This is a genomic window from Streptomyces sp. NRRL S-1022 (assembly GCF_000720135.1).
Classification (GTDB): Bacteria; Actinomycetota; Actinomycetes; order Streptomycetales; family Streptomycetaceae; genus Streptomyces.
This window is the reverse complement of the sequence record NZ_JOIU01000005.1, coordinates 165,925-279,586: the sequence shown is the minus strand read 5'-3', so window position 1 is coordinate 279,586 and position 113,662 is coordinate 165,925. Positions and strand designations below refer to the sequence as shown.

The 113,662-nt window shown below is 73.0% G+C and carries 103 protein-coding genes and 4 pseudogenes (2 of these 107 running past the window's edge); 60 read left to right on the top strand and 47 right to left on the bottom strand.

The features are described from left to right. The 3 genes and pseudogenes from IG05_RS0107370 to IG05_RS0107360 form a co-directional block, all read right to left on the bottom strand. A protein-coding gene (locus tag IG05_RS0107370) for an electron transfer flavoprotein subunit beta/FixA family protein (RefSeq protein ID WP_030340270.1) crosses the window boundary here: on the bottom strand, positions 1-503 show its 5' portion. Its footprint begins 283 nt before the window's first position; the window shows 503 of its 786 coding nt (coding positions 1-503); the start codon lies at positions 501-503; the stop codon falls past the left edge of the window. A gap of 228 nt (positions 504-731) precedes the next feature. Continuing rightward, entirely contained in the window at positions 732-1,241 is a 510-nt protein-coding gene (locus tag IG05_RS0107365; protein ID WP_030340268.1) for a flavin reductase family protein, read from the bottom strand. A gap of 208 nt (positions 1,242-1,449) precedes the next feature. Beyond that, positions 1,450-1,874 (bottom strand): annotated as a pseudogene (locus tag IG05_RS0107360) (TlpA family protein disulfide reductase). Between the two features lie 409 nt (positions 1,875-2,283). Between IG05_RS0107360 and IG05_RS0107350 the strand changes: the two are divergent. From IG05_RS0107350 to IG05_RS0107340, 3 genes are all read left to right on the top strand, one after another. After that, positions 2,284-3,012, top strand: a complete 729-nt coding sequence (locus tag IG05_RS0107350; RefSeq protein ID WP_030340262.1) for a lysophospholipid acyltransferase family protein — start codon at positions 2,284-2,286, stop codon at positions 3,010-3,012. A 77-nt stretch (positions 3,013-3,089) separates the two neighbouring features. Beyond that, entirely contained in the window at positions 3,090-3,599 is a 510-nt protein-coding gene (locus tag IG05_RS0107345; protein WP_030340260.1) for an RNA polymerase sigma factor, read from the top strand. After that, complete coding sequence (locus tag IG05_RS0107340; protein WP_234335781.1) at positions 3,599-4,309, top strand: hypothetical protein; 711 nt, start codon at positions 3,599-3,601, stop codon at positions 4,307-4,309. The genes IG05_RS0107345 and IG05_RS0107340 overlap by 1 nt, the downstream gene beginning before the upstream one ends. Before the next feature lie 62 nt (positions 4,310-4,371). On the opposite strand, the gene IG05_RS0107335 is transcribed toward IG05_RS0107340, so the two are convergent. The 6 genes from IG05_RS0107335 to IG05_RS0107310 form a co-directional block, all read right to left on the bottom strand. Next, the gene (locus IG05_RS0107335; protein WP_030340256.1) at positions 4,372-5,043 is read right to left on the bottom strand and encodes a hypothetical protein; all 672 of its coding nucleotides are present in this window, start codon (positions 5,041-5,043) and stop codon (positions 4,372-4,374) included. Beyond that, positions 5,040-5,570 (bottom strand): hypothetical protein, encoded by a 531-nt coding sequence (locus IG05_RS0107330; RefSeq protein ID WP_234335780.1) that lies wholly within the window; start codon positions 5,568-5,570, stop codon positions 5,040-5,042. Before IG05_RS0107330 ends, IG05_RS0107335 begins: the two co-directional genes overlap by 4 nt. Positions 5,571-5,890: 320 nt before the next feature. Next, positions 5,891-6,481 carry a transglutaminase-like domain-containing protein gene (locus IG05_RS0107325; protein WP_030340253.1) on the bottom strand — a complete coding sequence of 197 codons (591 nt, stop codon included), beginning with the start codon at positions 6,479-6,481 and terminating at the stop codon, positions 5,891-5,893. Positions 6,482-6,559: 78 nt separating this feature from the next. Continuing rightward, positions 6,560-7,630 (bottom strand): threonine aldolase family protein, encoded by a 1,071-nt coding sequence (locus IG05_RS0107320; protein ID WP_030340251.1) that lies wholly within the window; start codon positions 7,628-7,630, stop codon positions 6,560-6,562. Further along, the gene (locus IG05_RS0107315) at positions 7,627-8,382 is read right to left on the bottom strand and encodes an SDR family oxidoreductase (RefSeq protein WP_030340250.1); all 756 of its coding nucleotides are present in this window, start codon (positions 8,380-8,382) and stop codon (positions 7,627-7,629) included. The genes IG05_RS0107320 and IG05_RS0107315 overlap by 4 nt, the downstream gene beginning before the upstream one ends. 38 nt (positions 8,383-8,420) lie before the next feature. After that, a complete protein-coding gene (locus IG05_RS0107310) occupies positions 8,421-9,818 on the bottom strand; it encodes a DUF6421 family protein (protein ID WP_030340248.1) in 1,398 nt (465 codons plus the stop codon). A 425-nt stretch (positions 9,819-10,243) separates the two neighbouring features. Between IG05_RS0107310 and IG05_RS0107305 the strand changes: the two genes are divergently transcribed. After that, complete coding sequence (locus tag IG05_RS0107305) at positions 10,244-10,927, top strand: glycerophosphodiester phosphodiesterase (RefSeq protein ID WP_078893938.1); 684 nt, start codon at positions 10,244-10,246, stop codon at positions 10,925-10,927. An 18-nt stretch (positions 10,928-10,945) separates the two neighbouring features. Here IG05_RS0107305 and IG05_RS0107300 read toward each other — a convergent pair whose 3' ends face one another. Together IG05_RS0107300 and IG05_RS0107295 are read right to left on the bottom strand one after the other, a co-directional pair. Continuing rightward, entirely contained in the window at positions 10,946-11,422 is a 477-nt protein-coding gene (locus tag IG05_RS0107300) for a MarR family winged helix-turn-helix transcriptional regulator (RefSeq protein ID WP_234335779.1), read from the bottom strand. Between the two features lie 33 nt (positions 11,423-11,455). Continuing rightward, positions 11,456-11,995 (bottom strand): GNAT family N-acetyltransferase, encoded by a 540-nt coding sequence (locus IG05_RS0107295; protein WP_030340242.1) that lies wholly within the window; start codon positions 11,993-11,995, stop codon positions 11,456-11,458. 70 nt (positions 11,996-12,065) lie between these two features. Between IG05_RS0107295 and IG05_RS0107290 the strand changes: the two genes are divergently transcribed. Further along, the gene (locus tag IG05_RS0107290) at positions 12,066-12,458 is read left to right on the top strand and encodes a VOC family protein (protein WP_030340241.1); all 393 of its coding nucleotides are present in this window, start codon (positions 12,066-12,068) and stop codon (positions 12,456-12,458) included. Positions 12,459-12,710: 252 nt separating this feature from the next. Here the strand turns inward: IG05_RS0107290 and IG05_RS0107285 are convergent, their stop codons facing one another. After that, positions 12,711-13,292, bottom strand: a complete 582-nt coding sequence (locus IG05_RS0107285; RefSeq protein ID WP_030340239.1) for a MarR family winged helix-turn-helix transcriptional regulator — start codon at positions 13,290-13,292, stop codon at positions 12,711-12,713. After that, entirely contained in the window at positions 13,289-14,989 is a 1,701-nt protein-coding gene (locus tag IG05_RS0107280; protein ID WP_030340237.1) for an FUSC family protein, read from the bottom strand. Before IG05_RS0107280 ends, IG05_RS0107285 begins: the two co-directional genes overlap by 4 nt. Before the next feature lie 163 nt (positions 14,990-15,152). Between IG05_RS0107280 and IG05_RS0107275 the strand changes: the two genes are divergently transcribed. Further along, entirely contained in the window at positions 15,153-15,701 is a 549-nt protein-coding gene (locus tag IG05_RS0107275) for a DUF5134 domain-containing protein (RefSeq protein ID WP_030340235.1), read from the top strand. Between the two features lie 75 nt (positions 15,702-15,776). On the opposite strand, the gene IG05_RS0107270 is transcribed toward IG05_RS0107275, so the two are convergent. Next, the gene (locus IG05_RS0107270) at positions 15,777-16,760 is read right to left on the bottom strand and encodes an aldo/keto reductase (RefSeq protein WP_030340233.1); all 984 of its coding nucleotides are present in this window, start codon (positions 16,758-16,760) and stop codon (positions 15,777-15,779) included. A 225-nt stretch (positions 16,761-16,985) separates the two neighbouring features. Further along, complete coding sequence (locus IG05_RS0107265) at positions 16,986-17,831, bottom strand: SDR family oxidoreductase (protein WP_030340231.1); 846 nt, start codon at positions 17,829-17,831, stop codon at positions 16,986-16,988. 130 nt (positions 17,832-17,961) lie between these two features. Between IG05_RS0107265 and IG05_RS0107260 the strand changes: the two genes are divergently transcribed. The 6 genes from IG05_RS0107260 (at position 17,962) to IG05_RS0107235 (ending at position 23,618) form a co-directional block, all read left to right on the top strand. Next, positions 17,962-18,552 carry a TetR/AcrR family transcriptional regulator gene (locus tag IG05_RS0107260; protein ID WP_030340228.1) on the top strand — a complete coding sequence of 197 codons (591 nt, stop codon included), beginning with the start codon at positions 17,962-17,964 and terminating at the stop codon, positions 18,550-18,552. A 129-nt stretch (positions 18,553-18,681) separates the two neighbouring features. Continuing rightward, the gene (locus tag IG05_RS0107255; protein ID WP_030340226.1) at positions 18,682-19,617 is read left to right on the top strand and encodes a M56 family metallopeptidase; all 936 of its coding nucleotides are present in this window, start codon (positions 18,682-18,684) and stop codon (positions 19,615-19,617) included. A gap of 121 nt (positions 19,618-19,738) precedes the next feature. Continuing rightward, complete coding sequence (locus IG05_RS0107250) at positions 19,739-20,458, top strand: phosphatase PAP2 family protein (protein WP_199808260.1); 720 nt, start codon at positions 19,739-19,741, stop codon at positions 20,456-20,458. 10 nt (positions 20,459-20,468) lie between these two features. Next, the gene (locus IG05_RS0107245; protein WP_030340221.1) at positions 20,469-21,158 is read left to right on the top strand and encodes an HAD family hydrolase; all 690 of its coding nucleotides are present in this window, start codon (positions 20,469-20,471) and stop codon (positions 21,156-21,158) included. Positions 21,159-21,321: 163 nt separating this feature from the next. Next, entirely contained in the window at positions 21,322-21,990 is a 669-nt protein-coding gene (locus IG05_RS0107240) for a TetR/AcrR family transcriptional regulator (protein WP_030340219.1), read from the top strand. A 293-nt stretch (positions 21,991-22,283) separates the two neighbouring features. Continuing rightward, on the top strand, positions 22,284-23,618 hold the full coding sequence (locus tag IG05_RS0107235) for an FAD-dependent oxidoreductase (RefSeq protein ID WP_030340217.1): 1,335 nt from the start codon (positions 22,284-22,286) through the stop codon (positions 23,616-23,618). 67 nt (positions 23,619-23,685) lie between these two features. On the opposite strand, the gene IG05_RS0107230 is transcribed toward IG05_RS0107235, so the two are convergent. Further along, positions 23,686-24,042, bottom strand: a complete 357-nt coding sequence (locus tag IG05_RS0107230) for an ArsR/SmtB family transcription factor (RefSeq protein WP_030340215.1) — start codon at positions 24,040-24,042, stop codon at positions 23,686-23,688. A gap of 164 nt (positions 24,043-24,206) precedes the next feature. Between IG05_RS0107230 and IG05_RS0107225 the strand changes: the two genes are divergently transcribed. Further along, entirely contained in the window at positions 24,207-25,286 is a 1,080-nt protein-coding gene (locus tag IG05_RS0107225; protein WP_030340214.1) for an NADH:flavin oxidoreductase/NADH oxidase, read from the top strand. A gap of 27 nt (positions 25,287-25,313) precedes the next feature. Here IG05_RS0107225 and IG05_RS0107220 read toward each other — a convergent pair whose 3' ends face one another. The 4 genes from IG05_RS0107220 to IG05_RS0107205 all read right to left on the bottom strand — a co-directional run bounded on the left by IG05_RS0107220 (position 25,314) and on the right by IG05_RS0107205 (position 33,098). Further along, the gene (locus IG05_RS0107220; protein WP_030340212.1) at positions 25,314-29,603 is read right to left on the bottom strand and encodes a cation-translocating P-type ATPase; all 4,290 of its coding nucleotides are present in this window, start codon (positions 29,601-29,603) and stop codon (positions 25,314-25,316) included. A 19-nt stretch (positions 29,604-29,622) separates the two neighbouring features. Then, positions 29,623-30,171, bottom strand: coding sequence for a hypothetical protein (locus tag IG05_RS0107215; protein ID WP_030340210.1), 549 nt, complete (start codon positions 30,169-30,171; stop codon positions 29,623-29,625). 158 nt (positions 30,172-30,329) lie between these two features. Beyond that, positions 30,330-31,655 carry an SGNH/GDSL hydrolase family protein gene (locus IG05_RS0107210; RefSeq protein ID WP_037813267.1) on the bottom strand — a complete coding sequence of 442 codons (1,326 nt, stop codon included), beginning with the start codon at positions 31,653-31,655 and terminating at the stop codon, positions 30,330-30,332. Between the two features lie 132 nt (positions 31,656-31,787). After that, positions 31,788-33,098 (bottom strand): PHB depolymerase family esterase, encoded by a 1,311-nt coding sequence (locus IG05_RS0107205; RefSeq protein ID WP_030340207.1) that lies wholly within the window; start codon positions 33,096-33,098, stop codon positions 31,788-31,790. Between the two features lie 307 nt (positions 33,099-33,405). Here IG05_RS0107205 and IG05_RS0107200 point away from each other — a divergent pair, with 307 nt between their 5' ends. Together IG05_RS0107200 and IG05_RS0107195 are read left to right on the top strand one after the other, a co-directional pair. After that, the gene (locus IG05_RS0107200) at positions 33,406-34,362 is read left to right on the top strand and encodes a pectate lyase family protein (protein ID WP_030340205.1); all 957 of its coding nucleotides are present in this window, start codon (positions 33,406-33,408) and stop codon (positions 34,360-34,362) included. A gap of 28 nt (positions 34,363-34,390) precedes the next feature. Further along, entirely contained in the window at positions 34,391-35,188 is a 798-nt protein-coding gene (locus tag IG05_RS0107195; protein ID WP_030340203.1) for a pectate lyase, read from the top strand. Positions 35,189-35,226: 38 nt separating this feature from the next. Here IG05_RS0107195 and IG05_RS0107190 read toward each other — a convergent pair whose 3' ends face one another. Beyond that, entirely contained in the window at positions 35,227-36,444 is a 1,218-nt protein-coding gene (locus IG05_RS0107190; protein ID WP_037813264.1) for a benzoate/H(+) symporter BenE family transporter, read from the bottom strand. 361 nt (positions 36,445-36,805) lie between these two features. Further along, on the bottom strand, positions 36,806-37,561 hold the full coding sequence (locus tag IG05_RS0107185; protein WP_030340199.1) for a PaaX family transcriptional regulator C-terminal domain-containing protein: 756 nt from the start codon (positions 37,559-37,561) through the stop codon (positions 36,806-36,808). A 71-nt stretch (positions 37,562-37,632) separates the two neighbouring features. Between IG05_RS0107185 and IG05_RS0107180 the strand changes: the two genes are divergently transcribed. After that, complete coding sequence (locus IG05_RS0107180; RefSeq protein ID WP_030340197.1) at positions 37,633-39,312, top strand: acyl-CoA dehydrogenase family protein; 1,680 nt, start codon at positions 37,633-37,635, stop codon at positions 39,310-39,312. 144 nt (positions 39,313-39,456) lie between these two features. Further along, positions 39,457-41,475, top strand: a complete 2,019-nt coding sequence (locus IG05_RS0107175) for a HEAT repeat domain-containing protein (RefSeq protein ID WP_030340195.1) — start codon at positions 39,457-39,459, stop codon at positions 41,473-41,475. A 35-nt stretch (positions 41,476-41,510) separates the two neighbouring features. Here IG05_RS0107175 and IG05_RS0107170 read toward each other — a convergent pair whose 3' ends face one another. After that, positions 41,511-42,104, bottom strand: coding sequence for a hypothetical protein (locus IG05_RS0107170; protein ID WP_030340193.1), 594 nt, complete (start codon positions 42,102-42,104; stop codon positions 41,511-41,513). A gap of 274 nt (positions 42,105-42,378) precedes the next feature. Here IG05_RS0107170 and IG05_RS0107165 point away from each other — a divergent pair, with 274 nt between their 5' ends. The 4 genes from IG05_RS0107165 (at position 42,379) to IG05_RS0107150 (ending at position 46,280) form a co-directional block, all read left to right on the top strand. Further along, positions 42,379-43,467, top strand: a complete 1,089-nt coding sequence (locus IG05_RS0107165; protein WP_037813261.1) for a WD40/YVTN/BNR-like repeat-containing protein — start codon at positions 42,379-42,381, stop codon at positions 43,465-43,467. Positions 43,468-43,531: 64 nt separating this feature from the next. Next, entirely contained in the window at positions 43,532-44,209 is a 678-nt protein-coding gene (locus tag IG05_RS0107160) for a uracil-DNA glycosylase (protein WP_030340189.1), read from the top strand. Beyond that, entirely contained in the window at positions 44,206-45,189 is a 984-nt protein-coding gene (locus IG05_RS0107155; RefSeq protein WP_030340187.1) for an N-acetylglucosamine kinase, read from the top strand. The genes IG05_RS0107160 and IG05_RS0107155 overlap by 4 nt, the downstream gene beginning before the upstream one ends. Positions 45,190-45,353: 164 nt before the next feature. Continuing rightward, complete coding sequence (locus IG05_RS0107150; RefSeq protein WP_107051301.1) at positions 45,354-46,280, top strand: sirohydrochlorin chelatase; 927 nt, start codon at positions 45,354-45,356, stop codon at positions 46,278-46,280. Between the two features lie 163 nt (positions 46,281-46,443). Here IG05_RS0107150 and IG05_RS0107145 read toward each other — a convergent pair whose 3' ends face one another. Beyond that, positions 46,444-47,481, bottom strand: coding sequence for a lactonase family protein (locus IG05_RS0107145; protein ID WP_030340185.1), 1,038 nt, complete (start codon positions 47,479-47,481; stop codon positions 46,444-46,446). A 254-nt stretch (positions 47,482-47,735) separates the two neighbouring features. After that, positions 47,736-49,226 (bottom strand): FUSC family protein, encoded by a 1,491-nt coding sequence (locus IG05_RS0107140; protein WP_030340184.1) that lies wholly within the window; start codon positions 49,224-49,226, stop codon positions 47,736-47,738. Between the two features lie 229 nt (positions 49,227-49,455). On the opposite strand from IG05_RS0107140, the gene IG05_RS0107135 reads away from it, so the two are divergent. The 4 genes from IG05_RS0107135 to IG05_RS0107120 all read left to right on the top strand — a co-directional run bounded on the left by IG05_RS0107135 (position 49,456) and on the right by IG05_RS0107120 (position 55,128). Continuing rightward, positions 49,456-49,932, top strand: coding sequence for an Lrp/AsnC family transcriptional regulator (locus tag IG05_RS0107135; protein WP_030340183.1), 477 nt, complete (start codon positions 49,456-49,458; stop codon positions 49,930-49,932). Positions 49,933-49,952: 20 nt separating this feature from the next. After that, entirely contained in the window at positions 49,953-50,642 is a 690-nt protein-coding gene (locus tag IG05_RS0107130) for an HAD family hydrolase (RefSeq protein ID WP_030340182.1), read from the top strand. Positions 50,643-50,762: 120 nt separating this feature from the next. Then, entirely contained in the window at positions 50,763-53,561 is a 2,799-nt protein-coding gene (locus IG05_RS0107125; RefSeq protein ID WP_030340181.1) for a beta-L-arabinofuranosidase domain-containing protein, read from the top strand. Between the two features lie 76 nt (positions 53,562-53,637). After that, positions 53,638-55,128: an MFS transporter gene (locus tag IG05_RS0107120; protein ID WP_030340180.1), complete on the top strand. Its 1,491-nt coding sequence runs from the start codon at positions 53,638-53,640 to the stop codon at positions 55,126-55,128. A gap of 156 nt (positions 55,129-55,284) precedes the next feature. On the opposite strand, the gene IG05_RS0107115 is transcribed toward IG05_RS0107120, so the two are convergent. Next, complete coding sequence (locus tag IG05_RS0107115) at positions 55,285-56,070, bottom strand: LysR family substrate-binding domain-containing protein (RefSeq protein ID WP_030340178.1); 786 nt, start codon at positions 56,068-56,070, stop codon at positions 55,285-55,287. Between the two features lie 84 nt (positions 56,071-56,154). Between IG05_RS0107115 and IG05_RS0107110 the strand changes: the two genes are divergently transcribed. Together IG05_RS0107110 and IG05_RS0107105 are read left to right on the top strand one after the other, a co-directional pair. Further along, positions 56,155-56,556: a DUF5997 family protein gene (locus IG05_RS0107110; RefSeq protein WP_030340176.1), complete on the top strand. Its 402-nt coding sequence runs from the start codon at positions 56,155-56,157 to the stop codon at positions 56,554-56,556. 271 nt (positions 56,557-56,827) lie between these two features. After that, a complete protein-coding gene (locus IG05_RS0107105) occupies positions 56,828-57,655 on the top strand; it encodes a helix-turn-helix transcriptional regulator (protein ID WP_037813168.1) in 828 nt (275 codons plus the stop codon). A gap of 47 nt (positions 57,656-57,702) precedes the next feature. Here IG05_RS0107105 and IG05_RS0107100 read toward each other — a convergent pair whose 3' ends face one another. Then, on the bottom strand, positions 57,703-58,125 hold the full coding sequence (locus IG05_RS0107100; protein WP_030340173.1) for a secondary thiamine-phosphate synthase enzyme YjbQ: 423 nt from the start codon (positions 58,123-58,125) through the stop codon (positions 57,703-57,705). Positions 58,126-58,247: 122 nt separating this feature from the next. Here IG05_RS0107100 and IG05_RS50515 point away from each other — a divergent pair, with 122 nt between their 5' ends. The 5 genes from IG05_RS50515 to IG05_RS0107080 all read left to right on the top strand — a co-directional run bounded on the left by IG05_RS50515 (position 58,248) and on the right by IG05_RS0107080 (position 62,970). Continuing rightward, on the top strand, positions 58,248-58,331 hold the full coding sequence (locus IG05_RS50515) for a putative leader peptide (RefSeq protein ID WP_313884353.1): 84 nt from the start codon (positions 58,248-58,250) through the stop codon (positions 58,329-58,331). 173 nt (positions 58,332-58,504) lie between these two features. Further along, positions 58,505-59,407 (top strand): ABC transporter permease, encoded by a 903-nt coding sequence (locus IG05_RS0107095; RefSeq protein WP_030340171.1) that lies wholly within the window; start codon positions 58,505-58,507, stop codon positions 59,405-59,407. Then, positions 59,380-60,117, top strand: coding sequence for an ABC transporter ATP-binding protein (locus IG05_RS0107090; protein ID WP_030340169.1), 738 nt, complete (start codon positions 59,380-59,382; stop codon positions 60,115-60,117). The genes IG05_RS0107095 and IG05_RS0107090 overlap by 28 nt, the downstream gene beginning before the upstream one ends. A gap of 31 nt (positions 60,118-60,148) precedes the next feature. Then, the gene (locus IG05_RS0107085; RefSeq protein WP_030340167.1) at positions 60,149-61,156 is read left to right on the top strand and encodes an ABC transporter substrate-binding protein; all 1,008 of its coding nucleotides are present in this window, start codon (positions 60,149-60,151) and stop codon (positions 61,154-61,156) included. A 737-nt stretch (positions 61,157-61,893) separates the two neighbouring features. After that, on the top strand, positions 61,894-62,970 hold the full coding sequence (locus IG05_RS0107080) for an NAD(P)-binding domain-containing protein (protein ID WP_030340165.1): 1,077 nt from the start codon (positions 61,894-61,896) through the stop codon (positions 62,968-62,970). 13 nt (positions 62,971-62,983) lie between these two features. On the opposite strand, the gene mltG is transcribed toward IG05_RS0107080, so the two are convergent. Together mltG and IG05_RS0107070 are read right to left on the bottom strand one after the other, a co-directional pair. Continuing rightward, positions 62,984-63,877 carry an endolytic transglycosylase MltG gene (gene mltG / locus IG05_RS0107075; RefSeq protein WP_030340163.1) on the bottom strand — a complete coding sequence of 298 codons (894 nt, stop codon included), beginning with the start codon at positions 63,875-63,877 and terminating at the stop codon, positions 62,984-62,986. Between the two features lie 44 nt (positions 63,878-63,921). Then, positions 63,922-65,724, bottom strand: a complete 1,803-nt coding sequence (locus IG05_RS0107070) for an ABC transporter ATP-binding protein (RefSeq protein WP_030340162.1) — start codon at positions 65,722-65,724, stop codon at positions 63,922-63,924. Between the two features lie 113 nt (positions 65,725-65,837). Between IG05_RS0107070 and IG05_RS0107065 the strand changes: the two genes are divergently transcribed. Continuing rightward, positions 65,838-66,287 carry a MarR family winged helix-turn-helix transcriptional regulator gene (locus tag IG05_RS0107065; RefSeq protein WP_030340161.1) on the top strand — a complete coding sequence of 150 codons (450 nt, stop codon included), beginning with the start codon at positions 65,838-65,840 and terminating at the stop codon, positions 66,285-66,287. Positions 66,288-66,382: 95 nt separating this feature from the next. On the opposite strand, the gene IG05_RS0107060 is transcribed toward IG05_RS0107065, so the two are convergent. Next, entirely contained in the window at positions 66,383-67,993 is a 1,611-nt protein-coding gene (locus IG05_RS0107060; protein ID WP_030340160.1) for a peptide-N4-asparagine amidase, read from the bottom strand. Between the two features lie 146 nt (positions 67,994-68,139). Here IG05_RS0107060 and IG05_RS0107055 point away from each other — a divergent pair, with 146 nt between their 5' ends. Beyond that, the gene (locus tag IG05_RS0107055; RefSeq protein WP_234335778.1) at positions 68,140-69,663 is read left to right on the top strand and encodes a M1 family metallopeptidase; all 1,524 of its coding nucleotides are present in this window, start codon (positions 68,140-68,142) and stop codon (positions 69,661-69,663) included. A gap of 260 nt (positions 69,664-69,923) precedes the next feature. Then, entirely contained in the window at positions 69,924-71,921 is a 1,998-nt protein-coding gene (locus IG05_RS0107050) for an N-acetylmuramoyl-L-alanine amidase (RefSeq protein ID WP_030340158.1), read from the top strand. Between the two features lie 42 nt (positions 71,922-71,963). On the opposite strand, the gene IG05_RS0107045 is transcribed toward IG05_RS0107050, so the two are convergent. Further along, positions 71,964-72,698 (bottom strand): L,D-transpeptidase family protein, encoded by a 735-nt coding sequence (locus tag IG05_RS0107045; protein WP_037813166.1) that lies wholly within the window; start codon positions 72,696-72,698, stop codon positions 71,964-71,966. A gap of 261 nt (positions 72,699-72,959) precedes the next feature. Here IG05_RS0107045 and IG05_RS0107040 point away from each other — a divergent pair, with 261 nt between their 5' ends. The 4 genes from IG05_RS0107040 (at position 72,960) to IG05_RS0107025 (ending at position 77,809) form a co-directional block, all read left to right on the top strand. Next, a complete protein-coding gene (locus IG05_RS0107040) occupies positions 72,960-74,765 on the top strand; it encodes an ABC transporter transmembrane domain-containing protein (RefSeq protein WP_030340155.1) in 1,806 nt (601 codons plus the stop codon). Continuing rightward, positions 74,762-76,543 (top strand): ABC transporter ATP-binding protein, encoded by a 1,782-nt coding sequence (locus IG05_RS0107035; protein ID WP_030340153.1) that lies wholly within the window; start codon positions 74,762-74,764, stop codon positions 76,541-76,543. Before IG05_RS0107040 ends, IG05_RS0107035 begins: the two co-directional genes overlap by 4 nt. A gap of 480 nt (positions 76,544-77,023) precedes the next feature. Continuing rightward, positions 77,024-77,494 carry a DUF5709 domain-containing protein gene (locus IG05_RS0107030; RefSeq protein ID WP_030340152.1) on the top strand — a complete coding sequence of 157 codons (471 nt, stop codon included), beginning with the start codon at positions 77,024-77,026 and terminating at the stop codon, positions 77,492-77,494. 51 nt (positions 77,495-77,545) lie between these two features. Then, positions 77,546-77,809: a type B 50S ribosomal protein L31 gene (locus IG05_RS0107025; protein ID WP_030340151.1), complete on the top strand. Its 264-nt coding sequence runs from the start codon at positions 77,546-77,548 to the stop codon at positions 77,807-77,809. Positions 77,810-77,823: 14 nt separating this feature from the next. On the opposite strand, the gene IG05_RS0107020 is transcribed toward IG05_RS0107025, so the two are convergent. After that, positions 77,824-78,618, bottom strand: a complete 795-nt coding sequence (locus IG05_RS0107020; RefSeq protein ID WP_030340150.1) for a metal-dependent hydrolase — start codon at positions 78,616-78,618, stop codon at positions 77,824-77,826. 145 nt (positions 78,619-78,763) lie between these two features. On the opposite strand from IG05_RS0107020, the gene IG05_RS0107015 reads away from it, so the two are divergent. Further along, entirely contained in the window at positions 78,764-81,277 is a 2,514-nt protein-coding gene (locus tag IG05_RS0107015; RefSeq protein WP_030340149.1) for a DEAD/DEAH box helicase, read from the top strand. 46 nt (positions 81,278-81,323) lie between these two features. Next, the gene (locus tag IG05_RS0107010; RefSeq protein ID WP_030340148.1) at positions 81,324-82,190 is read left to right on the top strand and encodes an acyl-CoA thioesterase; all 867 of its coding nucleotides are present in this window, start codon (positions 81,324-81,326) and stop codon (positions 82,188-82,190) included. A gap of 35 nt (positions 82,191-82,225) precedes the next feature. Here the strand turns inward: IG05_RS0107010 and IG05_RS0107005 are convergent, their stop codons facing one another. Then, on the bottom strand, positions 82,226-83,368 hold the full coding sequence (locus IG05_RS0107005; protein ID WP_234335777.1) for a DUF6397 family protein: 1,143 nt from the start codon (positions 83,366-83,368) through the stop codon (positions 82,226-82,228). Positions 83,369-83,494: 126 nt separating this feature from the next. Continuing rightward, positions 83,495-83,908, bottom strand: a complete 414-nt coding sequence (locus tag IG05_RS0107000; protein WP_030340146.1) for a roadblock/LC7 domain-containing protein — start codon at positions 83,906-83,908, stop codon at positions 83,495-83,497. Positions 83,909-83,998: 90 nt separating this feature from the next. Here IG05_RS0107000 and IG05_RS0106995 point away from each other — a divergent pair, with 90 nt between their 5' ends. Beyond that, complete coding sequence (locus IG05_RS0106995; RefSeq protein WP_030340144.1) at positions 83,999-84,427, top strand: PPOX class F420-dependent oxidoreductase; 429 nt, start codon at positions 83,999-84,001, stop codon at positions 84,425-84,427. A gap of 9 nt (positions 84,428-84,436) precedes the next feature. Here the strand turns inward: IG05_RS0106995 and IG05_RS0106990 are convergent, their stop codons facing one another. The 5 genes from IG05_RS0106990 to IG05_RS0106970 all read right to left on the bottom strand — a co-directional run bounded on the left by IG05_RS0106990 (position 84,437) and on the right by IG05_RS0106970 (position 89,550). Continuing rightward, positions 84,437-85,039 carry a GTP-binding protein gene (locus IG05_RS0106990; protein WP_030340142.1) on the bottom strand — a complete coding sequence of 201 codons (603 nt, stop codon included), beginning with the start codon at positions 85,037-85,039 and terminating at the stop codon, positions 84,437-84,439. 230 nt (positions 85,040-85,269) lie between these two features. Then, positions 85,270-85,683, bottom strand: coding sequence for a DUF742 domain-containing protein (locus IG05_RS0106985; protein ID WP_030340141.1), 414 nt, complete (start codon positions 85,681-85,683; stop codon positions 85,270-85,272). Positions 85,684-85,699: 16 nt separating this feature from the next. Next, the gene (locus IG05_RS0106980; protein ID WP_030340139.1) at positions 85,700-86,131 is read right to left on the bottom strand and encodes a roadblock/LC7 domain-containing protein; all 432 of its coding nucleotides are present in this window, start codon (positions 86,129-86,131) and stop codon (positions 85,700-85,702) included. Next, positions 86,128-88,731 (bottom strand): nitrate- and nitrite sensing domain-containing protein, encoded by a 2,604-nt coding sequence (locus IG05_RS0106975; RefSeq protein WP_030340137.1) that lies wholly within the window; start codon positions 88,729-88,731, stop codon positions 86,128-86,130. Before IG05_RS0106975 ends, IG05_RS0106980 begins: the two co-directional genes overlap by 4 nt. Before the next feature lie 45 nt (positions 88,732-88,776). Beyond that, a complete protein-coding gene (locus IG05_RS0106970) occupies positions 88,777-89,550 on the bottom strand; it encodes an MHYT domain-containing protein (RefSeq protein WP_030340135.1) in 774 nt (257 codons plus the stop codon). Positions 89,551-89,702: 152 nt separating this feature from the next. Between IG05_RS0106970 and IG05_RS0106965 the strand changes: the two genes are divergently transcribed. After that, entirely contained in the window at positions 89,703-90,302 is a 600-nt protein-coding gene (locus IG05_RS0106965) for a class I SAM-dependent methyltransferase (RefSeq protein ID WP_030340133.1), read from the top strand. Positions 90,303-90,493: 191 nt separating this feature from the next. Here the strand turns inward: IG05_RS0106965 and IG05_RS0106955 are convergent, their stop codons facing one another. Then, a complete protein-coding gene (locus tag IG05_RS0106955; protein WP_030340132.1) occupies positions 90,494-91,399 on the bottom strand; it encodes an oxygenase MpaB family protein in 906 nt (301 codons plus the stop codon). 97 nt (positions 91,400-91,496) lie between these two features. On the opposite strand from IG05_RS0106955, the gene IG05_RS0106950 reads away from it, so the two are divergent. Continuing rightward, positions 91,497-91,793, top strand: a complete 297-nt coding sequence (locus IG05_RS0106950; protein ID WP_030340130.1) for a hypothetical protein — start codon at positions 91,497-91,499, stop codon at positions 91,791-91,793. 143 nt (positions 91,794-91,936) lie between these two features. Beyond that, positions 91,937-92,776 carry a hypothetical protein gene (locus tag IG05_RS0106945; protein WP_030340128.1) on the top strand — a complete coding sequence of 280 codons (840 nt, stop codon included), beginning with the start codon at positions 91,937-91,939 and terminating at the stop codon, positions 92,774-92,776. Between the two features lie 130 nt (positions 92,777-92,906). On the opposite strand, the gene IG05_RS0106940 is transcribed toward IG05_RS0106945, so the two are convergent. After that, positions 92,907-93,089 (bottom strand): hypothetical protein, encoded by a 183-nt coding sequence (locus tag IG05_RS0106940; protein ID WP_030340126.1) that lies wholly within the window; start codon positions 93,087-93,089, stop codon positions 92,907-92,909. Positions 93,090-93,620: 531 nt separating this feature from the next. On the opposite strand from IG05_RS0106940, the gene IG05_RS0106935 reads away from it, so the two are divergent. Then, the gene (locus tag IG05_RS0106935) at positions 93,621-94,961 is read left to right on the top strand and encodes an esterase-like activity of phytase family protein (RefSeq protein ID WP_030340124.1); all 1,341 of its coding nucleotides are present in this window, start codon (positions 93,621-93,623) and stop codon (positions 94,959-94,961) included. A gap of 87 nt (positions 94,962-95,048) precedes the next feature. On the opposite strand, the gene xylA is transcribed toward IG05_RS0106935, so the two are convergent. Further along, positions 95,049-96,215, bottom strand: coding sequence for a xylose isomerase (xylA, locus tag IG05_RS0106930; RefSeq protein WP_030340123.1), 1,167 nt, complete (start codon positions 96,213-96,215; stop codon positions 95,049-95,051). A gap of 155 nt (positions 96,216-96,370) precedes the next feature. Between xylA and xylB the strand changes: the two genes are divergently transcribed. From xylB to IG05_RS49055, 10 genes and pseudogenes are all read left to right on the top strand, one after another. Beyond that, positions 96,371-97,816, top strand: a complete 1,446-nt coding sequence (gene xylB, locus IG05_RS0106925) for a xylulokinase (RefSeq protein WP_030340121.1) — start codon at positions 96,371-96,373, stop codon at positions 97,814-97,816. Positions 97,817-97,867: 51 nt separating this feature from the next. Beyond that, positions 97,868-99,076 (top strand): ROK family transcriptional regulator, encoded by a 1,209-nt coding sequence (locus IG05_RS0106920; RefSeq protein ID WP_030340120.1) that lies wholly within the window; start codon positions 97,868-97,870, stop codon positions 99,074-99,076. A 459-nt stretch (positions 99,077-99,535) separates the two neighbouring features. Next, on the top strand, positions 99,536-100,549 hold the full coding sequence (locus IG05_RS0106915; protein ID WP_030340118.1) for an acetamidase/formamidase family protein: 1,014 nt from the start codon (positions 99,536-99,538) through the stop codon (positions 100,547-100,549). A gap of 120 nt (positions 100,550-100,669) precedes the next feature. Next, complete coding sequence (locus IG05_RS0106910; protein WP_030340116.1) at positions 100,670-101,275, top strand: N-acetylmuramoyl-L-alanine amidase; 606 nt, start codon at positions 100,670-100,672, stop codon at positions 101,273-101,275. Between the two features lie 103 nt (positions 101,276-101,378). Beyond that, positions 101,379-102,686, top strand: a complete 1,308-nt coding sequence (locus IG05_RS0106905) for a GAF domain-containing protein (protein WP_030340115.1) — start codon at positions 101,379-101,381, stop codon at positions 102,684-102,686. A gap of 56 nt (positions 102,687-102,742) precedes the next feature. Continuing rightward, on the top strand, positions 102,743-104,266 hold the full coding sequence (locus IG05_RS0106900; protein WP_030340113.1) for an aldehyde dehydrogenase family protein: 1,524 nt from the start codon (positions 102,743-102,745) through the stop codon (positions 104,264-104,266). A gap of 703 nt (positions 104,267-104,969) precedes the next feature. Further along, positions 104,970-105,151 (top strand): annotated as a pseudogene (locus IG05_RS50510) (hypothetical protein); the annotation flags it as partial. Positions 105,152-105,599: 448 nt separating this feature from the next. Then, positions 105,600-105,695, top strand: coding sequence for a cytochrome P450 (locus IG05_RS49060; protein WP_234335776.1), 96 nt, complete (start codon positions 105,600-105,602; stop codon positions 105,693-105,695). A 13-nt stretch (positions 105,696-105,708) separates the two neighbouring features. Further along, the gene (locus tag IG05_RS0106885) at positions 105,709-106,929 is read left to right on the top strand and encodes a cytochrome P450 family protein (RefSeq protein ID WP_030340110.1); all 1,221 of its coding nucleotides are present in this window, start codon (positions 105,709-105,711) and stop codon (positions 106,927-106,929) included. A gap of 144 nt (positions 106,930-107,073) precedes the next feature. Next, positions 107,074-107,365, top strand: a pseudogene (locus IG05_RS49055) (IS982 family transposase); the annotation flags it as partial. 48 nt (positions 107,366-107,413) lie between these two features. On the opposite strand, the gene IG05_RS0106875 reads toward IG05_RS49055, so the two are convergent. Beyond that, a complete protein-coding gene (locus IG05_RS0106875; RefSeq protein ID WP_030340107.1) occupies positions 107,414-108,238 on the bottom strand; it encodes a maleylpyruvate isomerase family mycothiol-dependent enzyme in 825 nt (274 codons plus the stop codon). 373 nt (positions 108,239-108,611) lie between these two features. On the opposite strand from IG05_RS0106875, the gene IG05_RS49920 reads away from it, so the two are divergent. Further along, the gene (locus tag IG05_RS49920; protein ID WP_267881729.1) at positions 108,612-108,746 is read left to right on the top strand and encodes a hypothetical protein; all 135 of its coding nucleotides are present in this window, start codon (positions 108,612-108,614) and stop codon (positions 108,744-108,746) included. Positions 108,747-108,893: 147 nt separating this feature from the next. After that, positions 108,894-109,046 (top strand): hypothetical protein, encoded by a 153-nt coding sequence (locus IG05_RS47690; RefSeq protein ID WP_158838802.1) that lies wholly within the window; start codon positions 108,894-108,896, stop codon positions 109,044-109,046. A 6-nt stretch (positions 109,047-109,052) separates the two neighbouring features. Here IG05_RS47690 and IG05_RS43595 read toward each other — a convergent pair whose 3' ends face one another. Then, positions 109,053-109,709 carry a PadR family transcriptional regulator gene (locus IG05_RS43595; protein ID WP_051789573.1) on the bottom strand — a complete coding sequence of 219 codons (657 nt, stop codon included), beginning with the start codon at positions 109,707-109,709 and terminating at the stop codon, positions 109,053-109,055. Positions 109,710-109,790: 81 nt separating this feature from the next. Here IG05_RS43595 and IG05_RS50505 point away from each other — a divergent pair. Further along, positions 109,791-110,028 (top strand): annotated as a pseudogene (locus IG05_RS50505) (hypothetical protein); the annotation flags it as partial. A 97-nt stretch (positions 110,029-110,125) separates the two neighbouring features. On the opposite strand, the gene IG05_RS0106855 reads toward IG05_RS50505, so the two are convergent. Then, on the bottom strand, positions 110,126-110,902 hold the full coding sequence (locus tag IG05_RS0106855) for a DUF4097 family beta strand repeat-containing protein (RefSeq protein ID WP_030340103.1): 777 nt from the start codon (positions 110,900-110,902) through the stop codon (positions 110,126-110,128). Between the two features lie 140 nt (positions 110,903-111,042). Then, entirely contained in the window at positions 111,043-111,540 is a 498-nt protein-coding gene (locus IG05_RS0106850; RefSeq protein WP_030340102.1) for a MarR family winged helix-turn-helix transcriptional regulator, read from the bottom strand. Positions 111,541-111,778: 238 nt separating this feature from the next. Between IG05_RS0106850 and IG05_RS0106845 the strand changes: the two genes are divergently transcribed. Next, positions 111,779-113,485 carry an MFS transporter gene (locus IG05_RS0106845; RefSeq protein ID WP_051789571.1) on the top strand — a complete coding sequence of 569 codons (1,707 nt, stop codon included), beginning with the start codon at positions 111,779-111,781 and terminating at the stop codon, positions 113,483-113,485. A gap of 79 nt (positions 113,486-113,564) precedes the next feature. Here IG05_RS0106845 and IG05_RS0106840 read toward each other — a convergent pair whose 3' ends face one another. Beyond that, on the bottom strand, positions 113,565-113,662 hold the final stretch of the coding sequence (locus tag IG05_RS0106840; RefSeq protein ID WP_037813157.1) for an SDR family NAD(P)-dependent oxidoreductase. The gene runs 691 nt beyond the window's last position; 98 of the gene's 789 nt are visible here — the last part of the coding sequence; its start codon lies off the right edge, out of view; it ends in the stop codon at positions 113,565-113,567.

Below are 113,662 nucleotides of genomic sequence, written 5' to 3'. Positions count from 1 at the left end.
TGCTCCGAGGCCGCGTCGCCGTCGCGGCGGCCCTTGACCACGCCGTCCTCGACGGAGACCTCGGACAGCAGGGTGACCTGCGGGACGCCGAGGCGCTCGGCGACCAGCGCCGGGACGACGCCCATGGTTCCGTCGGTGGACGCCATGCCGGAGACGACCAGGTCGTAGCCGGCCTTCTCGATTGCCTTGGCCAGCACCAGGGAGGTGCCGATGGCGTCGGTGCCGTGCAGGTCGTCGTCCTCGACGTGGATGGCCTTGTCGGCACCCATGGAGAGGGCCTTGCGGAGCGCGTCCTTGGCGTCCTCGGGGCCGACCGTCAGGACGGTGACCTCGGCGTCGTCCGCGTTCTCCGCGATCTGGAGGGCCTGCTCGACCGCGTACTCGTCCAGCTCGGAGAGCAGCCCGTCGACGTCGTCGCGGTCGACGGTCAGGTCATCGGCGAAGTGCCGGTCGCCAGTGGCGTCGGGCACGTACTTCACAGTGACAACGATCCTCAAGCTCACGCCGGCTCTCCTACTGCATCGTCATTTCGGGCTGCCTCTTGCAGGCAGCATAGGCGCCTCAAGCGGCCGATCCCGGTCGGGGCGTCCGCGCGCTCCGACCGAAATATTACTCGTCAGTACACCCAGTTCCTGCCCGCTAAGCAAGCGCTTTGAACTGTGACCTTCGCAACGCAGCGTAACCGGAACTCGACGGCTCCGCAGGAGGGGGTGGAGCGATCCGGGACGTGATCAATCCCGCAGGCCGTTGAAGCGGCCGTGGTGGTAGAGGAGCGGGCGGCCGGCGCCCGAGGAGTCGCCGAGAACCACCTCGGCGAGCACGATCCGGTGATCACCGGCGGGCACCCGCCCGACGATCCGGCAGACCAGCCAGGCGAGCACGTCGTCCAGGACCGGCACGCCTTCCGGGCCGTCCCGCCAGGCGGTGGGCGCGCCGAAGCGGTCGGCACCGCTGCGGGCGAAGGTGGCGGCCAGGTCGCTCTGGTGCTCGCCGAGTATGTGCACGCCCACGTGCTCGGCCTCGGCTATCGCGGGCCAGCTGGAGGCGCCCGTGCCGATGCCGAAGGAGACCAGCGGCGGCTCGGCGGAGACGGAGGTCAGGGAGGTGGCGGTGAAGCCGACGGGGCCGGAGGCGCCACGCGCGGTGATCACCGCCACACCGGCGGCGTGCCGGCGGAAGGTGGAGCGCAGCAGATCGGGGGAGGCGAGCCGGGGCGTGCCGAGGTCGGATGTGGCCGTCATGCGGGTGTCCTTCAGGCGAGGGGAGTGAACGGGTCCGTGACTGCTCAGCAGCCCGGACAGCGCGCGCTCGCGGTGCGGGCGAGGTCGACGTGGACCCGCCCGTAGAGAAGGAGTTCGATCGGCATACGGTCAGACTGACGATAGGTGGTGCGCGCAGTCAAGCAGGTTCCGCGATCTGGAAGATGTCCCACCGCCGCCTGAAAGCCACTCACACGGCTTCCCCCAGAGCGGCGATGACGTCGGCCTTCCGCGGCTGTCCGGCGGCGCGCCGCACCACGCGGCCGTCGGCGTCCAGGACCAGCACGGTGGGGGTCTTGAGGATCCGGAGTTCGCGTACGAGGTCCAGGCGGGCCTCGGCGTCGATCTCGACGTGGGTCACGCCCGGGACCATCGCGGCGACCTCGCCGAGGATGCGCCGGGTCGCCCGGCAGGGCGCGCAGAAGGCGCTGGAGAACTGCACGAGCGTGGCCCGCTCCCCCGGTTCGCCGCCGAGTTCGGCCACCCCGAGCCGCTTGCCGTCGTCGTGCCCGCGCACCCGTACCCTCCCGTTCCGCCGCTTGTGCGGCACTCCGCGGGCACTCGCCGCCGCGAGCTCCGCCAGCCCACCACCAGTCCGGTCGTCTCCGGCACCAACACGCACGAGACGGTGAAGATTCCCGCCTCCCGCGGAGAGATCACCCTGCGGAACGCCGGCTTCCTGGACATCGGCTTCATGGACATCGAGGTGCGGGGGCCGCGGTTCGCGGCGGCCTTGACCACGGTGGTTCCGAGTTCCGGCCTGTCCGGGGGGCGAGACCTTCCTGCCGCCGAAGCGGGCGACGGCGACCCCGGTGGAGTGACCCGGTGGAGTGAAGGGGGCCTGAGGGGGCAGAACGGGATGTAGGCCGACGTGACGAGGATCTCGCCGCCGCGGGGCACCAGGACTGGCTCCCCGTCCGTTCTTCGGGCACGATCTGCGATACGTCGTAAACCTACGGCTGCGTAACTTGACCGCCGGGAGCCCTCCCTTTCCCGAGCAGAGCAGAAAGGGTCCACCCCGCCCATGGCAGAGCTGGTCTACCGTCCCGTCATCGGTTTCGCCAAGACGCTGTTCAAGGTCTGGGACCTGGACATCGACTGCCAGGGGTCGGAGAACATCCCGCGCTCGGGCGGTGCGGTGCTGGTGAGCAATCACATCAGCTACCTGGACTTCATCTTCAACGGCCTGGCCGCCCTGCCGCAGAAGCGCCTGGTGCGGTTCATGGCGAAGGAGTCGGTCTTCCGGCACAAGGTCTCCGGGCCGCTGATGCGCGGGATGAAGCACATCCCGGTGGACCGCGGGCAGGGCGAGACGGCGTACGCGCACGCGCTGGACTCGCTGCGCTCCGGAGAGATCATCGGGGTGTTCCCGGAGGCGACGATCTCGCAGTCCTTCACGCTGAAGAGCTTCAAGTCGGGCGCGGCCCGGCTGGCCCAGGAGGCGGGGGTCCCGCTGATCCCGATGGCGGTGTGGGGCACGCAGCGGCTGTGGACGAAGGGCCACCCGCGCAACTTCAAGCGCAGCCACCTGCCCGTCACCATCCGCGTCGGCGAGGCCGTGGAGGCGCCCCGCGACCAGTACGCCGGCGCCATCACCCGCCGGCTGCGCGAGCGCGTCCAGGAACTCCTGGATGCCGCCCAGCGCGCCTACCCGGGCCGCCCCAAGGGCCCCGAGGACACCTGGTGGCTGCCCGCGCACCTGGGCGGCTCGGCTCCGACGGCGGAGGCACTGCGCACGGCGGAAGCGCACTGACCCGTCACTGACGGCGTCCGCCGAAACTCTTCGCACCGAACGGTAAGGATGCGCCGGGTCTCCGACATATAAGGGGTGTGGAGACCCTGAAGACCCGCACCGACCGTGACCGCGCCGCGCGGTTCACGGCCTTGTACGTCCGTGAGCACGCGCGCGTGTGCGCGTATGTGCACCGGCGTGCGGCCGACCGGGGAGCCGCGGAGGAACTCACCGCCGAGGTCTTCCGCACCGCGTGGGAGCGCATGACGGCCGGTCAGGACGTGGGCACCGGCTGGCTGTTCGTCACCGCGCGGAACCTGCTGAGCAACCACTACCGCTCCATGGCACGCCTGACGGAGATACACCGCACCATCGCCGACGCGATGGGCAGCGCTCCGGCGCCGAGCCGGGACAACGCCGTACTCGACGCCCTGGACCGGCTCCCGCCCGCGCACCGCGAGGTCCTCCTGCTGAGTTACTGGGACGGGCTGAGCGCGGCAGAGGCCGGTGAAGTCCTGGGATGCGGCGCGTCCGCGGTCTGGGTCCGGCTGCACCGGGCACGCAAGGCGTTCCGTGCCGTTTACAAACTGCCCCAGGAGCCAGTCTGATGCGTGTGAAGCCTCTGATCACGAACGCCAACCCGGTCCCGGACGCGGCGCACGGCACCCTCTCGGCGCGCGCCGCCGACGAACTCGCCACGCTGGTCGGACCCGACGGCACCCCGCCCCCCGCGGCCCCGCGCCGATCGCCCCGGCGGGGGTACCTGATGGCCGCCGTGGCCTGCGGCGCCGCCGTCGCCATCGGTGCCGTCACCCTGTTCAGCCTGCAGGGCGACCCGGCCGGGCCGAGCGGTCACCAGGCCGCGCGGAGCAGCGGGCCGGCCGGAGCGGGCGAGGGCACGGACGGCGGGATCAGCGCCGACGAGCCGTACTTCGGCAGCACGGCCGAGCTGGAGCGGGCGGCGCACGTGATCGTACGGGCGCGGCTCGGCTCCGGACACGAGGAGACCGGCGGCGGTGTCCGCACGACGGTTGCCACGGCGAAGGTGGTGGCGACCGCGAAGGGCGAGACACCGGGTGACGCGATCCGGGTGTCCTACACGACCCCGGGTTCCGGGCCCGAGACCGCCGGCCTGAGTGCCGGCAAGGAGTACGTCCTGCTGCTCGACAAGGGCGAGGGCGGCGACTACGTCCTGGTGAACACCACGCAGGGCTGGTACGAGGTCGAGGGCGGCGCCGCGGTCGCCGCGAAGGACAACGGTGTGGCCCTGAGTCCGGCGGTGCGCAAGGCGCTCCGGCTGGCACCGCGGGGCCGGTGACACGACGCCGGTGCGCCACGGGCGATCCGTGGCGCACCGGCCGGGTGGTGCGGGCGGTGCGCCTACCGCGTGCGGGACCCGGCGATCCGGCCGGCCTTGGCGGCCAGCTGGTCGACCTTGCCCGCGCCGGCGAAGCCGTTGACGGACACGGCCTTGACCGTGCCGTCCGCCTTGACGGAGTAGAGCGCCTGCTCGGGGTTGAGCAGGTCGTACGGGTTCTTGCCGTGGGCGGCGAGCATCAGCACGTACCGCTGACCGCCCTTGGCGAGCAGGGTGGTGTCCTCGTCCTGGTACGCCACACCGTGGTAGGTGCCGCCGAGCTGGCTGACCTCGATGGTGTCGCCGACGGCCACCTTGCCGGCGAGGGCCCGGGTGACCTTCACCTTGGAGACGGTGACGATGACCGGGTTCTCCTCGGCCGCCTTCCTGGCCGCCTTGGCCTCGGCGGGCGACAGGCCGGCCTGCGGGTTGGTGGCGGGGTTGTCACCGGCGGGCGCGTCGGGCAGCACCTTCTGCACCCGGGTGCCGACGACGGTGCCCTCGACGACGGCGTCGGACGTCTTGAGGACGTCGTCGAGCGAGGAGTACGCGGGGTAGTCCGCGTGGTAGGTCACGGTGTCCGGACCCGCCGCGGCCTTGGCCGCGTGGGAGGAGTTCTCCGCGGAGCAGCCGACAGCGGCGAACGCGGCGAGCACCGCGGTCCCGGCGACGAGAACGTTCCGTCTGGCGTTCATCGGTAGATCCTCTTCACCTCGGACTTGTCATAGGGCTGCGGCGTCTGCACCCTCGAGCGGTCGCGGCTGTGCTTCATCAGCGAGACCTTGCTCGTGTTCGGGTTGTCGGCGAGGCTGAGCCCGTGCCCCAGTTCGTGGGTGCTGGTGCTGCGCACCCACTTGTCGTACTTGGGGATGTTCTTCGTGTCCCGCCAGAGGGTCGTGGCGTTGACCTTGATCTGGAAGGAGCGGTGCGCCCGCGATCCGGACGGCGCGTACAGGCCGTACCAGCTCTGGCTGTAGTTGCCGGCCGTGAAGCTGGGCTTGGCGCTGGAGCTGCGCTTGATGTTCGCCCCGACACCGGCGCGGTTCCAGTTGCCGCGGGCGGTGTCGAAGTACTTGACCCACTCGCCGTTGATGCCGACGGTCTTGACGCTGAACGACCGCTTGGGCATGCCCCCGCTGTAGTACGTCGCGTGGGCGGGGACCGAGACGGCCAGGGTCCCGGCAACGGCCAGCGCGGCACTCGACGTCAGGCCGAGTGACACTCGTGCGATTCTTCGATTCAACTGTTCTCCCCGTGAATTGAGCAGGCGGCAATGGCCGAGTACGAACTCGCATCGCTCCACGGTCGGCGCAGCGTGAAACATCACGTCCTGGATGCCAGGTCGCAGGAAAGAACGCGAAAGGAATGAGGGCGCGGAGAGTCGACGCGTCCCGGAAAAGACTGATTTCCCCCTTGTGGATCCCCCGTTGACCGGCTGCACCGAGATGCCGCCTGTGATCGAGACCCAGCCTCACAGGCGGTTTGGGTCACGGCATCGGTCTCAAGAAGGAGAAGGATTCTCCTCCTTGAGGGGGAGTCGGTTCACAGGGAGTCGGGGAGCGTCTGCCAGAGGTACGACCGGTCGGGTGCGGCTCGCAGGGCGGCGAGGACGAGCGGGTGCGGTTCGGCGTACAGCACGGGGTGGTCCAGCTCGCCGGCGGCGGGGTCGGGGATCCAGGCGAGCCGCTCGCCGCTCAGGGAGAACCGGGCCTCGACGCCCGGTTTGTTGCCGCGCGCGTCCTGCCGGTGCCAGGCCCCGTTGAAGCGGACGGCGACCAGGCCGTGCAGTGCGTGGCCGCCCCCGTCGCGGGTCAGGCGCTGGTAACACAGGGCGGCCGGGATGTCCTCGGCCCGCAACAGCGCGGCGAGGGCGTGGGACTTGGCGTGGCAGATGCCGGTGCCCAGGGCCAGCACGTCGGAGGCGCGCCAGGTGACACGGAGGTCGCCGGAGTCCTGGGAGTGCGGGATGGCGTCCCGGACGAAAGCGTAGGCGGCCCGTGCATAGTCATACGAGTCCGCGGCCTCCGCGGCCAGGCGGGCGGCCGTCTCCCGCACCACCGGATGATGGTGGTCGATGACCTCGTCGGCGGCCAGATAGGCGGAGAGTTCGGCCGTGTTCTGGATCAGCTCCATGCCCGCAGAGCATAGGAATGCGATCACCCGAGCGTCAATGAATTTTCGGGTAATCGCATATCCATGCAGAACTTCGGGCTAGCGGGCCATCTCCTCCTTGAGCGCCGCCAGGAAGGTGTCGACGTCCTCCTCGCTGGTGTCGAAGGAGCACATCCAGCGCACCACTCCGGCGGCCTCGTCCCAGAAGTAGAACCGGAACCGCTTCTGCAGCCGCACGCTCACGTCGTGCGGGAGCCGGGCGAAGACGCCGTTCGCCTGCACCGGGTACAGGATCTCCACCCCGTGCACCGCGCGGACGCCCTCGGCGAGCCGCTGGGCCATCTCGTTGGCGTGGCGGGCGTTGCGCAGCCACAGGTCCTTGGCGAGCAGGGCCTCCAGCTGCACGGAGACGAAGCGCATCTTCGAGGCGAGCTGCATCGACATCTTGCGCAGGTGCTTCATCTGCCGCACCGCGTCCTGGTTGATGACGACGACCGCCTCGCCGAACAGCGCGCCGTTCTTCGTCCCGCCCAGGGAGAGGATGTCGACGCCGACCGCGTTGGTGAACGTCCGCATGGGCACGTCCAGGGAGGCGGCCGCGTTGGCTATCCGGGAGCCATCCAGGTGCACCTTCATGCCGTGCGCGTGGGCGTGCTCGCAGATGGCCCGGATCTCCTCGGGCGTGTACAGGGTGCCCAGCTCGGTGCTCTGGGTGATCGACACGACCTGCGGCATCGCGCGGTGCTCGTCCTCCCAGCCCCAGGCCTGCCGGTCGATCAGCTCCGGCGTGAGCTTGCCGTCGGGCGTGGGCACGGTGAGCAGCTTCAGCCCGCCCATGCGCTCGGGCGCGCCGCCCTCGTCCACGTTGATGTGCGCGCTCTCGGCACAGATCACCGCGCCCCAGCGGTCGGTGACCGCCTGGAGGGCGACGACGTTCGCGCCGGTGCCGTTGAAGACCGGGAAGGCCTCCGCGGTGGCGCCGAAGTGGCTGCGGACGATCCCCTGGAGGTTCTCGGTGTAGTCGTCCTCGCCGTAGGCCACTTGATGACCGCCGTTGGCCAGGGCCAGGGCGGCCAGCACCTCGGGGTGGGCTCCGGCGTAGTTGTCACTGGCGAAACCGCGGACCTGCGGGTCGTGATGGCGACGGGCGTCGGTCCTGGGAGGGTTCACGGCTTCTCGGTCAGCCACAGACGGTTTCCGTTCACTTCTGCGGCGGGCTTGCTCCAGACGCCCTCGATGGCCTCGGCCAGGTCCTTGACGTCCGTGAAGCCCGCGAACTTGGCGTTGGGGCGTTCGGCGCGCATAGCGTCGTGCACCAGCGCCTTCACCACCAGGATCGTAGCCGCGGACGTCGGCCCCTCGGCGCCCCCCGCCTTGCGGAAGAAGTCGGCCATGGCGAGCGTCCACGCCTCGGCGGCGGCCTTGGCCGCGGAGTAGGCCGCGTTGCCGGCGGTCGGCTTCGAGGCGCCGGCCGCGCTGATCAGGACGTACCGGCCGCGCTCGCTGCGCTGCAGCGCCTCGTGGAACGCCAGGGAGGTGTGCTGCACGGTCTTGACGAGCAGCAGCTCCAGGAAGTCCCAGTCGTCGAGGCTGGTCTTGGTGAAGGTCTCGCTGCCGCGCCAGCCGCCGACCAGGTGCACCAGGCCGTCGACCCGCCCGAAGTCCTTCTCGATGTGGGCGGCCCAGTCCCGGGTGGACTGCAGGCTCAGCAGGTCCACGGTGTCGCCGGTGACGGAGGCGCCACCGGAGGCGTAGCGCGCCGCGTCCACGGCCTCCGACAGCCGCTGCGGGTCGTTGTCCGCACCGACGACGGTCGCCCCGGCCTCGGCCAGGCGCAGCAGAGCCGCGCGGCCGGCGGGTCCACCCGCGCCGGCCACCGCGATCACCGCACCGCTGAGAGGCCCGTTCGCGCCGTTCCTCATTTTCTTCCCCTCTGAAGCAGTGTGCTGGACGCGGTCGCTCACGCGGCGACCGGCTCGGCGCTGTCCGCCGTGATGCCCTTGGTGGAGGCGATCACATTCTTCAGCTTCTTGGACAGGGCCTCATAGAACATGCTCAGCGGAAACTCGTCCGGAAGCACGTCGTCCACGAGCTTGCGCGGGGGCTGGGTCAGGTCCAGGGCGTCCGGGCCCTTGGCCCACTTGGAGCCGGGGTGCGGGGCGAGGTAGGTGGAGACCAGCTCGTAGCCGGCGAACCAGTGCACCAGCTTCGGGCGGTCGATGCCGTCCTTGTAGAGCTTCTCGATGTCGGCGCACAGCTGGTTGGTGACCTGCGGGGCGCGCTCCCAGTCGATGGAGAGCCTGTTGTCGGTCCAGCGGACGACGTCGTGCTTGTGCAGGTAGGCGAAGAGGAGCTGGCCGCCGAGGCCGTCGTAGTTGCGGTTGCGGTCGCCGGTGACGGGGAAGCGGAACATCCGGTCGAAGAGCACCGCGTACTGCACGTCACGGGCCTGCGGGACGCCGTCCGCCTGGAGCTTCACGGCCTCCTTGAAGGCGGTGAGGTCGCAGCGCAGCTCCTCCAGGCCGTACATCCAGAACGGCTGGCGCTGCTTGATCATGAACGGGTCGAACGGCAGGTCGCCGTGGCTGTGGGTGCGGTCGTGCACCATGTCCCACAGGACGAAGGCCTCCTCGCAGCGCTTCTGGTCGTGGACCATCGCGGCGATGTCCTCGGGCAGCTCCAGGCCCAGGATGTCGACGGCGGACTCGGTCACGCGGCGGAAGCGGGCGGCCTCGCGGTCGCAGAAGATGCCACCCCAGGAGAAACGTTCCGGCGCCTCGCGCACGGCGATGGTCTCCGGGAAGAGCACCGCGGAGTTGGTGTCGTAGCCCGAGGTGAAGTCCTCGAAGGTGATGCCGCAGAAGAGCGGGTTGTCGTACCGGGTGCGCTCCAGTTCGGCCAGCCAGTCCGGCCAGACCATGCGCAGCACGACCGCCTCGAGGTTGCGGTCCGGGTTGCCGTTCTGCGTGTACATCGGGAAGACGACCAGGTGCTGCAGGCCGTCGGCGCGGTCCGCGGCCGGGTTGAAGGCCAGCAGGGAGTCCAGGAAGTCCGGCACCTGGAAGCCGCCCTCGGCCCAGCGGCGGAGGTCCGTCACCAGCGCCTGGTGGTAGGCGGCATCGTGCGGGAGGAGCGGGGAGAGCTGCTCGACCGCGTCCGCGACACGCGCGACGGCCGCCGCGGCGTCGGCCCGCTGCGGGGCACCCTCGGCGTCGAAGTCGATCGATCCGTCCTTCGACTGCCATGGCCGGATCTGCTCCACGGCATCCTTGAGCACGGGCCAGGCCGGGTGCTCCACCACCCTGGTCAGCGGAGAAACCCGATCATCCGCACCCGACTGCACAAGAACTTCCGTCATGTCCCATCCTCCACAGGAGAACCTCGCGTGTGGACACCGTATGCATACCCGGTTTCTCTCAGCAAGAGCGGAGTCGGGAAATTTTTCTGTTGGCTCCCTTGGTCACGGATATTTTTCCTGTCGTAAACCGTGACGACGCTCACTTCCATCGATGGCGGGTGGCCCGGTAAGGGCGGTGGGCGAGTCGGCCGAGGCGCGGTGACCGGGTTGGTCAAGGCGCAGGGGACGCGCCCACGCGAGGGTGACAGCCGGGGCGGATACCGGCCAGCCGGCGCCTGGCCCCGCTCCCGAATGCCCGGCGCAGCTGCGGGTTCAACGCACGGCGCGGCCGTTAGGCTGCGAGCCTGCCGCGTGGACGACGACGTCCGGACGGGTCCGTCGGTCCGCGCGCCGCCTAGCCGCCGTCGACGGAAGCGAGTTGAACCTTGAACTTCCTTACCATCGGTCACCGCGGTGTCATGGGCGTCGAGCCCGAGAACACCCTCCGCTCCTTCGTCGCCGCACAGCGGGCCGGCCTCGACCTGATCGAACTCGATCTGCACCTGAGTAAAGACGGCGCCCTGGTCGTCATGCACGACGCCGAGGTGGACCGTACGACCGACGGGTCCGGACCGATCGCCGAGAAGACCCTCGCCGAGCTGCGCGCCCTGGACGCGGGCCGCGGGGAGCGGGTGCCGGTGTTCGAGGAGGTCCTGGATGCGGTGCACGCGCCGTTGCAGGCCGAGATCAAGGACGTGGCGGCGGCGCGGGCGCTGGCCGAGGTGATGCGCGCCCGGGACCTGACCGCGCGGGTGGAGGTGTCCTCGTTCCACGACGAGGCGATCGCCGAGATCGCACGGCTGGTGCCGGGCGTGCGTACGGCGCTGGTCGCGAGCCGGTACGGCACCGACGTGGTGGACCGCGCCGTCGCCGTGGGTGCCGCGACCGTGTGCCTCAACATCCGCCGGCTCACCCTGGAGATCGCCGAGCACGCGCGCGCGTCCGGGCTGCGGATCATCGGCTGGGTGGTCAACACGCAGGACCACCTGCGGCTCGTCCGCGCGCTGGAGCTGGACGGGGCGACGACGGACTACCCGGAGATCAAGCGCACGGGACGGTTCACGGCCTAGCCCCTCGCGCCGGCCCGCTCAATGGCCGGCGCTCGCCGCCGGATCGAGGTTGCCGTTCATGCGTTCCAGGACGTGGACGGCCGTGCGGTACTCCTCCAGGGAAATGCCGGCCATGGACAGCTCGCGGAACGCGTCGACGCGCGCGGCCACGTCGGTCAGGCGCCGGCGGCCACCGGGCGTGAGGGTGAGCAGTCCCGGTGCGGGACGGCTCGCCCAGCCGTCGGCGAGTGCGGTGTCGACGGCTTCGGCCGGCGTGGCGGCGTCGGCGTTGGCGGCGAGGATCGACAGGACTTCGGTGTCGGCGGTCCCGGGGGTGTCGTGGATGACGTTGAGGACCTGCCAGGTGACGCGCGTGAGCCCGAACTCCTCCAGCATGCCGTTCTTGGAGCGGGTGAGCGCCTTGTCGGTGCGGTTGAGCCAGTGGCCGATCGGCAGCAATTCTGGGGTGTTCTCCAGGAGGCCGCCGGCATGACGGGTCGGGCCACGGGCGGCCACGGGCGCTGTCCGGTAGCCGACCGGCAGGCTTGTTCAGGCGAGCTTCTTGACCAGCAGCTCGAACTGCAGGTCGTCGCGCTGCGGGATGCCGAAGCGCTCGTCGCCGTACGGGAACGGGGTCATCCGTCCCGTACGGCGGTAGCCGCGGCGCTCGTACCAGGCGATCAGGTCGTCGCGGACCGAGATCACCGTCATGTGCATCTCGGTGGCTCCCCAGGTCTGCCGGGCCTGCCGCTCCGCCTCGGCGATGACGGTCTTGCCGAGACCCGCGCCCTGGAGGGACGGGCTGACCGCGAACATGCCGAAGTAGGCGTGGTCCCCGCGGTGCTCCAGCTGGCAGCAGGCGACGACACGGCCGTCCTGTTCCACCGTCAGCAGCCGGCTGTCGGGCGACTTGACGACCTCCAGCACGCCCTCCGGGTCGGTCCGCTGGCCCTCCAGGATGTCCGCCTCGGTGGTCCACCCGGCCCGGCTGCTGTCCCCTCGGTACGCCGACTCGATGAGGTCGACCAAGGCGTCGACGTCACCGTCGGTGGCGTCGCGGAAAGTGAGTCCGGTGGCGGGGGTGTCCATGGCGGCGGTCTCCGATCTCGGGCGTGGCTGAGCCAGGCACGAGGGTAACGCTGCCGCTAGCCTCCGGTGCATGGTGCATGTACTCAGCAGCCGCACGCTTCTCCAGCCCACCGATCCCGAGCGGTCCCGCGCCTTCTACGGCGAGCAGCTGGGCCTGGCGGTGTACCGGGAGTTCGGTACGGGCCCCGAGCGCGGGACGGTGTACTTCCTCGGCGGCGGCTTCCTGGAGGTCTCCGGCCGCTCCGACACCCCGCCGTCGCCCCCCGTGCGCCTGTGGTTCCAGGTCGCCGACGTGACGGCCGCGCACGAGGAGCTGCTGGCCAGGGGGGTCGAGATCCTCCGGCCTCCGCAGCGGGAACCCTGGGGCCTGATCGAAATGTGGATCACCGACCCGGACGGCACGCGCATCGTCCTGGTGGAGATCCCGGAGGACCATCCCCTGCGGTACCGGCCGGGGATCTGAGGGGCACGGGGGCGGGCCCGGGGCACCGGCGGCCGCGGCCCACGGCACCGACACCGGGCCGCGGCCGGCCGGGATGCCGGACGCTCGTCCCCTCCGCCAAGCCGCGGCGCCGCTTCCGGCCGCCCTGTATCCACCCGTCAACGGCCCAAACCAAGCCCCGGCTCCCGATGACCCCGGCCGCGAGCGAGGGTCAGCGTGCGGGCGGGGATCCCCGGCCCCACCTGGCGGACTTGAGGGGCCGGCCGGGGCCGGTCACGCGCGCAGTGCTCCGATGCGGCCTTCCAGGCGGGTGAGCAACTCGGCGAGCAGACCGGCCAGTTCGTGCTGCCCGTCGGGGGCCAGGACGGACAGGACGGCGGTCTCGTAGGCGAGTTGGTCGGGGAGGATGCCGTCGACCAGGTCACGGCCGGCGTCGGTGAGGCGCAGGTGGGCGACGCGGCGGTCGCGGGTATCGCCGCGCCGCTCGACCAGCCCGCGCTCGGTCAGCTGCTTGACCCGCTTGGTGACGGCGGCCCCGGAGGAGAAGGTCTCCCGGGCCAGCTCCCCCGGGGTCAGCTCGTGGCCGGTGCGGCGCAGCGCGCCGAGCAGGTCGAACTCGGCGCGGCTCAGACCGGCCCGGCGCAGCGGGGCGTCCTCGGCCTGCTGGAGGAGCGCGGCGCAGCGGTTGATCCGGCCGATGATCTCCATGGGCCCGGTGTCCAGCTCGGGGTGGACGGCCCGCCACTGGCGGACGACGGCGGAGACGGTGTCGCCGCGCGCGGGGTCGCTGCCGGCCCCCGGCCGGGTACCGGCCGTGTCGCTTCCGGGCGTCGGTCCGCCGTTCGTCGCCGTCATGGCCGTATGTCCTCCGTCGTCCTGCCCGGGCCCTGGTCACGGTCGTGCTCCCGGCCCGGGTCCTCGTCCCGGTCCCGCGGTACGAGCCCCTGGCGCCGTACCGTCGCCGCGAGCGTACGGTGTCCGGACTGTTCGGTGAGCACGACCCGCTCCTCGGGCAGGGCGCGCTGCCACCACTCGCCTGCGGCGGCGTCGGCCGTGGCGCGCAGGTCGACGAGGGCGGCGGCGAGGCCGCGGCGGGCGGACTCCAGGGCGTGCGGGGCCGGGTGCGGCTCGGCGAGCAGGCGGGCGGTGTTCTCGCGGGCGCGCTCGGCCGCGGTCAGTGCCTGCTCCAGGCGGTCGCCGGCGCGCCGGTTGGTGACGGCGACGGCGGCGGCGAAGCCGACCAGGGCGCCGACGAGGGTGTCCACGATCCGGTCGGTGATCAGCTCGGCGGGGTTCTGGGCGCGGGCGAACTCGGTGATGAGCAGCGCCATCGGGGTGACGCAGACGCTGCCCAGCCAGTAGTTGCGGCCGATGAGCGCCTCGGCGCCGAAGTTGAGGGCGATGCAGCACAGCACCAGGGCGGCGGGGTGCAGATGGGCGAGCGGGGCGAGGGCGGCGAAGGCGAGGACGCCGACGAGGTTGCCGACGACCCGCTGGACGCCCCGGTTCCAGGTGAGGCTGACGTTGGCCTGGTAGAGGGAGGCCGCGGTGACGAGCGCCCAGTACGGGCGGCCGACGCCGAGCGCGAGGGCGGCGTAGCCGGCGAGGGCGCAGCCGAGTGCGGTGCGTGCGGCGAGCGGGGCGAGGGGGGCGAGGAGGTGCCACGGCGAGCGGGGCGGCAGGGCCTGTTCGGCGGCCACGCCGAGGAGTTCGTCGGCGGACTCGCGCGGCGCCTCGACCCGTGGGACACGGCCGGTGCCGCGCAGGTCCCGGGCCCAGGCGCGCAACCGCGCGGGGTCGGTGTCGGCGGGTGCGGCGAGGGCGACCTCGGCGCGGACGAGGAGGCGTTCCAGGGCGCGCCGGGTGCGGTCGGGGCGGCTGCCGGCGGCGAGGAGGGACTGCCAGGCGGCGTGGATCGCGGCGGCGGTCGCGGCGCGGGCCCGGGCATGGCCGTCGGCGGTGCCGCGCGTGCCGGCGTACGCGGCGGCGGCGTTCAGGGCCTGGGCGGTGGCACGGCGCTCGGGGCCGTGCGGGCGGAGCAGCCCGGGTGCCATGCCGACCAGCCAGGCCCAGGCGCCGGTGGCCAGGGCCAGCCCGAGGTGCCCGGGGATCTGGCCGGGGGTCTGGGGGACGAACAGCGAGGCGGAGCTGATGAAGGTGAGGACCACGTTGCCGGGGGGTCCGATCCGGGTGGCGTCGCACACGGTCTTCTGGGCCGCCGCGAGGACGGCGCCGACGGTGACGAGGACGACGGCGTTCGTGGTCAGCGCTGCGGCGAGCAGGGCGACGGCAAGGCCTCCGACCATGCCGAGGACCACCCAGGCCAGGGCGCGGGCCCGGGCGGCGTAGGGCCGGTTGTGGCCGTAGAGGGCGCACAGCGAGCCGGCCATCGTGTACATGGCCAGGTCGAGGCGGCCGAGCGCGAGGAGGGCGAGGTTGGGCGGGGCGACCGCGGCGACCACGCTCAGCGCTGGCTTGAACCAGATGTCGGAGGGACGGCCGAGGCGGAGCACTCCGGCGAGGGGAAGACGGTGGGGGGTCGCACTGCTCATACCATCAATTTAACACGTGTTTTACTCGTAAAACAGTTGCCGCGGCGGCTTGTCACGCACCGCGCTCCCCCGCATGCTCCCCGTGTACACCCTTGCGCTCGCGTGCGCTCCTCCGGCCGTGGGCATCGCATCCCTCGACGGACCGTCGAGCGTGGAGGTGCGCGTGCACGGACCGGTGTCGACCGCCTGGCTGCTGGTCGCGCTGTGCGCGGTGACCGGGGCCTACTGCCTGTTGCGGATGCGCAGTGCCGTCGAGGAGCAGCGCCGGGCCGCCGGCGGCGAGGCGCTGATGGGGTTCGGCATGGCCGCGATGGCCGTACCGGCGGCCGTGTTCACGCCGCCCAGATGGGCGTGGCCGGTGTACGCGGCCGTGTTCGGCGCCGCGGCCGTGCGCGCGCTGTGGACCGCGCGCGGCGCCCCGCACCACCTGCACCACCTGGTGGGCAGCGCCGCGATGGTCTACATGGCGGCGGCGATGGCCGCGTCCCCGCCCGCTGCCCACCACGTCCACGGCGGCACCGGCGTGCCCGTGCTGACCGGCGCGCTCCTGCTGTACTTCACGGGGTACGTGCTGCTCTCCGGCGCCCGCCTGGTACCCGCCGCACCCGGCGGCGCCGCGGGCCCGGCCCGCTGGGGCGACCGCCCGGAACTCGCCCGGGCGTGCCGGCTGTCGATGGGGATCGGCATGGTGGCGATGCTGCTGACGATGTGAGCCGTGGGCTTCCGGCCTGCCCGGCGTCGAGCAGGGCGTGGGAGGGGCCGGCCCCCCTCGCCGGACCGCCCCGGGTCAGCCGTTGAGGGTCCGCATCAGCTCGGGGGCGTAGCGGTCGCCGGAGACGATGCCGCGCGGCGCGACGGCTTCGATGGCGGCCACGTCCTCATCGGTGATCGTCACGGTGGTGGCGGCGACGTTCTCCTCCAGGTAGCGGCGGCGCTTGGTGCCGGGGATGGCGACCGCGCCCTGGCGCAGCACCCAGGCGAGAGCCAGCTGGGAGGGCGAGACCTGCTTGGCGGCGGCGATACGGCGGACCTCGTCGACCACGGCCAGGTTGCGGGCGAAGTTCTCGCCCTGGAAGCGCGGGTCGGTACGGCGGAAGTCGTCGGCGGCGAAGTCGTCCGGGCTGGTGATCGCACCGGACAGGAACCCGCGTCCGAGAGGCGAGTAGGCGACCAGGCCGATCCCGAGCTCGTCCAGGGTGGCCCTGACCCCGTCGTCCTCGATGCCGCGCTCGAAGAGCGAGTACTCGGTCTGGACCGCCGTGAGCGGGTGGACGCAGTGGGCGCGGCGGATGGTGTGCGGCGCGACCTCCGACAGGCCGATGTAGCGGACCTTGCCGGCGGCCACCTGCTCGCCCATGGCGCCGACGGTCTCCTCGACCGGCACCTGCGGGTCGACCCGGTGCAGGTAGTAGAGGTCGACGTGGTCGGTGCCCAGGTGGCGCAGGGAGCGGTCCAGGGAACGGCGGATGTACTCGGGGCGCCCGTTGTGGCCGACGAGCGTGCCGTCGTCGGTGAACTCGACACCGGTCTTGGTGGCGACGACGGCCTGCTCGCGGCGGCCGGCGAGGGCCTTGCCGAGGAGCCGCTCGTTGCGGAACGGGCCGTAGCTCTCGGCGGTGTCCAGCAGGGTGACGCCCAGTTCGAGGGCGCGGTGGATGGTGGCGAGGGACTCGGTCTCGTCCGTGCTGCCGTAGAAGGCGCTCATGCCCATGCAGCCGAGTCCTTCGGCGGAGACGGTCAGGCCCTGGCTGCCGAGGGTGCGGAGTTCCATGATGATCTTCCTTGCTGTCGCGGGTCACCCCGCGGTGTGTGACTGGTCGGTGGTGCGTCCGGTGGGCCGCAGGTCCCGGCCGGGGAAGGTGTGGCCGGGCGGGGGTACGGCGGTGGCGGGGCGCCGGCCGGCGGATGCGGTGCGGCTGCCGGCGTGGACAGTGCGCCCGTGGGGGCGCGGGGCGGCTGCCGGCGTGGGCAGTGCACCCGTGGGGGCGCGGGGCGGTCAGCGCACCCAGGCACCGGTGAGGGCCTGGACGGCGGAGCCGTCGAGGTCGGCGAGGGTGGTGGCCACGAAGTCGCGGGCCCACTGCGAGGTCTGGACGCGGAAGGGCGGGCGGGCGACGGTCAGGGCGTCGACGATCGGGGCGGCCGCCTCGGCCGGCGTCTGGGCGCCGGCGAACGACTGCCGGGTGCGGGCGAGGTATGCCTCCAGAGCCGGGCTGTAGGGCCCGGCGGCGGCGAGCAGTGCCGGGACGTCCAGGCCGAGATTGGCGACGAACTCGCTCGCCACCGCGCCCGGCTCGACCACGGTGACGTCGACGCCGACGGTGGCGGCGACCGGCGCGAGGGACTGCATGAAGCCCTCGACGGCGAACTTGGCCGCGCAGTACGCCTCGTTGAAGGGCTGGCCGATGGTGCCGCCGACGCTGCCGACGGTGATCACCCGGCCCTTCGACGCACGCAGGTGCGGCAGGGCGGCCCGGGTCACCGCCACCACGCCGAAGAAGTTGACCTCCATCGCCGCGCGGACGTCCTCGACGCTGCTCTGCTCGATGGTGCCCACCTGGGCGGCGCCGGCGTTGTTGACCAGCCCGTCCAGACGGCCGTGCTCGGCGACGACCTCGTCGAGGCAGGCGGTGATGCCCGCGGAGTCGGTCACGTCCAGGCGCTTGACCTGGACGCGGTCCGCGACACCCGCCTCGGTGGCGGCCTTGAGCAGGGCCTCGGCCTTGCCGGTGTCGCGCATGGTGGCGATGGTCGTCCAGCCCGCCCGGGCGGTGCCGATGGCGGTGGCCAGGCCGATGCCGGAGGACGTACCGGTGATCAGAACCGTTTTCGGAGAGGTCATGAGGGTCTTCCTTAGTGGGGAGCACAACGGGCCGAGGCCCGTAACCGGGGAGTTCCCCGGTTATTCGCAACGGTAAGCGGGGAACTCCCCGGTTGTCCAGCTAGACTGGTCCCCGACGAAGGGAGCAGCCTTGACCAGCAAGTCGAGCGGGTTGCGCGCCGATGCCCGCCGCAACCGGGAGCGCATCCTGGAGGCGGCCGTGCGCGCCTTCTCCGAGAAGGGCCCGGACGTGGCGATCGACACGATCGCCAAGGCCGCGGGCGTCGGCTCGGCCACGCTCTACCGCCACTTCCCCACGCGCGAGGCGCTGGTCGAGGCGGCCTACCGCAACGAGCTGGCCCGGGTCTGCGACAGCGCGGCCAAGCTGCTCGCGGAGAACGCGCCCGACCGGGCGATCCGCCTGTGGATGGACGACTTCATCGACTACGTGGCCGCCAAGCAGGGCATGGCGGACGCGCTGCGGGCCGCGGTCGCCTCCGGTGCGGACCCCTTCGCCGAGACCCTGGACAAGCTCGGCACCGCGCTCGGCACCCTGCTGCACGCCGGCGCCGACGCCGGTCTCCTGCGCCCGGACGTCGACCCCTTCGACGTCGGGTTCAGCCTGGCCGGCGTCGCACTGATCACCAGCGCCCCCGACCAGCGCGAACGCGCCGGCCGACTGCTCGACCTGCTCCTCGACGGCCTCCGGTACGGAGCGGACGGACCGACGCCCGGCCCGTGACCCGGCTTCTGCCGGCGTCCCGCGGGCGTCGTGAGGCGCGCGCCGGTCCGGGGCGGCCCGCGTTGGGTGCGTCACTTCGGTGCCGGGGACCGTACCGCCGAGCGGCACGGCGCTCATAGGGTGCTGACCATGATGGTCCCCGTGGCACTGCTGCTGCTCGGCGCCCTGACCGCCGTCGTCGCCCCGCGGCTGCTCGCCCGGGCCGACTGGCCGGACCGCGAGCCGGTCGTCGCCCTCTGGGCGTGGCAATGCGTCGTGGCGGCCGTCCTGTTGTGCTGCGCCCTGTCGATGACCCTCAGCGCGGCGGCGGCCTGGCAGGCGGTGCGCGGGCATGTGTTCGCCACCGCCCCGCGCGGGGTCGTGGAGGCCTATGCCCTCGGTGCGGCCGGCCCCTGGGCGGCGCCCACCGCCGTACTGCTCGCCTGCGGTGGCCTGTGGAGCCTGGCGATGCTGGTCCGCGAGGTCGTACGGGACCGGGTGCGGCGGCGCGGGCGGCGCGCGGAACTGCTGGTGCGCGCACCGCTGTTGCCGGGCGAGGAGCCGGCGAGCGGCCGGCTGGTGGTGCTGGAGGGCGACCGACCCGACGCCTGGTGGCTGCCCGGAGCGGCACCGCGGCTGGTCGTCACCACGGCGGCGCTGCGCCGCCTGAAGGGCCGTCAACTGGACGCGCTGCTCGCGCACGAACAGGGACACGCGCAGGCCCGGCACGACTGGCTGCTGCACTGTTCGGCCGCGCTGGCCGGCGGCTTCCCGCAGGTCCCGGTGTTCGCCGCGTTCCGTGACGAGATGCACCGGCTGGTGGAGCTGGCCGCCGACGACATGGCCTCCCGGCGCTTCGGCCGCCTCACCACGGCCCTGGCCCTGGTCGGGCTGAACGAGGAGCGGGGCGTGTTCGGGCCCTGCCCGACCCCGCAGGCGCATGTGCCGCAGCGGGTGCACCGGCTGCTGACCGCTCCGGACCGGCTCCCGGCACTGCGCCGGCTGCGCCTGACGGCGACCGCGGCGCTGGTGCCCGTCATCCCGGTACTGGTGGCGCTGGTCCCCGGACTACGAGCACTGAACTGACCCCGCCCACCACGACGGCCCCCGCCACCCCGGCACAGGTGACGCCCGTACCCGGGCCGCGGGCGCCGGGCCCGGGTACGGGCGCTTGGCTTCGGGCCGCACCGTCCACAAAGATCGCTGCATGCACCAGCCTCCCCCTGCTCCCCCGTCGCCCCCCTCCCCTGGGCCGTCGGCGGCACCCCGCTCGGCCGCCCGCGTGGCCGCGGCCCTCGCCGCCTGCTTCGTGGCGCTGCTGGTCCTCGTCGCCCTGCGCTGGCATCCCCTGCTCACCGTGGACAGCCGCATCTCCCGTGCCACCCACCGCTGGGCGGTGCGCGACCACGAGCTGACCCATGTCTTCCGCGTGCTGACGGACTGGGTGTGGGACCCCCTCACCATGCGTCTGCTGGCCGGCGCGGCGGTGGTGTGGCTGGTCTGGCGGCGCGCGGCGTGGTGGACGGCGCTGTGGCTGGCGGTCACCTGCGCGGTGGCCGCGCTCGTGCAGCAGTCGGTGAAGGCCGCCGTCGGCCGCCCCCGCCCGGTCTGGCCGGACCCCGTCGACTCCGCCCACTACGCGGCCTTCCCGTCCGGCCACGCGATGACCGCCACCGTGGTGTGCGGCCTGCTGCTGTGGCTGCTGCACCGCCGCGGCGCGGGCCGTGCCCTGTGGCGTACGGCGGTGGCGGCGGCGCTGGTGTCGGTCGCGGGTGTGGGCGTGACCCGGGTGTGGCTGGGCGTCCACTGGTCGTCGGACGTGCTGGGCGGCTGGCTGGGCGGGGCCCTGCTGGTGGCCGTGGCGGTGCTGGTGTACGAGTGGCCGCGGAGTGCGCGGATCCGGCTCCCGGCACGCCCGCGCCGGTAGAGTCCCGTGCATGGCTGCCGTGTTGTTCGACTTCTCCGGGACCCTGTTCCGCATCGAGAGTGCCGAGTCCTGGCTGCGCGCTGTGCTGGCCGAGCGGGGTCACACCCTGCCGGACCTCGAACTGACCCGGGCCGCCCGGGCCTTGGAGGCGGCCGGCGGGTTGCCGGGCGGCCCGGAGCCGGTGGACCTGCCGGCGGACCTCGCCGGGCTGTGGGCGGTGCGGGACGAGAGCGCGGAGCTGCACCGGGCCGCCTACACCGGCCTGTCCCGCCGGGTGCCGCTGCCCGACCCCGGGCTGTACGACGCCCTGTACGACCGGCACATGGCGCCCGCGGCCTGGTCGCCGTACCCGGACGCGGAGAAGGTGCTGCGCACCCTGCGCGAGCGCGGCGTCGGGGTCGGCGTGGTCAGCAACATCGGCTGGGACCTGCGCCCGGTCTTCCGCGCGCACGGCCTCGACGCCTATGTGGACGCGTACGTGCTGTCGTACGAACACGGGGTGCAGAAGCCCGATCCGCGGCTGTTCTCGGCGGCCTGCGCGGCGCTCGGCGCGGATCCGCGGCGGGTGGTGATGGTCGGCGACAACCGGACGGCGGACGGCGGCGCCGCCGCGCTCGGCTGCCGGGTGCATTTCGTGGACCACCTGCCGGTGGACCGGCGTCCCGACGCGCTGCTGCCGGTGCTGGACCTGGTGAGCTGAGCGGCGGCCCGGACGGGGAAGGGGGCGGCCGGCGCCGTTCGTCCAGGGCACTCCCCCGCGTCGCCCCAGACGAACGGCCGTTCCGGGCGGACCCCAAGGCACAGGGGTGCCCCACTGCGTTGAGTATAGTTGGCTGGCAGCCAGTCAACGCAGGAGTTACAGGATGTCCCCGCGAAGCGCCTCGGTCAATGAAGAAATGCGGCGGCGTTCCCGGGAACGGCTGCTGCAGGCCGCCGTCGAACTCGTCGGTGAGCGCGGGTTCGAGGCCACGACGCTGGGCGACATCGCCGACCGGGCCGGTTCGGCGCGCGGACTGGTGTCGTACTACTTCCCCGGCAAGCGCCAGTTGGTGCAGTCCGCCGTGCACCGGCTGATGCACCGCACGCTGGAGGAGGCGCTGGAGCGGGAGCCGCACACCGAGGACGGCCGGGAGCGGCTGGCCCGGGCCATCGACGCGATCCTGGGCCTGGCCCGGGACCGGCCGGTGCTGATGCGCCAGCACATGGCGGGCCTGCTCCAGGCCGAGGGCTTCGTGCAGTGCCCGGAGCAGCGCCGGCTCGCGGAGCTGCTGAGCGACACGGTGGCCCGGTACGGCGCGCAGAACGTCTCGGCCGACTACCCGATGCTGCGGGCCCTGTTGATGGGCGCGGTGTACGCGGCGCTGGTGCCGGGAGTGCCGATGCCCGTCCCGGCGCTGCGGGACGAACTGTTCCAGCGGTACGGGCTCGACCGGGAGATGGGGGTGCCCCCGGAGAGCGAGCCGGACCCGGCGGCGGGGGGCGGGGACCTGTCCCGGTTCTTCGCCACGGAGGAACGGCCGAGCGGCTCCTGACGCCGAGCGGCTCCTGAGGGGTTCGCCCCGCTCGGACGCCCCGCCGCCGCGCTCCCACACGTTCCGCCCCTTCCGCCCCTCCCGTGCCTTGCACCCCTTCCGTGCCTTCCGTGCCTGCGCTGTCCTCCGCGCCTGTTCTGCCGTCCGCTCGTACGCGCGTACCGCGCGAAGGGTGATCACACTCAGACGCACGGACCCGCCTCCGGGTCACCCCACCGGCCCCTGCCGCCGGGCGTCCGGCGGTGCCATGCTGGAACCGTCCGCACACTCTCCTTCGGGCGAGGAGTACCGCTGTGCTGCGTGTCGCCGTCGTCGGTTCCGGGCCGAGTGGGTGTTACACCGCCCAGAGCCTGGTCCAGCTCGATCCCGAGGTCCGCGTGGACGTCCTGGACCGGCTGCCGTGCCCCTATGGCCTGGTCCGTTACGGCGTCGCCCCCGACCACGAGAAGATCAAGTCCCTCCAGGGCAGCCTGCGCACGGTGCTGGAGCACGAGCGGGTGCGGTTCCTCGGCGGGGTCCGGGTGGGCGGCCCCGGCGGCCTGCCCGTGCGGCAGCTGCGCGGGCTCTACCACGCGGTGGTCTACTGCGTGGGCGCCGCCACCGACCGGCGGCTCGGGATCCCCGGCGAGGAGCTGCCGGGCAGCTGGTCCGCGACCGAGTTCGTGTCCTGGTACAGCGCCCATCCGGACGCGGCCGACGCGGGCTTCCTGCGCGGGGTGCGCTCGGCGGTGGTCATCGGGGTCGGCAACGTCGCGGTGGACGTCGCCCGGATGCTGGTCCGGGGCGCGGCGGAGCTGCGTCCCACGGACATCCCGCAGGCCGCGCTGGACGCGCTGGCGGCGAGCGGGCTCAGCGAGGTGCACATGGTGGGCCGGCGCGGCCCGGCCCAGGCCCGCTTCACCACCAAGGAGCTGCGCGAGCTGGGCTCGCTGCCCGGCACCGACGTGCTCGTCGACCAGGGCGAGCTGGCGCTCGACACGGCCGATCCCGGCGCCCTGCCGGCCGGGCCGCGCCGCAATGTGGAGGTGCTGCGCGCCTGGGCGGCACGGCCGGCCCCGACCGCCGCCCGGCGGATCCGGCTGCGGTTCTTCCTGCGCCCGGTGGAGCTGCTGGAGGAGGACGGCAGGGTGGGCGCCGTCCGCTTCGAACGGACGGCACCGGACGCCTCCGGCGCCGTGACCGGCACGGGCCGGTACGAGGACGTGCCCGCGCAACTCGTACTGCGCTCGGTGGGCTATCGCGGAGTGCCGCTGGAGGGGCTGCCGTTCGACCCGGCGAGCGGCACGATCCCGCACCGGGAGGGCCGCGTGCTGCGCGACGGCGTGCCCTCGCCCGGCGAGTACGTCGCCGGGTGGATCAAGCGCGGCCCGACGGGGGTCATCGGCACCAACCGGCCGTGCGCCAAGGAGACGGCGACCACGCTGCTCGCGGACGCTCCCGCGCTCGGCCGCGCGGACGTGCCGGAGGATCCGGTCGCGGCCCTGCGGGCGGCCGGCGTCACCCCCGTGCCCTGGGACGGCTGGCTGGCGATCGAGCGCGCCGAGGCCGAACTGGGTGCGCGGCTGGGGCGGAGCGTGGTCAAACTGGCCGACTGGGACACCCTGCTCGGCGCGGCGCGGGTGCCGTAGCGCGCGGGGCGTCCCGGCGGCCGGGCGGGCGCGTCCGGTAGTCACGCGGAGCGCTGGCGCGGCCGGCTCAGCCGGCGGCGCCGATGCGGCCGGCCTGCCGGTCCGCGGCGGCGAGCAGGCTGTCGAGCAGGCCCGGGAAGAGGCCGTCGAGATCGTCCCGGCGCAGTACGTTCATCTTGGCCGTGCCCCGGTAGACCTGCCGGATGACCCCGCTCTCCCGCAGCACCCGGAAGTGGTGCGTGGTGGTGGACTTGGTCACCGGCAGGTCGAAGTGCGAGCAGGTCAACTCGGCTCCCACCACAGCGAGTTCGCGCACGATCTGGAGGCGCATCGGGTCGGAGAGCGCGTGCAGCACGGACTCCAGGCGGATCTGCTCCCGGTCCGGGTGCGGCAGCGCGCGGCCGGTGGTGGCGGTGTCGGTCACGGCGGCTGCCCCTCGTCACGGAATGCTCGTCTCCCCGCAATGGTACGAGAACCGTCGTAGCTCGACAGTCCTCGTAGTTTGACATCCGTCGTAGTTTGACATCCCTCGTAGTACGAGGAGTACCGTACGAGGACACCAGCCGTCCGTGACGAACGGAGTCCGACGTGAGCGCGCTCTTCGAGCCCATCACCCTGCGCGAAGTGACCATCCCGAACCGGGTGTGGATGCCTCCGATGTGCCAGTACTCGGCCGAACCGGAGGGCCCGCTCGCCGGCGCCCCGCACGACTGGCACTTCGCGCACTACGCGGCGCGCGCCACCGGCGGCACCGGGCTGATCGTGGTGGAGGCCACCGCGGTCTCGCCCGAGGGCCGGATCTCCCCGTACGACCTCGGGCTGTGGAACGACACCCAGGTGGAGGCCTTCCGCCGGATCACCCGCTTCCTCACCGCCCAGGGCACCGTGCCGGCCGTCCAGCTCGCGCACGCCGGCCGCAAGGCTTCCACCGACCAGCCGTGGAAGGGCGGCGCGCCCGTCGGGCCGGAGGCGCACGGCTGGCAGCCGTCCGGCCCGAGCGCCCTGCCGTTCGACGAGCGCCACCCGGTGCCCGCCGAGCTGACCGTCGAGCAGATCGACGAGATCGTCGGCCAGTTCGCCGCCGCCGCGCGCCGGGCGCGGGCCGCGGGCTTCGAGATCGTCGAGATCCACGGCGCCCACGGTTATCTGATCCACGAGTTCCTCTCCCCGCACTCCAACCACCGGACCGACGCCTACGGCGGCACGTACGAGAACCGCGCCCGGTTCGCCCTCCGGGTCGTGGACGCCGTACGGGCGGTGTGGCCGGCGGACAAGCCGGTGTTCTTCCGCGTCTCGGCCACCGACTGGCTCCAGGCCGGCGGCTGGACCCCGGAGGACACCGTCCGCCTCGCCCACGACCTGCACGCCCACGGCGTCGACCTGCTCGACGTCTCCACCGGCGGCAACGCCCCCGGCGTCACCATTCCGGCCGGGCCCGGCTACCAGGTGCCGTTCGCCGCCCGGGTGCGGAGCGAGAGCCCGCTGCCCGTGGCGGCCGTGGGCCTGATCACCGAGACCGGGCAGGCCGAGAAGATCCTGGCGAACGGCGAGGCCGACGCGGTCCTCCTCGGCCGGGAGCTGCTGCGCAACCCGTCCTGGGCCCGGCACGCCGCCCGCGAACTGGGGGCAAAGGTCCGGGTGCCGGACCAGTACCACCGCTCGGTCTGAGACCGGCGCCGACGGGCGCGGCGCCGGTCAGGCGGGCAGGAGGCGGGCGACGGTTCGTTCCAGGCGGGGCAGGGCGCGCTGGCCCGCCAGGGCGAGCGCGATCGCGGCCACGACACCGGCCCAGGCGACCGGACCGAGCGGGGTGCAGCCGAACACCCGGCTCAGGCCCGGGGTCTGGACCATGGCGACGAGGGCCAGCGCGGAGCCCAGCGAGGTGACCTGGACCAGCCGGCTGTCGCGCCGGTCCAGCAAGGTCTGCACGAGCTGGGTGCCGACCACCCCGCACAGCGCCATGGTGCTGGAGCGGCGGGCGGTGCCCGGTGTGAAGCGGCCGATCAGCCAGGCCGTGACCGCGCCCAGGCAGGTGGTCAGGGCCCGGTGCCGGATCTGCCGCAGCAGCGGGTCGCCCAGCACCCCGGCCGCCTCCTCCACGTGCCCCAGGTCCGCCTCGCCCTCCTTCTCCGTCACGGCCACCGCCATCGACGGGAACAGGTCGGTGAAGAGGTTCACCATGAGCATCTGCCGGGTGGACAGCGGCGACCGCCCGGACAGCAGGGTGCCGAGGATGCCGAAGCCGACCTCGCCCGCGTTGCCGCCGATCAGGATCGCGATCGCGTCGGCCACGCTGTGCCACAGCGCTCGGCCCTCGCCGATCGCGTCGATCAGCACCGTCAGGTCGTCGTCGGTCAGCACGATGTCGGCGGCGTTGCGCGCGGCGGCCGAGCCCCGCGCGTTGATGCCGACGCCGATGTCGGCGGCGCGGATGGCCGCGGCGTCGTTGGCGCCGTCGCCGACCATGCCGACCACCCGGCCCGCGTCCCGCAGCGCCTCCACGACCTGGAGCTTCTGCTCGGGCGCCACCCGGGCCACCACGCCCGCGTCACGCAGCATCCGGGCCCGGGTCGCGCGGTCGGCCGCGGCCAGCTCGTCGCCGGTGACCACCACGGTGTCCTCGGGCCAGCCCAGGTCGGCGGCGATCGACCGCGCGGTCTGCGGGTGGTCGCCGGTGAGCATGACCGGTCGTACACCCGCACCGTTCAGCCCGTTCACCAGTGCCGTCGAGGTCTCGCGCGCCACGTCGGACAGCGCCAGCAGCCCGGTGAAGCCCAGGCCGGCCAGCGGCCGTTCGAGGGCGTCCGTCTCCTGCTCGTCCGCGCTGAGCCGGCGTTCGGCCACCGCCAGCACCCGCAGGCCGTCCCCGGCCAGCGCGTGCGCGGATTCCGCGGCGCCCGCGGGCAGCCCGGCGCAGGCGGGCAGCACGGTTTCCGGGGCGCCCTTGACCACCAGCACGGGCGGCCCGTCGCCGCTGCGGCCGACGGCGGCGGCGTACCCGCGCGCGGCCTCGAACGGCAGGTCGGCGAACTGGGTCCAGTCCGGGTCGGGCGGTGCCGCGGCCAGTACGGCCTCGTCGGTGGCGTGCACCGGCCGGTCGGAGTCGCCGTTCAGCCGCGGGCAGGCCCGTGCGGCGGCCCGGACGGTGTCCTCGGAGCCGGTGTCGGACACCGGGCGGACCGTGCCCTCGGCGTCGGAGGTGCGCACCAGCCGCAGCCGGTTCTCGGTGAGCGTGCCGGTCTTGTCGAAGCAGATGGTGTCCATGCGGCCCAGCGCCTCCAGCGTGCGCGGGGTGCGCACCAGGACGCCGCCCCGGCTCAGCCGGCGGGCGGCCGCCAGCTGCGCCACCGTCGCCACCAGCGGCAGCCCCTCCGGGACGGCCGCCACGGCCACCGCCACCCCGCCGCTGACCGCATCCCGGATCGGGGTGCCGCGCAGCAGCGCCAGACCGGTCACCGCGGCGCCGCCCGCCAGCGTCAGCGGCAGCGCCTTGCGGGTGAGTTCCTGGAGCCGGGCCTGGACGCCGCCGGCCGGGGGCGTGCGCGCGGCGAGGTGCACGGCACGGGCGGCCTCGGTGCGGTCGCCGGTGTCGACCACGATGGCCCGGGCCTCACCCGCCACCACGGTCGTGCCCTCGAAGAGCATGCAGCTGCGGTCGGCGACCGCGGCGTGCGGGGTGGGGTCCGTCTGCTTCTCCACCGGCAGCGATTCGCCGGTCAGGGCGGACTCGTCCACCTCCAGGCCCTCCTGCCACAGCAGCCGGGCGTCGGCGGGCACCACGTCGTCCGTCTTGAGCTGGATGACGTCGCCCGGCCGGAGCTTGCCCGCCTCCACGGTGCGGGTGCCGCCGGCCGGGGCCTCGGCCTCCGGCGGCACGACGCGCGCCTTCTGTTGCTGTTCGGCGACCAGTCCGGACAGCGCGCGCTCGGCCCGCAGCCGCTGGACACCCCCGACCAGGGCGTTGAGGTCCAGGGCGCCGACGACGAGCAGCGCGTCCACGACGGAGCCGAGGATCGCCGACGCCGCCGAGCCCACCGCCAGGACCGGGGTCAGCGGGTCCTGGAGCTCCCCGCGGACGGCGCGGCCGAGCCGGTAGGACCAGCGGGCGGGCGCGGCGGCCGGGTGCCGGGTGACGATCCGGGCCGCCGTGCGCAGCCGGGTGGTCAGCGCGTTGCCGGTGTCGGGGGCGGGTTCGTGCGCCAGCCGGTCCCGGGCCTGGTCCGGGTCCAGTTCGTGCCAGTGCACGCGGGGGCGGGGGTGCGGGGCGCGGGCCGTCGCCACGCCGAGCGCGGCCCCGGCCCCGGACAGCAGCGCCGTCGCGGCGCCGATGTCGACGGGGGCGTGCCGGAACCCCGGCAGGACGGCGAGGCGACCGCGTCCGCCGCCGGACTCGCCGATGGCGACGAGCAGCCCGGACAGCGCGGCGCCGGACCGTGCCAGGGTCTGCGCCCGGCGGCCGACCCGGCGGGCGGCCGGGATCGCGGTGAGCACCCGCCACAGGTCGGGCAGGCCCTGGAGGGCGAGGATGTCGGCGCTCCACACCACCGCGCCGTCCCGGTCGGTCAGCGCGACCGCGACATCGGCGGCCCGCAGGGCGGCCCGTACGTCGTGCTCGCCGGCCCCGCGCACCCGGGCGGCCACCAGTACGGCGCCCTTGTCGCCGCGCGCCTCGTACACCACGTCGTCCAGCGGCCGGCGGGCGTCGACGACCTGGTCGGCGAGACCGGTGAAGTCCTCCAGCACCGGATCGTCCACGAGCACGACCCGGAGCCCGGCCCGGCGGGCCGCGTCCAGCACCGGTTCGGCCCAGGCGTCGGCCTCGCCGCCCTCGGCGCGCAGCGCGCTCGGGTGCAGGACGAGCGTGCTCGCCATCTCCAGCTCGCGCAGCCGCTCCGGGTCGCGGACCAGGACGCCGGTGCGGGCCAGGGCGGCGCTGAGCACGGCGTGGTAGGCGGCGGGACCGTAGCGGGCGGCCTTCGGGGAGCCGGCCAGCACCGCCTCCGCGGCCTCGCCGGCGTTGTGTTTGACCAGCAGGGTGGCCGCCGCGCCCAGGAGGCTGCCGGCGGAGGCGTGGGCCGCGTACTCCTGGGCCGGGGAGACGCGCAGCGGCGGGCGTGGCGGGTCGTCGGGGCCGGCACCGAGGCTGACCCGGCCGGGGGTGCACAGCCGGTCGTGGACCGTCTCGAAGGCGGCCGAGCGGGCCACGGTATCGGCCAGCTGGCAGGCGCGCAGCACACCGTCGAGCACCAGGGAGGTGGGGGTCTGGCCGGCCCCGTGCACGGCGGCGTTCGCGCAGGCCAGTATGAGGTCCATGCGGGTGTCACCGACCCGGGAGCGCAGCCGGGCGCGGAAGCGCGGGTTCTCCCGCAGCAGGGTCACGACCGCGGTCAGCAGGCGGGGCGAGGGCGGCAGCCGCAGCGAGTACGCGGTGAGGCCGACGGCGATGCCGAGGCCGTCGGCGGCGAGCGTGGCCGCCGACGCGCGCACGCCGGCGGGGTCGGCCGGATGCGTGGTCTCCTCCACGTCGGGGGCCGCCAGGACCAGTCCGTGCCGCTCGGCGAGGCCGACGGCGTGCTCCACGACCCGGTCGGCGGCCTCCTCACTGGTCGCGGTCACCACCAGGCGGCCGAGTCCCTGGTCCCAGTAGGCGACGAGCACCTCGGGGTGTTCCGCCAGCGCCTTGGCCAGCCGGTGCGCCAGGTGCGCCGTGCCGCCGGCGTGCCGCGCGTGGTCAGGGTCCAGGGGCCGCACCGCCAGGTGGGCACGGGCGCCGGACCGCCAGTGGCCGCCGGCGCCGGGCAGCGCGTTGCGAGCCACCCGCGCCACCCGCGCGATGGTGTCCGCGCCGCGCACGCCGGCGCGCGCGGTTCCGGCGGCGGCACCGGCGGCCAGTCCGACCGCCGGTGCCGCCGCCCGCGCGAGCAGGCGTGGTGCGGCGGGAAGCAGGCGGGCGGCGGCCGGGGGCACCGTGAGCAGACCGGGCAACGTGACCTCCTCAGGGTGTTCAGAGCGTGGTGCGGTCGGGCCGCGCGGTCGGCCCGAGGGGCCCGTGGGACGTCTTGGCCGCCGACGCCTGGCCGCCTTGGGCCGCGTCCGGCGGACCGGCTGTCCCGGCGTGCCCGGTACGGCCCGGGGCGTGGCCGCCGGATGCGGGCGTGCCCGGGACGTGGCCGCCCGGGGACGTCGTGGTCCCGGCGGTCGCCCCGCCGGGCGCGTGGCCCCCGCCGCCGGACCTGAGGGCGGCGGTGCCGAGGTCGTGGGCGGGTTCGGGCTGTCGCGCACCCGCGTCCCCGGCCTGAGCCGGCCGGGGCTGGGTGAGCCAGGCCACCGCCGCGCCGGTGAGCGCGACGGGCCACTCGACCACACCCGCGGCGCCGAGCAGCCCCGCCCCCGCGTACACCGCCATGCGCCGGCCCCGGGGCGAGACCGCGCCGACCTTGTCCAGTGTTTCCTCCGCGGCCCTGGTCACCGTTCCGGCGCCGGGCACCCTGCGCAGTACCGAGGCAGCGCCGCGCAGGGGCGCCGTGAGGGCCGAAGACTTCTGCTCAGCCATGACTCTCCTCGGGTGAGATGGTCGTGCGTGCCCGCCGAGTGCCCGTGAGCGTGCTGGTCATCCCCTCTTTTCCCGGAGGACACCACCTCTTCCAGGGAACGCCACGGATCGCGCCGGCGCTACCCCGCCCCGTACGCGACTTCGCCGGAGGCGCGGCTTCAGGAGGCGGGCCGGAACAGCCCCTCGGGCACGGCGTCGGCGAGCACGCGGTACCCCTCGGGATTCAGGTGCAGCCAGTCCCCGGCGTGCAGCGCGGGCAGCAGCCGGCCGGGGTCCGCGGGGTCCCGTACCGCCCGGTCGAAGTCGATCACCGCGTCGAAGTGGCCGGGGGTGCGGATCCAGGCGTTGACGCGTTGCCGGCCGGCCTCCCGTTCCTTGGCCGGGTCGTCGTACAGGGTGCTGCCGCCGAACGGGGTGAGGGTCGCGCCGTAGACCCGGATGCCCTGGGCGTGGGCGCGGACGATGATCTGCCGGTACCCGGCGATCAGGTCGTCGGTGACCGCGCGCTGCTCTTCGGGGGTGGCCCCGGCGGTGCCGATGTCGTTGACGCCCTCGAAGACGATCAGCCAGGCCACTGCGCTGCGGGACAGGACGTCCCGGTCGAGGCGGGCGAGCACATTGGGGCCGAGTCCGTCGTTCAGGACGCGGTTGCCGCCGGCCGCCTGGTTGAGGACGGCGATGCCGGAGGTGGCCGGGCGGCTGCGCAGGCGGTCGTAGAACCGGTCGGGCCAGCGGTCGTTGCCGTTGGTGGTGGAGCCGCGTCCGTCGGTGAGCGAGTCTCCGACGATCGCGACCGCGTGGCTGCGGGCGGGCGCCAGCACCTCGACGTCGCTCAGCAGGTACCAGTGGTCGACGGCGGTCGCGCCGGGGAGGTCCGCGTCGCGCGTGTGGTCGCCGTGGGCGAGGTACGACGTGGTGCGCGAGCCGGGGTGGGAGGTGAGCGCGAGCGAGTTCTGGCCGCGCGCGGTGTACGCCGTCACGGTCAGCTCGGATCCGGCGCGCAGCGCGAAGTCCAGCGGGTCGGAGACCATCTGCGCGCCGACCGGGACGGTCACCGCGTCCCGGCCCGCGAAGGTGACCGGGCGCAGGCTCCCCGGCTCGACCGCGCCGGCGCCGGCCCTGCCGTCGCGGGGCAGGGCCACGGTGACGGCGGTGAGCGGCAGCGGGGTGTCGCCGTAGGCGTTGGAGAAGCGCAGCCGGATGCGGGGCCCGCCGGCGGTGACGCGTACGGTCTGCCGCAGGGTGGTGTCCACGAGCACCGACTTCTCACCGGTGTACGGCGCGGGCGGCAGGTTGGCGGGTTCGGTCAGCTGGGGCATGCCCGTCCAGGTGTTCACCCAGTGCCGGCCGGGGCCGGCCGCGGCGGTGGCCGGTGCCGTCCTGGTGACCAGGGCCGTGAGGGCGGAGGCGGTCACGGCCAGGGCGAGGACGAGGACGCAGGTGCTGAGCAGGGTGGCGAACGGCGTTCTGCTGGACGGCTTCACGGAGGCCTTTCCGGGGTGCGGGGTGTCGGTGCGGGGCACGCGGCAGCCGGGCGCGGGCCGGCGAGCCCGGGAGTCCGCCCGGCGGGGTGCGCGCCGGACCGGCCGGGGCGGTCCGGCGCGCACCCGGGGTCGTCAACCGGCCGTGCAGGCGCTGCCGTTGAGGCTGAACGCGGCCGGTGCCGCGCTGTTTCCGGTGTGCGTGGCCTGGTAGCCGATGGTGACGCTCGCGCCGGGTGCGATGGTGGCGTTGTACGCGGCGTTGGTCGCGGTCACCGCGCCGGTGCTGCCGCTGTAGCCGGCGTTCCAGCCGTTGGTGAGGGTCTGCCCGGCCGGCAGGGTGAAGCCGAGTTTCCAGCCGTTCACCGGGGTCGTACCGGTGTTGGTGACGGTCACGGAGGCGGTCAGACCGGTGCTCCAGGTGCTGACCGCGGCCGTCACCTTGCAGGCGGCGGGCGGTTGCGGTGGGGTGCCGCCGCCGTCGAGGCCGAAGAAGGTCAGTGCGCGGGAGGCCATGCCCCAGCTGTAGAGGTTGTGGCCGACGCCCTGGAGGCTGATCGCCTCGACGGGGGCGCGGTCACCGGTGGCGCCGTAGCGCGTGCGGGTCCAGCCGGAGACGGGCGTGTCCGTCGCGGCGGGGGTCTGGCCGACGCCGTGCACATCGGTCCACTGCTTGATCTCCTCCCCGAGGTTCGGGTAGCGCAGGGTGTCGTCCTCGGTGCCGTGCCACAGCTGCATCCGCGGGCGCGGGCCGGTGTAGCCGGGGTAGGCGGCGCGCACCAGGTCGCCCCACTGCTGCGGGGTGCGGATGACGGTGCCGCCGGAGCAGGCGCTGTTCCACTCGGAGCCGTCGGTGGTGGCGAAGCAGCCGAAGGGGACACCGGAGAAGGCGGCGCCCGCGGCGAACACGTCGGGGTAGTCGCCGAGCAGGACGTTGGTCATCATCGCGCCGGAGGAGATGCCGGTGACGAAGATCCGTCCGGTGTCGGCGGCGTAGGTGCGGGTGGCCCAGTCGACCATGGACCGGATGCCGACCGGGTCGCTGCCGCCGCCGCGGCGGAGTGCCTGCGGGGAGGAGACGTCGAAGCACTTGCCGGCCCGGGTCACCGACGGGTACACGACGACGAACCCGTGCTGGTCGGCGAGCGAGGACCACTCGGTGCCGGAGTACATCGCGGAGGCGGAGCCGCCGCACCAGTGCACGGCCACGACGACCGCCGGGTGCGCGCCGACGCCGGCCGGGACGTAGACGTACATCTGGAGGTTGCTGGGGTTGGCGCCGAAGCCGGTGACCTCGGTGAGGGTGGCCGTGGGGACGGCCTGCGCCCGGGCCGAGGCCGGGGGCGCGCCGAGCGCCAGGGCGGCGAGGAGCGGCAGCAGTCCGCCCAGGAGGGTTACCAGTGCCTTGCGGAGGGCGGTTCGCGAGCGGTGCGGTGTGGGGGGCACGTCACCTGTCCCTTCTGATCGCGGCTCGTGCGGGGGGCGTGCTACGTGCGCATCGTGCGGGGAACCATCCGGCATCGTGGCATGGACACCCGGGTCCATGGAAGCGCTCCCACGGCACTTCTCGCGGTGTGAAACAGCCGTGCGCGACCGGTTGACTAGAAAGCGCTTGCACTCTACGGTCCGTTCATCAGCGTGACCCACTGCCACCGAAACGGGCCTGGTGGGTCACCATCCCCCCCATTCGCGTTCCAGTTTGAGTACGTCATTCATGTATATGACCTACCCCACACAGAACGGACGCACCCGCATGCAGCTCAGAGGAATGTCCGGCACGGCCGCCACCGCCCTCGCGCTGTCGGCCGCGGCCCTGGTCGCCCTGCCCCAGCCGGCCGACGCGGCCGACGCGGCCCCCGTCGGCTTCGGCGCCGGGACGACCGGCGGCGGCAGCGCCCCGGCGGTCACCGTCTCCACCCTGGACGCCTTCAAGACGGCCGTGACCGGCAGTTCGGCGAAGGTGGTGAAGGTGAGCGGCCTGATCAAGCTGAGCGGTCAGGTCGACATCGGCTCCAACACCACCGTCCTGGGCGTCGGTTCGTCCTCCGGCTTCACCGGCGGCGGACTGCGCCTGAAGAAGGTCGGCAACGTCGTCATCCGCAACCTCACCATCAGCAAGGCCGTCAAGACGGACGCCATCACCGTCCAGGCCGCCACGCAGGTGTGGATCGACCACAACTCCCTGTCCTCCGACCGCGATCACGGCAAGGACTACTACGACGGCCTGGTCGACATCAGCCACGCCTCCGATCACGTCACGGTGTCCTGGAACGTCTTCAAGGACCACTACAAGGGCTCACTGGTCGGCCACAGCGACAAGAACGCGGCCGAGGACACCGGGCACCTGCGGGTGACGTACCACCACAACTGGTTCGACAACGTCAACTCCCGCATCCCCAGCCTGCGTTTCGGCACCGGGCACTTCTACGACAACTACGTCGTCGGCGCCGAGACGGCCGTGCACTCCCGCATGGGCGCGCGGATGCTGGTCGAGAACAACGTCCTCCGCGACACCCAGGTCGCCGTCACCACCATCCGGGACAGCGACGTCGACGGATACGCCGTCCTGCGCGGCAACGACCTCGGCGGAGCCGCCACAGAGGTCTCGCAGGCCGGCACCTTCACCACCCCGCCGTACGGCTACACGGCCGAACCCGCCTCCGGGGTCGTCGCCTCGGTGACGTCGGGTGCCGGCGCCGGAAAGATCTGAGCCCCACTTGGAAGAAGGCATTCGGGACATGACCTCATCGGCAACCTCGCGCGGTCTGCTGGGCGGCCTCGCCACCCTCGGGCTCATGCTTGGCATGATCATGACATCCTCGCCGGCGGACGCGGCCACCTGGCCGACCGCCAACGGCAGCCAGGCGGTCTCCTCCACCATCTCCGTGTCCGGTACCAAGGACTACGGCATGAAGCGGCTGTACGGCACCGGCGACCTCGGCAGCGGCAGCGGCAGCGGCAGCCAGGACGAGGACCAGGGCCCGATCCTGGAACTCGCCCCCGGCACGGTCCTCAAGAACGTCATCATCGGCTCGCCCGCCGCCGACGGCATCCACTGCCTGGGCAGCTGCACGCTGCAGAACGTCTGGTGGGAGGACGTCGGCGAGGACGCGGCCACCTTCCTCGGCTCCTCGTCGTCCAACGTCTACACCGTCAGCGGCGGCGGGGCGAAGGAGGCCAGTGACAAGGTGTTCCAGTTCAACGGCGCCGGCACGCTGAACGTCTCCGGCTTCGCCGTGAAGAACTTCGGCACCTTCGCCCGCTCCTGCGGCAACTGCAAGACGCAGTACAAGCGGACGATCAACCTCAGCGGCATCGAGGCGACCTACAAGGGCAGCAAGCTCGTCGGCATCAACACCAACTACGGCGACAGCGCGACCCTGCGGAACATCACCATCGTCGGGGACACCAGCAAGAAGATCATTCCCTGCCAGAAGTACATCGGCAACAACACCGGCAAGGAGCCGACCACCAACGGCTCGAACGCGGACGGCACCTACTGCAAGTACTCCGGCTCCGACATCACCTACAAGTGAGCCGGGCGGCCGGGCCGCGGCGGCGGCCCGGCCCCTGGTCACACCCGGGCCGTCCGCCGGCGCCGGCGCCCGGACAGGACGAGGTGGGCGGCGACGCCGAACACCAGGCCCCAGAAGGCGGAGCCGATGCCGAACAGGGTGACGCCCGAGGCGGTGGCCAGGAAGGTGATCAGCGCGGCCTCGCGGTCCTTCTCCTCCTGGACGGCGCCGGTGATGGCGCCGGCCAGCGCCCCGAACAGGGCGACGCCGGCGACGGCGGCGACCAGTTCCTTCGGCAGCCCCGCGAAGAAGGCCACCAGGGTGGAGCCGAAGGCACCGATCAGCACGTAGAAGGCGCCGCACGAGACACCGGCCACATAGCGCCGTCGCGGGTCGGGATGCGCCTCGGGACCGGTGCAGATGGCCGCGGTGATCGCGGCCAGGTTGACCGCGTGCGACCCGAAGGGGGCGAGCGCGGTGGAGGCCAGCCCGGTGGTGCCGATCAGCAGCCGGTCCCCGGGCCGGTACCCGGAGGCGGCGAGCACCGCCATGCCGGGAGCGTTCTGCGAGGCCAGGGTGGCCATGATCAGCGGCACCGCGATGCCGACGAGCGAGGCGACGGAGAACGCCGGCGCCGTCAGCACCGGCCGCGCCAGCTCGATCTTGTCGACGTGCACGTGCAGCCGGGAGGTGGCCGCGCTGCCGGCGACACCGGCGGCGAGCGCGATCAGCACCGCGTACCGGGGCAGCAGCCGCTTGGCCACCAGGTAGGCCACCAGTACGGATCCGGCGATCAGCGGTGCCGTCTTCAGCGACGTGAACACATGGGTGCCGAAGCCGAACAGGATGCCCGCCAGCATCGCCGAGACCACCGCCGCCGGCACCTGGCGCATCAGCCACCCGAACACCCCGGTGAGCCCGATCAGCGTGATGACGGCACCCGTGACGAGGAACGCGCCGATGGCCTCGGCGTACGAGTACGCGCCCAGGCTGGTGACCAGCAGCGCCGCGCCCGGCGTCGACCAGGCGGTGATGACCGGCATCCGGGTCCGCAGGCTGAGCCCTATGCAGGTCAGGCCGCTGCCTATGGAGATGGCCCACACCCAGGAGCTGGTCTGCGCGGTGTCCAGGTGTCCGGCCGAGGCCGCCGCGAGCACGATGACCAGCGTTCCCGAGTAGGACACGACGACGGCCACGAGGCCCGCGAGCACGGCGGACAGGGACGCGTCCCGCAGCAGCCGGGGCGGGGGCGCCGGCTCGGACTCCCCGGCCCGCACCCGCTCTCGCTCTCCGGCCGGCGCTGGCTCTCCGGCCGGGTCCGGTTCTCCGGCCGGGTCCGGTTCTCCGGCCGGGTCCGGTTCTCCGGCCGGGTCCGGCCCCCCGGGCCGCCCCGGTGCGGAGCGGCCGGCGGCGGAGGGCGGCGCGGCGGTGTGCGCCGTGCCCGGGGCGTTGTCTGTCTCGGGGGACTCGGGGCTCAACGGTCTTCCTTCGGTGCGGTGCTCTCCGGCCCCCCGACGGTATAACGGTGCTCGCTGAGACGTTCCGCGCCGCCCGAAGAAGCGGCCCGGATGGGGAGTTGACGATTCCGGCCGACGTGCGGCGAGCGCCGCGGGGCGGCGGGGGCGTTCCGCGTTCGGATCACTGCCCCCCGCGCGCGTCCAGCGTCACGCCCAGCTCCCGCCGATAGGCGGCGTACGCGGTGCGCAGCCCCTCCCCCGGCCAGCCTGCGGGCAGCAGGGCCGACGGCAGGACGGGGTCGGTGAGCAGGTGGCGGACGGCTGCCGCGTAGGCGGTGAACCGGTCGGCCGGGTGGTCGGCCCGGGTGGCCCGGTCGAGCAGGGCGCGTGCGGTGGCCGCCCAGTCGGCCAGTGGCCAGAGCCGGGCGGCCAGCTCGCGCGGCGGCTCGTCGGGGCGTGCGGTGCACGTCAGGGCCACCCGGTGCAGACCGGCGGGCAGGGGGCGGTCGAGATTGGCGGGGCGCAGCCAGACGCCCTCGCGGAGTTCGGCCAGCCGCAGGGCCGTCAGCCGGGTGCGCAGGTCGGCGCGTTCGGCGGGGCCGCGGCCGGTCGCCGTGATCACCACCATCTCCCAGTCGCCGTCCCACGCGCGCGTGCGGGGCCGCACGGCCTCGTCCTGGCGGCGCTGCCGGGCCAGCAGCCGGTCGCTGAGCCGGTAGACGCCGTCCGCGCGCCGGAGGTCGCCGGCGGCCACCATCCGGCTCAGCGCGGCCCGCAGCGTCGACCCGCCGACCCCGAACGGCTCCACGAGCCGCACCAGGTCCTTCACGGGAAGCTGCGGCGGGTGGACGCCGAGGAGCAGGCTCAGCACGACCGACCGGGCGGACAACGGTCGCAGACCGGCCGCGTCCGGTTCCGCGGAGACGTTCATGCGCATGACCCCGCACTCTACGTGCGCCTTCTTGTTGCATCATTGCTACAACCGCAGGAAGAGTGCAACATGCTCCCATGGTCTCGATTCCCGCGCAGCCGCAGCCGCCGTCACCGTCCTCGTGGCCGGACGCCACGCACGACGTCACCAACCAGCCGCCGCTCCTGGCCCCGTACGACGCCTCCGACGACCCGGCCCTGCTGGAGGGCCTGCGCCGGGAGGGTGCCGGGTGGGCCGAGGACGGCATCCGCCGGCTGGGAGTGCGCGCGGGCAGCGCCGAGGCTCAGGAGTGGGGCGAGCTGGCGAACCGGTACGAGCCGGTGCTGCGCACCCACGACCGCTACGGCCACCGCGTCGACGAGGTGGAGTTCCACCCCAGCTGGCACCACCTGATGCGGACGGCGGTCGCCGAGGGCCTCGCGGGTGCCCCGTGGGCCGACGACCGGCCGGGCGCGCACGTCGCCCGGACCGCGGGCGGCCTGGTGTGGGGGCACACCGAGGCGGGACACGGCTGCCCCACGTCGATGACGTACGCCGCGGTCCCCGCCCTGCGCGCCCAGCCGGATCTCGCCAAGGTGTACGAGCCGCTGCTCACCAGCCGGGAGTACGACCCGGAGCTGCGCGTCCCCGCCGACAAGCCCGGACTGCTCGCCGGAATGGGCATGACGGAGAAGCAGGGCGGCTCCGACGTGCGGACGAACACGACCACGGCCACGCCCACCGGCGAGGCGGGGGTGTACACGCTGCGCGGGCACAAGTGGTTCACGTCGGCGCCCATGTGCGACGTCTTCCTGGTGCTCGCGCAGGCCCCGGGCGGGCTGTCGTGCTTCCTGGTGCCGCGGATCCTGCCGGACGGCAGCCGCAACACCTTCCGCATCCAGCGGCTCAAGGACAAGCTGGGCAACCGGTCCAACGCCTCCTCCGAGCCGGAGTTCGACCGGACCGTCGCGTGGCTGGTCGGGCCCGAGGGGCGGGGCGTGAAGACCATCATCGAGATGGTCAACTGCACCCGGCTGGACTGTGTGATGTCCTCGGCGACCCTGATGCGCAAGACGCTGGTCGAGGCGGCGCACCACGCCCGGCACCGCAGCGCGTTCGGCGCCCGGCTGATCGAGCAGCCCCTGATGCGCAACGTCCTGGCCGATCTCGCGCTGGAGTCGGAGGCGGCGACGACGCTCACCCTGCGCCTGGCCGGCGCGGCCGACCGCGCGGTGCGCGGGGACGCCGGGGAGCGGGCCTTCCGGCGCATCGCCACCGCCGTCGGCAAGTACTGGGTCACCAAGCGGGGCCCGGCGTTCACCGCGGAGGCCCTGGAGTGCCTGGGCGGCAACGGGTACGTGGAGGAGTCCGGCATGCCCCGGCACTACCGGGAGGCCCCGCTGCTGTCGATCTGGGAGGGCTCCGGGAACGTCAACGCGCTCGACGTGCTGCGCGCCCTGGGCCGCGAGACGGACACCGCCGAGGCCTTCTTCGCCGAACTGGCCCTCGCGCGCGGGGCGGACGCCCGGCTCGACACGGCCGTGGCGGCACTCAGGGACCAATTGGCCGAAACCGATGAGACGGGGGCCCGTCGGCTGGTCGAGCGGATGGCGCTCGCCCTCCAGGCATCCTTGCTCGTCCGGCACGCTCCGCACCCGGTCGCGGACGCCTTCTGCGCCACCCGGCTGGGCGGCGACTGGGGCCACGCGTACGGCACCCTGCCCGCCGGGACCGACCTGGACGCCGTCCTGGAGCGCGCCCTGCCAGGCCGGAACTGATCCCTCCACGCGCGCGTGCCGCCGGCCGTGTTCCGTGGCCGGTCAGCGCCGACGGATCGCACACAGTCAGCGAATGGTTCCGGACCGTTGTCGGTGCCGTGGTGCACACTCCCGATCAGGTGGCACTCGCCCGGGGAGGACAACGTGTTCACGGGGATCGACGAGGTCGACTGGGCCTCGCTGCGGCACGCGCACGGCAGCGCGGAGGACGTGCCCGGATGGTTACGGGCCCTGGCGTCCGCGGACACCGCCGAGCGGGCGACCGCGCTCGACGGGATGTACGGCGCGGTGCACCACCAGGGGAGGGTGTACGACTCGACGCTCGCCTGCGTGCCCTTCCTGTTCGCGATGCTGGCCCGCGAGGAGGTGCAGGACCGGGGCAGCATCGTGGAACTGCTCGTCAGCATCGGCGGTGAGAGCTTCGGCGCCGGGGGGAACCCGGGCGTACCGGAGGGGCTGACCGGGGACGGGCGGGCGCGGGCGGCGGTGAGCGCGGGCGCCGAGGCCTTCGCCGGGCTCGCCGGCGACCCGGACCCGGCGGTGCGCCGGGCGGCGGCCGGGGCGCTGGTGCGCTTCCTGGAGGAGCCCCCGCGCGTCCTGGAGCTGCTGCGACGGCGGCTGCGGGCCGAGCGGGACGACTGCGTGCTGCTCGCCCTCACGGAGGCGCTGGGCCTGTTCGCGCGCCGGTACCCCGCGCACGCGGAGGGCGCGTTGGACCTCCTGGCCGAACAGAGCGCGCCGCCCTACGCGCCGGGGCTGCGGCTGGCGGCACTCGGCCAGCTCGCGCTCCGCGCGCCGGGCCGGCTCCCGGCCGACCTGGTGCCGGCGGCGGTCCGGCTGCTGCGGCAGCGCTCCGAGCAGCGCCTGCGGCAACAGGAGCACTCGACCACGGACACGCTGGTGCGCCGGATACGGCGGCTGCGGCCCTCCGACGAGCAGGGGGCCGTGCTGCTGCGCACCCTGCACAGCGCCCTCGATGACCGGGTGGAGGACCGGATCGCCCTGCTCACCGGGCAGCTGACCAGTCCGGACCCGGTGGACCGGTGCAATGCCGTGTGGATGTCGGCGGGGCTGCTGCGCGGCTGGCGCGGCGCGTACGCCGGGACGGTCCGGCTGCTCGGTGCCCAACTGGACAGCGAGCAGGACCGGTTGCGGGACGCGGCGGTCTCGGTCCTGACCGAGCTGTTCGACCTGGCCGCACCGGCGGCGGACGACCTGCACGCACTGGTGAGCGCGCGGCCCGACCTGTGGACGCACCGCTGGGAGCGCTGCCCGCCCGCGCTGGGCGGTCCGCTCAAGGCACTGGCAAGGACCGGTGATCCGCGCGCGGTGCCGCCCCTGGCGCAGCTGCTGGCCGGACCGGCGGCCCCCGTCGGACTGGGCGGCGAAGTCGCCCACCTGGGCCGGGCCGCCGCGGCGCTGGCTCCCGCGCTGCGTCACCGCCTCGGCCGCGTCCCGCTCGCCTCCCCCACCGCCGCCCGGCTCGCCGCTCCGCTGCTGACGGCGATCAGAGCCGTCGGGGACGAGGACGCCGTGCCGGAGCTGCTGCGGCTGCTCTCGGGCGCTCCCGACGGCCTGGCAACCAGGGAGGCGGTCGCCGGCCAGGTGATCGAGACCCTGGCGGAGCTGGGCGCGGCGGCACCTGCGGCACCGCTCCTGCGCATGCTGCTCCGCACCCGGCACGCGGCGACCGCGGCGGGCGCGCTGTGGTCGGCGGACGGGGACACCGCCGCCGTACTCCCCGTCCTGCTGCGGGAGTTGGAGCAACCGGATCCGGACGCCCGCCGCACCGCCGTGCGGCAGCTCGCCAGGCTGGGGCCGGCCGCGCGCGCCGCGCTGCCCGGGCTGCGCCGGCTCGCCGGTCGCGGGCCGGTGCGGGAGCGCGTACCGGCGGCGTACGCGCTGTGGCGCATCGACGGCGACCCCGGCCCGGTCCTGCCCGTGTTCCGGACCGCCTGGACGGCGGACCCCCGCACCCGGGTCCCCCTCGCCCGCTGCCTGACCGCGCTGGGCCCCGCCGCCGCGCCCCTGCGCGACCTGGTCGCCGCCGAACTGGCCTGTCCCCGCCGTCACACGGCGGACGAGGGCAGGTACGGCGAGCGCGGCATCCCGGACGACGAGGAACTGCTGCGGATGTGCCGGGGGCTGCCGGCCGGGGGGTAGACGGGCCGGCGCGTCCGCGACGGCCCAGGGGTCGGTCAGACCGTGCGTCCCCACTGGGGGCCGAGGCGGGACCACTCGGTGTCCCAGGCATCCATGCGGCGGCGTTCCAGGCGGCTCCGTACGGCCAGGCCGCCGACGAAGGGGACCGCCGCGGCACTCACGCCGACCAGGATGCCTATGAGGGTGGCCCGGAAGGCGGCCTCGGAGGCGGTGGTGGGCCGGGAGACGAGGCGCCCCTGCGGGTCGGTCCACACGGTGACCGGCGTACCGGGCCCGCTGCCGGGCTCCACCCGCACCTGCCCGGTGTGCGCGGAGCCGTCGGGCACCGTCCAGCGGACCTTGGTCCAGACCCGTTCACCGGCGGAGGCATGGCTTCTGTGCGGGGGCGACGACCCCGGCACCTTCGTCACGACCCGGGCCACCGCGGGCCGCCAGGCGGCCCGTTCCCGGGCGAGCCCGTCCTCCACCGAGCCGGCGGCCACGAGGCCGGCCAGCACCCCGGCCAGGACGGTCAGCAGGCAGGCACCGAGCACCACCCAGGCCTCCACCACGTCGGCCCGGCGTTTGAGCGGGTTGCGCCGCCAGCGCCACAGCCACACCTTCGGACCACGGAACGCCTTCAAAGGCATCCTCCTCACGAGCGCACCGACCGGCCGGACCGCCCTCCCATACGGGAGAGATCGCTCCGTTGCTCACGACGAGCCGTCTCCCCGACGGTCGCACGAGACACCCACCTCGCGCAGGCGCATGCCGGAACGGAACCGGCCGATCCTCGCCATGGCCCCGCGACACAGCCCCTGACCTGCACGGACCCCCGCTGGGGGGAGGAGTGTCAGTGGCGGGGTGCACACTGGCCGATACCTGAACGACTACCCGGACAACGGCGTCCCGGAGGTGATCGGCATGACCGAGGTACTGCTGGCGGTGGGCACCCGCAAAGGCCTCTTCATCGCGCGGCGGCGGGGCGGCGGTCCCTGGGAGTTCGACGAGAAGCCGTACTTCAACGCGCAGGCCGTCTACTCGGTCGCGATCGACACCCGGGGCGCCCGGCCCCGGCTGCTGGCGGGCGGCGACAGCGCGCACTGGGGCCCGTCGGTGTTCCACTCCGACGACCTCGGCCGTACGTGGACCGAACCGTCCCGGCCCGCCGTGAAGTTCCCCAAGGACACCGGTGCCTCCCTGGAGCGGGTCTGGCAGCTGCACCCGTCCGCCGCCGAGCCGGACGTGGTGTACGCGGGCACGGAACCGGCCGCGCTGTACCGCTCGGCGGACCGCGGCGAGAGCTTCGAGCTGGTCCGGCCGCTGTGGGAGCACCCGACCCGCTCGCGGTGGGTGCCCGGCGGCGGCGGCGAGGGCCTGCACACGGTGCTCACCGACACACGGGATCCGCGGGCCGTGACGGTGGCCGTCTCCACCGCCGGGGTGTTCCGCACGGCCGACGGCGGGGAGAGCTGGGTGCCGTCCAACTCGGGGGTGTCCGCGGTGTTCCTGCCGGACCCGGACCCGGAGTTCGGCCAGTGCGTGCACAAGGTCGCCAGGGACGCGGCCGATCCGGACCGGCTGTACCTCCAGAACCACTGGGGCGTGTACCGCAGCGACGACGCGGGCGCGCACTGGACCGACATCGGCGAGGGCCTGCCGTCGACGTTCGGCTTCGCCGCGGCCACGCATCCGCGCCGGGGCGGCACGGCGTACGTCTTCCCGATCAACGCCGACGCGGACCGGGTGCCCGCCGGGCACCGCTGCCGGGTCTTCCGCACGGCGGACGCGGGACGCACCTGGGAGCCGCTGTCCCAGGGGCTGCCCGAGGAGGACCACTACGGCACGGTCCTGCGGGACGCGCTGTGCACGGACGACGGCGACCCGGCCGGGGTGTACTTCGGCAACCGCAACGGCGAGGTGTTCGCCTCGGCCGACGACGGCGACAGCTGGCAGCAGCTGGCCGCGCACCTGCCGGACGTGCTGTGCGTGCGGGCGGCGGTGGTCGGCTGACCGCACGCACGGGCGAGGGCCATTGGTTGATCGCCGGCGGGTGTGCGGCAGTAGGGTGACGCCCGTGGCACCACGACCCTTGCATGAAATCGTCGAACCGGGCTGGGCGAAGGCCCTGGAACCCGTCGCCGGACGGATCGCCGAGATGGGCGACTTCCTGCGCGCGGAGATCGCCGCGGGACGCACCTACCTCCCGGCCGGGCCGAACGTCCTGCGGGCCTTCCAGCAACCCTTCGACGAGGTACGGGTCCTGATCGTCGGTCAGGACCCCTACCCGACCCCGGGGCACGCGGTGGGCCTGTCGTTCTCCGTGGCGCCCGAGGTACGCCCGCTGCCGCCCAGCCTGATCAACATCTTCCGCGAGCTGACCGCGGACCTGGGGCTGCCCCAGCCGTCCACCGGGGATCTCACTCCGTGGACGCAGCAGGGGGTGCTGCTGCTCAACAGGGCGCTCACCACCGCGCCGCGCAGCCCGGCGGCGCATCGCGGCAAGGGCTGGGAGGAGGTCACCGAGCAGGCGATCCGGGCGCTGGCGGCGCGGGGCAAGCCGCTCGTGTCCATCCTGTGGGGCCGGGACGCCCGCAATCTGCGTCCGCTGCTGGGCCGGCTTCCGGCGGTGGAGTCCGCGCACCCCTCGCCCATGTCGGCCGACCGCGGTTTCTTCGGCTCGCGGCCGTTCAGCCGGGCCAACGACCTGCTGATCCAGCAGGGCGGGCAGCCGGTGGACTGGCGTCTGCCGTGACCGCCGCCGGGTATCTCGCCGTGGACTCCGGCGGTTCCGGCCTCCGGGTCGCCGTCGGCGTCCCGGGGCGGGAGCCCCCGGCACGGCGCGAGACCCGGGAACCGGTCCGCACGGGCGCCCGGGGCATCGACCCCGCCCACCTGATGGACCAGCTCGTGCCGGTGGCCCGCGCCCTGGCCGCCGAGGCGGGCGTGGGCGAGCTGGGTACGGCCGCCGTCGGTGCCGCGGGGTTCGCCAGCCTGGGCGACGCCCTGCGCGCCGAACTGCCGGGCGCGCTCGCCCGGGAGCTGGGCGTGCGGGCCGTGGCGCTGGCCGCCGACGCCGTCACCGCGTACGCCGGCGCCCTCGGCCCGCGTCCGGGTGCCGTCCTCGCCGCGGGCACCGGACTGATCGCGCTGGGCACGGACCTGACGGGCTGGCGGCGGGCCGACGGCTGGGGGCACCTGCTGGGCGACTGCGGCAGCGGAGCCTGGATCGGGCGGGCCGGTCTGGAGGCGGCGCTGCGCGCCCACGACGGCCGCGACGGCGGCTCGGCACCCCTGCTGGCCTGCGCCGAGGAGCAGTTCGGCCCCGTGCGCGGGCTGCCCGGCCTGCTGTACCCGCGGACCGACCGGGCCGCCGTACTCGCCTCGTTCGCGCCCCGGGTGGCCGGGTGCGCCGCGCGGGATCCGGTCGCCGCGGACATCCTGTGCACCGCGGCCCGGCACCTGGCCGACTCCGCCGCCGCCGTGTGCCCGGCGGACGGTTCTCCCGAAGTGGCGTTCACCGGTGGACTGTTCAAGATGGGCGACCCGCTCCTCGTACCGCTGGGCGAGGAGCTGGCGCGCAGGCTGCCGCACGCCCGGCAGGTGCCGGCCGAGGGCGATCCGCTGCACGGTTCGGTGCGCATCGCGACGGACCTGGCGGCGGGCCGGCTGACCCTGCCGGCTGATCCGGTGCTGCTGTGCGTGCGCCGCGCCCCGGGTGACGGCGCAGGGTGACCGGTTCCGCAACCGGCTTCCGTCCCGGTCTCCGCCGATGCGTCCGGTAAGTGCCCGATGCCTGTGCCGACCACGCGTAACTCATCAGACAAAACCGGACGGATACCGCTCACCTGCACCCTCCCCGAACGGCGGAGGGCGGTAAGCCAGTAACATTCGGCGCCATGAGCTCCCCCACTGGACCCGTGTCCGGCCTGCCCGTACGAATGCCGCGACCCCGCCAGCCCGGACGGCACCGCCGCCCGGAACCGCTGGTGGCTCCCGAGGGCGCGCCCGCGCTCGTCCTCGCGGTGCCCGGTGTGCCCAGCACCATCACGCGCAGCCTCGCCGAGGAGGTCGTGAGCATCGCCCGCTCCGAGCTGCCCGGCCTCGACGCCCGGATCGGTTACCTGGACGGGGACGACGCCGAGTTCCCCACGCTGCGTTCCGTGCTGGCGCGGGCCGCCGAGGAGCGCGCCGCGCGGTACGAGCAGGCCGTCGCCGCCGGGGTGGAGGGGATCAAGGAGCCCGACGGCCCGGTCGCCGTCGTCGTCCCGCTGCTGGCCGGCCCGGACAGCGCGCTGCTGCGGCAGATCCGCCAGTCCGTGATGGACAGCCGGGTCGCCGCCGAGCTGACCGACGTCCTCGGCCCGCACCCGCTGCTCGCCGAGGCGCTGCACGTGCGGCTGTCCGAGGCGGGCCTGGCCCGCGCCGACCGCGCCCGGCTGTTCACCGTGGCCACGGCCGCGGACGGCATCATCCTCGCCTCGGTGGGCGGCGAGGAGGCCGTGCAGGCGGCCGGCATCACCGGCATGCTGCTCGCCGCGCGCCTGGCCGTGCCGGTGATGTCGGCGGCCCTGGACCAGGAGGGTTCCATCGCCTCCGTGGCCGAGCAGCTGCGTTCCTCGGGTTCGCAGCAGCTGGCCCTGGCGCCGTACCTGATCGGCCCGGAGATCGAGCCGGCGCTGCTGGCCGCGGCGGCCGAGGAGGCGGGCTGTTCCACCTCCGAGGCGCTCGGCGCGTACCCGGCGATCGGCAAGCTCACCCTCGCCAAGTACACGACGGCGCTGGGCATCGCCCCGCAGCAGCCGCAGGGCACCCCCGTCCGCTGACGCCCCGGCGCCCGGCATCCGGCATTCGTACGACACAGGGCCCGCTCCCGTCCCGGAGCGGGCCCTTCGCCTTACCCGGGGCCCGTACGCCGGCCGGGGCCCGTACGCCGGCCGGGGCCCGTACGCCGGCCGGGGCCCGTACGCCGGCCGGGGCCGGGGAAGTTCAGCCGAGGACGACGCAGGAGGCCGCGGCGACCCGTACGGAGCCGTCGTAGCGCGGGATGCCCGTCACGTCGTCGACGGCGAACCAGGTGACGTCGCCGGAGCGTTCGTTGGCCGCGTACAGGAAGCCGTTGTGCCCGGCCAGCGCGCGCGGCCAGTGTCCGCCGCAGGGCACGGTCCCGATCAGCCGGAGGCCGTCCTCCTGGACGCGCAGGACCGACAGGACGTCCTCGCCGCGGGTCGCGGTCCACACGAAGCGGCCGTCGGGCGAGACGACGATCCCCGAGGGGTAGGCGTCGCCGGCGGGCGCACCGGGCAGCACGGGGATCTCGGTGAGGGGCTTCAGGGAGCCGCCGGCGGCGTCCCAGCGGCAGACGGTGACCGTGGGGGTCAGCTCGTTGACCACGTAGGCGTGCTCGCCGCCGGGGTGGAAGGCCAGGTGGCGGGGGCCGGAGCCGGGACGCAGGGCGAACTCGCGGTGCACGGCGGGGGTGCCGTCCGCGAGGGTGCACACCCGCACCGAGTCCGTCCCCAGATCGACGCTGACCGCCCACCGGCCGCTGGGGTCGGGCTGCACCTGGTGGGCGTGCGGGCCGCGCTGGCGCCGGTCGTGCGGTCCGGAGCCGGTGTGCTGGAGCCGTCCGGAGGGCGCGCCGGCGAGGGCGCCGTCCGGGCGCAGCGGGACGGCGGTGACGCTGCCGCAGCCGTAGTTGGCGGTCAGCACGTGCCCGGCGTACAGGCCGAGGTGGGTGGGGCTGCTGCCGTTCACCGGCACGGGTGCGCCGAGGGGTTCCGGCCGGTCACCGGTGACGCGGTAGGCGGCGACAGCGCCCTCGGCGGTCTCGCTGACCGCGTACAGCGTGCGTCCGTCCGGGGAGAGGGCCAGGTAGGAGGGGTCGGGCAGGTCCTGCACGGCGGACACGAGGGTGAGGGCGCCGGTGTCCCGGGCGACCTCCGCGGTCACCAGTCCGGGGCCGCCCGCCGCCGTGAACGATCCGATGAACGCCCGGCGCCTGCCCGCCCTGCCGTCCTGTGCCACCGCTGTCCCCTCTCGGTCGAACCCGCGAAGCCGCTCCGGGGCCGACGGTAGCAGCCGGTCAGCATCGGTCTAGACCAAATGGGTGACGGTTCGGTACAGAACCTCACGACGGCTTGGCGCGAGGGTGAGAGGCGAGAGGGCGAGAGGGGCCTCCGCGGGGCAGGCCGTGGGGCAGCAGGGCGAAGAGCAGACCGTGGGAAGGGCGCGGCGGCGGTGGGGCTCCCGTGGGTGGGGTCCCCCGCCGCCGCGTCCGGTCAGGCGTCGGCCAGGCGGGAGCCGGACGGCGTCCGCAGCGGCTCGGCGAGTTCGGCGAGGGCCCGCTCCAGGCCGTGCAGGTGGGCGAGGGCGCCTTCGGCGGGGGGTTCGGCGGCGTGGCGCAGGGTGTCGGTGCGGCCCGCGGTGAGGGCCTCGACGGCGGTCTCCACCCGCCAGCAGGCGGCAGCGAGGCGGGCGTCGTGGGAGGCCTCGGGGTCGGCGGCGACCGCGACCAGGCCCCGGATCTCGCGGGCGCAGTCGTCGAGCAGCTCCAGCACCCGGCGGGCCCGCGCCTTGCGGGCCGGCATCGGGTTCAGCGGGTGCACCAGCGGGGCCACCGACAGCCGGACCCGGCCCAGCAGCTGCTCCAGTTCGGCCACGCGCGGCGCGGGGTCTGCGGTGGCGGAGCCGGCCAGACGGGCGGCGGCCTCGGCCGTGCAGGCGTGCACGCAGCGCAGGGCCCGCTGGATCCAGGCGTCGGTGGTGGCGTGCGTGGTGACCGGCAGCACGAACAGCACGGCGAGGGCGGCGCCGAGCGCGCCGACACCGGTCTCGGCGAGCCGCAGCGCGAGCAGCCCGGGGCCGAGGACGCCGAGGAGGCCGTAGAGCAGCTCGGCGAGCAGGGTCACGCAGAGCATCATCCAGGTGTAGGAGACGGCGGCCGTGTAGAAGATGCCGAAGACGGCGGCGGCGACGAGGACGGCCGTCGGGACGGGTGCGCCGTGCACGGGGACGGCGACGAGGAGGCCCAGGCCGATGCCGATCACCGTACCGAGGACCCGGCGGAAGCCGCGGACCAGCGTCTCGCCGCGCGAGGCCGTGTTGACGAAGATCCACCAGGTGGCGCCGACGGCCCAGTACCAGCGCTGTCCCGACACCAGCTGCCCCACGACGAGCGCGAACCCGGCGCCCGCGGTCGCCTGGACGGCCTGCCGGGTGGTGACCCGGGCCAGCCCGGTCCCGGCGGGCGGGGCGGCTACGGCGGCCGGGGGCAGCCGGCGCTCGTAGCACCACACGCCGAACCGCACCGCGGCCGCGGTCAGCACGGAGAGCAGGACGGCGGCGTACAGCTCGGGCAGCTGCCCCGGCGTGGCGTGCAGGAACTGGGCCACGAAGAAGGTCATGAAGGCGAACACGCCGAGGCTGTGCCCGCGCGGGCCCCACCGGCGGGCGTAGACGCCGGCGCCGACGACGGCCAGGAAGGCGAGGTCGCGGGCCACGGGCAGGTCGTGCAGCTCGGCCGCGGCGGCCAGCACCGGCAGGCCCACGGCGGGCAGCAGGGCGGTGGTGACCGCCTGCCCGCGCACGGTCGGGTCGGCGACGGTGAACAGGGCGAGCAGCGCGGCGAGGCCGCCGGTGACCGCGCCGGCGAGGGAGTGTCCGGCGAGTCCGCAGACCACGACCGCGAGGCCGATGCCGAGGACGGCGCGCGCGGCGAAACGCAATCGCGCCCGTCCCGGGTCCGGAGCCACGAACACCCTCTTCAGCACTGCTGCCCTCCCCTGGGTACACCGCACAGAAAAGGCGCCGCGGGGATCCGCAGCGCCATCGACACGCCCATGAGAGCATCACCGGGGTCACTGGCTCAAGTCTGGCCCGAATCACTGGTCCATTGGCCCAGCAACGGCCGCACACGCACGCCCACCGGAATGCCAACGGACCAGGTCGGGCGGCACAGGGGACTCCGGGGACGCTGAGCCATTGGTACAGTCGTCCCTCATGGCCGTGGACGAACTCGACACCCGCATCCTGCGGCTGCTCCTGGAGCAGCCGCGCACCAGCGTGCGCGAGTACGCCCGCATCCTCGGCGTCGCCCGCGGCACGCTCCAGGCCCGGCTGGACCGCATGGAGCGGGACGCCGTGATCACCGGCACCGGCCCCTCCCTCTCCCCCGCCGCGCTGGGCCATCCGGTGCTGGCGTTCGTGCACATCGAGGTCACGCAGGGCCATCTGGACGACGTGGGGGACGCGCTGGCCGCCGTACCGGAGATCGTGGAGGCGTTCTCGATCACCGGGGGCGGGGATCTGCTGGCGCGGGTGGTGGGCCGGGACAACGCGCATCTGGAGGACGTGATCCAGAAGCTGATCAGCCTCCCGGGTGTGGTGCGCACCCGCACCGAGGTGGCGCTGCGCGAGCGCGTCCCGTACCGGCTGCTGCCCCTGGTGGAGTCGGTCGGCCGGGCGGCCCGCGGCTGACCCTTGGCATGCTGGACACCATGAGCGATCTTGGCGCCCTCTCGGTCCTCTTCGATCTCGACGGCACGCTGGTGGACAGCGAGCCGAACTACTACGAGGCGAGCAGGCGGACCCTGGCCGAGCACGGCGTCCCCGGCTTCAGCTGGACGGACCACGAGAGCTACGTCGGCATCAGCACCCGGGAGACGGCGGCGCTGTGGCGGGAACGCTACGGCCTGCGGGCCCCGGCGGCCGAGCTGCTGGCCGCGACGAACCGCCGTTATCTGGACCTGGCCCGCAGGCACACACGTGTGTACCCGCAGATGCGGGCGTTCGTGGAGCTGCTGGCGGCCGCGGACGTGCCGATGGCGGTGGCCTCGGGCTCCTCCCCGGACGCCATCGAGGTGATCCTGTCGGGCACCGGCCTGGCCGCCCACCTGCGCACGGTCGTCTCGGCCGACGAGGTCCCGCGCGGCAAGCCCGCTCCCGACATCTTCCTGGAGGCGGCCCGCCGGCTCGGCGCGGACCCGGCCGACTGCGTGGTCCTGGAGGACGCGGCGCCCGGAGCGGCCGCCGCCCACGCGGCCGGCATGCGCTGCATCGCCATCCCTTACGTCCCGGCCCAGGCGGACGCCCCCGGGTTCGCCACCGCGTCCCTGCTGCTGCGGGGTGGGCAGGCCGAGTTCACGGCGGAGTCGGCGTACGCGTGGCTGCGGGAGACGGCCCGCTGAACACCTCTCCTACTCGTCGGTACCGTTGACGCTCCCCCACGCCTTCTCTATCTTCTGGGCGACTTACCGAACATTGTTCGATATAGCGAACACTTCGAGCGCACCGGAAACGAGGAGCACATGGCCCCGCCCCTGTCGCGACGCACCCTCCTCCAGGCGACCGCACTCACCACCATGGCAACCGGTCTGAGCGTCTCCGCCACCGGTGGGCCCGCCGCCGCGGCGACCGGTCCGACCGCAGCGCTGCGGCCGTTCGCGCTGGGGGAGGTGACCCTCGGCCGGGGCGTGTTCGCCGACAAGCGCGCCCTGATGCTCGACCACGCCCGCGGCTACGACGTGAACCGGCTGCTCCAGGTCTTCCGGGCCAACGCGGGCCTGGACCCGGGCGGCGCGATCGCGCCCGGCGGATGGGAAGGCCTGGACGGGGAGGCCAACGGGAACCTGCGCGGGCACTACACCGGGCACTTCCTCACCATGCTGGCGCAGGCGTACGCGAGCACCGGCGAGGAGGTGTTCGGCGACCGGCTCCGGACCATGACCGGTGCGCTCACCGAGGTACGGGAGGCGCTGCGCCGGGACCCGGTCGTACTGTCCGCCGAGGGGCCCTTCGGGCCGGCCGTCGAGCAGGTGCGCGGCTCCTACCGGTACATCGACCTGCCCGCCGATGTGCTCGGCGGCGCCACCGCGGTGACGCTGTCCGCCTGGGTACGGCCCGGGCACGACGCGAACTGGGCCCGGGTCCTGGACTTCGGCACCGGCACCACCCGGTACCTCTACCTCGCCGTGCGCAACGCCGCCGGGGTGCCGAGGTTCGCCGTCACCACCTCGGGAGCCGGCGGCGAGCAGGCGCTGAACGGGACGGCCCCGCTGCCGCCGGACCGGTGGAGCCACCTGGCCGTGACGCTCGGCGGCGGCACCGGCACCCTCTACGTCGACGGCACCGCCGTGGCCCGCGACACCGCCATGACGCTCACCCCGGCCGACCTGGGCGCCCTGGCCGACCACTGGCTGGGCCGCTCGCACTACCCGGGTGACCCGGTGTTCGCGGGCGGTCTCGCGGAGTTCCAGGTCTGGTCGCGGGTCCTGAGCGCCACGGAGATCGCCGAACTCCAGCACGCCCGCGCGGCCGACACCTCCGCCGGCGCCGGCGACCTGGCGTCGTACCGGCTCGACGAGACGTCCGGCTCCCGCTTCGCCGGCTCCTCAGGGCGCGGCACGGCCGCCGCGCTGCGCCGCACCTGGGGCGGACCCAGCCACCCCGGGTTCCTCGCGGCCTACCCGGAGACGCAGTTCATCCAGCTGGAGTCGATGACCGGCAGCGACTACACCAAGGTCTGGGCGCCGTACTACACCGCGCACAAGATCCTGCGCGGGCTCCTGGACACCCACCTCGCCACCGGGGACGCGCGGGCGCTGGACCTCGCCTCGGGGATGGGCGACTGGATGTACGCGCGGCTGTCCCGGCTGCCCGCGGCCACCCTGCAGCGCATGTGGGGGATCTTCTCCAGCGGCGAGTACGGCGGGATCGTCGAGGCGGTCTGCGATCTGCACGACCGCAGCGGCAGGCCCGAGCACCTCGCGCTGGCCCGGCTCTTCGACCTGGACCGGCTGATCGACGCGTGCGCCGCGGACACCGACGTGCTCGACGGACTGCACGCCAACCAGCACATCCCGATCTTCACGGGCCTGGTCCGGCTGTACGACGCCACCGGCGAGCAGCGCTACCTGACGGCCGCCGAGAACTTCTGGCGGATGGTCGTACCGCACCGCATGTACGGCATCGGCGGCACCGGCACCGGCGAGTTCTGGAAGGCGCGGGACGTCGTCGCCGGGACGATCGGCGCGACGACCGCGGAGACCTGCTGCGCGTACAACATGCTCAAACTGAGCCGGGCACTGTTCCTGCACGAGCCCGACCCAGCCTACATGGACTACTACGAACGCGCCCTGTACAACCAGGTGCTCGGCAGCAAACAGGACCGGCCGGACGCGGAGAAGCCGCTGGTCACCTACTTCATCGGGCTCACACCCGGGCACGTCCGGGACTACACGCCCAAGCAGGGCACGACCTGCTGCGAGGGCACCGGCATGGAGAGCGCCACGAAGTACCAGGACTCGGTGTACTTCGCCGCGGCCGACGGCAGCGCGCTGTACGTGAACCTCTACAGCCCCTCCACCCTCACCTGGGCGGAGCACGGCGTGACGGTCACCCAGCGCACCGCCTTCCCCGCGGAGCAGGGGAGCACGCTCACCGTCGGTGGGGGCCGCGCCTCCTTCGCGCTGCGGCTGCGGGTGCCCGGGTGGGCGACCGCGGGGTTCCGGGTGACGGTCAACGGGCGCCCGGTGCAGGGCACCCCGGTACCCGGCAGCTACTTCGCCGTCTCGCGGACCTGGCGGGCCGGGGACACCGTCCGGGTGAGCATGCCGTTCCGGCTGCGGGCCGAGCCGACGCCCGACGACCCGTCCCTGCAGGCGCTGTTCTACGGCCCGGTCGGTCTGGCTGGCCGCAGCTCCGCCACCACCCACCTGGAGGCCGGCCTGTACGGCAACGCGGCGCTGTCCGGCGACCTGCTGCCGTCCCTGGCCCCGGTCCCCGGCTCCCCGCTGCACTTCACCCTGGACGGCACGGAGTTCGCCCCCTTCCTGGAAGGCACCGAGGACCCGACCCACGCGTACGTCCGCCGCAGCGAACCCCGGGTGGTGTTCGGCGGCCTCGACTCCGGGGTCGCCAATCCCGTGCGTCCCGACGGGACCACGCTGCTCGACGCGGTGTGGGCGCAGGCACCCTTCCGGAGCAAGGGGGCGCTGGTGACCCACGTCGGGAAGGTCGTCGACACCTGGGTGGCCCAAGGGCGGCTGGCGCGTGCGGCAGGCGACGCCGTGGTGCGTACGGCCCGCAAGGCGTCCTACGCGGCCTGAGCGCTGGGGGTGACGGACCGGGCCGCACGCGGTGCTTCCCCGTGCGCACCGGGCCGCGACTGCATAGCGTGACCTCATGACTACAGTCACGGCACCGTCCGTACCCGACGAGCGGCGGTGGAAGGCGCTCGGGGTCTGTCTGGCGGCGGGCTTCATCTCGCTCCTCGACACCTCGATCGTGAACGTGGCGCTGCCCTCGCTGGAGCGCGGGCTGGGCGCCTCGGAGGCCACCCAGTCCTGGGTGGTCTCCGGGTACGCCCTCACGTTCGGGCTCGCGCTGGTCCCGGCGGGCCGGCTGGGCGACATGCGGGGCCGGCGCCAGGCCTTCCTCATCGGACTCGCCCTGTTCACGGTGGCCTCGCTGGCGTGCGGGCTCGCGTCCGGTCCCGCCTGGCTGGTGGTGTTCCGGCTGATCCAGGGCACGGCGGCGGGCATCGTCGCGCCGCAGACCTCCGGGCTGATCCAGCAGATGTTCCGGGGCTCCGAACGGGCCAAGGCGTTCGGTGTGCTCGGCACGGTCATCGGGGTGTCGACGGCGACGGGTCCGCTGGCGGGCGGCCTGCTGATCGACGCCGTCGGTACCGACGACGGCTGGCGCTGGGTGTTCTTCGTCAACCTGCCGATCGGGGTGGCCGCCTTCGCGGCGGGGCTCCGGCTGCTGCCCCGCTACCCGGCGGCCGGCAAGCGCGAGGAGTTCGACCTGTTCGGGGTGCTGCTCCTCGGCTCGGGCGTGCTCGCGCTCATGCTGCCCCTGGTGCAGGAGCAGCAGTGGACCGGCCGGGAGAAGTGGGTGCTGCTGCCGGTGGCCCTGGTGCTGCTGGGCGGATTCTGGGCGTGGGAGAAACGGCAGGGGCATCGCGGGCGCGCTCCGCTGGTGGACCCGGACCTGTTCTCCTTGCGCTCCTTCACGCTCGGCTCGCTGATCAGCCTCACCTACTTCGCCGGCTTCACCACGGTGTTCTTCCTCTACGCCCTGTACCTGCAGAACGGCGTGGGATACAGCGCGCTGGCCTCCGGTCTCACGGTCCTGCCCTTCGCGGCGGCCTCGGCGGTCGGAGCCGCCGCCGGGGGCCGGCTGGTGGTGCGCTTCGGCCGCAAGCTGGTCGTCATCGGGCTCGCCGGGGTGGCCCTGGGGCTGCTCGGGGTGATGGTGGCGGTGGCGCTGGTGCCCGGGCAGAACCTGGGCTGGGCGTCGGCGCTGCCACTGCTCGTCGGCGGCATCGGCTCGGGTCTGACGGTGTCGCCGAACACCACCCTCACCCTGACCCGGGTCCCGGTGCACCGTGCGGGCGCGGCCGGAGGCGTGCTCCAGACGGGTCAGCGGGTCGGCTCGGCGGCCGGGATCGCGGTGGTGGGCTCGGTGTACTTCGCCCACCTCGCCAACCACGGCCGCACCGACACGGCGATGCAGCTCGGGCTGCTCTCCGCCGTGGGCATCATCGTGGTCGCCCTCGTGCTGGCCGTCGCCGATCTGCGGGAACGGCACGTGCGGCCCGAACCCGTCGGGGAGCCGGTCGGGCGGGGCCCGGGAGAGGGCGGCGCAGAGGCGGTGCAGCCCGGCACCTGAGAAGCCGGGAGCAGCCGGGAGCAGCCGGGCTCACGACCTCCGGCGCCGGCCTGCGGGCTCACGAGCTGCGGCGCCGGTCCTGCGGGGGCCGGGCTCACGACCTCCGGCGCCGGTCCGCGGGCTCACGAGCTGCGGCGCCGGTCTTGGGGGCCGGGCTCACGACTTGCGGCGCGGCTTGCCCCGCTTGGCCGGCTTGCCGCCGCCGGTGCGGGTGCGTGCGGTGCGGGCCGCCGGCTTCCCGGACGACCTGGCCGGGGTCTTCCCGCCCGCTGACTGCCGGCTGCCGCCCTGGTCGGAGCGCTTGCGCTCGGCGTCGGCGGGTTTCTCCGCCGTACGGCCCCTGGTGCTGTTGACCGTGCGTCCGCGGACGATGCCGATGAAGTCCTCCACCAGGTCGGTGGTGGCCTCCTCCGGCCACGACAGGGCGACACTCGACTGGGGGGCGTCGACGACCGGGCGGTAGGTGAGGTCCCGGCGGTGGTACAGGCGGGCCAGGGACTGCGGGACGACCAGGAGGCCCACGTTCGCCGCCACCAGCTCCACGGCGTCCGCGGTGGTGGCGGGCCGCTCGGAGGCCGGTTCGCCCGGCGGTGCGTCCCAGTCGAAGACGTCGTCCAGGGGGTGGAAGAGCACCTCGTCGGCGAGATCGGCCAGGGAGACCTCGTCCGCGGCCGTGATCAGGTGGTCCTTCGGGACGACGACCACCGAGGTCTCGGTGTACAGCGGGATCGCGCTGAAGAACGTACGGTCGACCGGCAGCCGGACGAGGCCCGCGTCCGCCTCGCCCGCGCGCAGCACCCCGGGCGCCTCCGCGGCCGGGACCTGGACGAGGGTGAGCGGGATGCCCGGCAGGCGCTCGTTCCAGGTCTTCACCCACTTGGCGGGCGTCACCCCGGGAACGTACGCGAGCCGGAACGACGGTGCAGCCTCCGAGCCTGTCATCAGGCCAGATTACCGGCCCCGGGCGGCGGCCCCGGTCACCGGCCGTGGTCGGGCCTCCCGCGCACGGCCGATACCCTTGACGTCATGAAGTCGCAGCAGAGCACCCAGACGATGAAGCCCGCTACCGCGGCGAAGAAGCTGGGTGTGTACCTCCCCGCCACCCCCGCCTCCTTCCAGGAGGGTGTGGTCACGCGCGCCGAGCTGAACGAGCTGCAGTCCGACCCGCCGGAGTGGCTGCGCGAGCTGCGGCGCACCGGTCCGCACCCGCGTCCGGTGGTGGCGGCCAAGCTGGGCGTGTCCATCGCGGGCCTCGCCCGGGGCGGGGTCACCGAGGCGCTGACCACCGAGCAGATCGAGGCGCTCAAGCAGGAGCGGCCCGAGTGGCTGGAGAAGGAGCGCGCCACCCAGGCGGAGGTCCGCAAGGAGGCCGCGCGCCTGAAGCAGCTGAAGCAGGAGCCGAAGGAGAGCGGCGCCGAGCGCGGCTGACCCTTTCCCGCCCGCCCCGACGCCCTCCGGCTCCGCCCGGGGGGCGTCGTCGGCTGCCGGGCGGATCCGCCGGACAGGGGGCGGGCATGCGGAGGGGCGACACCGGACGGGCCGCCGCTCCCCCGTGCCGGCGGCCCGTCGGACGCGATGCGTCCGGGCAGGCCGGTGTCGCCGGGTTGAAGTATGCGCCGGACGGGGACCGCGAGGGTATGCGTACAAGTACGTACGCCGACGGGGAGGACGAGTACGCGAGTCGACCGGAGAGGAACCCGTGCGGCTGGAGAAGGCCTACGAGCGCATGATGGCCGTCGCCGTGGCGGCCCTGCACGAACGGGAACCGGAGCGGCTGTGGCCGCTGCTGGCCGGCACGCTGGCCGAGGTGTGCGGCGGTGAGACGGTCATCCACAAGCTGGACGACTGGAGCGAGCGCAGCGGCACGATCGGCACGGTGCCCGACGGAGCCGCCGCGGAGCTGGCCCGGCTCGGGGACGCCGACCTCGGCCTGCTACGCGCGGGCTATCCCTTCGCCGGTCATTACGGGCCCGGCACCGACCGGACGCCGGTCACCGCGCGCCGGGCGGCGGGCCGTACCTGGCCGGACAGCCCGACGGCGCGCCTGCTCCGCGAGGTCCTGGACGCCGACCACGTGCTGGGCGTACCGCTCCCGGGGAGCGCGACGCCGATCACCGGCTGCCTGGTGTACCGGTCCGGTACGGACTTCACGGACGACGAACTGGTCACGGCCGAGCGCGTCCAGCCGCTGCTGGCGGCGGTCGAGCGGCAGCGGCGGCTGCTGGAGGAGTGGCAGCGGGCGCTCGGCGCGTCGTCCGTCCCGTGCGGCGCGCCACAGGAGCGGGCGGCGGACTGCGCGCTGACGCCGCGGGAGACCGCCGTCCTGGTGCTGCTCACCGACGCGCTCACCGCCGACGCCATCGGCCGACGCCTCGGCATCTCGGTCCGCACGGTGCACAAGCACGTCGAGAACATCTACCGCAAGCTGGGCACCCGCGACCGCGTCGGCACGGTACTGCGCGCCCAGCGCCTCGGCCTGGTGCCGTCGCCCGCCCCGGCACCGGCCGCCTGGGCCCGGCGCCCCTGACCCGGCGGCCCCTGACCCGGCGCCGACGTGCCGTGCACGTGGCGCGCTCAGCCGAGGAAGCTCAGCCGAACCCGGCGGTCGGGGTTGTCCTTGTTGGTGTCCACCAGGCACACCGACTGCCAGGTGCCCAGTTCCAGGCGGCCGCCGATCACCGGGAGGGTCGCGTGCGGCGGGACGATGGCGGGCAGGACGTGGTCGCGGCCGTGGCCGGGGCTGCCGTGCCGGTGCTGCCAGCGGTCGTCGGCGGGGAGGAGTGTGTGCAGGGCCGCGAGCAGGTCGTCGTCGCTGCCCGCGCCCGTCTCGATGACGGCGATCCCGGCGGTGGCGTGCGGGACGAAGAGGTTGAGCAGACCGTCGCGGCCGGCCGCCGCCTCCCGCAGGAACTCCTCGCAGTCGGCGGTGAGATCGACGACGCGCTCCCGGCTACCGGTGGAGATGTGCAGCATGCGTGTGGTGAAGGCATCGGACATGCCCCCATCCTGACCCATACGCCGGTTCTCACACCCCACGGCGCCCTCGATTTCCGAGACGAGCGGTCCATTGGGCGAGACACCGTTGACCAGTGCGCTTCCGGCTGGCTACGTTCTGCCGCATGTTGCGTTCAGCCCTGCTCACCACGCGCGGTCACATCGACCTGCTGCGGGTGGCCTCCGCCGCGTGTCGCCGCGGCCGCTGACGCCCTTCTCCCTTCCTGCTCTCCCTCTTCTCCCTTCCCGTTCTCCCTTCCCGCGCGGGCTCCGTCGGCCTGTCGCTACGCCACGCCCAGGGCTTCCCCTTGAACCGGGCATGACATAGAGGCACGCGGGACCGCGATCCCCCACTCCCGGCTCTCCTCCCCGTGGAGCACCCATGAGCATCAGTCACGCCCCACCACCCCCTTCCCCCGAACCGGATATTTCCGGCATATCCAAGCAGGATCCGGGGGCACCACCGCCCGGACACCCCTCCCCCGGCCTCCAGCCCGTCGTCCCCGCCTCCACCCGGCGCGCCCGGGTCCCCCGCTGGCTGCGCCGCACCACCGGCCCGCTCCTGCTGCTGGCCCTGTGGCAACTCCTGAGCGGCACCGGTCTGCTGCCGGCCGACGTGCTCGCCTCACCGGGCCGGATCGCTAGGGTCGGCTGGGAGCTGATCGGTGACGGCTCCCTGCCGTCGGCCATGGGCACCTCGCTGCGACGGGTCGCGCTCGGGCTGCTGCTCGGCACCGTGACCGGGACCGGACTCGCCCTGCTCTCCGGGCTGTTCCGGGTCGGCGAGGACCTGGTGGACGCGCCGGTGCAGATGCTGCGGACGGTGCCGTTCGTCGGCCTCATCCCGCTGTTCATCATCTGGTTCGGGATCGGCGAGACCCCGAAGATCGCCATCATCACCCTCGGCGTGACCTTCCCGCTCTACCTGAACGTCTACGCCGGCATCCGCGGGGTGGACGCCCAGCTCGTCGAGGCGGGCGAGTCGTTGGGCCTGTCCCGGTGGGGGCTGGTACGGCACGTGGTGCTGCCGGGCGCCCTGCCCGGTGCGTTGACCGGGCTGCGCTACTCGCTCGGCATCTCCTGGCTGGCACTGGTCTTCGCCGAACAGGTCAACGCCGACTCCGGCATCGGCTTCCTGATGGTGCAGGCGCGGGACTTCCTGCGGACCGACGTGATCGTGGTCTGCCTGATCGTCTACGCCTTCCTCGGCCTGCTCGCCGACTTCATCGTCCGCTCCCTCGAAAGGCTGCTGCTGCAATGGCGACCGACCTTCACGGGCCGCTGACCGGACACGCGGTCCACGTCGAGGGGCTGACGCGCTCCTTCGACGGCCGCGCGGTCATCGACGACCTCCGACTCGACATCGCGCCCGGCGAGTTCGTCGCCCTGCTCGGGCGCAGCGGCTGCGGAAAGTCGACCCTGCTGCGCATCCTGGCCGGCCTGGACCGGGACATCGAGGGCACGGCGCTGGTCCCGCGCCGTCGCGCCGTCGCCTTCCAGGCGCCCCGGCTCATGCCGTGGAAGAAGGTGTGGCGCAATGTGCTCCTCGGACTGCCGGGCCGGCCCGAACGGCCCCTGGCCGAGCGGGCGCTGGACGAGGTCGGCCTCGGTCACCGCGTCGACGCCTGGCCGAAGACCCTGTCCGGCGGGGAGGCCCAGCGCGCCTCCCTCGCCCGCGCGCTGGTCCGCGAGCCCGATCTGCTCCTGCTCGACGAGCCGTTCGGCGCCCTCGACGCACTGACCCGCATCAAGGCCCAGCGGCTGGTCGGGGAGTTGTGGCAGCGCCGGGGCTGCGCGGTGCTGCTGGTCACGCACGACGTGGAGGAGGCGGTGCTGCTCGCCGACCGGGTCCTGGTGATGGACGGCGGCCGGATCGCCCATGAGCAGCGCGTCGACCTGGACCGGCCGCGCGAGATCACCGACCCCCGGTTCGCCGCCCTCCGCGCCCGGCTGCTCGAACGGCTCGGCGTCGACACCGCCGCCGCGGCCGCCTGAACGCCCTCCCCCGCACACGAACGGAACCGCCATGCGACGACGACTCGCCCCCGCCGTACTGCTCCTCGCCCTCGCTCTCCTGGCCACCGCCTGCGGCGGGACCTCGTCCGCCGGCACCGGTACCGACGGTTCGGGATCCGTCACCCTCGACGTCGGAGACCAGAAGGGGGGATCGGAGGCCATCCTGCGCGCCGCCGGGGAACTGGAGAATCTGCACTACAAAATCAAGTGGTCGACCTTCACCTCCGGGCCGCCACTGCTGGAGGCCGTGAACGCCCAGGCCGTCGACATCGGCGGTGTCGGCAACACCCCGCCCGTCTTCGCGGCCGGCGCCGGTTCCAGAATCACCGTGGTGGCCGCCTGGCACGGCACCTCCAGGGGCGACACCATCCTCGTACCCAACGGCTCCCGGCTGACCAGGCCACAGCAGCTCAAGGGCAGGTCCGTCGCCGTCGCACAGGGCTCCTCCGCGCACTACCAGCTGGTCGCCTCGCTCAAGGCGGCCGGGCTGAGCCTGTCCGACGTCAAGGTCAAGTACCTCCAGCCGGCCGACGCGCTCGCCGCCTTCACCTCCGGCAAGGTCGACGCGTGGGCGGTCTGGGACCCGTACACCTCGCAGATCCTCCAGTCGAAGCAGGGCCGGGTGCTCACCACCGGTGACGGCCTCACCAACGGCCTCACCTTCCAGGTCGCCGCTCCGGCCGCGCTGAAGGACCCCGAGAAGGCCGCCGCCGTCAAGGATTACCTGGCACGGCTGCGGCGGGCCACGGCCTGGGTGCACGACCACCAGGAGGAGTGGGCCAAGGTGTGGTCGAAGGACACCGGGCTGCCCTACGAGGTGGCACTGGCCTCCGTGCAGCGGACGAACTCCACCCGGATCGCGGTCGCCGTCGACAAGCCGCTGATCGCCTCCGAGCAGCAGATCGCGGACGCCTTCACGGAGTTGAAGCTCATTCCGGAGAAGGTGGACTTCGCCGACTTCGTGGACCGGCGCTACAACGGCGGTCTGCCGCCGTCGACGACCCCGGCCGAGGACTGATGCAGGTCCCGTGGCAGCTGACCGGCTCCACGCTTGAGCCGTTCAGCCCCACCAAGGATCACCCCTGCAAGGATCAGGGGTAGGGGAATCCCCGTGGCAGGTGCCCACCGGATCGTGTACCGCACCGTCGACATCGAGGGCAGCGCCATCTTCGGGTGGTGTCCTGGCTGCACGGCACGGAGGCGTACCGAGGGGAGGTGGCCTCGGTGAACGACGAGCCCCCCGACCGGGCCACGGCGTTGCTGTTCGCCTCGACCGGCCGAGCAGTGTCCGCTCCGTACTGCCTCGGCCTGGGAACGGGCCCCGGGATCCATCCGTACGGGAACCCGGAGGCGACCACCAGGCGTCGGAGATCGCGGCCGCACTGCCGGAAACCTCGAAGGAACGGTTCACTGAGGCGTTCCTCCGGGAAGTGCGCACTCCCACGGAACTTTCCGCGACGGAAACTGCAGGTGATGGACACCACTTGTGACTGGCGGCTGGCGTTGCCGGGGAGTCGGACCCCCGCCTCCGAAGCTGCTGCCTGCTCCACACCGTCCCCACCGGCTGCACTGCTCGGTCCAGCGGATCGGGCTCCCGGTTCGTACGCCGGATCCGCACGCCGACCTCGCGGCTCCGAAGCTGTCTGCCGTATCCCCGCTCGCTCTCACCCGTCGCCGCTGCGGTGGTCACGGAGTGACGCAACCTGCGGCTGAGCGGCCGGGAAGAGCCGCGCCCGGGCCGCTGTTGCTTGAGGCGTGAACGAAGTACACGAGGTCGAGGTCGTCGTGATCGGCGCCGGCCAGGCCGGTCTGGCCGCCGCCTACCACCTGCGGCGCACCGGTTTCGAACCGGGCCGCGATGCCGTGGTCCTCGACCACGCCCCCGGTCCGGGCGGCGCCTGGCAGTTCCGGTGGCCTTCGCTGACGTTCGGCAAGGTGCACGGGATGCACGCGTTGCCCGGCCTGGAACTGACCGGTGCCGACCCGGCACGGCCCTCGGCCGAGGTCGTCGGTGCGTACTTCGACCGGTACGAGCGCACCTTCGACCTGCGGGTACGGCGGCCCGTGGACGTGCGTGCGGTGCGCGAGGGCACCGGAGGGCGACTGGTCGTGGAAACCTCGGCCGGCACCTGGTCGACGCGCGCGCTGATCAACGCGACCGGCACCTGGGACCGGCCGTTCTGGCCGCGTTACCCCGGCCAGGAGACCTTCCGCGGACGGCAGTTGCACACCGCGCAGTACACCGGCCCCGAGGAGTTCACCGGGCAACGGGTGGTGGTCGTGGGCGGTGGCGCCTCGGGCACGCAGCATCTGCTGGAGCTGGCTCCGTACGCCGCCGCGACCACCTGGGTCACCCGGCGGCCCCCGGTCTTCCGGGAGGGGCCGTTCGACCAGGAGGCGGGCCGTGCGGCCGTGGCGCTGGTGGAGGACCGGGTGCGTCAGGGCCTGCCGCCGCGCAGTGTGGTCTCGGTCACCGGGCTGCCGCTGAACGACGCGATCCGGCAGGGTCTCGCGGACGGGGTGCTGGACCGGCAGCCGATGTTCGACCGGATCACCCCGGACGGCCCCCAGTGGCGGGACGGCCGTCGCGTCACTGCCGACGTGATCCTTTGGGCGACCGGGTTCCGGGCCGCGCTCGACCATCTCGCCCCGCTGCGCTTGCGCGAGCCGGGCGGCGGTATCCGGGTGGAGGGCACCCGCGCGGTCGCCGATCCGCGGATCCACCTGGTCGGGTACGGTCCCTCCGCCAGTACCATCGGCGCCAACCGGGCCGGGCGCATGGCGGTCCGGGACATCCGGCGGCTGCTGGCGCAGGAGTCGGCCGCCGCCTGAGGCCGCTCCCGTTTCAGCTGCCCGACGGCTCCGGGGCCGGGGAGCCCAGCGGGCTGCTGCTGGGGGGCGGGACCGCCGCCGTGCCCTGGTGGAGGGCGTTGAACTCGGCCACGTTGCGCAGGTGCTCGTCGTAGTCCGCGGTGAAACGCATGTCCCCGGGCTTGACCGTGACGAAGTACAGCCAGTCGCCCGGCGTCGGGTTGAGCGCGGCGCGCATCGCGTCCTCGCCGGGGTTGTCGATCGGCGTCGGCGGCAGCCCCATGTGCTGGTGGGAGTTGTAGGGGCTCTCGGTCCCGGTGTCGCTCTGGCCGGTGCGGGCGGTGTCGCGGTTCAGCGCGTAGTGGAGGGTCGAGTCCATCTGCAGCGGCATTCCGCTGTTCAGCCGGTTGAGGATGACCCGGGCGACCTTGCCCATGTCCGCCTTCGTCGAGGCCTCGGCCTGGACGATGCTGGCGATGGTGACGGCCTGGTGGACGTTCATCGCGTTGCGCTGGGCCCCGGCCGCGACGGGTGCGCCGTTGAACCTCTTGTCCGCCGTGTCGACCATGAGCTGCAGCAGGGACGCGGGGGTCGCCCCTTTCCGGACCGGATACGCCGCCGGGAAGAGATACCCTTCCGGGTTGCCCGCGGCCTCGTTCGGCAGTTTCAGGGGGGCCTTGTCCAGGGACTTGCGGGTGCTGCCCGGGGGCAGCCCGAGTGCCTTGTCGACCGCGTCGTAGACCTGGCCGGCGCGCCAGCCCTCCGGGATGACCAGCGTGGCCGCCTTGTCCGGTTCACCGCCGGCCGCCAGCGTCAGCAGCGGCACCGCCACCGCGGTCCCGGCCACGACGGCGCCGCTCACGAGGAGGCCGAGTCTGCCCCGGCGTGTCAGTCGGATCGTGCTCCGTGGCGGAGTGTTCGTCTGCATGCGGGCACGGTAATACGTATATCACCCCAAACCCGGCATTATGTTCAGTTTGTCGGTTGCAGTTGAGCGTCCCGGCGCACCAGGGCCGCGTACCGCCCGTCCCGCTCCAGGAGCTCCTCGTGTGTGCCTCGTTCGGCCACCCGTCCGGAGTCCAGCACCACGATCTGGTCGGCGCCGCGGACCGTGGACAGGCGATGGGCGATGGTGATCGTCGTGCGGTCGGCGGACAGCGCGTCGATCGCGTCCTGGACGGCGGCTTCGGTACGGGTGTCGAGCGCACTGGTCGCCTCGTCCAGGATGAGGACCGGCGGATCGCGCAGGATGGTGCGGGCTATCGCCAGGCGCTGCTTCTCGCCGCCGGAGAAACGGTGGCCGCGTTCGCCCACGACCGTGTCGTAGCCGTCGGGCAGGGCGGCTATGTGGTCGTGGATCTGCGCCGCCTCGGCCGCCGCGCGAAGCTCCTCGTCGGTGGCGTCCGGCTTGGCGAAGCGCAGGTTCTCCGCGACGGAGGCATGGAAGAGGTACGTCTCCTGCGAGACGACGCCGACCGCGCGGGCGAGGGTGTCGAAGTCCAGGTCGCGGACGTCCACGCCGTCCAGGGTGACGCGGCCGCCGGTGACGTCGTACAGCCGGGGCACCAGGTAGCCGAGCGTGGACTTGCCGGCGCCGGTCGGGCCGACGACGGCGAGGCTGCCGCCGGCCGGCACGGTGACGTCGACGCCGTCGAGAACGGGGCCGCCCTTGTCGTCGTACCGGAACTCCACGTCCTCGAAGCGGACCTCACCCTTGATGTGGTCGAGGCGGACCGGCCGCTCGCGCTCGGTGATGTCGATCGGCAGGTCCAGGTACTCGAAGATGCGCTGGAAGAGCGCCAGGGAGGTCTGTATCTGGACGCCGGTGGCGAGCAGGCTCACGGCCGGGCGGAACAGGCCCTGCTGGAGCGAGACGAAGGCGACGATGGTGCCGAGGGAGACCTCGGGGCCGCCGAAGGACAGAGCGAGTCCGGCCGTCCAGTAGATGACGGCGGGCATCGCCGCCATGACGATCGTGATCACGGCCATGCGCCAGCGCCCGGCCATGCTGGATCTCACCTCCAGGTCGACCAGGCGCTCGGACTCCTCCGCGAAGGACGCGGTCAGCGAGTCGGAGCGGCCCATGGTGCGGCCGAGCAGGATGCCGCTGACCGAGAGGGACTCGGTGACCGTGGCCGCCATCGCGGCCATCTGTTTCTGCCGCTGGGTCGTGATCTTCTTGCGCTCGTTGCCGACGCGGCGGCTGATCCACACGAACACCGGCAGCAGGAGCAGCGAGACGATCGTCAGCCGCCAGTCCAGGGCGATCATCGCGACGACGGTGGCGACCACGCTGGTGGCGTTGGACACCAGGGAGGTGGCGGTGGAGGTGACGGTGGCCTGCATGCCGCCGATGTCGTTGGCGATGCGGGACTGCACCTCGCCGGTGCGGGTCCGGGTGAAGAAGGCGAGCGACATGCGCTGGAGGCGGCCGTAGACCGCGGTGCGCAGGTCGTGCATGACCCGCTGGCCGACGGTGGTCGAGATCAGCGTCTGGAGCACGCCGAAGACACTGGACAGGACGGCGCTCAGGATCATGCCGAGCGCGAGCAGGCTCAGCAGGCCGGTGCGGCCCTGCGGGATCGCGACGTCGAGCGTCTCCTTCAGCAGGAACGGCGTGGCCACCGAGACCAGCGACGAGGCGCCGACGAGCAGGCCGACGACGGCGAGCCGCCCGCGGTAGGGACGGAAGAGCCGCAGGATGCGGCGCACCTGCCGGGGCTGTTCGCCGGCGCCGGCAGGTGGGGTCCAGGAGGGTTCACGGTCGGGGTGCATGGGCTCCTACGGGAGGACGGGCGCCGGTCAGGGGTGGGCCGACGATGACGGAACGGATCGTAGCTCATTGTTACCTATACTCACAATGAACGGCATCCTGATATTGTTCCCGCATGACCACCCCCGATCCGGACGGCCTGCTCGCCGAGCAGTTGCTGCGGCTCACCCGCCGGGTGCACCGCATCCAGAAACGCCATCTGGAACAGCGTGACCTCGGCGTCACCCCCGCCCAGTCCCGGCTGCTGCGCACCCTGGCGCACTACGCCTCGCCGCCGCGCATGGCCGACCTGGCCGAGCGCCTGGAGGTCGTGCCCCGCGCCGTGACGACGCTGGTCGACGGGCTGGAGGCGAGCGGCAAGGTGCGGCGGGTACCGGATCCGGCGAACCGGCGCGTGACCCGGATCGAGCTGACGGACGACGGGCGCGCGGCCCTGCGGGAACTGCGCGGCGCCCGCCGCTCGGCGGCCGAGGAGATACTGGCGCCGCTGACGGAGAAGGAGCGCCAGGTGCTCGGCGTCCTGCTGGACTCGCTGGTCGACGGGGACCCCGCTCAGCGCTGCTGAACAGCGGGACCCCCGCTCCGTGAACGGAGCGGGGGCTTCGAAGTCGCGCGCGTCGAACCGTGTGGATCCACCCGGCGAAGGCCCCGCCGACCTGTTCAGCAGCGGTTGCGATCCTCCGTCAGCACCCCTTGCACCGTGGCCAGTGAACGGTCGTGGCAGCCGTCCGGGCCGAGGAGTCGGTAGCGCTCCACAGAGGTGCCGACCGCGTGCCGCTGCTCGCGCGGCACGTTGGTCGTGTATGCCGCGTCGCCGCCGTACGTATCGTCCAGCCGCGACCACGCGGTGCGCCGGCCGCCCTCGCGGACCACGGTGGAGGCCCGGTCGCCGAGGGTCAGCACGGTGCGCAGGCGGCCGTCCCCGTCGAGGGTGGTGGCGCCGTTCACGGTGTACGTGCGGTGCGTGCGGGTCGTCCGCGCGGGTCCGTGACCGGCGGTCCGGACCGTCTCGTCGTCGGTCCAGCTCGCGTCGAGTCCGTCCGTGTTCTCTCCGTCGGTCCAGCGGTGGAGGGATGTGTTGGCGAGCGTACGGGTGACGGTGGTGGTCACGCGCCCGTGCGAGGTGTCCAGGTACCCGGAGACGGTGAGGGCGTGCCCGGCCTCGGTCCGCACCCGGTTCTCCGTACCGGGCGTGAGGACGGAGGAGTCGGCGAGGTCGGTCGCCTTGTCCCGGGTGAGCGCGCCGGGGACGTGGGCACGGTGCGCGTCCTGCCAGACCAGCACGTTCACGGGGGTGCTCCAGCCCGGCTGACCCGCGGGCACGCCGACGACCGACACCTCCACGCGGTGCGGGCGCCCGTCGTTGAGGAGGCCGGCGAAGGGCGTGAGGTCGTACTCGACGGGCCGGACGTCGAAGGCGCGCGGGGCCGGGACGACGTACCAGAGGAAGGGGTTGGACCAGCCGCCCGTCCACACGTGCGGGAAGGGCGCCGCGATGCCGGCCAGCCGGCCGTCGACGGTGATCTGCACCTCGCGGTAGGGGCCGTGGTCGGCCTTGCACGAGTAAGACGCCGGGTCGGCCACGGTCAGGTACCAGAACTCCTCGCACCCGCCGCCCGAACCGGTCGCGTACACCTCGGCGACGATCCGTTCGCTGTTGCGCGGGGTGGTGAGTGTCGTACCGGAGGGCGTGTCGGCGAGGGTGAGGACGCGGTCCGGGGCGGGGGCCGCGGGACGGCCGGCGTAGAAGGTGAGGGTCACGTGCACGTCGATGACACCGGTGTAGGTGTCGTCCACCACGTTGCCGATCAGCATCTCGACGTCCCGGGAGCCGCGGAAGGTGTCGCTGTAGCGGGTGACGTCCTTCTCGACGTGCCATTCGATGCCGTCGGGCGAGGGTTCCGGCGTTGAGGTGCGCAGGATCTCGACCCCGCCGACGTGCAGGTAGCCCAGCCGGTCGTACTGACGGCCCTTCACCTTGCCGTCGAGGCGCAGAACGACCTTGCTCCAGCGGTCGCCACAGCCTTTCGGGGGCGTGTACGTGCCCCGGTACGGCGTGAAGTCGCGGAACTGCACGTCGGCGAGGGTGACCTGGCAGGACGTGGTGTGCGGCCGGTCGACGGGCGGGGCCGCGGTCACCGGGTCGTGCCAGTCGGTGCCGAACTCGGCCGGCACCTCGGCGGCTCGGGCCACCGGCGTGCCCGTGCCGAGGAACGCGCTCACCAGGAGGGTCGCTCCGGTAAGCATGGACATGACCATCCGTCTTCTCATGGCCGGTGTTCTACGGGGAGTCGGGCCGCCCCGCAATGACGCCTCGGCGGATCGGCGCGAAGGGGACGGCCGCCGAGCGACCCTGACCAGTGTTCAGCTACGGATCATTTAGTGATATAAGCGGATCTTGCTGGCATAGTGCGCTCATGGAGATCGCAAAGGTGTCACTCTCCGGCCGCACGGCCCTCGTCCTCACCGTCGTCGGAGCGGGTGCGGTCACCGGTGCCGCCGTCCTCGCCGGCGCGCTCCCGCACGGAACCGAGGGCTCGCCCGCACCCGGACCGGCCGCCTCGTCGGGACCGCCCCCGGCCCCCGGCGCACCGGGCATCGGCGACCCGCTCATGCCGCTCGCCGGCAACGGCGGCTACACTGTCCGCCGATACACGCTCGACTTCGACTGGCGGGCACCCCGGACGCCCTTCGAGGCCGGTGCCACCATCAGCGCCACCGCCACCCAGGCCCTCTCCCGCTTCGACCTCGACTTCGCGGGCAACACGCTGCACCGCGTCACCGTCGACGGCACACAGGCCACCACCCGCCGCGACGGCGACGAACTCGTCGTCACCCCCGCCCGGCCGATCCCCCGCGGCCGTCCGTTCACCGTCCGCGTCGCCTACACCGCCGACCCGACCCAAGGCCGGCACCGCGACGACGCGATCCAGGACTACGGCTGGGTCCCCACCCCCGACGGCACCCTCGTCTGCGCACAGCCCGACGGAGCCCGGATGATCTTCCCGGCCGACGACCACCCGAGCCTGCGGGCACCGGTCACCTTCCGCATCACCACCCCCGCGGGGCTGAGCGCGGTGGCCAACGGCCGGCTCGTCGGCGCGGTCCGGCGCCCCGACGGCCGCACCCGGTGGACGTACGACTCCGAGCAGCCGATCGCGGCACAGCTCGTCCAGCTGGCCATCGGGAGGTTCACGTTCGTCGCCGGCAGCGGCCCGCGCGGGCTGCCCGTCCGGGACGTGGTGCCGGACGGGCTGGTCACGGACACCGAGGCGTACCGCTCGCTCACCCCGGAGCATCTGGCCTGGCTGGAACGGCGGCTCGGTCCCTACCCGTTCCGCCGCTACGGCGTACTGGTCGGGGACACCGAGCTGCCGGTGGCACTGGAGACCCAGTCGCTGTCCGTCGTGCCGCGGGACGACCTGCTGGGCGACCGGGTCGACGCCGAGCGCAATCTCGTCCACGAGCTGACGCACCATTGGACGGGGGACAGCGTCGCCATCCGGCGCTGGTCCGACCTCTGGCTGAGCGAGGGTCACGCCCGTTTCTACGAACGGCTGTACTCCGACGAGCACGGCGGTGTGAGCCTGGAGTCAGCGATGCGGGCGGCCTACGAGCAGCACGACCAGTGGCGGCACGACGAGGGTGCACCCGCCGAGCCCACCGCGGACACCCTGTTCAAGGTGATGCGGTACGACGGCTCCGCCCTGGTGCTGTTCGCGCTGCGGGAGAAGGTCGGCGAGGCGACCTTCGACCGGATCGAACGCACCTGGGTGAGCGAGTACCGGGGCCGTGCGGCCGGTACCCGGGACTTCGTCGCGCTCGCCTCCCGGGTCGCGGGCGAGGACCTCGGTCCGTTCCTGGAGCCGTGGCTCCACGGCCCGCGCACCCCGCCCATGCCGGGCCACCCCGACTGGCAGGCCGACCCGGTCGAGGACTGAGCCGCGGACGGACCCACGTGGTTGCCCCAGGCAGCGGAGCCGCTGCCGCCGACCGGGTGGCCGTTGCCTGGCCGCTGGTCCACCCCGGTGACGCTCGCCACGACACGGCGCGCGGGGCACGGAAACGTACGAGGGGTGACACCACGGCAACTCCTTTGTCCTGGTTGCGAGCGAGCGTGGTTGGGAGAGCCTCCGCAATGAGAAGAAATGTTTCTGCACATGTCCCCGCGACCATCCGGAGATGCCGTCTGACGGCTTGTGTGATCGCTGGGGCGGCTCTGCTGCCGCCGCTGCTGATCCTCCCGACGTCCGGCGCCGAGGAGGCGGCGGACCGGCGCCTGCAGGACGCCTTCACGGATGCCGCACGCGAGTTCCACGTGCCGCGCAGTGTGCTCATGAGCGTGTCCTACATGCAGTCGCGCTGGGACTCCCATCCGGGCGCGCCCAGCGTCACGGGCGGTTTCGGGCCGATGCACCTGGTCGACGCCGAACGCGTCCCGCCGTCCCAGCAGGTGCCGCGCCCCGAAACGCCGGTCGGCGAGAAGCCCCAGCCGCGCACGGGCTCGGCGGGGTCGTCCACGGGCTCGGCCGGATCCTCTGCGGGCTCGGCCGATGGCTCCGAGAGCTCGGCCGCCGGCTCCGCGGGCACCGCGGGCGGCCGTGCCGTGGAGCCGGCGGACCTGCAGCACGCGGCACGCCTGATCGAGGCCCCGGCCGGACGGCTGCGCACGGACGCCGTCGCCAACGTGCGCGGCGGGGCGGCGCTGCTGGCCGCCACGCAACGACAGCTCGGCAAGCCCCTGAGCGCCAACCCGGCGGACTGGTGGGAGACCGTGGCGCGCTTCCCGGGCACCCGTGACGTCGCGTCAGCCGCGGCCTACGCCGACGACGTCTTCGCCCTGATCCGCCGGGGCGCCCACCGCACCACCACCGAGGGGCAGGACGTCACCCTGCCCGCCACCCCCGGCCTGCAACCGCACCGGCGCGCCCCCCGCTCGCAGGGACCGCAGCGGCCGAAGCAGGTCGAGTGCCCTGCCGAACTGGTCTGTGACTGGCTCGGCGCGCCGTACCAGGAGATCGGCGACAGCTACGGCAACCACGACCTGGCCGACCGGCCCAGGGACCAGCCGATCGAGTACATCGTCATCCACGACACCGAGGCGAGCCTGGCGAGCATGTTCCAGACGGTGCAGGACCCGACCGAGTCCTCCTGGCACTACTCGATCCGCTCCAGCGACGGTCACGTCACCCAGCACATCCGGACCAAGGACGAGGCCTGGCACTCGGGCAGCCAGTTCGTGAACGCCCGCTCCATCGGCATCGAGCACGAGGGATTCCTCACCCAGCCCGGCACCTGGTTCACGGAACGGATGTACCGGTCCTCGGCGCGCCTGGTGCGGTACCTGGCGAGCAAGTACGACATCCCGCTCGACCGGCAGCACATCTTCGGCCACGACAACGTGCCCGCTCCGACCGCCGACAGCATCCCCGATATGCACGACGACCCGGGCCCCTTCTGGGACTGGCGGCACTACTTCGACCTCCTCGGCGCACCGCTGCGCGCCACGGCGGGACCCGACAGCGACATGGTCACCATCCTGCCGGACTACGGCAAGCACAAACCGCCGTTCACGGGGTGTGGCGGAAGCGGTTCACCGTGTCGGCCGCACGGCTCCAGCGCCGTCCGGCTGTACACCGCGCCGGACGAGAAGGCCCCGCTGATCCAGGACCCGGGCCGCAAGCCGGACGGCGACGACTCCACGGTGGACGTCAACGACCTGGGATCGCGCGTCTCCGCCGGTCAGACCTTCGCCGTCGCCGACCGCAGCGGCGACTGGACGGCGATCTGGTTCCAGGGCCGGAAGGCCTGGTTCAAGAACCCCAGGCAGCAGCCGACCGCCGTCGGTGCGGCCGGGCGCATGGTGACACCGAAGGAGGGCCTGGACGAGATCCCGGTGTTCGGGCGTGCCCTCCCGGAGGAGGAGGCCTACCCGGACGACATGGACGAGCCGGCCGAGTCCCCGCTGCCGTACACCTTCCTGGCGGGCCAGCGGTACGTGACCCAGGCCGGCGTCGGCAGTTCCTACACCGCCAAGTCCTTCAGCGACACACCCAACCCGGTGGTCTGGGGGCGGGAGAGGTACTACGAGATCCAGTTCGGCCACCGGCTCGCCTACGTCCGCGCGAGCGACGTGGACGTGGTGGGCGCCGCGGCGGCGGGACCGTCGGGACACCAGGCGGATCCGGCCCAGCAGTAGCGTCGTCGACGCCGGAACCGGCTTTCGGGCCGTGTCGCCTCGCTAGGCGGTCAGCGTGGCCCTGTCCCCCATCACCACCACGGGGTCGCCGGCCGGGTCCAGCGTGCGCAGCAGGACCTCCATGGCCTCCCTGGAGACGCTGACGCAGGCCGAGGTGCCGCTGCCGTGGTCCATGTGCAGCCAGATCCCACCGCCCTTGTCGGCGCCCCGGGGGCGGGTGGCGTCGCGCGGCGGGGTGCCCTTGAGGCGGTTGTAGTCGATGGCGATGACGTAGTCGAAGTCGTGCTGGTGCGCCTCGTCCCACTCGGGCGGGGGCGCGTAGGCGCCCTCGTCCCGGTCGTAGGGCAGCCTGGTGCCCGGGTCGGCGAGCACACCGCCCGCGTCGGTGAGGGTGAACACGCCGACGGGGCTGCGCTGGTCGCCCTCGTGGTGGTGCGTGGTCCACCCGCCGCGCCCGTTGTGCGCCGGCCAACTGCCCACCGTGCGCCACCGGCCACCCTGCCGCGTGTACAGCACGAGCCGGGAGACGGCCGAGTCCCGGTGCTCGCCGTACACGGCCACGACCTGGCGGGAGTCGGCGGGGATCCGCCGGTACAGGCGGTCGCCGACGCCCGGTACGCGGGTGGGGGCGGCTGTGGCGGCCGTGGGGGCGTGCCGGCCGCGGGCGCCCTGCGCGCCGTGCGTGGGGGCCGGGGTGGCGCACGCGGAGAGCGTCGCGAGGAGGGCGCCGAGGGCCGCCACCGCGACCGTCGCGCGCCGCACGGTGTCGATCTGCACCTCTCCATGCTGTCAGCACGGCCCTGCTGATGGAGCGTCCTTTCGGGCCGTCACCGTGCCGGGTGGCGGGGCTGCCCGGGGGTTGACGGGCGGGCCGATGGTGGCCGTGGCCGGAAGTGGGCGGATTTCGCGGGCCGTCCAGGAAAACCGTTTGAAATTCACCACTCCGCGACGCGAACCTTTCACGGCTTGTCGCCGCCCACCGCGGCTTTCCGCTGTTGTCCTCTCCCTGCCCCCCCTGACACGAGCCCCTGGGACGTCATGCAGATTCAAGACCTTCCGTATCCCGACCCGGGCGTGCCGGACACGCGTTCGGGTCCTCGATTCCTGTGGTGGCTCTGGCGCAACCAGCTGGGCGGGCAGCTGAGGTCGCTCGCCTGGGGTCTGCTGCACTTCGTCTCCGTCTCCGCCCTGCCCTTCTGCGTCGGTCTCGCCGTGCAGGCGGCCATCGACCGCTCCGGCAGGAGGCTCGCCCTGACGGGTGGTCTGATGCTGGTCTGCGGTCTGGGCATCGCGCTCGGCGACACCTTCCTGCACCGGGCCGCCATCACCAACTGGATCACCGCCGCCGCCCGTGTCCAGCAACTGCTGGCACGCAAGGCCGCCCAGCTCGGATCCGCCCTGACCCGGCGGGTGGCCGCCGGTGAGGTGGTGGCCGTCTCCACCGGCGACGTCGAGAAGATCGGCTGGTTCGTCGAGGCCGTCTCCCGCTTCTCCGCCGCCGCGCTGACGGTCGTGGCCGTCTGCGTCGGCCTGGTCGTGTACCAGCCCGCGCTCGGCGTGATCGTCGCCGTCGGCCTGCCCGTCGTGGCCCTCGCGGTCCTGCCGCTGCTGCCCCGGGCGACGCGCCGCGCCGACGTGCAGCGGGAGAAGGCCGGCCGGGCCACCGAGCTGGCCTCGGACACCGTCGCCGGACTGCGGGTGCTGCGCGGCATCGGCGGCGAGGAGCTGTTCCTGGACCGCTACCGCCGGGCCTCCCAGGAGGTACGGCACGCCGCCGTGCGCAGCGCCCGCATGTGGTCGCTGATCTCCGCCGTCCAGGTACTGCTGCCCGGGCTGCTGCTGATCGCCGTCGTCTGGCACGGCATCGACCTGGCCCGCCAGGGCCGGATCACGGTCGGCGAACTGGTCACGGTCTACAGCGCGGTCATGATCCTGAACTACCCGCTGCGGCACTTCGAGGAGATCGCCATGGCGTACTCCTTCTCCCGCCCCTCGGCCCGCCGCGCCGCCCGGGTGCTGGCGCTGGAACGGTCCACGGCCACCGACGGCAGCCGCGCGGCCGAGGTGCCGGGCGGCGACCTGTACGACCCCGCGACCGGTCTGCTCGCTCCCGCCGGCCGGTTCACCGCCGTGGTGTGCGGCGACCCGGACGCGGCGGGCCGGCTGGCCGAGCGGCTGGGCGGCCACCCCGCGGAACCGGGCCGGTCGGCGCTGCTCGGCGGAGTCCCCCTGGACGAACTCCCCCTCGACAGCGCCCGGACCGCCGTGCTCGTCCAGGACAAGGACCCGGTGCTCCTCTCCGGCACCCTGCGCGACCTGCTCGACGTCCCGGCCTCCGGAGCCGTGCCGGCCGCGGACGCGCTGGCTGCGGCACAGTGCGAGGACGTGCTGGACGCGCTCGTGCAGGGTTCGCTGGACGCCGCCGACCCGATGGACGCCCGTATCACCGAGCGCGGGCGGTCCCTGTCCGGCGGCCAGCGCCAGCGGCTCGCCCTGGCCAGGTCACTGCTCACCGACCCGGAGGTGCTGGTGCTGGACGAGCCGACCTCCGCGGTCGACTCGCACACCGAGGCCCGGATCGCGGACGGGCTGCGCCGGCTGCGGTCGGGGCGGACGACGGTGGTGTTCACCTCCTCCCCGCTGCTGCTCGACCGCGCGGACCGGGTCGCCCTGGTGCACGAGGGCGAGGTCGTGGCGGTCGGTGTCCACCGCGAACTGGTCGACAGCGAACCGCGGTACCGGGCCGTGGTGACCCGGGAGACAGACGAGGAACTGTCCGCGGCCGACGAGGGCATCCTGCTGGACGCGCTCCAGGAACTGGAAGAGATCGAGGAGAGCGCATGATCGGCGTAGCGCCACCGGCGTACGACCCGGCGGCCCCGACGACCGCCACCACCCTGCCCGTCGGCGCCGCCGCGACCGTGCGCGCCTACGTCACCGAGCTGTTCCGCCGGCACCGGCGGGCCTTCCTGCTGCTCATCACCGTCAACACGGTGGCCGTGATCGCCTCCATGGTGGGCCCGTACCTGCTCGGCGGTCTGGTCGAGCGGGTGACGGACAAGTCCGCACAGCTGCACCTGGGCCCGACCGCCGCGCTGTTCGTGCTCGCCCTGGTCGTGCAGGCCGCGTTCGTCCGGCAGGTACGGCTGCGGGGCGCGATGCTCGGCGAGCGGATGCTGGCCGACCTGCGCGAGGACTTCCTCGTCCGGTCCGTCGGGCTGCCGCCGGGCGTGCTGGAGCGGGCGGGCACCGGCGACCTGCTCTCCCGCATCACCACCGACATCGACCGCCTGGCGAACGCCATGCGCGAGGCCGTGCCGCAGCTGGCCATCGGCTTCGTGTGGGCCTTGTTGCTGCTCGGCGGCCTGGTCGTGACGGCCCCGCCGCTGGCCGCGGCCGTACTGCTCGCCGTGCCGGTCCTGGTGATCGGCTGCCGCTGGTACTTCAAGCGGGCGCCGTCCGGCTACCGCTCGGAGGCCGCCGGATACGCCGCCGTCGCCGCCGCGCTCGCCGAGACCGTGGACGCGGGCCACACCATCGAGGCGCACCGCCTCGGCGCCCGCCGCGTGGCCCTGTCCGAGCAGAGGATCTCGCAGTGGGTCGCGTGGGAGCGCTACACCCTCTGGCTCCGCTCCGTGCTCTTCCCGGTGATCAATACCGTCCACCTCCTCGTGCTCGGTTCGGTCCTGATGGTCGGCGGTGTGTTCGTCCTGCACGGCTGGATCGGAGTGGGCCAGCTGACCACCGGCGCGCTCATCGCACAGATGCTGGTCGACCCGGTCAACCTCATCCTGCGCTGGTACGACGAGGTGCAGGTGGCCCAGGTGTCGCTGGGCCGCCTGGTCGGCGTCCGGGACATCGAGCCGGACGCCGGGGACGCCTCGGTGGCCCCGGAGGGACGGGTCGTGCACGCCGACCGGGTGCACTTCGGCTACCGCGAGGGCGTCGACGTGCTCCGCAAGGTCTCGCTGGAGGTCGCACCCGGCACCCGGCTCGCCCTGGTCGGCCCGTCCGGCGCGGGCAAGTCCACCCTGGGCCGGCTGCTCGCCGGGATCTACGCGCCCCGGGACGGCCGGGTCACCCTGGGCGGGGCCGAGCTGTCCCGGATGCCCGCGGAACGCGTCCGCTCGCACGTCGCCCTCGTCAACCAGGAGCACCACGTCTTCGTGGGCTCCCTGCGCGACAACCTCCTGCTGGCCCGCACCGGCGCCACGGACGCCGAGCTGTGGGCGGCGCTCGGCGCGGTCGACGCGGACGAGTGGGCGCGGGCGCTGGACGACGGCCTGGACACCGAGGTGGGCTCCGGCGGCCTGGCGCTCACCCCGGCGCAGGCCCAGCAGATCGCGCTGGCCCGGCTGGTGCTGGCCGACCCGCACACGCTGGTCCTGGACGAGGCGACCTCGCTGCTCGACCCCCGGGCGGCCCGCCATCTGGAACGCTCCCTGGCCCGGGTCCTCGACGGTCGCACCGTCGTCGCCATCGCACACCGTCTGCACACCGCCCATGACGCCGACGTGATCGCCGTCGTGGAGAACGGCCGCATCAGCGAGCTGGGCAGCCACGACGACCTGGTCGCCGCCGAGGGCGCGTACGCGGCGCTGTGGCGGTCCTGGCACGGGTGAGGTCGGCTCGGCGGGGGCCGGGTGAGAGGCCGGTAGCGCGTGAGAGGCCGCCGGTACCGGCTGGGGGCTTGGTGCCGGCCGGGAGCTTGGTGCCGGCGAGGGCGGCCGCGCTGGCCGGGCGTGCGAGGTGCAGCCTGCGTCGGGGGGCGTCTCGGCCGGCTGAGGCGCAGGAGGCCGCACAGGCCCACGGCCGCAGGTGCCGCCCCGCTCCGCCGGACGGGGACCCGGGCCGTGAGCAGACCGGCCTCTTCGGGCGCCGAAGCGGTAGGGAGCACGCCCGTCCGCTGCCGGGTGTGCCGCTGCGCCGGAACCCGTGCCGTTGCGCGGTGCCGAGCAGGGGTGGAAGGCTGGAAAGCGGCACCAGCCCGGGGTGCATCCGGGAACCAGGAGGTTCGCGGCGGGTGACCCCGCGCCCTGCGTGCCGACGGCCCGCCGTCCGCTGGGGCGGCACCCGGCCGTCCTCACCACCTGGAGGTAGTCGTGGACAGCGCCGACGGTTGGGGGGACGACGTCTACCAGCCCGATCCCGCGGAGATCCGGGAGGACTCGGGGGTGCTCGACGTCGAGGACACTCTGGATTTCGACGGCGTCGCCGACCCCCTCGACCGCGGCTGGTCCCCTCCCGAGCGGCCGTGGGCGGTCGAACACACCGGTGTGACGGCGGCCGAACGCCAGGCCGGCGAGACCCTCGACCAGCGGCTCGCCGAGGAGATGCCGGACCTCGCCGCGCCCGACGGCGACGGGATCGGCGATTGCGAAGGCACCGACGGGGAACTCCTCGACAACGAGGTCGGCGACTCCCGCTCCGGCCGGCTGGTGGCCCCTGACGAGGGCGTGCACGAGGACGAGGAGGCCGCTTTGGTCGCCACCGACGTCGGTATCGACGGTGCCGCCGCCTCCGCCGAGGAAGCCGCGATGCACATCGTCGACGAGGACACCCTCTCCGGCTGAGCCGGACCCCGCGGATCCGCCCGTCCCGACCGCCCCGCACGAGGAGCCGCCATGCAGCAGGACCAGCACCCCGACTACCACCCGGTCGTCTTCCGCGACCGCGCCGCCGGCTACGCCTTCCTGACCCGCTCCACCGCGCAGAGCGAGCAGACCATCGACTGGGACGACGGACAGACCTACCCGGTGATCGACGTGGAGATCTCCTCGGAGAGCCACCCCTTCTACACGGGCAAGGCCCGCACGGTCGACACCGAGGGCCGTATCGCCCGCTTCGAGCGCCGGTACGGCGCGGCGGACGCCGGTGAGGCGACCTGATCCCGGCGGCTTCCTCAGATCACGTTGAGCGCCGCGGCGCAGCCCACTCCCCCGAGCAGCATGAACACCGGCATGAGCACCCTCAGCTCGACCCAGCTGCCCGCCCGGAACCGCATCGCCTTCGGCGGCCCCAGCGGGTACCAGCGCTTGCGCCCCACGGGGATCGGCCACAGGATCGGGCAGCCGGACACGGTCAGCGCGTCCCCGATGTCGTGGACCAGCGCACCCAGCACCACTGGCAGCCCCAGCCACAGGTAATCCTGCCCCGGCGCGGTGAACAGCCAGTCGGAGCCGTTGCCCGGCTTGTCCAGCACTCCCGCCAGGATCCACGCGCTGGTCGCCGCCAGCAGCCAGACCAGGACATCGCTGCTGGAACCACGTGCCGCCCGCCACAGCAGACCCTCGATCGCGAGCACCATGTGCACGAACAGGATCCCCAGCACCGCCCACCGGCCCCCGGTGATCGCCCCCACGGAACAGCCGGCGCCGATCAGGACCGCCCACAGCCAGGTGTGCGTCAACGTACGGTGACCACCGGAGCGGCGCGGGTCGCCCTGCTTCCTGGTCGCCTTGTAGACGGCGTACGACAGCTTGTCCACGATCTCGCAGATCCAGCGGGAGACCGGCCCGAAGGCCCGGGAGATCGTGGCCGCCTTGTGATCGAGGTCCGGGGCAAGCGCGGCTCCGGCGCAGATCAGCGCCCCGGCGAGGAGGACCGGCCAGGGCATCGGGTGCCCGGCCGCGGCGGCGGCGGCTCCGACGCCCAGCCAGGCCGCGGCCCCCGACAGTGAGTGTGCTGGTCCCATCATGGCCGCTTCCCGCCCCATTCCTCATGTGCAGCTGTCCAGTTGATCCGGTGCACTGACGCCGCGTCGGCGACACAGCGTAGCGGCCGTGATCTTCGCACCCGCAGCCGATTCCCCGCTCGGGCCCAAGGCCAGGCAAGATGGTGGCGTGACCCTCATCGATCAGCTGCCGCCGACCGCCGACCCCGACGCCCTGTACGAAGCCTTCGAGTCGTGGGCGCAGGAGCGCGGTCTCACCCTCTATCCCCACCAGGAGGAGGCGCTGATCGAGGTGGTCTCCGGGGCGAACGTGATCGTCTCGACGCCCACGGGCTCGGGCAAGAGCATGATCGCCGCGGGCGCCCACTTCGCCGCGCTGGCGCGGGACGAGGTCACTTTCTACACGGCGCCGATCAAGGCCCTGGTGTCGGAGAAGTTCTTCGAGCTGTGCAAGCTCTTCGGCACCGAGAACGTCGGCATGCTCACCGGTGACGCCTCCGTGAACGCCGACGCGCCCGTGATCTGCTGCACCGCCGAGGTGCTGGCGTCGATCGCGCTGCGCGACGGCAAGCACGCGGACGTCGGCCAGGTCGTCATGGACGAGTTCCACTTCTACGCCGAGGGCGACCGCGGCTGGGCCTGGCAGATCCCGCTGCTGGAGCTTCCCCAGGCACAGTTCATCCTGATGTCGGCCACTTTGGGCGATGTGTCGTTCTTCGAGAAGGACCTCACCCGCCGCACCGGCCGCCCCACCGCGGTGGTCCGCTCGGCGACCCGCCCGGTGCCCCTCTCCTACGAGTACCAGCTGACCCCGCTCACCGAGACGCTCACCGACCTGCTGGAGAGCAAGCAGGCCCCGGTGTACATCGTGCACTTCACGCAGGCGCAGGCCGTGGAGCGGGCGCAGGCGCTCATGAGCATCAACATGTGCACGCGGGAGGAGAAGGAACGGATCGCCGAGTTGATCGGCAACTTCCGCTTCACCACCAAGTTCGGCCGGAACCTCTCGCGTTACGTGCGGCACGGCATCGGTGTGCACCACGCCGGCATGCTGCCCAAGTACCGGCGTCTGGTGGAGAAGCTCGCCCAGGCCGGTCTGCTGAAGGTCATCTGCGGCACCGACACGCTCGGTGTGGGCGTCAACGTGCCCATTCGCACAGTGCTGTTCACAGCCCTCACCAAGTACGACGGCAGCCGGGTGCGCACCCTGCGGGCCCGGGAGTTCCACCAGATCGCGGGCCGGGCCGGGCGGGCCGGTTTCGACACCGCGGGCCTGGTCGTCGCGCAGGCGCCGGAGCACGTCATCGAGAACGAGAAGGCGCTGGCGAAGGCGGGCGACGATCCCAAGAAGCGCCGCAAGGTGGTGCGCAAGAAGGCGCCGGAGGGCTTCGTCGGCTGGACGGAGAACACCTTCCAGAAGCTGATCGAATCGGAGCCGGAGCCGCTGACCTCGCGGTTCCGGGTGACGCACACGATGCTGCTGTCGGTGATCGCCCGCCCGGGCAACGCGTTCAAGGCGATGCGGCACCTCCTTGAGGACAACCACGAGCCGCGCAGGCAGCAGCTGCGGCACATCCGCCGGGCGATCGCGATCTACCGCTCCCTGCTCGACGGCGGGATCGTGGAGAAGCTCGACAAGCCGGACGCCGAGGGCCGCATCGTCCGGCTCACGGTCGACCTCCAGCAGGACTTCGCGCTGAACCAGCCGCTGTCCACGTTCGCCCTCGCCGCGTTCGAACTCCTCGACCCCGAGTCGCCGTCCTACGCCCTCGACATGGTCTCCGTCGTCGAGTCCACCCTGGACGACCCGCGGCAGATCCTCGTCGCCCAGCAGAACAAGGCCCGCGGCGAGGCCGTGGCCGCGATGAAGGCCGACGGCGTCGAGTACGAGGAGCGCATGGAGCGCCTCCAGGACATCACGTACCCGAAGCCGCTGGAGGAGCTGCTCTTCCACGCGTACAACACCTACCGCAAGAGCCACCCGTGGGTCGGCGACCACCCGCTGTCGCCGAAGTCGGTGATCCGGGACATGTACGAGCGGGCGATGTCCTTCACGGAACTGGTGTCCTTCTACGAACTGGCCCGCACCGAGGGCATCGTGCTGCGCTACCTCGCCAGCGCCTACAAGACCCTGGACCACACCATCCCGGACGACCTGAAGTCCGAGGACCTGCAGGACCTGATCGAGTGGCTGGGCGAGATGGTCCGCCAGGTGGACTCCAGCCTGCTGGACGAGTGGGAGCAGCTCGCCAACCCGGAGGAGATGACCGCCGAGGAGGCCCAGGAGAAGGCCGACGAGGTCAAGCCGGTCACCACCAACGCCCGCGCCTTCCGCGTCCTCGTCCGCAACGCCATGTTCCGCCGGGTGGAACTGGCCGCGCTCGACCACGTCCGGGAACTCGGCGAGATGGACGCCGATTCCGGCTGGGACGCCGAGGCCTGGGGCGAGGCGATGGACAAATACTGGGACGAGTACGAGGACCTCGGCACCGGCCCCGACGCCCGCGGCCCCAAGCTGCTGGTCATCAAGGAGGAGCCGGAAAACGGACTCTGGCGGGTCCGCCAGATCTTCGACGACCCGAACGGCGACCACGACTGGGGCATCAGCGCGGAGATCGACCTCGCGGCCTCCGACGCCGAGGGCCGCGCCGTGGTCCGCGTCACCGATGTCGGCCAGCTGTGAGCAGTTCGCGGTCCGTGCCGAGCCGAGGAGAATGAGAATCCCACCGATGACGAATCCGGCCGAGAGACTGGTCGACCTGCTCGACCTGGAGCAGATCGAGGTCAACATCTTCCGTGGCCGCAGTCCGCAGGAGTCCCTGCAGCGGGTGTTCGGCGGCCAGGTGGCCGGCCAGGCGCTGGTTGCCGCCGGCCGGACCACGGACGGTGAACGCCCGGTGCACTCGCTGCACGCGTACTTCCTGCGCCCAGGCCGCCCGGGCGTGCCGATCGTGTACCAGGTGGAACGGGTCCGCGACGGGCGCTCCTTCACGACGCGCCGGGTCACGGCCGTGCAGCAGGGCCGCACGATCTTCAATCTGACCGCCTCCTTTCACAAGCCTGAGGAAGGACCGTTCGAGCACCAGTTGCCGCCGGCCCGCGAGGTGCCGGACCCCGAGGCGCTGCCGACGGTCACCGAGGAGATCCGCAAACACCTGGGTGCGCTGCCGGAGCAGTTGGAGCGCATGGCGCGCCGCCAGCCGTTCGACATCCGGTACGTCGACCGGCTGCGCTGGAACGCCGAGGAGATCGAGGGTGCCGAGCCGCGCAGCGCCGTGTGGATGCGCGCGGTCGGACCGCTCGGTGACGATCCGCTGGTCCACACCTGCGCGCTGACCTACGCCAGCGACATGACTCTCCTGGACGCGGTACGCATCCCGGTGGAACCCCTGTGGGGGCCGCGGAACTTCGACATGGCCTCGCTGGACCACGCCATGTGGTTCCACCGGCCGTTCCGCGCGGACGAGTGGTTCCTGTACGACCAGGAGTCGCCGATCGCGACGGGCGGGCGCGGGCTGGCTCGCGGACGCATCTACGACCTGCAGGGGCGACTGCTCGTGTCGGTCGTGCAGGAGGGCCTGTTCAGGGCCGTGTAGCAGCCGGTGGCTAAGGCCGCCGTCGGCGCGGGCGTTCAGACCCGCGCCGGCCGTGCCGGGCGGGGGCCTCTCCGTCGCAACCAGGCCCGCAGACCACGGGACGACCGCGGCGGAGCGGCCTGCGCCGGCTCCGGGCCCCGGGGAAGGGGTTGCACCGCCGGTCGGCCGGTGAACTCCGCGGGCCGCACCCACGACTCCAAGGTCCGCAGAGGCAACTGGGTGTCCCTGGCCGTCGGCTCCCCGAGGCTGGGTACGGGTTCCGGGGGCCTCGTCGTCCCTCCTGCCGGCCGGACGACCGTCCGTTCTTCCACGCGCCGGGTGACCGTCCGTGCCATGGGCGGGATGGGCCGTGCGGCGGGGCGGGGCGTCGGCGGCAAGCGGCGGACGGCCGGGCGTGGGGCGGGCGAGGCCTCGCGGGCCTCTTCGACCGAGCGCGCCAGTTCGCTGCGCAGCCAGCCGATCTCGTCCGCGTCCTGCGCCGTCGTGATCCGCTCGGCGAGGTGCGCGGAGGGCGACCCGGGAAGGCCGTGACCGGGCGGGGCGGGCCGGAACCGGTTCAGGCAGGCACGCTCGTACGGGTCCCTGACGACGTCGGCGATCTCGACGGGCGCCAGCAGGGCGGCCACGGCCCCGGCGCGCGCCCACGGGTCCTCGGCCTGCCGCAGCAGGAATCCGAGGTGGCGTCCGCGCCAGTTGCGTGCCCGCAGGTCCACTCCGGCCGCCAGCTGGCCGCGCAGTGTCTCGGGCGTACGCCCCTTGAGCAGGCGCGCGTTCTCCGGGCCCACCGCGAACTGGGTCAGTTCTTCCGCCAGATAGAGCCAGACCACGGCTCGGTAGCGGTTGAGGTAGAACGTGACGGGCACGAGCAGCCCCAGGCGGGCGAGCCGGCTGAAGCGGCCCGCCGGGATGTGCATGAGGGCCGCGCCCTCCGCCGTGCCCACGACCTGCAGCCGGTGGCGGAGGGATGCGGGGAAGTCGTCCTTGGCGCGGAGGCGGTCGATCTCCGCGCGCTCCACGAGCCGGCCCCCTCCCCCGCTCTCGTCGGGCACGGTGCGGATGCGGCCGAGCTGCACGGCGAGGTCGAACTCGCTGCGCTTGAGTCCCAGTTCGCGAGCGGCGCGGCTCGGCGCGCAGGCGCTGGGGCTGGGGCTGGGTGAGTCAAAAGTGCGTGCCAACATGGCCGTACTCCCCCGTGGAGTCCGTGGCGCACGCCCGGTGCGTTCGCCGTGCACTCACCGTATCCGGATCGTCGCACCTCGTGGCAAGCCTGTGGATAACTCCACGGAGAGAGGAAAAGACGCTGGTCAGGCGTCCGGTTCCTGAGTCCGCTCGGGTTGCCTGGCGTCGACGCCGAGGTGTTCGCCGACCCGGTTGACGAGCAGGGTCATCTCGTAGGCGATCTGTCCGATGTCGGCCTCCGCGCCGCTGAGCACGCACAGACAACTGCCGGTGCCGGCCGCGGTCACGAACAGCACGGCGTCGTCGTACTCGATCATCGTCTGGCGCACCCGGCCGGCGCCGAAGTGGCGCCCCGAGCCCTTGGCCAGGCTGTGCAGCCCGGAGGCCACGGCGGCCAGATGCTCGGCGTCCTCGCGGCGTAGGCCCGTGCTCGCCGCGGTGACCAGCCCGTCGTTCGACAGGACCAGTGCGTGCCGTACGTGGTCCACCCGCTCGGTCAGATCGTCCAGGAGCCAGTCGAGACCCTGGTTCTGTGCCATGTCCGTCTCCCCGTGTGACGCCTCCCCCTGGCTGGAGGAACTCCCGCCAGCCTTCCCCACGACCGGCGTGCGGGCAAGCAGGATGGGCCCATGGCAGAGAAGATGACCGATGAGGAATGGCGGGCGTTCGTCTCGGACGGCACCCGCACCGGCAAGCTGTCCACCGTCCGCGCCGACGGGAGCCCGCATGTGGCTCCGATCTGGTTCCTCCTGGACGGGGACGAGCTGGTGTTCAACACCGGCAAGGACACGGTGAAGGGGCGGAATCTGGCCCGTGACGGCCGGGTGGCGCTGTGCGTGGACGACGACCGCCCACCGTTCCACTTCGTGGTGCTGAACGGTCGCGCCCGGCTGTCGGAGGACTTGGCCGAGGTGCGTCGGTGGGCCACCCGGATCGCCGCCCGGTACATGGGCGAGGACCGCGCCGAGGAGTACGGGGCCCGCAACGGCGTACCGGGTGAACTCCTGGTGCGCGTCAGGATCGACAACGTGGTGGCGGTGCGGGACCTGGCGGCCTGAGCGCCGGGCTCATCCGACCGAGTCCAGGAGCCGGGCGGTGTGCATCCGTCCGGCGTACTCGACCAGCCGGATCAGCACTTCCTTGCCGGAGTCGCGGTCGCGCGCGTCGCACAGCACCACAGGTGTGCCGTGGTCGAGGTCGAGCGCCCGGGAGACGTCGTGGGCGCCGTAACCGCGGGTTCCGGCGAAGCAGTTGACGGCCACCACGAACGGGATGCGCCGGTGCTCGAAGTAGTCGACGGCGGGGAAGCAGTCCTCCAGCCGCCGGGTGTCCGCGAGGACCACGGCACCGAGGGCTCCCTGGGCCAGTTCGTCCCACAGGAACCAGAAGCGGTCCTGTCCCGGCGTGCCGAAGAGGTACAACGACAGGCCGGAGCGGATCGTGATGCGGCCGAAGTCCATGGCCACGGTGGTGGTGACCTTCTGGTCCACGCCGTCGGTGTCGTCCACCAGCTGCCCGGCCTCGCTCAGGAGTTCCTCGGTGCGCAGCGGCCGGATCTCGCTGACGGCTCCCACCAGGGTCGTCTTGCCGACGCCGAAGCCGCCGGCGACGAGTATCTTCAGCGCCAGGGCGGAGGTGTCGCCGGCGGTGTCGGAGTGCTCGGAGACCATGATCACTTCTCTCGGGAGGGCCGGCCACGGCCGGCGTCCGCGTGCTCCGGTGGTGAAGGCAGCATGATGACAACGGGGGCGGGCATCGGGGCGATAGGAGCGAAGTCCACCTGATGTGACCGACTCGCGCCTGATCCGTGTCGCAACGTGCCCGCTTCAGACGGACCGGGACGCGGCCAGGCGTACGGATGCGGACGTGGCGAGGCGTACGGCGGTGTCCGAACGTGCATCTACAGCGCTCGCAGTCCCGCGATGACCTCGCGCAGGATCCGTTCGTCGGGCAGGCTCGCAGGCGGCACGGGCCGGCTGATCGTCACGCAGCCGAGCTCCAGGAGGTCCCCGAGGAGCACCCTGACCACGCCGACCGGAAGGTCCGCGTCCGCGGCGAGTTCGGCGACGGACTGCGTCTCCGGGCGGCACAAGTCGATCAGGGTCCGGTGTTCGGGCCCGAGCGCGGTGTCGTCGTCGAGTGCCGGTGCGGTGAGGTCGAGGGTGACGAGCGCGATGAGATCGAAGCGGACACCGGTGGGCCCCGGCTGGGTGCGGCCACCCGTCATGGCGTACGGGCGGACCAGCGGCCCTGCCTCGCCGTCGTACCACTGGCTGCCCGGCTCGCGGGGTCCGCCGGTCGGGTTGTCGGTCATCGTGCGGCCTTTCCGGTCATCCGGCGGCGGGTGGCTGCGCCGCCAGGCGCGGCGGCGTGTACAGGTGCTCGCCGACGCGTTTGACCAGGCGGGCCATCTCGTAGGCAACCAGACCGATGTCGGCGGTGACCGCCGTGAGCAGGGCGAGGCAGGAGCCGTCGCCGGCAGCGGCCACGAAGAGGAACGCGTCGTCCATCTCGACCATGGTCTGGCGCACCCCGCCCGCTCCGAAGTGCCGTCCCGCGCCCTTGGCGAGGCTGTTGAAGCCGGAGGCCACGGCGGCGAGGTGTTCGGCGTCCTCCCGCGCGAGGTCGGTCGAGGCGCCGACCGCCAGGCCGTCGTTGGACAGCACGACGGCGTGCCGTACCTCGCGCACGCGCATCACCAGATCGTCGAGCAGCCAGTCCAGCTCGCCGGACCGCCGGCCGGTGTTCGGGTCCTGGATCATGCGGGGTCTCCTTCGCTGTGACTGCCCGTTGCGGGTCTCGGAGCGGCGCCGCGGCCGGGCTGCCGGCCACCACCGCGCGTCCAGCCGTCGCGGTACGCCGTCATGCGGTCCCGTACGAGTTCGGGGGTGCGCCGGTCGTCACGGGCGGGCTGCGGAGCCGGCTCTTCGGAGCGCTGGTGGCGCAGTTGGGGGACGAGGTTCGCCTGGCGCACCCGGCGCGGGAGGTCCTCGGAGGACTCGGAGTCGTCCGGCGGGCGGTGCAGCCGCAGGGTGGTGACGCCGGGGGGCGGGGGTTCGTGCCCGGCGCCGTCGGCGGCCGGGCCCTCCGGCCCGGGCAGGGGCCGTGTGCTGCCGGGAGCGGCAGCCGGGCCGGTGCTGTGCGGGCCGGCCGGGCGGGCGGTGCCGTGCGCGCCGGGTGCGGTGGCCGCCAGGGCGGGCCGGTCCGGCTGTGCGGCGACGGCGGCCTCCTGCGGCGAAACCGCGCCGGGCACGCGCGCGTAGACGCGTTCCTGGCCGGGAAGGACTTGTCCCTCCTCGTGAGAGGACCGTTCCCGCACACCGCTGTGCAGCAGGGCGGTCGGCAGCAGGACCACGGCGGTGGTGCCGCCGTACGGGGAGGTGCGCAGGTGCACCTTGACGTCGTGCCGGGAGGCGAGCCTGCTGACCACGAAGAGGCCCAGACGGTCGCTGTCGAAGAGGTCGAGCGCCTCGGACTGCTCGATGCGCCGGTTGGCCTGGTCGAGGGTCTCGGCACCCATGCCGAGTCCCCGGTCCTCGATCTCCAGGACGTAGCCGTTGCCGACGGGTTCGCCGGTGACGCGCACACGCGTGTGGGGCGGTGAGAACTGCGCGGCGTTCTCGACGAGTTCGGCGAGCAGATGGGTGAGGTCGGCGACCGCCGCCCCGATGACGTGGGCCTCTGGGAACTGTCGCACCTCCACGCGCGCGTAGTCCTCGACCTCCGAGACGGCGGCGCGTACGACGTTGGTCAGGGACACCGGCATGCGCCAGGCCCGGCCGGGCGCGGCACCGGACAGGATGATCAGGCTCTCGGCATGCCGTCGCATCCGGGTGGTGAGGTGGTCCAGGCGGAACAGGTCGCTCAGCTCGTCGGGGTCGTCGGAGCGCCGCTCCATGCTGTCCAGGAGGCTGAGCTGGCGATGGACCAGGACCTGGCTGCGGCGGGCCAGGTTGACGAAGACTCCCGAGATGCCGCTGGCGAGTTCGGCGCGCTCCACGGCGGCGCGGAGCGCGGCGCGGTGCACGGTGGTCAGGGCTTCCGCGACCTGACCCGTCTCGTCCTCGGCGGGCGGCCCGGCGGGCGCCTCGGCCCGGATGTCGATCTCCTCGCCCGCACGCAGTTTCCGCATCGCTTCGGGGAGTTTGCGGCGGGCGATCTCCAGTGCGTCGTTGCGCAGGGTCACGAGTTCGACCACGAGCGCCCGCCCGATGCGGACGGAGATGACGAGGGAGGCCGCGACGGCGGCGAGCCCGAGGACCACGGCGGCGCCCGCCGGGCTGAGCAGGCCGCGGGCGACCGGGTCGGCACGGCCGGCGACGGCACGGCCCGTGGCCGTCGCGATGCTGCGCATGCCGTCCTGCACGCGCGCGTGGGCGGCACTCCAGGCGGCCCGCGGTGCCTCGTCGGCCGGTCTGGCGCCCGGCCCGGCGGTGAGCAGCCTGTCCTCGGCCGCGTTCAGGGCGGTGTGCGCACGGCTGCGCGCCAGGTCCTGCCAGGCGGTGCGCTGGGCGGCGGGCAGATCGGCGACGGCGGTCCCGGTGAGTGCACGGCGGGCGGCGACGGCGGCGCTGAACAGCCGTAGCCGTTTGCCCTCCAGGGCGCCGCCGGTCCGTGCGCTGCCCAGCAGGGCGTCCTCCTGGGCCAGCGCCTCGGCGGCCCGGGAGAATTCGAGCAGCACGCGCGCGTCGGAGGCGACGTCGGCCTGCTGGACGCCGGTGAGGGCACCGTCGACGGCGAAGGCCGCGCCGATGGCCGTCGTGTAGCGCGTGTACGTCTCTTCCCAGCCCGTCCCGTGGTCTCGTACGGCCCTCCGCAGTGTGCGCAGGCGCTCCGCGCCGGTGACGAAGGCGTCGAGGCGCCGGGAGACGACTGCGGGCAGTTCCTGGCTGTCGGCGACGGTGCTGTGCGCACCGAGCCGAAGCGTGGCCACGGCCCGGTCGGTGCGGGCGGCGAGGTCTTCGAGGTCGCCGCCGTTCCCGGCGCGCGGGTCCGTGGCGTAGCGCACGGCCGCGGTGCGTTCGGCCTGCAGCGCGGTGACGGCGGCGGCCACCGGGGCGCGCAGTTCGGCGTCGACCCGCTGGGACTGGCGCAGCCGGGCGACGTCCTGGGCGGTGGTGACGGTGGCGTACGCCCAGAGGGCGAGGAGCGAGACGACGGGCACCATCAGGAGGCTGACCACTTTGGCGCGCACGGTCCGCGGGCGCAGGTGCCGGCGGCCTCCCCGCGCGCGTGCCGGAGCGGGCTGGGTGCCGGGCGGGCGGGTGGCGCCCTCGTCGGCGGGCGGTCCGGCGTGCGCGCGGCGTCCACGCGGGCGCGGTGCCGGGGCGGCGGCTTTCTCGGGGCTACGGGGTGGGCGCATGGCCTCCTCGCTCGGGACGGGGTCGGTGCGTTCGGGCCGGGTCCGCTAGCGGGCGACGCCCTCGACGGCCCGCTGGGCCAAGGCGGAGGCCTCGCGCTCGTCGGCGGTGGGCGAGAGGGCGACGAAGGCCGAGGTGATGAACAGGAAGGACCCGAGGCCGACGGCGAGGGGGAAGATGAACTGCATCGCCGTGGCCCCGGGCAGGGCGTCGCCGGAGGGGTCCACACGCACGCTCACCGCGAACATCCCGGTGTAGTGCATGCTGGTGACGGCCGCTCCCATGACGAGGGAGGCGCCGGTGACCGCCAGCGGTGACTTGATGTTGAGTCCGGCCCACAGGGCAGCGGTCGCCGCGACCACGGCGATCAGGACCGAAAGCCCGACGAGGACGGGGTCGTACCTGACGTCGCCGTGCAGCCGGACCGCCGCCATGCCCAGGTAGTGCATGCTGGCGACGCCCAGTCCGGTGGTGAGTCCGCCGAGGAGGAGGGCGCGGTTGCGGTCGCGGCTGTGGCCGACGACGAAGACGCCGGCGCAGACGACGGCCATGGCGACGAGAAGGCTGATGATGGTCAGCGGCACGTCGTAGCGGATGTCGCTGCCGCTGACGCGGAAACCGAGCATGGCCACGAAGTGCATGGTCCAGATGCCCGTCCCGATGGCGGCCGCCGCGGTGACGAGCCAGTTGCGGCGCGAGCGGCCGGTGGTGACGAGCGCTTGGACGGTGCAGCGCAGTCCGAGCGCGCCGCCTATACAGGCCATCACGTACGACAGCACGGGTGTCAGCCAGCCGAAGGCGGCGTGGTCCAGGTGTCCCATGGCCCCGGGACGCTAGCGGGGGCAGGGGCGCACAAAGGGGGCGCATTTCGAAAAGTGTCGGAATATGGCGCACAGTTGCGATGGAACGATCGCCTCCCGCTCGAACATGCGCGCAGAGACATCCCTCCTGATGATGAGGAATCATGCGAACCATGAGCGACGACCACACACACGTCCAGGAGTTCTTCACCGCCCGTGCCGCCGACTGGGACAGCCGGTTCCCGGACGACGGCCCGGCCTACGCGGCCGCCGTGGCCGACCTGCGCCTACGCAGGGGGGACCGTGTGCTGGACGCCGGCTGTGGCACGGGGCGCGCCCTGCCGCCCCTGCGGGCCGCCGTGGGGCCCTCGGGAGTGGTGCTGGGCGCCGATCTGACCCCGGCGATGCTCCGGGCCGCCGCGGGGGCGGGCAGGGACCGTCACGGGCGGCTGCTGCTCGCGGACGTCGCCGCGCTGCCGCTGCGCTCGGGCTGCCTGGACGCCGTGTTCGCCGCCGGCCTGATCGCCCACCTGCCGCACCCGGTGGACAACCTGCGGGAACTCGCCCGTGGCGTACGGCCGGGCGGCACGCTCGCGCTCTTCCATCCCGTCGGCCGCGCGGCGCTGGCCGCCCGTCAGGGCCGCCGGATCACCCCCGACGACCTGCGGGCCGAGCCCCACCTCCGGCCACTCCTGGCCCGCTCCGGATGGCGCATGACGTCGTACGTCGACGAGGACGCCCGTTTCCTCGCGCTCGCGGTGCGCGAGGGCTGACGGCGCCGGACGGGTCAGCGCGTCCCGGCGACGGCCGCCGCGAAGGCGCGCGGGTTGTCGAACATGACGTTGCGCCCGGCGCCGGGCACCGTCGCCACACGCACCCCGGCGGCTTCCGGACCTTCCCGGCCCCGCGAGCTCGCTGCTGCGCTCGTCCTGGAAGAAGACCCGCTCGACGGCCGGTCCTGGCGTCACTCGACGGGGTCGGCCGCCGAGGTGTCCCGGTGCCGCACCGGGCAGCCGCGCAGCCCGGGGACCGGCCGGGTGCCCAGGTCGGCCACGCGGTAGCCGTCCGGGTAGCCCTTGACCTCCCAGTTCTGACGCGAGAAGTGGGGGCTGCGGCGCGGCGGCAGCAGCCGGACCACCCGCCCGCGCGTCCGTACGGCGCGGCGCACCAGCGCGGAGGCGGCCGCACCGGGTCTCCGGTAGCGGAAGGCGCGCAGCAGCGGCTCGTCGAGCAGGGCGAGCGTCGCCGTGCGCAGCAGGGGCGCCAGCGGGCGCGGATACCAGGACGCCATCAGCCCGAGGGTGGCGTCGGAGACCCGCCGGGCCTCCTCGTCCCAGCCGAAGTGGGCTTCCTCGTAGGCGTCGAGAAGGGCCTCGAACTCCTCGTACGTGCGGGGAATGTCCGGAATGCCCATGTGCCGGCCGAGGGTGCGGTAGTACTCGGTGGTGGCGACGATCTCGTGCCGGGACAGCCGCCGCCAGCCGTAGGCGTCGATCCAGCGCCGGGGCATCACCACGAACGTACTCAGCACGTACCGCATGTCGTCGTCGCTGATGTCGTAGCTGCGGTGCATCTGGTTGATGCGGCGGACCGCCGTGCGCCCCTCCTGGGCGGTGAAGCCGTGTTCCACGATGGTGTCGAGGAGCAGCACCGTGTCGTCGTACCGCTTCTGCGTCCGCTCGGTCAGCTCCGCCGTCCGCGCGAGCAGCCGTCCGATGCTGGGCACCGCGTAGGTGCGGTACAGGGCCAGTTCGAGTGCTCGGGTGTAGTCCCAGGGGAACTCGTACGCCACACTGATCCGGTAGATCTCCAGCGCGTCCGCCACCGGGTCCAGCCGGCGGATCCGCTCCAGCCGCTCGAACCGCTTCACCGCGTCGTCCCCCTTATGCCGCCGGATGTCCAACTCTACGTTGTGGGTCAGGAGATGGGCGATCGCTTCGGCGCCCGTCCGGGGAGAGGTGGTCTGTGTGTTCGACATGATCCGCAGGTACGCAGGCAGGTTCCGCACGTCCACGCCCGCGCGGCCGGAGAGCACACGGGACCGGCGCGCGCACAACTTGTTCGAAGCGGCGGCCGTCTATGTGGCGGCCCGCGCGCAGGACGACCAGGACCGGATCGAGGAGGCGGCGGCCTGGGTGTCGCCGGAGGCGCTGTCCTTCGGGGTGAGCGAGCTGGCCTGCCGGGCCGTGGTCGCGCTGGCCCGCGAGCGGGACGCGTCCCCGGACGCCGTGGCCCGCGACCTCCTCGGGCTGCCCGCGGCCTGAGCGGAACAGTCCTCTCCAGTTGTGGCCCGTTTCGCCCCTGTCCAGGCGGAAACCTGCAGCTCCGCGTGGTGTGGGGAGTCGTGACAAGCGGCTTCCGCTCGCACTAGGGTGCGCGCCGATGGACGACCACTGGGGAGGCAGGGATGGCTGGGACGGACGATGAGGCCGTCGCCGCCGCGGACGATGCGCTGTACGTGCTGACGGCGGTGCTGCTGACGCCGGCGCAGTTTCCGAGCGTGTTGGGTGACGACTACCCGGAGGCGTGCGCGGCGCTGGACCTCGCCCCGCGCGCCGACGGGTACGGCCTGGTGCTGGGCCAGGACGGGGTGGGCGCTCGCTGGACGGTCGTCATCGACGACGTCTCGCTGGTCGCCGTGGCGATCGCCTCCTGGGACTGCGGCATGGAGTACGAGCTGTCGCCGGACGAGCGCGCGGTCGTGGCCGCCCTGCCGGGGTGGCCCCTGGCCGTCGCCGTCGCGGCACCCGGCGTGCCCGCACCGCACGATCCCGCTCCCGAGGAGGCGGGCCGGCCGGCGCTCAGCCCGCCGGACACCGGCTCCTGGGGGCCCGCCCAGCGCCGTCTGGGCGCCGACGAGATCGCTTTGCAGTGGGCCGCCTGGCGGGAGCAGATCGACGACGCCGCGTTCACCGCACCGGGCGAAGAGCCGAAGGCCGTGCAGTCCGCGCCGGAGACCGGGGGTGCCGCGTCCGGCGGGCACGCCGGTGTCCGCCGGGTGCTCTCGGAGGCCCGCGCCTATGTCGACTCCCCGCCGCCGCTGGGCCGGGTGCGCTCGTCTTTCGCCCCGGGTGAGGCCCGGACCCTGCGCGCCGACGGCCCCGGCTGGTCGATCGTGGCCCGCACCGACGACATCGCGTTCGTCCTGCTCGACGAGGAGCCCGGTGAGGTCCTGCCGGTGGGCCGGGGTCCGGAGCTGCCGGGACTGCTGGAGGCGCTCGACAAGATGGCCGTACGGCCGCTGTGAGCCGGGGCGGCCGGGCGGCGCCTCCCGTGCCGCTCGTGGAGCCGTGCCGCGGGTGGCCGTGCGGCCCCCGACGGCTCGGCCGGCCCGCGCCGGTGCCTCGCCGACCGGTCCCGCGCCGTGCGCCGGGGCCTCAGCGGCCGAGCTCCTTGCGGGTGACCCGGCGCAGCCTGCGCCGCTGCGAGGGGTCCAGGGCGAGGTACGCGGCCACCGGGACGCCCACGACGATCAGGAACGCCACCCACCAGGGCAGCCATATCAGCAGGATCAGCCCGACCGCCACGCCACCTGCGGCGATCTTCGCGTTCATCGACATGAGCGTCGCCTCCTCCGCGGCCACTGCCGCTCTCTGATCTGAGAACGGCCTCCCGCTCCCCGCGGTTCCACGCGCCGCCCCTGAGACATCCCTGAGAGCCGCCCCCTAGGAGCCTCTCCTCGCAGGAGAATCTCGCGGTGGCTCCCGACAGGGAAAGCGGCCGGGAAGGCGGACGAGCGGCCGGAGTTCCACCGCGGCGGCAGCCGGTGGACCGTCCGGGGCGCGGGCGTTCAGCTGCGGCTCGACCGCGAGGGCCGCTGATCGCCGTACCGCGACGAGGCAGGTCGCCGGGCGCCGGCAGGCGGGGCGGGCCCTCATCCCGCGACGGCCCCGGCCCTCGGCACGGCCCAGGACGACCGAGCGGGAAGACCTCCGACATCCGGTCCTCACAGGGCCGGCACGATCCGGTCCCCACGGAGCCGGCACGATCCGATCAGCCGCGGTCGCCGGCCGTTCACCGCGAGGTCGGCGGGCGTTCCCGCGGGGGCCCGAAGGTGGCCGCAGCCAACGACCTTGCTCCCAGGAGGCCCGATGTCCCCGCATGCCGCCGGCCGGCGCAGCGTCCACCGTTCCGTCGCCACCGGCCTGCCGCTGGCCCTGGCCGCCGTCCTCGTGGCCGCGGGGACGGCCACGGCGGCGCCGTCCGGGAACGCCCGCGTCGTCCGCACGGCGACCCTCGGCGAGATCCCGCTCGGCGCGTTCAGCAACGCGCTGCTGCCCGGCAGCGTGGCCGACGACCGCGGGGTGAAGCTGGGCGGCATCGGCAGCGATGTCTACCCGGCGGGCCGCAAGGACGAGTACTGGACGGTGACCGACCGCGGCCCCAACGGTCAGATCAAGGTCGGCGGCAAGAAGCGGCGCACCTTCCCGGTGCCCGGTTTCGACCCCGCGATCGTGCGGATCCGGGTCTCCGGTGACAGGGTCGAGGTCGTCGACGCCATACCGCTGACCACCTCGTCCGGGAAGGCCGTCACCGGACTGCCGAACCAGCAGGGCCGGGACGAGGCGCCGTACACCTACGACGCGAGCACGCCGCTCTCCTACGATCCGGACGGCCTGGACACCGAGGGCATCGTCCGGGCCGGGGACGGCAGTTTCTGGCTCGTGGACGAGTACGGGCCGTCCCTGGTGCACGTCTCCGCGCGCGGGAGGGTCCTCGCCCGCTACGTGCCCAAGGGGCTCGGTCTGACCGGTGCGGACTACCCGGTGGTGGAGGCGCTGCCGGCCATCCTGCTGCACCGGAAGACGAACCGGGGCTTCGAGGGGCTGGCGCTGCTTCCCGGCGGAGACCTGGTGATGGCTCTGCAGAGCCCGCTCTCGCTGCCGGACGCGGACGCGGGGGACGCCTCGCGCACCACGCGACTGCTGCGCTTCTCACCGCGGCTGAAGGCCGTCACGGCCGAGTACGCCTACCGTTTCGACCCGGTGGGCGTGGTCGACCCGGGCGAGGACGACCCCTCCGAGCTGAAGATCTCGTCGGTGGTGGCGGTCGGCCGCGACCGGCTGCTGGTCGAGGAGCGCACCGACAAGGCGGCCCGGCTGCAGCTGGTCAGGCTGCGGAAGACGTCCGACATCCTCGGCGGCCCGTGGGACGACGACACGACGTCGCCCTCGCTGGAGCAGCTGGGCGACCCGGCGGCCGCGGGCGTGCCGGTGCTGTCCAAGCGGCTCGTGGTGGACCTGGGCGAGGTCGCCGGGGTGCCCGGGAAGATCGAGGGCATCGCGCGCGTGGACGACGACACGCTCGCGCTCGTCAACGACAACGACTTCGGGATGACCGACGGGACGGGCGCGTTCGACGCCCAGGGCCGGCTGGTCGACAGCGGGGTCAGGACGACCGTGACGTACGTGCGGCTGCCCGGGAAGCGGTGACACCGGCCTCGGGGCCGGCAGGAGGGCCGGGGTGAGACGCTGCCACTCACCCCGGCCCCTCTGCGCCCGCCCCGGCCCTTTCTCCGGTCAGCCGCGCGCGCCCAGCAGGTGGTCCATGGCCAGCTGGTCGAGACGTTCGAAGGCCATCCCGCGCGCGGCGGCCGCCTCGACGTCGAAGTCCTCGAAGGCCGCGCGGTCGGCGAGCAGCGCCTGCAGGCCGTCGGCCGCGGTCGGCCGGGCCAGTTCGTCCAGGCGCGACGCGCGGAGCGCCTCCTGGACCTCCGGGTCGGCGCGGAAGGCGGCCGCCCGCTCCTTGAGGATGAGGTAGTTGCGCATGCAGCCCGCCGCCGACGCCCACACGCCGTCGAGGTCCTCGGTCCGCGGCGGCTTGAAGTCGAAGTGGCGCGGCCCGTCGTAGCCGGCGCTCTCCAGGAGATCGACGAGCCAGAAGGCGGCCCGCAGGTCACCCGCGCCGAACCGCAGGTCCTGGTCGTACTTGATCCCGGACTGGCCGTTGAGGTCGATGTGGAAGAGCTTGCCCGCCCACAGGGCCTGCGCGATGCCGTGCGGGAAGTTCAGCCCGGCCATCTGCTCGTGGCCGACCTCCGGGTTGACGCCGTACAGCTCGGGCCGCTCCAGGCGCTCGATGAAGGCCAGCGCGTGCCCGACGGTGGGCAGCAGGATGTCGCCGCGGGGCTCGTTCGGCTTGGGCTCGATGGCGAACCTCAGGTCGTAGCCCTGTGAGGTGACGTACTCGCCGAGGAGGTCGAAGGCCTCCTTCATCCGGTCCAGGGCGGCGCGTACGTCCTTCGCGGCTCCGGACTCGGCGCCCTCGCGGCCGCCCCAGGCGACGTACGTCCGCGCGCCCAGTTCGGCCGCCAGGTCGATGTTGCGGATCGTCTTGCGCAGGGCGTAGCGGCGCACGTCGCGGTCGTTGGCGGTGAACGCGCCGTCCTTGAAGACGGGGTGCGTGAAGAGGTTCGTGGTGGCCATGGGGACGGTCATCCCGGTGGCGTCCAGGGCCTGGCGGAACCGCTTGACGTGCGACTCGCGCTCGGTGTCCGAGGAGCCGAAGGGGATCAGGTCGTCGTCGTGGAAGGTCACTCCGTGGGCGCCGAGCTCCGCCAGGCGCCGCACCGTCTCGACCGGGTCGAGGGCGCGGCGGGTGGCGTCACCGAACGGGTCCCTTCCCTGCCAGCCGACGGTCCACAGGCCGAAGGTGAACCTGTCCTCGGGGGTGGGCTGGTAGTTCATGCCGCGGCTCCTTGCTGCGTACGACTATTCGTCATGGCGGTTTACAAATTAGTATGCCGACGCACCGCTGGGAAGAGACAAGATGTCTTCGACAGCAAGGTGTCTTCGACAGCCCACCGCACATTCCCGCGGAGCCGCGGAAGAGGGAGAGCCCGATGTCAGCAGTCGAGGGTCCGCTCGTCGTCGGGGTGGACACGTCCACCCAGTCCACGAAGGCACTGATCGTCGACGTGGCCACCGGCCAGGTGGTGGCCTCCGGCCAGGCCCCGCACACCGTGACCTCCGGGGCGGGCCGGGAGAGCGATCCGCGCCAGTGGTGGGACGCGCTGTGCGCGGCGCTGCGCCAGTGCGGTGACGCGGCGCACGAGGCGGCGGCGGTGTCGATCGGCGGCCAGCAGCACGGCCTGGTCACCCTGGACGAGCACGGCGAGCCGGTGCGCCCGGCACTGCTGTGGAACGACGTCCGCTCGGCACCGCAGGCCCGCCGCCTGGTGGAGGAGCTCGGCGGCCCGAAGGCCTGGGCGGAGCGCACCGGCAGCGTGCCCGCGGCGTCCTTCACGGCCACCAAGTGGGCGTGGCTCGCCGAGCAGGAGCCGGAGGCGGTCCGCGCGACCCGAGCGGTACGGCTCCCCCACGACTACCTCACCGAGCGCCTGACCGGGCAGGGCACGACCGACCGCGGCGACGCCTCGGGCACCGGCTGGTGGGCGTCCCGGAAGGAGGCGTACGACGAGGAGACCCTGGCGCACATCGGTCTCGACCCGGCGCTGCTGCCCCGGGTGGTGCGTCCCGGCGAGGTGGCCGGCACCGTGCGGGACAGCCACGACCTGCCGTTCTCCAAGGGCACCCTGGTGGCCCCGGGCACCGGCGACAACGCGGCGGCGGCGCTGGGCCTCGGCCTCAGGCCAGGCACCCCGGTGCTGAGCCTCGGCACCTCCGGCACGGTCTACGCCGTCTCCAGACGCCGCCCCACCGATCCCACCGGCACGGTGGCCGGCTTCGCCGACGCGCGCGGGGACTGGCTGCCGCTGGCCTGCACCCTGAACTGCACCCTCGCGGTGGACCGGGTCGCGGCCCTGCTGGGCCTGGACCGGGAGGCCGTGGCACCCGGCGGCTCGGTGACGCTGCTGCCCTACCTCGACGGCGAGCGCACCCCCAACCTTCCGCACGCCTCCGGGCTGCTGCACGGGCTGCGCCACGACACCACCGCGGGGCAGCTGCTCCAAGCCGCGTACGACGGCGCGGTGCACGCCCTGCTCGGGGCGCTGGACCTGGTCCTCGACGAGGACGCGGACCGCAGCACCCCCCTGCTCCTGATCGGCGGCGGCGCCCGGGGTACGGCCTGGCAGCAGACGGTGCGCCGGCTCTCCGGGCGGCCCGTCCAGGTACCGGAGGCCGGGGAACTGGTCGCCCTGGGCGCGGCGGCACAGGCGGCCGGACTGCTGACCGGCGAGGATCCCGCGGCGGTGGCCCGCCGCTGGAACACGGCCGCGGGTCCGGTCCTGGAGCCCGTGGAGCCGGACGGGTCGACGCTCGAACGGATCAGCGGGGTACTCTCCGACGCGGCCCCGCTGTTGGAGCGGGAGACCCGCACCCAGTGACCGAGCCGCCCGCCCGCCGCCGGGCGGCAGACACCGAGGATTGACGGAGGCATGACCGCACCGCTGCACGAGGCGCGACCCCCGGGCGCCGGGCGCACCCTGCCGGACACCCAGCAGGGCATGCGCCGGCGCAACCTCGCCCGGGTGATGCACGCCGTCAGCGCCGAGGGTTCGCTGTCCCGGGCAGCGGTCGCGTCCCGGATCGGACTGACCCGGGCCGCGGTGTCGACGCTGGTGGACGAGCTGATCCGCTGGGGGCTGGTGGAGGAACTCGGCCCCGAGCGGCCGGGCCGGGTCGGCCGGCCCGGGTCCGCGCTGGCGGTGAGCGGCCGGGGGCCGGCCGGGATCGGGGCGGAGATCGGCGTCGACCACCTCGCGGTGTGCGCGGTCGACCTGCGCGGCGAGGTCCGTGCCCGGGCCGAACGGCGCGGCGCCAACCGGGGCCGTGCCGCCGGGCCCGTGACCGAGGAGCTGACGGCACTGATCCGGCGGGTCGTCGCGGAGGCGGAACAGGCGCAGCTGTGGCCCGCCGGACTCGCGGTCGCCGTGCCGGGGCTGGTGGCCCGGGACGCACGGACGGTCGTACGGGCCCCGAACCTCGACTGGCACGACACCGACCTCGGCCGGCTGCTCCCCGGCGACTGGCCGCTGACCGTGGACAACGAGGCCAACTTCGGGGCGTTGGCCGAGCTATGGCTCGGGCCCGGCACCCCCGGTGACTTCCTGCACGTGTCGGCCGAGATCGGTATCGGTGCCGCGGTCGTCGTCGACGGCCGGCTGCTGCGCGGGACCCGGGGATTCGCGGGCGAGCTGGGCCATGTCCCCGTACGGCCGGACGGACCCGCCTGCCCCTGCGGGAGCCGGGGCTGCCTGGAGCAGTACGCGGGTGAGGAGGCGGTCCTGCGCGCGGCCGGACTGGAGCCGCGCGAGGATCTGGTGGGTCTGCTCGCGCAGCGCGCCGAGGCGGGGGACGCGGCCGTGCAGGCGGCTCTGCGGGACGCCGGTACGGCGCTCGGCATCGCCCTGACCGGAGCGGTGAACCTGCTCGACCCGGAGACAGTGGTCCTGGGCGGCGCCCTGGCCGGCCTCTCCCCCTGGCTGCTGCCGTCCCTGGAGACGGAGCTGACGGGCCGTACGGCGGGCCCGGCCTGCCCGGTGACGGTGTCCCCCCTGGGCCCCCAGGGTCCGCTGCTGGGCGCCGCGCACTCGGTCGTCCGAGCGGTGCTGGACGATCCGGCCGTGGTGGCGGAGCACGCCTGACGCGGCTCCCCGGCCCCGCTCGTCCCCAGGCTCGCCCGATCGGGTGATCGAGTTGTCCACAAGCCTCGACTTGTCCACGGAAGCGCGGCACACCCTTCTGCCCAACCGGCCCGAGCCGTACCGTGAATTCACGCGATGCGCAGCCGACGGACCGTCATGAGCCGTCGGCCGCGCGCGAGATGAGGGAATCACGCAGGCGGCAGGTGTCAGCGGACCGACACGTATGGGGGGACACATGAACGGGGGGCCGATCGGGGGACCGCGGAACGAGGCGATCGGAGCGCGCCAGGTCCAGTTCCGGAGCATCACGGCGAGGGCACCGGCCGCCGCGGTGGCCGCGCCGGTGCCGCCCGGCGCCGCCTTCGCCGGAGGCTGCCCTCCGCCGGCGGTGCCGGCCTCGCCCCGGCCGGCCCGAGGCACCAGCCCGACGACCGCTCCGCGGAAGGGAGCCGAGCCACGATGACCGAGCCCCGGATCCTCACCGTCCGCCCCGAACCGGATCAGTACGCCTGGACGTTCGGCGGGGCAGCACCGTTGGCGCGGATCGCACCCGGTACGGTCCTCGACCTGTACACCGAGGACTGCTTCGCCGGCCGGGTCCGCTCCGAGAAGGACCTCGTGTCCGAGGTCTGCGAGTTCCCCTCCCTCAACCCGCAGACGGGTCCCTTCCACATCGAGGGCGCCGAACCCGGGGACACCGTGGCGGTGCACTTCGTGTCGATCGAACCGGCCCGCGACTGGGCGGCGTCCACGACGGTCCCCCTCTTCGGCGCGCTCACCTCCACCCGGACCACGGCCACGCTGCAGCCACCGCTGCCGGAGCGGGTCTGGATCTGGCAGCTGGACCGCAGCCGCCGGACCGCCCTGTTCCAGGCGCGGGACGGCCACCTCCGGCTGGAGCTGCCCCTGGACCCGATGCACGGCACGGTGGGCGTGGCACCCGCCGGCCTGGAGGTGCGCTCGGCCCTGGTGCCGGACGCGCACGGCGGGAACATGGACACGCCCGAGATGCGGGCCGGCGTCACCTGCTACCTGGGGGTCAATGTCGAGGGCGCCCTGCTCAGCCTCGGCGACGGGCACGCCCGGCAGGGGGAGGGCGAGACCTGCGGGGTGGCCGTGGAGTGCGCGATGAACACGGTGGTGGTCGTCGACCTCCTCAAGGGCGTCGCCACACCGTGGCCCCGTCTGGAGTCGGACACGCACATCATCTCCACCGGCTCGGCCCGCCCGCTGGAGGACGCGTTCCGGATATCCCAGCTCGACCTGGTGCAGTGGCTGGTGCGCGACTACGGGTTCAGCGAGCTGGACGCGTACCAGTTCGCCGGCCAGGCGGTCGAATCACCGCTGGCCAACGTGTGCGACACGAACTACACGTGCGTGGCCAGGCTCCGCAAGGAGTGGCTGCCCGCGCGGGAGACGTACCGCGGTGTGCACGCGCGGCTGCGGGAGACCGCACGGGCCCTGCGCGGCTAGCGGTGACCCCGCCTCGCCGGGTCGCGCCGGCCCAGGCCTGCATTTCGCGCTTCCTTGCCGTACCCCTCCCTTCCCCACTCCCGAACGGTCTTCCGAAGGCATCCCGAAAGGCATCCCGCCATGGACATGGACCGAGCCGAACCGCGGCTCAGCCGGCGCCGGCTGCTGAAGGGCGCGGCGCTCGCCGCCGTCCCCTACGCGCTCCTCCCCGACCCGCGTGCCGGAGCACAGACCGGGTTCGTCGACTACCCGCCGGCCGAGTGGCGGCCGGCGAGCGGCTCCAACTACACGGTGGCCGACCGCCCCGGCGACTACGCGATCGACCGGGTGGTGATCCACGTGACGCAGGAGACGTACACCGACACACTGGCGATCTTCGGCGATCCGGCGAAACAGGTCTCCGCGCACTATGTGGTCCGCTCCGCGGACGGGCACGTCGCGCAGTGCGTGCACGAGGCCGACATCGCCTGGCACGCGGGCAACTGGACGTACAACACGCGCAGCATCGGCATCGAGCACGAGGGCTGGGTGGACCGGCCCGGCTATTTCACCAACGCCCTCTACGAGGAGTCGGCGAAGCTCACGGCGGCGATCTGCGACACGTACGGCATCCCCCGCGACCGGCAGCACATCATCGGCCACTATCAGGTGCCCGGAACCGACCACAGCGACCCGGGGCCGTACTGGGACTGGGTGCGCTACATCAGAATGGTCAACTTCGCCTAGGCCGGGCGGAGCCGCCGTCGCACCGGTTGTCCGCGCGAACACCCGGGGTGACGATGGTCCCAGCCGCCGAGGTACCGCTGTTCCACCGTTCGGGGAGGCCGAGTTGACCGATCCGTGGGTTGCCCTGGAGCCGGGGGCCGACCCCGCCGAGCGCGTCCGGGCGCTGCTCCGGGCGCACGAGACGTTCACGACGGCCGGGACGGTGCCGCGCCCGGTGCGATCGGTGGTGGCGGAGTCGTGGCGGCGCAGCGCGCGGGCCGGTGTCGGGCCGGACGGCACCGCCAGCGTGGAGCTGACCGACGACGACCTCGGGGCTTACCGCACGGAGCATCCGCTGGCCCGGGTGATGCCGCTGTTCCGGGAGTTGCTGGGCACGTTCGCGGCCGACGGCGAGCATCTGCTGGCGGTGTGCGACGCGTCCGGCAGGCTGTTGTGGGTGGAGGGGCACGCGGCGACCCGGCGCCGCGCGGACCGGATGAACTTCGTGCCCGGGGCCCGCTGGTCGGAGAGCGCGGTCGGCACCAACGCGCCGGGTACCGCGGTCGCCGTGGGCCGGCCCGTGCAGGTGTTCGCCGCCGAGCACTTCATACGGCGGGTGCAGCCGTGGACGTGCGCCGCCGCCCCGGTGCACGATCCACGCACCGGACGGGTCCTGGGGGCCGTGGACATCACCGGCGGGGACGGGCTCGCCCATCCGCACAGCCTCGGCTTCGTGCACGCGGTGGCGCGGGCCGCCGAGGCACAGCTCGCCCTGCTCGCCCCGCCGCCCGCCGCCGGGGAGGGGCCGCTGCTGAGCGCGCTGGGCCGGCACGAGGCCGAACTCGTCCTGGGCGGGCGGCGGATCAGGCTCAGCCGCAGGCACAGCGAGATCCTCGTGCTGCTCTCCCGGCATCCCGAGGGTCTGAGCGGTGACGAGCTGCTGTGCTCGCTGTACGCGGACGAGTCGGTGACACCGGTGACCTTGCGGGCCGAACTCGCCCGCCTGCGCAGGCTGCTGGGTCCGGGTCTGCTCGCCTCGCGGCCGTACCGGCTGGCGGCGGCGGTCGAGTCGGACACCGTCGTGGTGGAGCGGCGACTGGAGACGGGGGCGCTCACCTCGGCGGCCAAGGCGTACACCGGGCCACTGCTGCCCGGCTCGCAGGCCCCGGCGATCGTACGGCTGCGGGAACGGCTCGCGGGCGCGCTGCGCACGGCGCTGATCGCACACCGCGATCCCGACCTGCTGGCGGACTGGGCGCACGCACCGTGGGGCGAGGACGACCTCGACGTGTGGCGGGCGCTCGCGGCGGTGCGCCCGACGGCCCCGGTCCGCGCCCGGCTCGCCGCGCTGGAGGCCGAGCTGGGGGTACCGGGCGGCCGGGTACCGGCGCGGACCTGCGGTGCAACGTACGTGCAACGTCCGGGTGCCTAGCCTCGCGCCGGGAGCTGCCCAACGGCGGGCAGCGCTGCACCGGGAGGCAGACCAGCATGACTCGTTACGCGGCGCCGGGCACCGAAGGCGCGATCGTCTCCTACCAGGCACGCTACGACCACTTCATCGGCGGCACCTACGTGCCGCCGGCGCGCGGGCAGTACTTCGAGAACCCGTCGCCGGTCAACGGGCAGCCGTTCACGGAGATCGCGCGCGGTACCGCGGAGGACGTCGAGCGGGCGCTGGACGCGGCGCACGAGGCGGCACCCGGGTGGGGCCGTACGCCGGTGGCCGAGCGCTCCGACATCCTGCTGAAGATCGCCGACCGGATGGAGGCGTACCTGGAGCCGCTGGCGGTGGCCGAGAGCTGGGAGAACGGCAAGCCGGTGCGGGAGACGCTGGCCGCCGACATCCCGCTGGCGATCGACCACTTCCGCTACTTCGCGGGGGTGATCCGGGCGCAGGAGGGTTCACTGGGCGAGCTGGACGACGACACGGTGGCGTACCACTTCCACGAGCCGCTCGGGGTCGTCGCGCAGATCATCCCGTGGAACTTCCCGATCCTGATGGCCGCCTGGAAGCTGGCGCCGGCGCTGGCCGCGGGGAACGCGGTGGTCCTCAAGCCGGCCGAGCAGACCCCGGCCTCCATCCACTACTGGCTGAGCCTGGTCGCGGACCTGCTGCCGCCGGGCGTGCTGAACATCGTCAACGGTTTCGGTGTGGAGGCGGGCAAGCCGCTGGCGTCGAGCCCGCGGGTGGCGAAGGTCGCGTTCACCGGGGAGACCACGACCGGGCGGCTGATCATGCAGTACGCCTCGGAGAACATCAGGCCGGTCACCCTGGAGCTCGGCGGGAAGTCGCCGAACATCTTCTTCGACGACGTGTGGGCGCACGACGACGACTTCCGCGACAAGGCGCTCGAAGGCTTCACGATGTTCGCGCTCAACCAGGGCGAGGTCTGCACGTGTCCGTCCCGCGCGCTGGTCCAGCGCGGTCACTACGCGGAGTTCCTGGAGGCGGCCGTCGAACGCACCCGGCGCATCAAGCCGGGCCATCCGCTGGACACCGACACCATGATCGGCGCCCAGGCCTCCAACGACCAGCTGGAGAAGATCCTCTCCTACCTGGACATCGGCCGCCAGGAGGGCGCGAGGATCCTCACGGGCGGCGAACGCGTGGAGTACGACGGTGAGTTGAAGGGCGGCTACTACGTCCAGCCGACCGTCTTCGAGGGCGACAACCGGATGCGGATCTTCCAGGAGGAGATCTTCGGTCCGGTCGTCTCGGTGGCCTCCTTCACCGACTTCGACGACGCGATCAAGATCGCCAACGACACGCTGTACGGCCTGGGCGCGGGCGTGTGGACCCGGGACATGAACACCGCCTACCGCGCGGGCCGCGCGATCCAGGCGGGCCGGGTATGGACCAACTGCTACCACGCCTACCCCGCACACGCGGCGTTCGGCGGCTACAAGCAGTCCGGGATCGGCCGCGAGACCCACAAGATGATGCTGGAGCACTACCAGCAGACCAAGAATCTGCTGGTGTCATACTCGCCGAAGAAGCTCGGCTTCTTCTAGAAACATGCGAAAGGGCGCCTGACCTGGGTTTTCACCCGTCAGGCGCCCTTCGTGCAACCCGCTCTCGACCGGGCCCGGCTTGCGTGCTAACTCCCAATTCCTCCCACGACTGCACCCCTCCTGACCAGTGCTTCCGGACCAGTCACGGACCAAGCCCCTGGTTCAGCCTTCGGGTACGTCACCGCGGATCGGAATACGTCGCGCCGGGGCATACCAAGCCGGGCGTGATCGTGGCGAAGGCATCAGTCAGGAAACGCGCTACTTGTGACGGCTGTCGAGGGCCGCGCTATGCCGTAGGGATGAGGTATCCCGATGGCGGAGGGCCGACCGCTGACGAGCGAGTCCGGCGTGAGGGGATCCGGTCGGCGGTCTCCGATCCGATCGAGGCGCGGGCCAGTGACCGGGAGGTGGCCCGGCAAGGGTCTCTAGCGGACCAACATAGGGGCTGGCCGGCGCGACTGGAGAACGAGGCCGCGCCGTGCCGTCCTCACGAACACCCCGATCCCGTTGTCGATCAGCCGGCTCAGATCGCGCGCAACGACACGCTCGGAGACGGGGTCCCGCGCGATGGTGTAGTCGATCACCGTGCGGGTGTGCGCGGGCGGATGCCCGGGGCGTGCATCCGGTGACGGTCTCCGCTCCCTGCGCATGAGGCAACCACCGTGCAACTCTCCATGGTGAAGGGAACAGTTCGACGCAGGAGGTGCGCGGTGGCCGGCCCGGCTTACTCCGCCTGTCGGAGTCACTACGTTCGGCGGACGGACTCGAACTCGTGCGGAGTGTGGCCGAGCGATGCTGCAGGAGCTGATCGAGTCCGAGGCCGCGGTCCGGATCGGCGCCAAGTGGAACGAGCACACCAAGGCCCGCACCGCCTACCGCAACGGGCTCCTGCGGCTGGTCACCGCCATGCTCTTTCGAGATGCACGACGAAGGAATCGCCTTGCCCCGGCCGCTACCTGCCGAAGGCAGCATGGACGAGATCTACGCCGGCGAGCGCCCTCACCAACACCGGGTTCTCCGGAGACCTGCACGCAGGCGATGCCTCCGTCCGCGAGGCCCAGGACAACGTCTTCCACCGCGACGCCCGTCGGCGAACTTCGTGATGACCTACCCGACCCGGCCGGTCGACATCGGCGGCTTCCTGCTTCCGGCCGACCGCCGGTGGTCATCAGTTACGCCGCCTGCAACAACGACCCACGCTGGGATCCCACCGGCCGCTGGGCAATCGGGCCCACCTCACCTGGGGAGCCGGCCCGCACAGCTGCCCGGCAGATCGCATGCGTACCTCATCGCTGAAGCCGCCATCCTCCACGTCCTCGACGCTCTGCCCGAGATGGACCTCGACGGCCACCGGGACGACGTCGTCTGGCGCCCCGCTCCCTTCCACCGCTGCCTGGCCGCCCTGCCCGTCATCTTCCCCACGAGCTGAAAGAGACCTCACCGTGTCCGAACAGCAGATACTCGTCCTCGACCCGACCGGATCCGACCCAGACGCCGAACACCAGGCCCTGCGCGAGCGCGGCCCGGCGACGCTGGTGGACATCCTCGGCGTGCGCGCCTGGTCGGTCTCCGACCCGGCCTTCCTCAAGCATCTCCTGACCAGCAAGGACGTCTCCAAGGACGGCCGCGCCCACTGGCCGGCCTTCGCCGAGACCGTCGCCACCTGGCCACTGGCCCTGTGGGTCGCGGTGGAGAACATGTTCACCGCCTACGGCAAGGATCACAGCCGCCTGCGCCGCATGGTTGCCCCCGCCCTCTCCGCCCGCCGCACCGCCGCCCTCCAGGCGGACATCGAGGCCCTCGTCGACGGCATCCTCGACGCCCTCCCGGTCGGCGAGACGGTCGACCTGCGCGAGCACCTCGCCTACCCGCTCCCGATCGCTGTCATCGGCAAGCTCATGGGCGTCCCCGCCGACCAGCGCGCCGAACTCCGCACCGTGGTGGACAACGTGTTCGCCACCCATCTCTCCGCCGAGGAACAGGCCGCGAACACCGCCGCCCTCTACAGCCTGCTGGACGTCCTGATCGAGACCAAGCGCACCGAGCCCGGTGAGGACATGACCTCGCTGCTGATCGCCACCCGCGACGAGGAAGACGGCTCCGCCCTCAGCCACGCCGAGCTACGCGACACGCTCCTGCTGATGATCAGCGCCGGATACGAGACCACCGTCAACGTCATCGACCAGGCCATCACCACCCTGCTGACCGATCCCCAGCAGCTCGCCCACATCCGGGGAGGCCGCTGCACCTGGCAGGACGTCGTCGAGGAGACCCTGCGCCACCAACCCGCGGTCAAGCACCTTCCCCTGCGCTACGCCCGCACCGACATCCCGCTCCCCGACGGCCAGACGATCAAGGCCGGCGAGGCGATCCTCGCCTCCTACGCCGCCGCCAACCGCCACCCCGACTGGCACGAGGAGGCCGACCGTTTCGACGCCACCCGCCCCAGCAAGGAACACCTCGCCTTCGGACACGGCGTTCACTTCTGCCTCGGTGCCCCGCTGGCCCGACTCGAAGTCGCCACCGCGCTGCGCCTGCTCTTCGAACGCTTCCCCGACGCCCAACTCGCCACGGGGCGAACGGCGCTGAAGAGGCTGCCGAGCCTCATCAGCAACGGACACGCCTCCGTCCCCGTGCGCCTGCGCCCGATGTCGGGCCACTGACCGATACCGACGGGGAAGACCACCATGACTGCCCCCGCCCCCGACCCCACCGCTCACCCGGCCGGGAGGCGCATCGCCCAGCACGTGGTGAGAGCCGGCTGGGTGATGCGCCCACTTCCGGCCCAGGTTCCCCATGAACCCTGCGGTCGCGACTTCGAGCGGCAGCTTGCCGACCTCGGTGTCCGGCTGCTGCGGCCGGCCCGCAAGGGCGAACCCGAACGGGCCTGAGCCGAGTTGTTCAAGCCGCTGCGGCAGCTGATCGAGTCCGTCAACCAGACCCTCACAACCCAACTGAACCTCGAACGCCGCGGTGGCCGCACGCCCGGCGGGGTGGCCGTCCGTGTCCTGCACCGGCTCCTCGCCCTGACCACGGCAATCTGGCACAACCACCACACCAGTAGCCGCGGCCATCCGCTCCCTGACCGCCCACGACCACCGACCTTGGGGTCAGTCACCAGTAGGGCTTGATCCAGGAAGGCCATGGTCAGGGTGCGTTGAACAGGGTGGGGAAGCGGGGGGCGAGCCAGGGTTTGCGGCCCCAGGCGAGCACATCTCCGCGGGCCATGGCCTGCCACGGGCCCAGACGTCCCAGCGCGATGAGAAGAAAAGCGACCGGCTCGGTGAGGATGGTGCAGTCCGAACGCTCGGGCGGGTCAGGAAGCACCTCGACCGTGCCGTCGGTGAAGGTGACCCCGAATGCCGCGCCGCCCCGGATACGCAAGGTGTAACGGGCCGTCAGCGCGGAGGCGGCGACGATGCGCGGCATCGCCGCCTTCAGGAACGGCAGGCACAACCCGACCCGCATCTCGTTGATCATGTGCGGCCGACGCAGCCCACGGGCGAGATCGTAACCGTGGCCCAGCATGTGGGTCAGCAGGTACGAGGCGAGAACGTCCTGGTCCATAGGACCGAGCGGGGTCAGGAGCGTCCGGCCCGCGGTCCCGTCCGCCATGGCTCGGTCCACCGCGTCCAGGAACACGTCGGCCCGCTCCACGATCATCGCGGCCAGCGGTTCCGCCCCGCGCTCGGGAAACTCGATGAGACTCTGTGCATTGGCCGCCGCGAGGCTCTGCGGCGTGCCGTCCCCGTAGAGGCGTTCTCGGCCGGACGCGAGATCGGCCATCAGGCCGTTGGCCAGTACCAGGTGGGCGGCCGTCTCGCCGACGGTCCACTCCAACCCCGGTACCGGAACGGTCATGTCCGTCGCGCCGTCCAGGAGCGCGGCGATGGCAGTGGCGGTCTCCCGTATCGCCTGACCGAGTCCTTCCGGCAGGGAGTCCCTGGTTCTCGTCTGCGTTCCCCGCTCCACGCCGCTCGTTCTCCTCGTGTCTCCGTGATCACGCACCTGTAGGGCGGTACAGAACCAGACCCACCGGTCCCCGGCAAGGGTCCTGGGCGCCCGCATGTCGGGCACTTCGAGAACAGAGACCATCGGGAGAACGTGCTCACCGACCTGGTGCCCGCACCGAACGGCCCGGAGCCGCACCACCTTCACGAACGCCGCCACCGTCATCACCGCCCCGGGCGTCTCCGGCACCACCACAGGTTTCTCCGCGGACATGCTTCCCGCAGTGGCTATACCACCGGCGCTCGGGGGGCGTGCCCTGATCCCACGCCACCACGCGGCGCGCCCAGGCGCAAAGGCTGCGAGTCGGGTCAGGTCTCGGTCCAGGATCCGGACCATGCACGGACCAGCGATGCGCACGCTGCCCAGCCTCATGCCATTTCACCTGGTGAGTGCCATGCAAGACGTGTACCACCAGCAGACGAAGAACCTGCTCGTGTCGTACTCGCCGAAGAAGCTGGGCTTCTTCTAGGCCTCCAGGGGCCGTCCAGGTTCACCCGGAAAAGTATCCGTACACGGGAGCTACGGCGTGTTCGGAGGCATGGTGAGTCTGCGACCAGAAGGCACGGGCCCGGATGCGCGGCGACAGGGTGGAGGTGGCTCCGGCGCGGTCCGCACCGTGAGTGCGGACCGGATCGCGGAGGCCGACGCCGGGTCCGAGGAGCCGGAGGCCGACTGGCACCAATGTCTCGATGCCACCCTCACTCCGCTCGCGTCCATGGTGGCGTCGATCCTGTCGCTCGCGGCCCTGAACCAGCGGCGCAGGGCCTGAGCACGGTCAGCTCGTGGGACCGCCCCGGCCGAGCTTGGCCGTCACCTCCTCCAGGAGTCGCGCGCCCTCCCACAGCACGTCGTCCGGGGTGGATCCGGACCGGAGCAGCTGCTGTGCGGCTGTGGTGAGGTCGTCGAGCCTCTGCTGGAAGAGCATCCTGGCGGAAGGCTGCGGATCAGGCGGGAGCGATACGATCCAGCTGAGTCCGCGGTGCTCGTCCAAGCCGAGCGGCGGCCGTTCCCTCGCGGATCCGAACTGCTTCCGGAAATCGCCGACGATCTCCTCGACCGCGCTGCGGATGGGGTCGCTCAGGTTTTCCACCGGAGCCGCGGGAGCCGCCGGGCTCTGCGCGGCACCCTGTCCGACGGGTCGCCCGGCGGTACGGGAGGGGCTTTCGGCGGCCTGCAGGCGTTCCAGCTCCTGCCGGCCGGCCGGCGTGAGCCGGTAGACCTTGTGGCCGTTGGCCGTCTCATGGCTGAGCAGGCCCTCGGCCTCCAGCTGGCGCAGCCGCGGATAGACGGTGCCGGGCGAGGGGCGGTAGGCGCCGGCGAACCGCTCGCTCAGCTTGGTGAGCAGTCCGTAACCGTGGCTGGGCTGCTGATCGAGCAGGGCCAGCAGGTGGTGCCGTATCTCTCCGTGGGAGAAGCGGAGGTTGTCGCTCATCTGTCCGTTCCTCCTGGAAGACTGGTGCCGGGGGGCTTCCTTGCGTGCGCGAGATGAGGCGAGGGAGTCCGCAGGCCGGTTGTGGTGCCTGACCTGGACTCCCTCGCCACCGCACTCTATGTGAAGACCGACGGCCTGCTGAAGAGATCGCCGCGTCCAGCCCCGCGGTGTCCCCGAGACCGGCATCGCGCGCCGGCTGGGTGACGCCGGCCTGGTCACCCTCTCCGCGACGCGGGCCGAAGCCTTGACGCGAGCCGAAACCGCGACGTGGGCCCGAGTCCTGACGCGGGCCCTGCTCGGGTTCGGCTCCGGTCGAAGAGGCCGGCCGAGGGCCGGCGGCACCGGCGGGCGCCGCTTCCGCGAGGGGCCAGGACACGCGAAGCTGCCCCCCTCCGCACAGGACGCCCGACGGGGAGCTAGTCCGCGATGCCGGTACTTTCGGTGTCGTCGAGCCTGCCGCCGTTGAGCAGTACGACGCGGCCGGAGACGCTGCTGGCCCAGATCGAGGCGCTGCCGCTGCCGATGTCTCCCTTGGCCTTGTGGTGTCCCGGCATCTTGACCGGGACGATGCCCTCGAACTGACTGGAGACCCGTCCGTTGACGGACTCCAGGTGAACCCTGGCGTCAGCCGTCTCCGGCAGGCAGATGCTGATGTCACCCGACACGCTCGACAGTTTCAGCGCCCGGGTCCTGCGGGGTGTGGCGTACAGGGCGACCGTGCCGGACACCGACCGGATCTCGACGTCGCCACTCAGGTCGATGGCGTCCACGTGCCCCGAGGAGGTCTCCACCTCGACCGCGCCGGACAGCCGGTCCAGCGTGGTCTCGCCCTCCCCGTTGTGCACCTGGACCTCGCCCCGGCTGCCGCCGGCCAGTACGTCGGCGGAGACGGACCACAGGTCGAGAGCGCAATCGCGCGGTACGGCGAGGTATATGACGGCGTGTTGAGGGGGCCGGTGGCGCAGCCGGCCCCTCACCAACTGCTGCATGCCGGTGCCGTGGTGCCCCAATAAGAGCAGACCGTCCTGGTGCTGGACACTGATCGGGTGCTGGTCGATCTCGGAGACGTCCAGCGTGACGTTGTCGTCGTCCGTCCCGATCACCTGGATGCGCCCCCTGGCGATGAAGGACCGGATGGCTGCCACCCCCTCCAGCGTCATGCGCCGCGGCCGATCGATCTTCAAGTGCGTCATCGCGCTCCTTCGTTCCCATGGACCGCCACGCCTGGTTCGGAATCGATGAAGCCCCGGCGGGGATATCTCTGACGGGGGACAGAGGTATCCCCACCGAGGCGGCCAGTGGGCGGTTACCTTGATCGGTATCCGGTGCGGTGTCAGCTGCGGGCAGCAGGCATCCCGGTGCTCTGCTGGAGCTTCGTGGCCTCGTTGTGGGTGGTCTCCGCCGCGTGGCTGACGAAGTCGAGCACGAGTGCCAGCTCGTGGTCGGCGTAGCGGGAGCACAGCTCCATCATCGAGTCCGTTATCGAGCCGAAGAGTCCGACGACCTTGTCGGGCACGTTCGGGTTGACAACGATGATCACCTTTCGCCGGTCGTTCGGATCCTGCTCCCGGGTCACCAGTCCGGCCTTCTCCAGGCGGTTGATCACGCCGGTGATGGCGCCGGAGGTGAGTCCGGAGACCTCGGCCAGCCGACCCGCGGTGACCGGTCCGGGACCGGAGGACGCGAGGTCGAGACACTTCAAGTCGGTCGGGCTGATGCCCAGTCGGTCGGCGATCGCCTGGTGGAACAGGACGGTCTCACCACTGAGGCGACGCAGCTTCCAGGAGAGGGCACCGACGAGATCCTCCCTCGGGGGCAGGCCAGTTGACATGTGTGCTAAAGCCTCCCTAATATCTTGGCTCCTAAGCTAAGATACTTCATAGCGGTCGACTTCTCAACCGAGCCGCTCCTTCTTCTGACACTCCCTCACCCAGGTCCAACTCCCCCTGTTCACAAGGGGAACCACCGTGGATCCTGCCGGATCGGGGCGGCACGCAGCTGCCTGTCCCACCCGCGACTGTTACGCGGTACGACCGTCGGGCCGTAAGCCAAGCAACGAGGAGACTGATGTGACTGCAACCGATGTGGAAGTGCCCGCCGGCCCGGGCGGCTCGGACCGGAACTCCCGGCGATGGTGGGCCCTCATCGCCCTGCTCCTGGCGAGCTTCATGGACCTGCTCGACGGGACCATCGTGAACGTGGCCATCCCGTCTCTGCAGAGGGACTTAGGGACGAGCGACTCCGACGCCCAGTGGGTGGCGTCCGGGTACGCGCTGGCGTTCGCGCTGGTGCTGATCACCGGCAGCCGGCTGGGAGACATCTTCGGCCGCAAGAACCTCTTCGTGATCGGCGTGGCCGGTTTCGTGCTCTCCTCGGCCCTGTGCGGAGCGGCCCAGGGCCCCGGAATGCTGATCGCCGCCCGGGTGCTGCAGGGCGCGATGGCCGCCCTCATGGTGCCGCAGGTGCTCTCCACCCTGATGGCGACCTTCCCGCCCAAGGAAGGGGCCATGGTGGCCGGCATGTTCGGCGGGGTCTCCGGCCTCGCCGTGGTCAGCGGGCCGATGCTCGGCGCGCTGCTGATCAAGGCCGACGTGTTCGGCCTGGAGTGGCGCTCGATCTTCCTGGTCAACATCCCGGTCGGGATCATCGCGCTGGTCGGCGCCGTCCTGTACGTGCAGAACACCAGGTCCGAGCATGTGCAGCGGATCGACATCGTGGGCAGCCTGCTGGTCACGGCGGCCATGCTGCTGCTGGTCTACCCCCTGCTGAAGGGGCGGGACCTGGGGTGGCCGGCGTGGACGTACGTGTCCATGGCGCTGTCGCTTCCGGTGCTCGCGCTCTTCGCCTTCGTGCAGATCCGCAAGGGCCGCGCCGGCAAGTCTCCGCTGGTCGAGATGAGCCTCTTCCGCAAGCTCCCGTTCAACGCGGGTCTGCTCATCGGGTTCCTGTTCTTCGCCGGGCTGATCGGGTTCTTCTTCGTCTTCATGATGTACCTGCAGATCGGCCGCGGCTTCGAGATCATGCACGCGGGCCTCACCGCCCTGCCCTGGTCGCTCGGCATGGCCGTCGGATCGGCGGTCTCCGGCGCGGTCCTCGCCCCCAGGCTCGGCCGCAAGCTGCTCAGCATCGGGGCGCTGGTCATGTGTGCCGCCTTCGTCGCGCTCATCCTGACGCTGCACTACGAGGGGACCAACGCCTCGTCCTGGGAGATGCTGCCCAGCCTGGTGGTGGCCGGCCTCGGCATGGGGGCCGTGGTCTCCTCGCTGTTCGGCATCGTGCTGGCGGCCGTGGAACCGCGGGAGATCGGGTCCGCGTCGGGTCTGGTGAACGCGATCACCCAGATCGGGGCCTCGGCCGGCATCGCCATCCTCGGCGTCGTCTTCTTCACGTTGCTCGGCTCCCAGTCCACCGGTATCGCGGACCGGGTGGCCCCGCAGCTGCGGGCGGAGATGTCGGCGGCGCATGTGTCGGGCCCGGTCCAGGACAAGGTGATCTCGACCTTCCGGTCCTGCTACCACGACCGGATGGTGGCGAAGGACCCGTCGCAGACGCCGGCGAGCTGCGGTGGAGCCAGTTCCGGGGGCGGGACGACCGCCCAGGTGCCGGACTCCGTCACCAAGCGGATGGCAGCGGCGTTCGAGCACGCCGGGTCCCGGGCGAACGGGGAGAACTTCACCCTGGCGCTCCAGCGCACCCTGTGGTGCGCGGCGGGAGCCATGCTGCTGGTCTTCCTGCTCTCCTTCCTCCTCCCGGCCCGCGCACGGCAGTGGGGATAGGAACCGGGAGCACTGACCCGGGGGGAGCCAGGACCTCCACGTCCCGGCTCCCCCGCGATCAGCCGCCGTAGCCCGCGTCCTAACGCCCCCACAGACGTTCGAAGACGCGGTAGGACACCGAGCGCGGCAGGATCCTGCTCAGCTTGACGGCCGCCCGGTAGTGCCGCCCGGGGATGC

Coding starts and splice junctions, on each gene's coding strand:
- IG05_RS0106980 (WP_030340139.1), bottom strand. CDS start 86,131: ATGATCCAGGACCCGAACACCGGCCGGCGGTCCGGCGAGCTGGACTGG.
- IG05_RS49060 (WP_234335776.1), top strand. CDS start 105,600: ATGGACCTCGACGGCCACCGGGACGACGTCGTCTGGCGCCCCGCTCCC.
- IG05_RS0107000 (WP_030340146.1), bottom strand. CDS start 83,908: ATGGCACAGAACCAGGGTCTCGACTGGCTCCTGGACGATCTGACCGAG.
- IG05_RS0107130 (WP_030340182.1), top strand. CDS start 49,953: ATGAGCGATCTTGGCGCCCTCTCGGTCCTCTTCGATCTCGACGGCACG.
- IG05_RS0107265 (WP_030340231.1), bottom strand. CDS start 17,831: ATGACCTCTCCGAAAACGGTTCTGATCACCGGTACGTCCTCCGGCATC.
- IG05_RS0107335 (WP_030340256.1), bottom strand. CDS start 5,043: ATGAACGCCAGACGGAACGTTCTCGTCGCCGGGACCGCGGTGCTCGCC.
- xylB (WP_030340121.1), top strand. CDS start 96,371: ATGTCAGCAGTCGAGGGTCCGCTCGTCGTCGGGGTGGACACGTCCACC.
- IG05_RS0106900 (WP_030340113.1), top strand. CDS start 102,743: ATGACTCGTTACGCGGCGCCGGGCACCGAAGGCGCGATCGTCTCCTAC.
- IG05_RS0107135 (WP_030340183.1), top strand. CDS start 49,456: ATGGCCGTGGACGAACTCGACACCCGCATCCTGCGGCTGCTCCTGGAG.
- IG05_RS0107165 (WP_037813261.1), top strand. CDS start 42,379: ATGACCGAGGTACTGCTGGCGGTGGGCACCCGCAAAGGCCTCTTCATC.
- IG05_RS0107120 (WP_030340180.1), top strand. CDS start 53,638: ATGACTACAGTCACGGCACCGTCCGTACCCGACGAGCGGCGGTGGAAG.
- IG05_RS0106850 (WP_030340102.1), bottom strand. CDS start 111,540: ATGTCAACTGGCCTGCCCCCGAGGGAGGATCTCGTCGGTGCCCTCTCC.
- IG05_RS0107350 (WP_030340262.1), top strand. CDS start 2,284: ATGGCAGAGCTGGTCTACCGTCCCGTCATCGGTTTCGCCAAGACGCTG.
- IG05_RS0106935 (WP_030340124.1), top strand. CDS start 93,621: ATGTCCCCGCATGCCGCCGGCCGGCGCAGCGTCCACCGTTCCGTCGCC.
- IG05_RS0106940 (WP_030340126.1), bottom strand. CDS start 93,089: ATGTCGATGAACGCGAAGATCGCCGCAGGTGGCGTGGCGGTCGGGCTG.
- IG05_RS0107280 (WP_030340237.1), bottom strand. CDS start 14,989: ATGAGCAGTGCGACCCCCCACCGTCTTCCCCTCGCCGGAGTGCTCCGC.
- IG05_RS0106990 (WP_030340142.1), bottom strand. CDS start 85,039: ATGGTCTCCGAGCACTCCGACACCGCCGGCGACACCTCCGCCCTGGCG.
- IG05_RS0107095 (WP_030340171.1), top strand. CDS start 58,505: ATGAGCATCAGTCACGCCCCACCACCCCCTTCCCCCGAACCGGATATT.
- IG05_RS0106910 (WP_030340116.1), top strand. CDS start 100,670: ATGGACATGGACCGAGCCGAACCGCGGCTCAGCCGGCGCCGGCTGCTG.
- IG05_RS0106915 (WP_030340118.1), top strand. CDS start 99,536: ATGACCGAGCCCCGGATCCTCACCGTCCGCCCCGAACCGGATCAGTAC.
- IG05_RS0107195 (WP_030340203.1), top strand. CDS start 34,391: ATGACCTCATCGGCAACCTCGCGCGGTCTGCTGGGCGGCCTCGCCACC.
- IG05_RS0107340 (WP_234335781.1), top strand. CDS start 3,599: ATGCGTGTGAAGCCTCTGATCACGAACGCCAACCCGGTCCCGGACGCG.
- IG05_RS0107025 (WP_030340151.1), top strand. CDS start 77,546: ATGCAGCAGGACCAGCACCCCGACTACCACCCGGTCGTCTTCCGCGAC.
- IG05_RS0106985 (WP_030340141.1), bottom strand. CDS start 85,683: ATGACCGACAACCCGACCGGCGGACCCCGCGAGCCGGGCAGCCAGTGG.
- IG05_RS0107365 (WP_030340268.1), bottom strand. CDS start 1,241: ATGACGGCCACATCCGACCTCGGCACGCCCCGGCTCGCCTCCCCCGAT.
- IG05_RS0107240 (WP_030340219.1), top strand. CDS start 21,322: ATGTCCCCGCGAAGCGCCTCGGTCAATGAAGAAATGCGGCGGCGTTCC.
- IG05_RS0106965 (WP_030340133.1), top strand. CDS start 89,703: ATGAGCGACGACCACACACACGTCCAGGAGTTCTTCACCGCCCGTGCC.
- IG05_RS0107125 (WP_030340181.1), top strand. CDS start 50,763: ATGGCCCCGCCCCTGTCGCGACGCACCCTCCTCCAGGCGACCGCACTC.
- IG05_RS0107315 (WP_030340250.1), bottom strand. CDS start 8,382: ATGAGGAACGGCGCGAACGGGCCTCTCAGCGGTGCGGTGATCGCGGTG.
- IG05_RS0107250 (WP_199808260.1), top strand. CDS start 19,739: ATGCACCAGCCTCCCCCTGCTCCCCCGTCGCCCCCCTCCCCTGGGCCG.
- IG05_RS0106945 (WP_030340128.1), top strand. CDS start 91,937: ATGGCTGGGACGGACGATGAGGCCGTCGCCGCCGCGGACGATGCGCTG.
- IG05_RS0107285 (WP_030340239.1), bottom strand. CDS start 13,292: ATGACGGCGACGAACGGCGGACCGACGCCCGGAAGCGACACGGCCGGT.
- IG05_RS0107040 (WP_030340155.1), top strand. CDS start 72,960: ATGCAGATTCAAGACCTTCCGTATCCCGACCCGGGCGTGCCGGACACG.
- IG05_RS0107115 (WP_030340178.1), bottom strand. CDS start 56,070: ATGACAGGCTCGGAGGCTGCACCGTCGTTCCGGCTCGCGTACGTTCCC.
- IG05_RS0107110 (WP_030340176.1), top strand. CDS start 56,155: ATGAAGTCGCAGCAGAGCACCCAGACGATGAAGCCCGCTACCGCGGCG.
- IG05_RS0107290 (WP_030340241.1), top strand. CDS start 12,066: ATGGTGCATGTACTCAGCAGCCGCACGCTTCTCCAGCCCACCGATCCC.
- mltG (WP_030340163.1), bottom strand. CDS start 63,877: ATGCAGACGAACACTCCGCCACGGAGCACGATCCGACTGACACGCCGG.
- IG05_RS50515 (WP_313884353.1), top strand. CDS start 58,248: ATGTTGCGTTCAGCCCTGCTCACCACGCGCGGTCACATCGACCTGCTG.
- IG05_RS0107185 (WP_030340199.1), bottom strand. CDS start 37,561: ATGCGCATGAACGTCTCCGCGGAACCGGACGCGGCCGGTCTGCGACCG.
- IG05_RS0107170 (WP_030340193.1), bottom strand. CDS start 42,104: ATGCCTTTGAAGGCGTTCCGTGGTCCGAAGGTGTGGCTGTGGCGCTGG.
- IG05_RS0107010 (WP_030340148.1), top strand. CDS start 81,324: ATGACGAATCCGGCCGAGAGACTGGTCGACCTGCTCGACCTGGAGCAG.
- IG05_RS0107310 (WP_030340248.1), bottom strand. CDS start 9,818: ATGACGGAAGTTCTTGTGCAGTCGGGTGCGGATGATCGGGTTTCTCCG.
- IG05_RS49920 (WP_267881729.1), top strand. CDS start 108,612: ATGCACGGACCAGCGATGCGCACGCTGCCCAGCCTCATGCCATTTCAC.
- IG05_RS0107270 (WP_030340233.1), bottom strand. CDS start 16,760: ATGGAACTCCGCACCCTCGGCAGCCAGGGCCTGACCGTCTCCGCCGAA.
- IG05_RS43595 (WP_051789573.1), bottom strand. CDS start 109,709: ATGAGCGACAACCTCCGCTTCTCCCACGGAGAGATACGGCACCACCTG.
- IG05_RS0107245 (WP_030340221.1), top strand. CDS start 20,469: ATGGCTGCCGTGTTGTTCGACTTCTCCGGGACCCTGTTCCGCATCGAG.
- IG05_RS0107035 (WP_030340153.1), top strand. CDS start 74,762: ATGATCGGCGTAGCGCCACCGGCGTACGACCCGGCGGCCCCGACGACC.
- IG05_RS0106995 (WP_030340144.1), top strand. CDS start 83,999: ATGGCAGAGAAGATGACCGATGAGGAATGGCGGGCGTTCGTCTCGGAC.
- IG05_RS0107100 (WP_030340173.1), bottom strand. CDS start 58,125: ATGTCCGATGCCTTCACCACACGCATGCTGCACATCTCCACCGGTAGC.
- IG05_RS0106920 (WP_030340120.1), top strand. CDS start 97,868: ATGACCGCACCGCTGCACGAGGCGCGACCCCCGGGCGCCGGGCGCACC.
- IG05_RS0107060 (WP_030340160.1), bottom strand. CDS start 67,993: ATGAGAAGACGGATGGTCATGTCCATGCTTACCGGAGCGACCCTCCTG.
- xylA (WP_030340123.1), bottom strand. CDS start 96,215: ATGAACTACCAGCCCACCCCCGAGGACAGGTTCACCTTCGGCCTGTGG.
- IG05_RS0107065 (WP_030340161.1), top strand. CDS start 65,838: ATGACCACCCCCGATCCGGACGGCCTGCTCGCCGAGCAGTTGCTGCGG.
- IG05_RS0107295 (WP_030340242.1), bottom strand. CDS start 11,995: ATGGACACCCCCGCCACCGGACTCACTTTCCGCGACGCCACCGACGGT.
- IG05_RS0107200 (WP_030340205.1), top strand. CDS start 33,406: ATGCAGCTCAGAGGAATGTCCGGCACGGCCGCCACCGCCCTCGCGCTG.
- IG05_RS0106970 (WP_030340135.1), bottom strand. CDS start 89,550: ATGGGACACCTGGACCACGCCGCCTTCGGCTGGCTGACACCCGTGCTG.
- IG05_RS0107255 (WP_030340226.1), top strand. CDS start 18,682: ATGATGGTCCCCGTGGCACTGCTGCTGCTCGGCGCCCTGACCGCCGTC.
- IG05_RS0107150 (WP_107051301.1), top strand. CDS start 45,354: ATGAGCTCCCCCACTGGACCCGTGTCCGGCCTGCCCGTACGAATGCCG.
- IG05_RS0107325 (WP_030340253.1), bottom strand. CDS start 6,481: ATGGAGCTGATCCAGAACACGGCCGAACTCTCCGCCTATCTGGCCGCC.
- IG05_RS0106855 (WP_030340103.1), bottom strand. CDS start 110,902: ATGACGCACTTGAAGATCGATCGGCCGCGGCGCATGACGCTGGAGGGG.
- IG05_RS0107180 (WP_030340197.1), top strand. CDS start 37,633: ATGGTCTCGATTCCCGCGCAGCCGCAGCCGCCGTCACCGTCCTCGTGG.
- IG05_RS0107215 (WP_030340210.1), bottom strand. CDS start 30,171: ATGGCTGAGCAGAAGTCTTCGGCCCTCACGGCGCCCCTGCGCGGCGCT.
- IG05_RS0106975 (WP_030340137.1), bottom strand. CDS start 88,731: ATGCGCCCACCCCGTAGCCCCGAGAAAGCCGCCGCCCCGGCACCGCGC.
- IG05_RS0107085 (WP_030340167.1), top strand. CDS start 60,149: ATGCGACGACGACTCGCCCCCGCCGTACTGCTCCTCGCCCTCGCTCTC.
- IG05_RS0107005 (WP_234335777.1), bottom strand. CDS start 83,368: ATGTTGGCACGCACTTTTGACTCACCCAGCCCCAGCCCCAGCGCCTGC.
- IG05_RS0107055 (WP_234335778.1), top strand. CDS start 68,140: ATGGAGATCGCAAAGGTGTCACTCTCCGGCCGCACGGCCCTCGTCCTC.
- IG05_RS0107070 (WP_030340162.1), bottom strand. CDS start 65,724: ATGCACCCCGACCGTGAACCCTCCTGGACCCCACCTGCCGGCGCCGGC.
- IG05_RS0107020 (WP_030340150.1), bottom strand. CDS start 78,618: ATGATGGGACCAGCACACTCACTGTCGGGGGCCGCGGCCTGGCTGGGC.
- IG05_RS0107090 (WP_030340169.1), top strand. CDS start 59,380: ATGGCGACCGACCTTCACGGGCCGCTGACCGGACACGCGGTCCACGTC.